At 71.7% G+C, this 111,929-nt stretch carries 106 protein-coding genes and 8 pseudogenes (2 of these 114 only partly in view); 71 read left to right on the top strand and 43 right to left on the bottom strand.

Annotated elements, in window-relative coordinates; all coding sequences use genetic code 11:
* From AB0M56_RS23515 to AB0M56_RS23490, 6 genes are all read left to right on the top strand, one after another.
* Positions 1–1,600: the 3' portion of a bifunctional SulP family inorganic anion transporter/carbonic anhydrase gene (locus AB0M56_RS23515; protein WP_364179536.1), read on the top strand. 659 nt of this gene lie to the left of the window's left edge; 1,600 of the gene's 2,259 nt are visible here — the last part of the coding sequence; the start codon falls outside the window, past its left edge; it ends in the stop codon at positions 1,598–1,600.
* A 615-nt stretch (positions 1,601–2,215) separates the two neighbouring features.
* On the top strand, positions 2,216–4,390 hold the full coding sequence (locus AB0M56_RS23510) for a bifunctional SulP family inorganic anion transporter/carbonic anhydrase (RefSeq protein WP_364179534.1): 2,175 nt from the start codon (positions 2,216–2,218) through the stop codon (positions 4,388–4,390).
* A 57-nt stretch (positions 4,391–4,447) separates the two neighbouring features.
* Positions 4,448–5,167: a dethiobiotin synthase gene (gene bioD / locus AB0M56_RS23505; protein ID WP_364179621.1), complete on the top strand. Its 720-nt coding sequence runs from the start codon at positions 4,448–4,450 to the stop codon at positions 5,165–5,167.
* 86 nt (positions 5,168–5,253) lie between these two features.
* Entirely contained in the window at positions 5,254–6,285 is a 1,032-nt protein-coding gene (gene bioB, locus AB0M56_RS23500) for a biotin synthase BioB (RefSeq protein ID WP_364179532.1), read from the top strand.
* Positions 6,272–6,478 (top strand): hypothetical protein, encoded by a 207-nt coding sequence (locus AB0M56_RS23495; RefSeq protein ID WP_285969315.1) that lies wholly within the window; start codon positions 6,272–6,274, stop codon positions 6,476–6,478. Before bioB ends, AB0M56_RS23495 begins: the two co-directional genes overlap by 14 nt.
* 56 nt (positions 6,479–6,534) lie before the next feature.
* The gene (locus AB0M56_RS23490) at positions 6,535–7,140 is read left to right on the top strand and encodes a DUF2567 domain-containing protein (protein WP_364179530.1); all 606 of its coding nucleotides are present in this window, start codon (positions 6,535–6,537) and stop codon (positions 7,138–7,140) included.
* Positions 7,141–7,144: 4 nt separating this feature from the next.
* Here the strand turns inward: AB0M56_RS23490 and AB0M56_RS23485 are convergent, their stop codons facing one another.
* A complete protein-coding gene (locus AB0M56_RS23485; protein WP_364179528.1) occupies positions 7,145–7,867 on the bottom strand; it encodes an LON peptidase substrate-binding domain-containing protein in 723 nt (240 codons plus the stop codon).
* A 39-nt stretch (positions 7,868–7,906) separates the two neighbouring features.
* Positions 7,907–8,542, bottom strand: coding sequence for an NUDIX domain-containing protein (locus tag AB0M56_RS23480; RefSeq protein ID WP_220237968.1), 636 nt, complete (start codon positions 8,540–8,542; stop codon positions 7,907–7,909).
* Between the two features lie 109 nt (positions 8,543–8,651).
* Here AB0M56_RS23480 and nadA point away from each other — a divergent pair.
* From nadA to AB0M56_RS23455, 5 genes and pseudogenes are all read left to right on the top strand, one after another.
* A pseudogene (gene nadA, locus AB0M56_RS23475) lies at positions 8,652–9,668 on the top strand (quinolinate synthase NadA); the annotation flags it as partial.
* Entirely contained in the window at positions 9,665–11,305 is a 1,641-nt protein-coding gene (locus AB0M56_RS23470; protein ID WP_364179526.1) for an L-aspartate oxidase, read from the top strand. The pseudogene nadA and the gene AB0M56_RS23470, both read left to right, overlap by 4 nt.
* Positions 11,302–12,201 carry a carboxylating nicotinate-nucleotide diphosphorylase gene (gene nadC, locus AB0M56_RS23465; RefSeq protein WP_364179524.1) on the top strand — a complete coding sequence of 300 codons (900 nt, stop codon included), beginning with the start codon at positions 11,302–11,304 and terminating at the stop codon, positions 12,199–12,201. The genes AB0M56_RS23470 and nadC overlap by 4 nt, the downstream gene beginning before the upstream one ends.
* 108 nt (positions 12,202–12,309) lie before the next feature.
* Positions 12,310–13,444 (top strand): annotated as a pseudogene (locus AB0M56_RS23460) (S8 family serine peptidase).
* A gap of 26 nt (positions 13,445–13,470) precedes the next feature.
* Positions 13,471–13,809 (top strand): hypothetical protein, encoded by a 339-nt coding sequence (locus AB0M56_RS23455; RefSeq protein WP_364179522.1) that lies wholly within the window; start codon positions 13,471–13,473, stop codon positions 13,807–13,809.
* A gap of 143 nt (positions 13,810–13,952) precedes the next feature.
* On the opposite strand, the gene AB0M56_RS23450 is transcribed toward AB0M56_RS23455, so the two are convergent.
* From AB0M56_RS23450 to AB0M56_RS23420, 7 genes and pseudogenes are all read right to left on the bottom strand, one after another.
* On the bottom strand, positions 13,953–14,315 hold the full coding sequence (locus AB0M56_RS23450) for a hypothetical protein (RefSeq protein ID WP_364179520.1): 363 nt from the start codon (positions 14,313–14,315) through the stop codon (positions 13,953–13,955).
* Positions 14,312–14,812, bottom strand: coding sequence for an alpha/beta hydrolase (locus AB0M56_RS23445; RefSeq protein ID WP_364179518.1), 501 nt, complete (start codon positions 14,810–14,812; stop codon positions 14,312–14,314). The genes AB0M56_RS23450 and AB0M56_RS23445 overlap by 4 nt, the downstream gene beginning before the upstream one ends.
* A gap of 815 nt (positions 14,813–15,627) precedes the next feature.
* Positions 15,628–15,786 carry a hypothetical protein gene (locus AB0M56_RS23440; protein WP_364179516.1) on the bottom strand — a complete coding sequence of 53 codons (159 nt, stop codon included), beginning with the start codon at positions 15,784–15,786 and terminating at the stop codon, positions 15,628–15,630.
* The gene (locus AB0M56_RS23435) at positions 15,777–16,928 is read right to left on the bottom strand and encodes a WXG100 family type VII secretion target (protein WP_364179514.1); all 1,152 of its coding nucleotides are present in this window, start codon (positions 16,926–16,928) and stop codon (positions 15,777–15,779) included. The genes AB0M56_RS23440 and AB0M56_RS23435 overlap by 10 nt, the downstream gene beginning before the upstream one ends.
* Positions 16,925–17,339: pseudogene (locus AB0M56_RS23430) on the bottom strand (hypothetical protein). The gene AB0M56_RS23435 and the pseudogene AB0M56_RS23430 overlap by 4 nt, the downstream one beginning before the upstream one ends.
* Before the next feature lie 97 nt (positions 17,340–17,436).
* On the bottom strand, positions 17,437–17,736 hold the full coding sequence (locus AB0M56_RS23425) for a hypothetical protein (RefSeq protein WP_285969303.1): 300 nt from the start codon (positions 17,734–17,736) through the stop codon (positions 17,437–17,439).
* A gap of 21 nt (positions 17,737–17,757) precedes the next feature.
* Positions 17,758–18,102: a WXG100 family type VII secretion target gene (locus AB0M56_RS23420; RefSeq protein ID WP_364179513.1), complete on the bottom strand. Its 345-nt coding sequence runs from the start codon at positions 18,100–18,102 to the stop codon at positions 17,758–17,760.
* Positions 18,103–18,328: 226 nt separating this feature from the next.
* On the opposite strand from AB0M56_RS23420, the gene AB0M56_RS23415 reads away from it, so the two are divergent.
* The gene (locus tag AB0M56_RS23415; protein ID WP_364179511.1) at positions 18,329–19,288 is read left to right on the top strand and encodes a hypothetical protein; all 960 of its coding nucleotides are present in this window, start codon (positions 18,329–18,331) and stop codon (positions 19,286–19,288) included.
* A gap of 55 nt (positions 19,289–19,343) precedes the next feature.
* Positions 19,344–20,816 carry a long-chain fatty acid--CoA ligase gene (locus AB0M56_RS23410; protein ID WP_364179509.1) on the top strand — a complete coding sequence of 491 codons (1,473 nt, stop codon included), beginning with the start codon at positions 19,344–19,346 and terminating at the stop codon, positions 20,814–20,816.
* Positions 20,817–20,819: 3 nt separating this feature from the next.
* On the opposite strand, the gene AB0M56_RS23405 is transcribed toward AB0M56_RS23410, so the two are convergent.
* Entirely contained in the window at positions 20,820–21,302 is a 483-nt protein-coding gene (locus tag AB0M56_RS23405; protein ID WP_364179507.1) for a hypothetical protein, read from the bottom strand.
* Positions 21,303–21,388: 86 nt separating this feature from the next.
* On the bottom strand, positions 21,389–22,096 hold the full coding sequence (locus AB0M56_RS23400; RefSeq protein ID WP_364179506.1) for a trypsin-like serine protease: 708 nt from the start codon (positions 22,094–22,096) through the stop codon (positions 21,389–21,391).
* A 301-nt stretch (positions 22,097–22,397) separates the two neighbouring features.
* On the opposite strand from AB0M56_RS23400, the gene AB0M56_RS23395 reads away from it, so the two are divergent.
* From AB0M56_RS23395 to AB0M56_RS23385, 3 genes are all read left to right on the top strand, one after another.
* Positions 22,398–22,787 (top strand): hypothetical protein, encoded by a 390-nt coding sequence (locus AB0M56_RS23395; protein ID WP_364179504.1) that lies wholly within the window; start codon positions 22,398–22,400, stop codon positions 22,785–22,787.
* Between the two features lie 103 nt (positions 22,788–22,890).
* Positions 22,891–23,166, top strand: coding sequence for a hypothetical protein (locus tag AB0M56_RS23390; RefSeq protein ID WP_364179503.1), 276 nt, complete (start codon positions 22,891–22,893; stop codon positions 23,164–23,166).
* Positions 23,167–23,212: 46 nt separating this feature from the next.
* Positions 23,213–23,575: a DUF6086 family protein gene (locus AB0M56_RS23385; RefSeq protein ID WP_364179501.1), complete on the top strand. Its 363-nt coding sequence runs from the start codon at positions 23,213–23,215 to the stop codon at positions 23,573–23,575.
* Between the two features lie 46 nt (positions 23,576–23,621).
* Here AB0M56_RS23385 and eccCb read toward each other — a convergent pair.
* Positions 23,622–27,330: pseudogene (gene eccCb, locus AB0M56_RS23380) on the bottom strand (type VII secretion protein EccCb).
* Positions 27,331–27,465: 135 nt separating this feature from the next.
* Here eccCb and AB0M56_RS23375 point away from each other — a divergent pair.
* The 6 genes from AB0M56_RS23375 (at position 27,466) to eccD (ending at position 32,854) form a co-directional block, all read left to right on the top strand.
* Positions 27,466–28,242 carry a WXG100 family type VII secretion target gene (locus AB0M56_RS23375; RefSeq protein WP_364179499.1) on the top strand — a complete coding sequence of 259 codons (777 nt, stop codon included), beginning with the start codon at positions 27,466–27,468 and terminating at the stop codon, positions 28,240–28,242.
* A 28-nt stretch (positions 28,243–28,270) separates the two neighbouring features.
* Positions 28,271–29,368 carry a hypothetical protein gene (locus AB0M56_RS23370; protein WP_364179497.1) on the top strand — a complete coding sequence of 366 codons (1,098 nt, stop codon included), beginning with the start codon at positions 28,271–28,273 and terminating at the stop codon, positions 29,366–29,368.
* Positions 29,369–29,371: 3 nt separating this feature from the next.
* The gene (locus tag AB0M56_RS23365; RefSeq protein ID WP_364179495.1) at positions 29,372–30,715 is read left to right on the top strand and encodes a hypothetical protein; all 1,344 of its coding nucleotides are present in this window, start codon (positions 29,372–29,374) and stop codon (positions 30,713–30,715) included.
* Between the two features lie 158 nt (positions 30,716–30,873).
* Positions 30,874–31,158 carry a hypothetical protein gene (locus tag AB0M56_RS23360; RefSeq protein ID WP_364179493.1) on the top strand — a complete coding sequence of 95 codons (285 nt, stop codon included), beginning with the start codon at positions 30,874–30,876 and terminating at the stop codon, positions 31,156–31,158.
* Complete coding sequence (locus tag AB0M56_RS23355) at positions 31,155–31,478, top strand: YbaB/EbfC family nucleoid-associated protein (RefSeq protein WP_220237990.1); 324 nt, start codon at positions 31,155–31,157, stop codon at positions 31,476–31,478. The genes AB0M56_RS23360 and AB0M56_RS23355 overlap by 4 nt, the downstream gene beginning before the upstream one ends.
* Positions 31,475–32,854: a type VII secretion integral membrane protein EccD gene (gene eccD / locus AB0M56_RS23350; RefSeq protein ID WP_364179491.1), complete on the top strand. Its 1,380-nt coding sequence runs from the start codon at positions 31,475–31,477 to the stop codon at positions 32,852–32,854. The genes AB0M56_RS23355 and eccD overlap by 4 nt, the downstream gene beginning before the upstream one ends.
* Here the strand turns inward: eccD and AB0M56_RS23345 are convergent.
* Positions 32,851–33,642: an SAM-dependent methyltransferase gene (locus AB0M56_RS23345; RefSeq protein ID WP_364179489.1), complete on the bottom strand. Its 792-nt coding sequence runs from the start codon at positions 33,640–33,642 to the stop codon at positions 32,851–32,853. The genes eccD and AB0M56_RS23345 overlap by 4 nt on opposite strands.
* 13 nt (positions 33,643–33,655) lie before the next feature.
* Positions 33,656–34,357, bottom strand: a complete 702-nt coding sequence (locus AB0M56_RS23340) for a GNAT family N-acetyltransferase (RefSeq protein ID WP_364179487.1) — start codon at positions 34,355–34,357, stop codon at positions 33,656–33,658.
* Here AB0M56_RS23340 and AB0M56_RS23335 point away from each other — a divergent pair.
* The gene (locus AB0M56_RS23335) at positions 34,356–34,910 is read left to right on the top strand and encodes a hypothetical protein (RefSeq protein WP_364179485.1); all 555 of its coding nucleotides are present in this window, start codon (positions 34,356–34,358) and stop codon (positions 34,908–34,910) included. The genes AB0M56_RS23340 and AB0M56_RS23335 overlap by 2 nt on opposite strands.
* A 173-nt stretch (positions 34,911–35,083) precedes the next feature.
* Here the strand turns inward: AB0M56_RS23335 and AB0M56_RS23330 are convergent, their stop codons facing one another.
* Entirely contained in the window at positions 35,084–36,163 is a 1,080-nt protein-coding gene (locus tag AB0M56_RS23330) for a type VII secretion protein EccE (protein WP_364179619.1), read from the bottom strand.
* A gap of 61 nt (positions 36,164–36,224) precedes the next feature.
* Here AB0M56_RS23330 and eccB point away from each other — a divergent pair.
* From eccB to AB0M56_RS23315, 3 genes and pseudogenes are all read left to right on the top strand, one after another.
* Positions 36,225–37,634 (top strand): annotated as a pseudogene (gene eccB / locus AB0M56_RS23325) (type VII secretion protein EccB); the annotation flags it as partial.
* 109 nt (positions 37,635–37,743) lie between these two features.
* The gene (locus AB0M56_RS23320) at positions 37,744–38,445 is read left to right on the top strand and encodes a response regulator transcription factor (protein WP_364179483.1); all 702 of its coding nucleotides are present in this window, start codon (positions 37,744–37,746) and stop codon (positions 38,443–38,445) included.
* Position 38,446: 1 nt separating this feature from the next.
* Positions 38,447–39,106 (top strand): response regulator transcription factor, encoded by a 660-nt coding sequence (locus tag AB0M56_RS23315; RefSeq protein ID WP_364179481.1) that lies wholly within the window; start codon positions 38,447–38,449, stop codon positions 39,104–39,106.
* 322 nt (positions 39,107–39,428) lie between these two features.
* Here the strand turns inward: AB0M56_RS23315 and AB0M56_RS23310 are convergent, their stop codons facing one another.
* Complete coding sequence (locus AB0M56_RS23310) at positions 39,429–40,223, bottom strand: carbon-nitrogen hydrolase family protein (protein WP_364179617.1); 795 nt, start codon at positions 40,221–40,223, stop codon at positions 39,429–39,431.
* Between the two features lie 84 nt (positions 40,224–40,307).
* On the opposite strand from AB0M56_RS23310, the gene hisD reads away from it, so the two are divergent.
* From hisD to hisB, 3 genes are read left to right on the top strand one after another with little or no spacing between them, the layout of a single operon-like run.
* Positions 40,308–41,633, top strand: a complete 1,326-nt coding sequence (gene hisD, locus AB0M56_RS23305) for a histidinol dehydrogenase (protein WP_364179479.1) — start codon at positions 40,308–40,310, stop codon at positions 41,631–41,633.
* On the top strand, positions 41,630–42,748 hold the full coding sequence (locus tag AB0M56_RS23300) for a histidinol-phosphate transaminase (protein ID WP_364179477.1): 1,119 nt from the start codon (positions 41,630–41,632) through the stop codon (positions 42,746–42,748). The genes hisD and AB0M56_RS23300 overlap by 4 nt, the downstream gene beginning before the upstream one ends.
* Positions 42,745–43,344: an imidazoleglycerol-phosphate dehydratase HisB gene (gene hisB, locus AB0M56_RS23295; RefSeq protein WP_360605878.1), complete on the top strand. Its 600-nt coding sequence runs from the start codon at positions 42,745–42,747 to the stop codon at positions 43,342–43,344. The genes AB0M56_RS23300 and hisB overlap by 4 nt, the downstream gene beginning before the upstream one ends.
* Before the next feature lie 33 nt (positions 43,345–43,377).
* Here hisB and AB0M56_RS23290 read toward each other — a convergent pair whose 3' ends face one another.
* A complete protein-coding gene (locus AB0M56_RS23290; protein ID WP_255637668.1) occupies positions 43,378–43,881 on the bottom strand; it encodes a GNAT family N-acetyltransferase in 504 nt (167 codons plus the stop codon).
* Between the two features lie 161 nt (positions 43,882–44,042).
* Here AB0M56_RS23290 and AB0M56_RS23285 point away from each other — a divergent pair, with 161 nt between their 5' ends.
* Entirely contained in the window at positions 44,043–44,201 is a 159-nt protein-coding gene (locus tag AB0M56_RS23285) for a hypothetical protein (RefSeq protein WP_220238003.1), read from the top strand.
* Between the two features lie 27 nt (positions 44,202–44,228).
* On the opposite strand, the gene AB0M56_RS23280 is transcribed toward AB0M56_RS23285, so the two are convergent.
* On the bottom strand, positions 44,229–46,427 hold the full coding sequence (locus AB0M56_RS23280; protein WP_364179475.1) for an MMPL family transporter: 2,199 nt from the start codon (positions 46,425–46,427) through the stop codon (positions 44,229–44,231).
* Positions 46,428–46,633: 206 nt separating this feature from the next.
* Here AB0M56_RS23280 and AB0M56_RS23275 point away from each other — a divergent pair, with 206 nt between their 5' ends.
* Positions 46,634–47,209 carry a TetR family transcriptional regulator gene (locus AB0M56_RS23275; RefSeq protein WP_364179473.1) on the top strand — a complete coding sequence of 192 codons (576 nt, stop codon included), beginning with the start codon at positions 46,634–46,636 and terminating at the stop codon, positions 47,207–47,209.
* Positions 47,210–48,131: 922 nt separating this feature from the next.
* Here AB0M56_RS23275 and AB0M56_RS23270 read toward each other — a convergent pair.
* Both AB0M56_RS23270 and soxR read right to left on the bottom strand, forming a co-directional pair.
* Positions 48,132–48,677 carry an RNA 2'-phosphotransferase gene (locus AB0M56_RS23270; RefSeq protein ID WP_364179471.1) on the bottom strand — a complete coding sequence of 182 codons (546 nt, stop codon included), beginning with the start codon at positions 48,675–48,677 and terminating at the stop codon, positions 48,132–48,134.
* A gap of 45 nt (positions 48,678–48,722) precedes the next feature.
* Positions 48,723–49,184: a redox-sensitive transcriptional activator SoxR gene (soxR, locus tag AB0M56_RS23265; RefSeq protein ID WP_220238007.1), complete on the bottom strand. Its 462-nt coding sequence runs from the start codon at positions 49,182–49,184 to the stop codon at positions 48,723–48,725.
* A gap of 53 nt (positions 49,185–49,237) precedes the next feature.
* On the opposite strand from soxR, the gene AB0M56_RS23260 reads away from it, so the two are divergent.
* Both AB0M56_RS23260 and AB0M56_RS23255 read left to right on the top strand, forming a co-directional pair.
* Positions 49,238–49,924 carry a thiamine pyrophosphate-dependent enzyme gene (locus AB0M56_RS23260; protein ID WP_364179470.1) on the top strand — a complete coding sequence of 229 codons (687 nt, stop codon included), beginning with the start codon at positions 49,238–49,240 and terminating at the stop codon, positions 49,922–49,924.
* 5 nt (positions 49,925–49,929) lie between these two features.
* Positions 49,930–50,829, top strand: a complete 900-nt coding sequence (locus AB0M56_RS23255; protein ID WP_364179468.1) for a transketolase — start codon at positions 49,930–49,932, stop codon at positions 50,827–50,829.
* 51 nt (positions 50,830–50,880) lie between these two features.
* Here AB0M56_RS23255 and AB0M56_RS23250 read toward each other — a convergent pair whose 3' ends face one another.
* Together AB0M56_RS23250 and AB0M56_RS23245 are read right to left on the bottom strand one after the other, a co-directional pair.
* Positions 50,881–52,053 (bottom strand): acyl-CoA dehydrogenase family protein, encoded by a 1,173-nt coding sequence (locus AB0M56_RS23250; protein WP_364179466.1) that lies wholly within the window; start codon positions 52,051–52,053, stop codon positions 50,881–50,883.
* 44 nt (positions 52,054–52,097) lie between these two features.
* Positions 52,098–52,292: a hypothetical protein gene (locus tag AB0M56_RS23245; RefSeq protein WP_364179464.1), complete on the bottom strand. Its 195-nt coding sequence runs from the start codon at positions 52,290–52,292 to the stop codon at positions 52,098–52,100.
* 140 nt (positions 52,293–52,432) lie between these two features.
* On the opposite strand from AB0M56_RS23245, the gene AB0M56_RS23240 reads away from it, so the two are divergent.
* The 4 genes from AB0M56_RS23240 (at position 52,433) to AB0M56_RS23225 (ending at position 55,211) form a co-directional block, all read left to right on the top strand.
* A complete protein-coding gene (locus tag AB0M56_RS23240) occupies positions 52,433–53,317 on the top strand; it encodes a hypothetical protein (RefSeq protein ID WP_364179462.1) in 885 nt (294 codons plus the stop codon).
* A 42-nt stretch (positions 53,318–53,359) separates the two neighbouring features.
* Positions 53,360–53,980 (top strand): imidazole glycerol phosphate synthase subunit HisH, encoded by a 621-nt coding sequence (hisH, locus tag AB0M56_RS23235; RefSeq protein WP_364179615.1) that lies wholly within the window; start codon positions 53,360–53,362, stop codon positions 53,978–53,980.
* A gap of 71 nt (positions 53,981–54,051) precedes the next feature.
* On the top strand, positions 54,052–54,783 hold the full coding sequence (priA, locus tag AB0M56_RS23230; protein ID WP_364179460.1) for a bifunctional 1-(5-phosphoribosyl)-5-((5-phosphoribosylamino)methylideneamino)imidazole-4-carboxamide isomerase/phosphoribosylanthranilate isomerase PriA: 732 nt from the start codon (positions 54,052–54,054) through the stop codon (positions 54,781–54,783).
* 86 nt (positions 54,784–54,869) lie between these two features.
* Positions 54,870–55,211: a DUF1330 domain-containing protein gene (locus AB0M56_RS23225; RefSeq protein ID WP_364179458.1), complete on the top strand. Its 342-nt coding sequence runs from the start codon at positions 54,870–54,872 to the stop codon at positions 55,209–55,211.
* A gap of 25 nt (positions 55,212–55,236) precedes the next feature.
* On the opposite strand, the pseudogene AB0M56_RS23220 reads toward AB0M56_RS23225, so the two are convergent.
* The 3 genes and pseudogenes from AB0M56_RS23220 to AB0M56_RS23210 all read right to left on the bottom strand — a co-directional run bounded on the left by AB0M56_RS23220 (position 55,237) and on the right by AB0M56_RS23210 (position 57,078).
* Positions 55,237–55,623 (bottom strand): annotated as a pseudogene (locus AB0M56_RS23220) (PPOX class F420-dependent oxidoreductase).
* A gap of 19 nt (positions 55,624–55,642) precedes the next feature.
* Entirely contained in the window at positions 55,643–56,572 is a 930-nt protein-coding gene (locus AB0M56_RS23215) for a hypothetical protein (RefSeq protein WP_364179456.1), read from the bottom strand.
* Positions 56,569–57,078, bottom strand: coding sequence for a SigE family RNA polymerase sigma factor (locus AB0M56_RS23210; protein WP_364179454.1), 510 nt, complete (start codon positions 57,076–57,078; stop codon positions 56,569–56,571). Before AB0M56_RS23210 ends, AB0M56_RS23215 begins: the two co-directional genes overlap by 4 nt.
* Before the next feature lie 78 nt (positions 57,079–57,156).
* Here AB0M56_RS23210 and AB0M56_RS23205 point away from each other — a divergent pair, with 78 nt between their 5' ends.
* The 9 genes from AB0M56_RS23205 (at position 57,157) to AB0M56_RS23165 (ending at position 63,955) form a co-directional block, all read left to right on the top strand.
* A complete protein-coding gene (locus AB0M56_RS23205) occupies positions 57,157–57,597 on the top strand; it encodes a transcriptional regulator (protein WP_364179453.1) in 441 nt (146 codons plus the stop codon).
* On the top strand, positions 57,594–58,679 hold the full coding sequence (locus AB0M56_RS23200; protein WP_364179451.1) for an FAD-dependent oxidoreductase: 1,086 nt from the start codon (positions 57,594–57,596) through the stop codon (positions 58,677–58,679). Before AB0M56_RS23205 ends, AB0M56_RS23200 begins: the two co-directional genes overlap by 4 nt.
* 58 nt (positions 58,680–58,737) lie before the next feature.
* Positions 58,738–59,511 (top strand): imidazole glycerol phosphate synthase subunit HisF, encoded by a 774-nt coding sequence (gene hisF / locus AB0M56_RS23195; protein ID WP_364179449.1) that lies wholly within the window; start codon positions 58,738–58,740, stop codon positions 59,509–59,511.
* A complete protein-coding gene (hisI, locus tag AB0M56_RS23190; RefSeq protein ID WP_364179447.1) occupies positions 59,508–59,873 on the top strand; it encodes a phosphoribosyl-AMP cyclohydrolase in 366 nt (121 codons plus the stop codon). The genes hisF and hisI overlap by 4 nt, the downstream gene beginning before the upstream one ends.
* A complete protein-coding gene (locus tag AB0M56_RS23185) occupies positions 59,870–60,232 on the top strand; it encodes a DUF1304 domain-containing protein (RefSeq protein ID WP_364179445.1) in 363 nt (120 codons plus the stop codon). The genes hisI and AB0M56_RS23185 overlap by 4 nt, the downstream gene beginning before the upstream one ends.
* 77 nt (positions 60,233–60,309) lie before the next feature.
* Complete coding sequence (locus AB0M56_RS23180; RefSeq protein ID WP_364179443.1) at positions 60,310–61,086, top strand: DUF3592 domain-containing protein; 777 nt, start codon at positions 60,310–60,312, stop codon at positions 61,084–61,086.
* Between the two features lie 459 nt (positions 61,087–61,545).
* Positions 61,546–62,421, top strand: coding sequence for a DUF3592 domain-containing protein (locus AB0M56_RS23175; protein WP_364179441.1), 876 nt, complete (start codon positions 61,546–61,548; stop codon positions 62,419–62,421).
* Positions 62,418–63,164 (top strand): DUF3592 domain-containing protein, encoded by a 747-nt coding sequence (locus AB0M56_RS23170; RefSeq protein WP_364179439.1) that lies wholly within the window; start codon positions 62,418–62,420, stop codon positions 63,162–63,164. The genes AB0M56_RS23175 and AB0M56_RS23170 overlap by 4 nt, the downstream gene beginning before the upstream one ends.
* Entirely contained in the window at positions 63,161–63,955 is a 795-nt protein-coding gene (locus tag AB0M56_RS23165) for a hypothetical protein (protein ID WP_364179437.1), read from the top strand. Before AB0M56_RS23170 ends, AB0M56_RS23165 begins: the two co-directional genes overlap by 4 nt.
* Positions 63,956–63,965: 10 nt before the next feature.
* On the opposite strand, the gene AB0M56_RS23160 is transcribed toward AB0M56_RS23165, so the two are convergent.
* On the bottom strand, positions 63,966–64,574 hold the full coding sequence (locus tag AB0M56_RS23160) for a TetR family transcriptional regulator (protein ID WP_220238031.1): 609 nt from the start codon (positions 64,572–64,574) through the stop codon (positions 63,966–63,968).
* Positions 64,575–64,670: 96 nt separating this feature from the next.
* Here AB0M56_RS23160 and AB0M56_RS23155 point away from each other — a divergent pair, with 96 nt between their 5' ends.
* The 7 genes and pseudogenes from AB0M56_RS23155 to AB0M56_RS23125 all read left to right on the top strand — a co-directional run bounded on the left by AB0M56_RS23155 (position 64,671) and on the right by AB0M56_RS23125 (position 71,424).
* A complete protein-coding gene (locus AB0M56_RS23155) occupies positions 64,671–66,233 on the top strand; it encodes an anthranilate synthase component I (RefSeq protein WP_364179434.1) in 1,563 nt (520 codons plus the stop codon).
* An 82-nt stretch (positions 66,234–66,315) separates the two neighbouring features.
* The gene (locus tag AB0M56_RS23150; RefSeq protein ID WP_364179613.1) at positions 66,316–66,828 is read left to right on the top strand and encodes a Trp biosynthesis-associated membrane protein; all 513 of its coding nucleotides are present in this window, start codon (positions 66,316–66,318) and stop codon (positions 66,826–66,828) included.
* Between the two features lie 154 nt (positions 66,829–66,982).
* The gene (gene trpC, locus AB0M56_RS23145; RefSeq protein WP_364179432.1) at positions 66,983–67,792 is read left to right on the top strand and encodes an indole-3-glycerol phosphate synthase TrpC; all 810 of its coding nucleotides are present in this window, start codon (positions 66,983–66,985) and stop codon (positions 67,790–67,792) included.
* A complete protein-coding gene (trpB, locus tag AB0M56_RS23140) occupies positions 67,789–69,009 on the top strand; it encodes a tryptophan synthase subunit beta (RefSeq protein ID WP_364179431.1) in 1,221 nt (406 codons plus the stop codon). Before trpC ends, trpB begins: the two co-directional genes overlap by 4 nt.
* A complete protein-coding gene (gene trpA, locus AB0M56_RS23135) occupies positions 69,006–69,800 on the top strand; it encodes a tryptophan synthase subunit alpha (RefSeq protein ID WP_364179429.1) in 795 nt (264 codons plus the stop codon). Before trpB ends, trpA begins: the two co-directional genes overlap by 4 nt.
* A gap of 70 nt (positions 69,801–69,870) precedes the next feature.
* Positions 69,871–70,669, top strand: a pseudogene (locus AB0M56_RS23130) (MarR family transcriptional regulator).
* A gap of 86 nt (positions 70,670–70,755) precedes the next feature.
* Complete coding sequence (locus AB0M56_RS23125; RefSeq protein WP_364179427.1) at positions 70,756–71,424, top strand: peptidoglycan recognition family protein; 669 nt, start codon at positions 70,756–70,758, stop codon at positions 71,422–71,424.
* Positions 71,425–71,426: 2 nt separating this feature from the next.
* On the opposite strand, the gene AB0M56_RS23120 is transcribed toward AB0M56_RS23125, so the two are convergent.
* On the bottom strand, positions 71,427–72,791 hold the full coding sequence (locus tag AB0M56_RS23120) for a glutamine synthetase family protein (protein WP_364179425.1): 1,365 nt from the start codon (positions 72,789–72,791) through the stop codon (positions 71,427–71,429).
* A gap of 89 nt (positions 72,792–72,880) precedes the next feature.
* On the opposite strand from AB0M56_RS23120, the gene AB0M56_RS23115 reads away from it, so the two are divergent.
* The 4 genes from AB0M56_RS23115 to lgt all read left to right on the top strand — a co-directional run bounded on the left by AB0M56_RS23115 (position 72,881) and on the right by lgt (position 77,802).
* Positions 72,881–74,320: an APC family permease gene (locus AB0M56_RS23115; RefSeq protein WP_364179423.1), complete on the top strand. Its 1,440-nt coding sequence runs from the start codon at positions 72,881–72,883 to the stop codon at positions 74,318–74,320.
* Positions 74,317–75,456: an amidohydrolase family protein gene (locus AB0M56_RS23110; RefSeq protein WP_364179421.1), complete on the top strand. Its 1,140-nt coding sequence runs from the start codon at positions 74,317–74,319 to the stop codon at positions 75,454–75,456. Before AB0M56_RS23115 ends, AB0M56_RS23110 begins: the two co-directional genes overlap by 4 nt.
* The gene (locus AB0M56_RS23105; RefSeq protein ID WP_364179419.1) at positions 75,453–76,628 is read left to right on the top strand and encodes an amidohydrolase; all 1,176 of its coding nucleotides are present in this window, start codon (positions 75,453–75,455) and stop codon (positions 76,626–76,628) included. Before AB0M56_RS23110 ends, AB0M56_RS23105 begins: the two co-directional genes overlap by 4 nt.
* Before the next feature lie 91 nt (positions 76,629–76,719).
* On the top strand, positions 76,720–77,802 hold the full coding sequence (gene lgt, locus AB0M56_RS23100) for a prolipoprotein diacylglyceryl transferase (protein ID WP_364179417.1): 1,083 nt from the start codon (positions 76,720–76,722) through the stop codon (positions 77,800–77,802).
* 70 nt (positions 77,803–77,872) lie between these two features.
* On the opposite strand, the gene AB0M56_RS23095 is transcribed toward lgt, so the two are convergent.
* The 4 genes from AB0M56_RS23095 to AB0M56_RS23080 all read right to left on the bottom strand — a co-directional run bounded on the left by AB0M56_RS23095 (position 77,873) and on the right by AB0M56_RS23080 (position 81,375).
* Complete coding sequence (locus tag AB0M56_RS23095; protein WP_364179415.1) at positions 77,873–78,706, bottom strand: hypothetical protein; 834 nt, start codon at positions 78,704–78,706, stop codon at positions 77,873–77,875.
* A 14-nt stretch (positions 78,707–78,720) separates the two neighbouring features.
* The gene (locus tag AB0M56_RS23090) at positions 78,721–80,085 is read right to left on the bottom strand and encodes a hypothetical protein (protein ID WP_364179413.1); all 1,365 of its coding nucleotides are present in this window, start codon (positions 80,083–80,085) and stop codon (positions 78,721–78,723) included.
* Between the two features lie 41 nt (positions 80,086–80,126).
* The gene (locus AB0M56_RS23085; RefSeq protein ID WP_364179412.1) at positions 80,127–80,426 is read right to left on the bottom strand and encodes a hypothetical protein; all 300 of its coding nucleotides are present in this window, start codon (positions 80,424–80,426) and stop codon (positions 80,127–80,129) included.
* A gap of 163 nt (positions 80,427–80,589) precedes the next feature.
* Positions 80,590–81,375, bottom strand: coding sequence for an SDR family oxidoreductase (locus AB0M56_RS23080; RefSeq protein WP_364179410.1), 786 nt, complete (start codon positions 81,373–81,375; stop codon positions 80,590–80,592).
* A 372-nt stretch (positions 81,376–81,747) separates the two neighbouring features.
* On the opposite strand from AB0M56_RS23080, the gene gltB reads away from it, so the two are divergent.
* The 4 genes from gltB (at position 81,748) to AB0M56_RS23060 (ending at position 90,277) form a co-directional block, all read left to right on the top strand.
* Positions 81,748–86,289 carry a glutamate synthase large subunit gene (gltB, locus tag AB0M56_RS23075; RefSeq protein ID WP_364179408.1) on the top strand — a complete coding sequence of 1,514 codons (4,542 nt, stop codon included), beginning with the start codon at positions 81,748–81,750 and terminating at the stop codon, positions 86,287–86,289.
* Between the two features lie 65 nt (positions 86,290–86,354).
* Positions 86,355–87,863, top strand: a complete 1,509-nt coding sequence (locus AB0M56_RS23070) for a glutamate synthase subunit beta (protein WP_364179406.1) — start codon at positions 86,355–86,357, stop codon at positions 87,861–87,863.
* 323 nt (positions 87,864–88,186) lie between these two features.
* Positions 88,187–88,705, top strand: coding sequence for a ScyD/ScyE family protein (locus AB0M56_RS23065; RefSeq protein WP_364179405.1), 519 nt, complete (start codon positions 88,187–88,189; stop codon positions 88,703–88,705).
* A gap of 180 nt (positions 88,706–88,885) precedes the next feature.
* Positions 88,886–90,277, top strand: coding sequence for a class II 3-deoxy-7-phosphoheptulonate synthase (locus AB0M56_RS23060; protein ID WP_220238047.1), 1,392 nt, complete (start codon positions 88,886–88,888; stop codon positions 90,275–90,277).
* 4 nt (positions 90,278–90,281) lie between these two features.
* On the opposite strand, the gene AB0M56_RS23055 is transcribed toward AB0M56_RS23060, so the two are convergent.
* The 5 genes and pseudogenes from AB0M56_RS23055 to AB0M56_RS23035 all read right to left on the bottom strand — a co-directional run bounded on the left by AB0M56_RS23055 (position 90,282) and on the right by AB0M56_RS23035 (position 96,987).
* The gene (locus AB0M56_RS23055) at positions 90,282–91,607 is read right to left on the bottom strand and encodes a wax ester/triacylglycerol synthase family O-acyltransferase (RefSeq protein ID WP_364179403.1); all 1,326 of its coding nucleotides are present in this window, start codon (positions 91,605–91,607) and stop codon (positions 90,282–90,284) included.
* Positions 91,608–92,553: 946 nt separating this feature from the next.
* Positions 92,554–93,168, bottom strand: a pseudogene (locus tag AB0M56_RS23050) (hypothetical protein); the annotation flags it as partial.
* Between the two features lie 3 nt (positions 93,169–93,171).
* Positions 93,172–94,674, bottom strand: a complete 1,503-nt coding sequence (locus AB0M56_RS23045; protein WP_364179401.1) for an SPFH domain-containing protein — start codon at positions 94,672–94,674, stop codon at positions 93,172–93,174.
* A gap of 46 nt (positions 94,675–94,720) precedes the next feature.
* Positions 94,721–94,930, bottom strand: coding sequence for a hypothetical protein (locus AB0M56_RS23040; RefSeq protein ID WP_364179399.1), 210 nt, complete (start codon positions 94,928–94,930; stop codon positions 94,721–94,723).
* Positions 94,927–96,987, bottom strand: coding sequence for a PASTA domain-containing protein (locus AB0M56_RS23035; RefSeq protein ID WP_364179398.1), 2,061 nt, complete (start codon positions 96,985–96,987; stop codon positions 94,927–94,929). The genes AB0M56_RS23040 and AB0M56_RS23035 overlap by 4 nt, the downstream gene beginning before the upstream one ends.
* Positions 96,988–97,090: 103 nt before the next feature.
* Between AB0M56_RS23035 and AB0M56_RS23030 the strand changes: the two genes are divergently transcribed.
* A complete protein-coding gene (locus AB0M56_RS23030; RefSeq protein ID WP_354863772.1) occupies positions 97,091–97,459 on the top strand; it encodes an Rv2175c family DNA-binding protein in 369 nt (122 codons plus the stop codon).
* Between the two features lie 154 nt (positions 97,460–97,613).
* Here the strand turns inward: AB0M56_RS23030 and AB0M56_RS23025 are convergent, their stop codons facing one another.
* From AB0M56_RS23025 to merB, 5 genes are all read right to left on the bottom strand, one after another.
* Positions 97,614–98,402 (bottom strand): LLM class F420-dependent oxidoreductase, encoded by a 789-nt coding sequence (locus AB0M56_RS23025; RefSeq protein WP_364179396.1) that lies wholly within the window; start codon positions 98,400–98,402, stop codon positions 97,614–97,616.
* 3 nt (positions 98,403–98,405) lie between these two features.
* Positions 98,406–99,329, bottom strand: coding sequence for a phytoene/squalene synthase family protein (locus AB0M56_RS23020; protein ID WP_364179394.1), 924 nt, complete (start codon positions 99,327–99,329; stop codon positions 98,406–98,408).
* Positions 99,326–100,804: a phytoene desaturase family protein gene (gene crtI / locus AB0M56_RS23015; protein WP_364179392.1), complete on the bottom strand. Its 1,479-nt coding sequence runs from the start codon at positions 100,802–100,804 to the stop codon at positions 99,326–99,328. The genes AB0M56_RS23020 and crtI overlap by 4 nt, the downstream gene beginning before the upstream one ends.
* The gene (locus AB0M56_RS23010; RefSeq protein ID WP_364179390.1) at positions 100,801–101,892 is read right to left on the bottom strand and encodes a polyprenyl synthetase family protein; all 1,092 of its coding nucleotides are present in this window, start codon (positions 101,890–101,892) and stop codon (positions 100,801–100,803) included. Before AB0M56_RS23010 ends, crtI begins: the two co-directional genes overlap by 4 nt.
* A gap of 281 nt (positions 101,893–102,173) precedes the next feature.
* A complete protein-coding gene (gene merB, locus AB0M56_RS23005; protein WP_364179388.1) occupies positions 102,174–102,854 on the bottom strand; it encodes an organomercurial lyase in 681 nt (226 codons plus the stop codon).
* 101 nt (positions 102,855–102,955) lie between these two features.
* Between merB and AB0M56_RS23000 the strand changes: the two genes are divergently transcribed.
* The 3 genes from AB0M56_RS23000 (at position 102,956) to AB0M56_RS22990 (ending at position 106,799) form a co-directional block, all read left to right on the top strand.
* Positions 102,956–103,840, top strand: a complete 885-nt coding sequence (locus tag AB0M56_RS23000) for a methylenetetrahydrofolate reductase (protein WP_220238058.1) — start codon at positions 102,956–102,958, stop codon at positions 103,838–103,840.
* A 42-nt stretch (positions 103,841–103,882) separates the two neighbouring features.
* Positions 103,883–105,568, top strand: coding sequence for a DUF885 domain-containing protein (locus tag AB0M56_RS22995; RefSeq protein ID WP_364179386.1), 1,686 nt, complete (start codon positions 103,883–103,885; stop codon positions 105,566–105,568).
* A 316-nt stretch (positions 105,569–105,884) separates the two neighbouring features.
* Positions 105,885–106,799 (top strand): EamA family transporter, encoded by a 915-nt coding sequence (locus AB0M56_RS22990; RefSeq protein ID WP_364179384.1) that lies wholly within the window; start codon positions 105,885–105,887, stop codon positions 106,797–106,799.
* Here the strand turns inward: AB0M56_RS22990 and AB0M56_RS22985 are convergent.
* Both AB0M56_RS22985 and AB0M56_RS22980 read right to left on the bottom strand, forming a co-directional pair.
* The gene (locus tag AB0M56_RS22985) at positions 106,738–107,310 is read right to left on the bottom strand and encodes a GNAT family N-acetyltransferase (RefSeq protein ID WP_364179382.1); all 573 of its coding nucleotides are present in this window, start codon (positions 107,308–107,310) and stop codon (positions 106,738–106,740) included. The genes AB0M56_RS22990 and AB0M56_RS22985 overlap by 62 nt on opposite strands.
* Positions 107,307–107,831, bottom strand: coding sequence for a YbaK/EbsC family protein (locus AB0M56_RS22980; protein ID WP_364179381.1), 525 nt, complete (start codon positions 107,829–107,831; stop codon positions 107,307–107,309). Before AB0M56_RS22980 ends, AB0M56_RS22985 begins: the two co-directional genes overlap by 4 nt.
* Positions 107,832–108,051: 220 nt before the next feature.
* Between AB0M56_RS22980 and AB0M56_RS22975 the strand changes: the two genes are divergently transcribed.
* The 6 genes from AB0M56_RS22975 to AB0M56_RS22950 form a co-directional block, all read left to right on the top strand.
* Complete coding sequence (locus tag AB0M56_RS22975; RefSeq protein WP_364179379.1) at positions 108,052–108,513, top strand: SAV_6107 family HEPN domain-containing protein; 462 nt, start codon at positions 108,052–108,054, stop codon at positions 108,511–108,513.
* Positions 108,503–109,270: a maleylpyruvate isomerase N-terminal domain-containing protein gene (locus tag AB0M56_RS22970; RefSeq protein ID WP_364179377.1), complete on the top strand. Its 768-nt coding sequence runs from the start codon at positions 108,503–108,505 to the stop codon at positions 109,268–109,270. Before AB0M56_RS22975 ends, AB0M56_RS22970 begins: the two co-directional genes overlap by 11 nt.
* A gap of 58 nt (positions 109,271–109,328) precedes the next feature.
* A complete protein-coding gene (locus AB0M56_RS22965; protein WP_364179375.1) occupies positions 109,329–110,027 on the top strand; it encodes a VOC family protein in 699 nt (232 codons plus the stop codon).
* A 195-nt stretch (positions 110,028–110,222) separates the two neighbouring features.
* On the top strand, positions 110,223–111,119 hold the full coding sequence (locus tag AB0M56_RS22960; protein ID WP_364179373.1) for an oxaloacetate decarboxylase: 897 nt from the start codon (positions 110,223–110,225) through the stop codon (positions 111,117–111,119).
* Positions 111,116–111,907 (top strand): SDR family oxidoreductase, encoded by a 792-nt coding sequence (locus AB0M56_RS22955; protein ID WP_364179371.1) that lies wholly within the window; start codon positions 111,116–111,118, stop codon positions 111,905–111,907. Before AB0M56_RS22960 ends, AB0M56_RS22955 begins: the two co-directional genes overlap by 4 nt.
* A protein-coding gene (locus tag AB0M56_RS22950; protein WP_364179369.1) for a GntR family transcriptional regulator crosses the window boundary here: on the top strand, positions 111,904–111,929 show its beginning. The gene runs 670 nt beyond the window's last position; 26 of the gene's 696 nt are visible here — the first part of the coding sequence; it begins with the start codon at positions 111,904–111,906; its stop codon lies beyond the right edge, outside the window. The genes AB0M56_RS22955 and AB0M56_RS22950 overlap by 4 nt, the downstream gene beginning before the upstream one ends.

Here is a 111,929-nt window from a genome sequence, read left to right as displayed (position 1 = left end):
CGCGGCCGGGATGTCGTTGCCGCGCGTGGACCTGCCCGCCGCGCTGCCGTCTTTCGGGTTCGTACCACAGCTGCCTTCTGGCGGCTGGAGCGGCGTGGCCTTCGCGGCCGTCACGGTCGCGCTCATCGCGAGCCTGGAGAGCCTGCTTTCCGCGGTGTCCATCGACAAGCTGCGCGGCGGCCGTCACACGGACCTCAACCGTGAGCTCATCGGCCAGGGTGCCGGCAACGTCGCGTCCGGCGTGCTCGGCGGGCTGCCCGTGACCGGAGTGATCGTGCGGACCATGACCAACTACGAGGCCGGCGCGAAGACCCGCGCGTCGGCGCTGCTGCACTCGTGCTGGATCCTCGGGTTCTGCCTGCTGCTCACCGGCGTGCTGCGCTACATCCCGCTCGCCGCGCTGGCCGGGCTGCTCGTGTACGTGGGCGCGAAGCTCGTGAACCTCCCGGCGCTCAAGGAAGTGCTGCGCCACGGCGACCTCGCGGTGTACGCGGTGACGCTCGTCGGCGCGGTGTTCGTGAACCTGCTGACCGGCGTCGCGGCCGGGGTGCTGCTGGCGCTCACGTTCATGCTGCGGCGGATGGTCCACTCCGGCGTGCACGTGGAGACGGGCGAGCGCGGCACTCGCGTGGTGATCGAGGGCGCGCTCACGTTCCTTTCCGTGCCCCGCCTGACGAAGGTGCTCGCCGGTGTACCCGAGCGCGCCGACGTGACGCTGGAGCTGCTCGTGGACTACCTCGACCACGCGGCGTTCGACTGCCTGCGCGGTTGGCAGCAGGCGCACGTGAAAGCCGGCGGCACGGTGACCGTCGACGAGATCGGGCACCCCTGGTACGGCCGCGGCAGCTCTGGCGAGCCGACCGTGCGACGCAGCCTCGCGGCGCGCGTGTTGCCGCGGTGGCTCGCGCCGTGGTCGCAGTGGCAGGCCGAGCACGTTTCGCTGCCCGGACCGCGCGACGGCGCCTCGCCGTTGTCGCGCGGCGCTTCGGAGTTCCAACGCCGCACCGCGCCACTGCTGCGCGACACCCTCAGCGGCCTCGCGCACGGCCAGCAGCCTCACACCCTCTTCATCACGTGCGGCGACGCGCGGATCGTGCCGAACCTGATCACCACGTCGGGCCCTGGCGATCTGTTCGCCGTGCGCAACATCGGCAACCTCGTCCCCGCCGCCGGCGACGGCACCGACTCCTCGGTGGGCGCGGCCGTCGAGTACGCCGTGGGCGTGCTGAAGGTGCCCGAGATCGTCGTGTGCGGCCACTCCTCGTGCGGCGCGATGAAGGCGCTCCTCGGACAGGCCCCCGAGGGCCTCACGCGCCTCGGCGACTGGCTGCGCCACGGCGAACCCACCCTCCGCCGCCGCGCTTCAGAGGCGGCCTTGCTGCTCGACGGCCGGCGCCCGACCGCCGAGTGCGACCAGTTGGCGCTGCACAACGTCGTCCAGCAACTCGACCACCTCCGCACCCACCCGGTCGTGGCCGACGCCCTGGCCGCCGGCGACCTGACGCTGACGGGCATGTACTTCGACGTCGGCGCCGCCCAGGTCTCGTTGCTGGACGCCGCTCACCGCGGCTTCGTCCCGGCCGGCTCGACGGTGCACTGACCGCCGTCGCCAGCCGGTCTGGTCCTGCCCGGCCGGGCGCCGTCCTGCCCGGCCGGGCGCCGATCGAGCCAAAGCCGGTGGGCTGGGAGCCGTTTGCCTGGAAAACGCGGCACCGGCCGGCTGGAGCGTGATTGGCCGGGCGCCGACCCGGCCGGCTGGCCGGTGCCTAACCGGCAGCGCCCGCCCGGGCTGGTGCTGCCCTACGGCCGATCGACTCCAGCGCCGGTGGGCTGCGAACCGGTCGCCGGGATAACACGGCACTGGCCGGCGGAGCCTGACTTGGCCGGGCGCTGACCCGGCCGGGCACCGAGTGGCTCAGTTCTGCCTCGCCGGGTGCCGATCTTTCCAGTGCCTCAGCGTGCGCGGCCGGTCCGGCCCAGCCTGCTCCGGTCAGCGGACATCGGCTCGGCGCCGGGCCGGGAGTAGCCCCGCTGGGCGTGGGCGAGGCCAGCCAGTTCACTGACCAGCCGCAGTGACCGACTGGGCCGGTGCGGACCCGCACCGGCCCAGCGGTCGAGCTCCCGTGCAACCCGAAAGTGGGGTGTCCGATAAAAATTCATGCCATCAGGTGGTACATAGCGGACATTTCACCCACAATCGGGTTACCTGGTGATCATGAGCCGACTTGCCGTGCTTCGCCACGACGTGCCCGCCTCGCTCGTGGTCTTCCTCGTCGCCGTGCCGCTGTCGCTGGGCATCGCGCTCGCGTCCGGGGCGCCGATCGTCGCCGGGCTGATCGCCGCTGTGGTCGGGGGTGTGGTCGCCGGGGCGCTGGGCGGCTCGCCGCTGCAGGTCAGCGGGCCCGCGGCCGGCCTGACGGTGATCATGGCCGAAACGATCGCCACCTTCGGGTGGGCCGTCACCTGCCTGATCACCGTGCTCGCCGGTGCGCTGCAGGTGCTGCTGGGCCTGAGCCGCATCGCGCGGGCGGCGCTGGCGATCTCGCCGGCCATCGTGCACGGGATGCTCGCCGGCATCGGCGTGACGATCGTGCTGGGTCAGCTCCACGTCGTGCTCGGCGGGAAGGCGCAGAGCTCCGCGCTGGAGAACATCGACGAGCTGCCCGCGCAGGTCGTGGCCCACCACGACGCGGCGGCCGTGATCGGGCTGCTCACCATCGTGATCCTCGTGGTCTGGCCACGCCTGCCCGCCGCCGTGCGCAAGGTGCCCGGGCCACTCGCGGCGATCGCGGCGGCCACGGTGATCTCGCTCGTCGCGGGCATGACGTTGCCGCGCGTGGAGCTGCCCGGCGACCTGCTGCAGATCCGCTTCGCCCCGCAGCTGCCCGGCGACGGCTGGACCGACGTCGTGCTGGCGGCGGTGACCATCGCGTTGATCGCGAGCGTCGAGAGCCTGCTTTCGGCCGTCGCCGTGGACAAGCTGCACACCGGCCCGCGCGCGAACCTCGACCGCGAGCTCGTGGGCCAGGGTGCCGCAAACCTGGTGTCCGGCGCGCTTGGCGGCCTGCCCGTGACCGGCGTGATCGTCCGCAGCTCCACCAACGTTGCCGCGGGCGCCAAGACGCGCGCGTCCGCCATCCTGCACGGCGTGTGGGTGCTGGTCTTCGTCGTCGCGCTCGCCGGGCTGATCGGGAACATCCCGCTGGCCGCGCTCGCCGGCCTGCTCGTGCACGTCGGCGTGAAGCTCGTGAACCCCGGCCACCTCAGGCAGGTCCTGCGCCACGGCGACCTCGCACTCTACCTCGTGACGCTCGCCGGGGTGGTGGTGTTCGACCTGCTCACGGGCGTGCTCGCCGGGATCGTGCTGGCCGTGGCCCTCATGTTGCGCCGCACCGTGTGGTCCGGCGTCCACGCCGAGCGGGACGGGGACGAGTGGCGCGTGGTCGTGGAGGGCGTGCTCACGTTCCTGTCCGTGCCGCGCCTGTCGAAGGTGCTCGGCGCCGTCCCGCCCGGCACGGTCGTGACCCTCGAACTGGTCGCCGACTACCTCGACCACGCCGCCTTCGAAAGCCTGTCGAGCTGGCAGCAGGCCCACGAACGGGCCGGCGGCACCGTGGTCGTCGACGAGGTCGGCCACCCGTGGTTCGGCAAGGGCAAGGAAGGCACCCCGACGCTGCGGCGCACGGCTGCGGCCGGCGCCGTGCCGCGCTGGCTCGCGCCGTGGTCCGACTGGCAGGCCGTCGACGTCCGCCTGCCCGGCCAGCGGACCCACCGCGGCGCCACGGAGTTCCAGCGCCGAGCCGCGCCACTGCTGAAGGAGACGCTCTCGGGCCTCGCCGACGGCCAGCGCCCGCACACGCTGTTCATCACCTGCGGCGACTCGCGCATCGTGCCCAACCTGATCACCACGTCGGGGCCGGGCGACCTGTTCACCGTCCGCAACATCGGCAACCTCGTGCCGCCCGCGCAGGCCGACCCGTCGATGAACGCCGCCGTCGAGTACGCGGTGGGGGTGCTGCACGTGCGCGAGATCGCGGTGTGCGGGCACTCCTCGTGCGGCGCGATGGGCGCGCTCGCCGACGGGCCGCCGGCCGGCACAGCATTGGAGGGCTGGCTGCGCCACGCCGAGCCCAGCCTGCGCCGCGTCGGCCCGGTCACGCTCGGCGGCGAGCTTCCCGCCCGTGAACCCGACCGGCTGGCCCTGCACAACGTGCTGCAGCAGCTCGACCACCTCCGCGCGTACCCGCTGGTCGCCCAGGCCGAAGCCCGCGGCGAGCTGCTCCTCACCGGCCTGTACTTCGACGTCGGCGCGGCCCAGGTCTACCTGTCCGACCCGGCGGCGGGCGCGTTCGTGGCGGCGGGGACGCCGGTCACCCCACATCGTGGGTGATCCCACCCGGACGTGGTGCGCACCGGGTGCGGGTGACTAAGTTGATGGCCCGTGACCATGCTGGTGATGACGGGGACCGGGACCGAGGTCGGCAAGACGATCACCACGGCGGCGATCGCGGCGCTGGCGCTCGGGCAAGGGCAGCGCGTCGCGGTGCTCAAGCCGGCCCAGACCGGGGTCGCGCCGGGCGAGGCGGGTGACCTCGACGAGGTCGTGCGGCTGGCCGGCAAGGGCGTGACCACGCGTGAGCTGCGCCGCTACCCCGACCCGCTCTCCCCGGAGGCGGCGGCGCGGCGCAGCGGCCTGCCGACGCTCGGCCCGGGCGAGATCGCCGCCGCCGCCACCGCGCTCGACGCCGAGCACGACCTCACGCTCGTGGAGGGTGCCGGCGGCCTGCTGGTGCGCTTCGACGAGCACGGCAGCGGGCTGGCCGACGTCGCGTGGGCGCTGGGCGCGCCGATCGTGATCGTGGCCCAGCCGGGCCTCGGCACGCTCAACGCGACGGCGCTGACCGCTGAGGTCGCCACGCGGCGCGGCCTCAACGTCGCGGGTGTGGTGGTCGGCGCGTGGCCGGCCGAGCCGGATCTCGCGTCGGTGGAGAACCTGCACGACCTGCCCAACGCGGCAGGGGCACCCCTGCTCGGGGTGCTGCCCGGGGGGCTGGCGGCGACGGATCAGGATACGTTCGTGGAACGGGCGCGCGCCGGGCTCTCGCCGTGGTTCGGCGGGGAGTTCGACCCGGAGGCTTTCACGCAGGGCGCTTCCGTGAATAAGTGACGGGCGTCGCAGCCCATGCGGCGGGCTCTCGGGCACCATGGCCCGGAGAGCGCGCTCGTGCAGAAGTTCGACAGACAGGAGACGTCGTGACCGCAGTTGCGGGAAAGCCGGCACAGGACATCGCGGACGTGCTGACGGTCGCGCGCGAGCAGGTGCTCGAGCGCGGGGTCGGATTGTCCGAGGAACAGGTGCTGGCCGTGCTCCGGCTGCCCGACGAACGGCTCGGCGAGGCGCTGCAGCTCGCGCACGAGGTGCGCCTGCGCTGGTGCGGCCCGGAGGTCGAGGTCGAGGGCATCGTCAGCCTCAAGACCGGCGGCTGCCCCGAGGACTGCCACTTCTGCTCGCAGTCGGGCCGGTTCCCGTCGCCGGTGCGCTCGGCGTGGCTCGACATCCCCGGCCTGGTCAAGGCCGCGCGCCAGACCGCCGAGACGGGCGCGACCGAGTTCTGCATCGTCGCCGCCGTGCGCGGTCCGGACAAGCGGCTGCTGTCGCAGGTCCGGGAAGGCGTGCAGGCGATCCGCGCGGACGGCAACGACATCCAGATCGCGTGCTCGCTCGGCATGCTCACCCAGGAGCAGGTCGACGAGCTCGTCGAGATGGGCGTGCACCGCTACAACCACAACCTCGAGACGGCGCGCTCGCACTTCCCCCACGTCGTGACCACGCACTCGTGGGAAGAGCGCTGGGACACCCTGCGGATGGTCGCCGAGGCCGGCATGGAGGTCTGCTGCGGCGGCATCATCGGCATGGGGGAGACCGTCGAGCAGCGCGCGGAGTTCGCCGTGCAGCTCGCCGAGCTCAGCCCGCACGAGGTGCCGATGAACTTCCTCATCCCGCAGCCGGGCACGCCGTACGAGAACTTCGAGATCGTCGAGGGCAAGGACGCGCTGCGCACGGTCGCGGCGTTCCGGCTCGCCATGCCGCGCACGATGCTGCGCTTCGCCGGGGGCCGTGAGCTGACCCTGGGCGACCTGGGCGCGGAGCAGGGCATGCTGGGCGGGATCAACGCGATCATCGTCGGCAACTACCTGACGAACCTCGGCCGGCCCGCGAGCGCGGACCTGAAGATGCTCGACGAGCTGAAAATGCCGGTCAAGGCCCTCAGTGACAGCCTCTGACCCACCCGCCTACTGCGTCCACTGTGGACAGGCGTCGCCCGGCGGCGCCGATCACGACGCCTGCCACAACCCGCGCACGGCGCTCGAACCGCCGCGGTTCTGCGTGTTCTGCGCCCGCCGGATGGTGGTGCAGGTGACGCCCGTCGGCTGGACGGCGCGGTGCAGCAGGCACGGCGAGACCGCCAGTGGTTGACCGCGGGTGCTGACCGGTTACGCTCGGTCCGCACAAACGCAGGGAGGGAGTCCGGGGTGGTCGATTCCGCGGGCAAGGCAGCACACCGGTCGTCCGCCGTGGCCGACGCCTGGTCGGTGCCGAACCTCTTCCCACCGCACCGTGCGCGGCCGAAGGTCGTGGTGAAGGCCGATCTGCTGCCGGCCGTGAGCGTGCTGTCGACGGCGGGCCTGCTCGGCATCCCGCTCGGCTGGCTGTGGTCGCTGATGGCGCCGCCGCAGCGCGAGCGCGTGGTCACCGCAGACGGGCAGCGCGTGCCGCTGGAGCTGGAGAGCTGGCACCGCTTCGATGACCTCGCCATCTACGGCTTCCTGGCGCTGGCCATGGGGCTGCTGATCGGCGTGATCGTGTGGCTGATGCGCGAACGCCGGGGCCCGGTCGTGTTCCTGGCCGCCGCCGGGGGTGCCGCGCTGGCCGGCTGGCTCGGCACGCAGATCGGCGTGGCGTTCGTGAACTCGAAGTACGCCATCGACACCGCGCCCGCGCTGGGCGCAGTGATCTCGGCGGCGCCGCAGCTGGAATCGGGATGGATCTGGCTGGCGGCCCCGCTGGTGACCTCGCTCGTCTACGCGCTGCTCGCGGCGTGGAACGGTCGCGAGGACCTGGGCCGTCGCCTCGGCTGAGGCCCTAGTTGAGATTCGCCGGCTTCGAGAAGTCGGCGAACTCGGTCGGCGGCAGCGGCACGGCGCTGAGCGTGTCCAGGAACCACGCCTCGCGCGTGAGCAACCGGCAGACGATGCGCAGGCGCCGCAACGGGTGCGTCTCTTCCAGCAGCAGCTGGCGGTCTTCCAGTGGCAGCAGGCAGTCGGCGGCGAGCTGGTAGGCGAGCTCGTTGACGTCGGCGTCGTCGTCCGGCGTGCTCCAGTCGTCGTCGTGCCAGGCGGCCTCGCAGTAGCGACGGTGAGCCGCGCGCGCGACTTCGCCGAGGCGTTGCCCCGGTTCGACCGCGCTGGCGGGCACGGCGTCGTCGGGCAGCCAGTCGACCACGCCCATCAGGTAGGGCGCCGACGTGCAGTCGAGCTCGCGCAGGCGGAAGCGGCGGGCGGCCTTGGTGACTACGTCGTAGCGCCCGTCGGGCAGCCGCTTCGCTTCGCGCAGCACTGTGCTGCAGCCCACGTCGTACACATGGTCCAGACCACGTACCTCACGCACGAGCGGGGCGCGCAGCGCGACCACGCCGAACTCGCGCCCTGGCACGGCGCCGCCCACGAGGTCGGCGGTCAGCTGGCGGTAGCGCGGCTCGAAGATGTGCAACGGCAAGTGCGTACCGGGCAGCAGCACGGTCTGCAGCGGGAACAACGGCAGTGTCGCCGTCCCACTGGGGTTCTGCTCCTGCTCCCGCTCGGTCACGCGTCCACCGTACGGGTACCGGGGCGCGCTCGCAGGCCGTCACCTTTTCGGCGGCGGCTTGAGGACTGCGAACGGGTCTGTGATCTGCATCCCTTTGCCCGCGAAGGAGAACAGGGCCGCCGGGCGCCCGCCGGCCCGGCCGGGTGACGCGGTGTCCCCGGTGGGCACGAGGAGTCCTCGGCGTGAGAGCACGCGTTGCAGGTTCGTCGCCGACACCCGGTAGCCCAGCGCGGCGGAGTAGAGCCCGCGCAGGGCCGAGATCGTGAACTGCTCTGGCGCCAGGGCGAAGCCGAGGTTGGTGTAGCTGAGCTTCGAGCGCAGCCGGTCGCGGGCGCGCAGCACGATCGCCTCGTGGTCGAACGCGGTGCGCGGCAGCGCGGTCACGTCGTGCCACTGCGTGTCCTCGGGGATCTCCGGGTCGACGTCCGACGGCACGAGCCCGAGGAACGCCGTGGCGACCACTCGCGGCCCCGGCACGCGGTCGGGCGCGCTGAAGACCGAGAGTTGCTCCACGTGCTTGAGCTGGCGTACGTCGACCTTCTCGGCGAGCTGGCGGCGGATGGACGTTTCGACGTCCTCGTCGGGGCGCAGCCGGCCGCCCGGGAGCGACCAGCGGCCCAGGTGCGGGTCGAGCGCGCGCCGCCACAGGAGCACGCGCAGTGTGTCCGAGCGCACTTGCAGGACCGCTCCCAGAACCTCGTGGGCCAAGGGGGTCTGGGTGTTAAGATGACTTCGCACGGTTTTCGATTATAAGGCGAAAACCCGTCGACGGTCCAGGAGGGCCACACACATGACCACCACGGTTGAGCAGAACCTGACTCCGTACGGCGGGGTCGAGGCGAACGCGGACTGGGCGGAGGAGGTGCGCGAGCTCGCTCGTCAGCGCGACGCGGTGCTGCTGGCGCACAACTACCAGGTCCCCGAGATCCAGGACATCGCCGACTTCACCGGCGACTCGCTGGCGCTGAGCCGCATCGCGGCGAGCAGCGACGCGTCCACGATCGTCTTCTGCGGCGTGCACTTCATGGCCGAGACCGCGAAGATCCTGGCGCCGCAGAAGACGGTGCTGATCCCCGACGCACGGGCCGGCTGCTCGCTCGCCGACTCCATCTCCGGCGCCGAGCTGCGGGACTGGAAGGCCGAGCACCCGGGCGCGGTCGTGGTGTCGTACGTGAACACCACTGCCGAGGTGAAGGCGGAGACCGACATCTGCTGCACGTCGTCGAACGCGGTCGACGTGGTGGCTTCGATCCCCGCTGACCAGGAAGTTCTCTTCCTGCCCGACCAGTTCCTCGGCGCGCACGTGAAGCGCGTGACGGGCCGGCAGAACATGCACATCTGGGCCGGCGAGTGCCACGTCCACGCCGGCATCAACGGGGCCGAGCTGGCCGCGCGGGCCGAAGAGAACCCCGACGCCGACCTGTTCATCCACCCGGAGTGCGGCTGCGCGACATCGGCGCTCTACCTCGCGGGCGAGGGCGCGGTGGCGCCGGAGCGCGTGAAGATCCTGTCCACCGGCGACATGGTGCACGCGGCTCGGGACACGAAGGCTCGCTCGGTGCTGGTGGCGACCGAGATCGGCATGATCCACCAGCTGCGCAAGGCCGCGCCGGAGATCGACTTCCGCGCGGTGAACGACCGGGCGTCCTGCCGGTACATGAAGATGATCACGCCCGCCGCGCTGCTGCGGAGCCTGCGTGAAGGCGCGGACGAGGTCCACGTGGACCTCGAGACCGCCGCCCGGGCGCGGGCTTCGGTGCAGCGGATGATCGAGATCGGGCAGCCCGGCGGCGGCGAATGACCACCCCGGTTAACGCTTCACAGGCGAAAACCCCGGTGTGGGAAGCCCGTGCGGACCTCGTCGTCGTGGGCAGCGGGGTGGCCGGGCTGACGGCCGCGCTGCGGGCGCAGGAGCTCGGGCTGCACGTGCTCGTGGTGACCAAAGCGGCGGTGTCCGACGGCAACACGCGCTGGGCCCAGGGCGGTGTCGCGGTGGTGCTCGAAGGCGAGCACGACCGCGACGACTCGGTCGCGAAGCACGCCGAAGACACTTTCACCGCGGGCGCCGGCCTGTGCGACGAGGACGCGGCGCGGTCGATCCTCGACGGCGGTCCCGCGGCGGTGGAGTGGCTGCGGGCCAGCGGCGCGCAGTTCGACGCCGGCGCCGAAGGCCTGGCGCGCGCTCGCGAGGGTGGCCACAGCGCGTTCCGCGTGATCCACGCGGGCGGCGACGCCACCGGAGCCGAAGTGGAGCGCACGTTGGTGGCGCAAGCCGGCGACCAGCGCGTGCCGGTGCTGCAGCACCACATCGCGGTCGACGCGTTGCTCACGCCCGTCGGTGAGGTGGCGGGTGTGACCGTGCTGGACCGCGATGGCGTGCCCGGCGTGGTGCGGGCCTCGGCCGTGCTGCTGGCGAGCGGCGGGTTCGGCCAGCTCTACCAGGCGACGTCCAACCCGGAGATCGCGACCGGCGACGGGCTCGCCCTTGCCCTGCGGGCCGGCGCGACGGTGGCCGACGTCGAGTTCGTGCAGTTCCACCCCACGGTGCTCTACACGCCGGGGGCGCGTGGGCGGTGCCCGCTCGTCACCGAGGCCGTTCGCGGTGAGGGAGCCACGCTCGTCGACGGGGCCGGCCGGTCGGTGATGGCCGGCGTGCACCCGCTGGGCGACCTGGCGCCGCGCGACGTCGTGTCGGCCGCGATCACGCGGCGGATGGGGCTGGCGCCGGGCGGGGTCGACGACCACGTTTTCCTCGACGCCACCGGCATTTCCGGCTTCGCGAAGCGGTTCCCGACTGTGCACGCGGCGTGCGCGGTGCTGGGGCTCGACCCGGCGGTGGACGCGATTCCGGTGACGCCCGCCGCGCACTTCGCGTGCGGCGGCGTGGTGACCACTGCGGACGGGCGGTCGAGTGTCACCGGGCTGTACGCGGCGGGCGAGGTGGCCCGCACCGGGCTGCACGGGGCCAACCGGCTGGCGTCCAACAGCCTGCTCGAAGGCCTCGTGGTGGGGCACCGCGCGGCGCAGGCCGTGGCCGCCGACCTCGCGGCCGGGCTGTTGCCGGACCCGTCGCGCGGGCGCTTGCCTTCGCGGACGTCGGCGCCGGCGGCCGAGCGCGACGCTTTGCAGCGCGTGATGAGCCGCTACGCCGCGATCGGCCGCGATGCCGACGGCCTGGCGGCAGCCGGTTCCGTGCTGGATCTGTCCACGCAGGACAGTCCGTTGTGGACGCATGCCGCCGTGGAGGACGCGGCGCTCACCGTGGCGGCGCAGGCGTTGCTCGCCGCGGCGGCGCGGCGCACCGAATCGCGCGGCTGCCACGTGCGGTCCGATTTTCCCGAGCGGGCCGAGGGCTGGCGGCGCAGTCAGCTCATCCGGCTCAGCCCCTCCGGCCAGCCCGTGCTGGCCGACCCGATCGCCCTGGAAGGTGCGGCATGACCGAGTTGTTCCCGTTTTCCGACGCCGTCTCACGCGCCCTCGTGGACGCGGGGCTCGAGGTCGCCGACGTCCGCCGCGTGGTGACCACGGCGCTCGAAGAGGACCTGCGGTACGGCCCGGACGCCACCACGGCGTCGACAGTTCCGGCCGACGCGCGTGCGGTCGCGGAGCTGACCCCGCGTTCGCCGGGTGTCGTGGCCGGGCTGCCCGTGGCGCTGGCGGTGTTCGACGCGGTGCTGGGTTCGGACTACGAGGTGGTGTCCAGCCGGCCCGACGGGTCGTGGGTGGCGGCGGGCGAGCCCGCGCTCGCGGTGCGGGGCACCGTGCGCGGCCTCCTGACGGCCGAGCGGACGGCGCTGAACCTCGTCTGCCGCCTCTCGGGCATCGCGACGGCGACCGCCCGGTGGGTGTCCGAAGTAGAGGGTTCGGGCACGGCGATCCGCGACACCCGCAAGACGACGCCGGGCCTGCGGCTGCTGGAGAAGTACGGCGTGCGTTGCGGTGGCGGCGTGAACCACCGCCTGGGTCTGGGCGACGCCGTGCTGATCAAGGACAACCACGTCGTCGCCGCGGGTTCGGTCACGGCCGCGCTGGCGGCGGCGCGCGAGCACGCGCCGGAGCTGGCGTGCGAGGTGGAGGTCGACAACCTGGCGCAGCTGGAGGAGGCGCTCGCTGCGGGAGCCGACGAGGTGCTGCTGGACAACTTCACGCCGCAGGACTGCGCGAAGGCCGCGGAGCGGCGCAACGCCGTTTCGCCGAAAACGCGGCTGGAATCCTCTGGTGGCCTCACCCTCGACCGTGCTAAGGCCTATGCCGAGTCCGGTGTGGACTACTTCGCGGTCGGCTCGCTCACACACTCCTCGCCCGCGTTGGACCTCGGGATGGACCTGCGCTGAACCTGTTGCCGCGGCGCCCGCTCGACTAGAATCCCGTTGTCGGACAGCGAGATTCTCCGGGAGGGTGCCGCGGTGAGGTGGCCAGCCGTCTTCACCGTGGCCGGTCTCGTGGCCGTGTCTTCCCTGTCTTCCGCGGGTTTCGCCGGGTCCGCGAGCGCGGTGGGGGCGTGCGCGAACCCGTCCGGCACCTACACCGGCGCCGTGTCGTGGGGCCAGCGGCTCGTCGACCCGCAGCGCCTGTGGCCGCTCACTCGCGGAGACGGCCAGGTCGTGGCCGTGATCGGCACCGGCGTCGACGCGCAGAACGGCCAGTTCGCGCCCGGCCAGGTCCTCACCGGCCCCGGCACGGCCCCGTCCGACTGCGACGGCCGTGGCACCATCGCCGCGGGGATCGTCGCCGCGCAGCCTTCGGGGGAAACGACTTTCGTCGGCGTCGCACCGGGCGCGAAGCTTCTGCCGCTGCAGTACGTCGACGCTTCGTCCCACGACGGCGGCGACCCGGGCGCTCTGGCGGGTGCCATGAACACGGCCCTCGACCGGGGCGCGGGGGTTTTGCTGATCGCGGTGCCGGCGCCTTTCGACAGCCCGGCTTTGGCTGCGGCGGTCGCGCGCGCCCATTCCCGTGGCGCCGTCGTGGTCTCCGCCGCGGCCGCCACCCAGCAGGGCGCGCACACCTATCCCACCGCTTCGTCGGACGTACTCGCCGTCGGCTCCACCAACCAGGCGGGCGCTCCGGTCCAGACCGAAGCCGGCGACTACCTCGGTGTCGCTGCGCCTGGAGCCGACCTGGTCAGCACCTCGGCCGGCGCGGGCGGCGCCGTCGCGCACCGCTGGCCGGTGACGGACCCGGGCCTGGCCGCCGCGTACGTCGCCGGCGTGGCCGCCCTGGTGCGCGCCGCCCACCCGGACTTCACGGGCGACCAGGTCGTGACGCGCTTGACGCTGACGGCCTCGCGTCCGCCGTCAGGTGGACGACCCCCGCCTGGGCTGGGGCGTGGTGGACGCCTATGCCGCCGTCTCGTCGACGCTGCCCGCTTCAGCCGCGGGGCCGGATGGCTCGATCGCTCCGGTCGCTTTGCCTGCTGTTGTCCCGGCGCCGGCCCCCGCTGACGCCGGTGTGGACATCCCCGCCGCCGCCATCGCCCTCGGCGGGGTCGTCCTGGCCGCCGCCGCGGGCCTCGCCGTCGCCACCGTGCGCCGCGGCCGCCGCCGCTCGTGGCGCGCCTCCCGGTTCGGCTCGTGATTCCCGTGCCTCAAGGCCGCGTCCTGGTGATCGGCTTGGACCCCACGCGGTTCGACGGCTGGGACCCCGCCCCGGTCCAGGCCGTCATCGCGCGCGGCCAGGCCACTTTCGCCACCCACGGCCTGGAGTCCGACCTCTGCCTCGTCGCCCCCGACGACAATCCATTGTCCGCCATCGAATCCGCTCTGACCCGCGCCGACTACGCCTGCGTCGTCATCGGCGGCGGCATCCGCGGCTACGAGCCCCTGCTGGAACTCTTCGAGCAAATCGTCAACCTCGTCCACCGCCTCGCGCCCGCCGCGGCCATCGCCTTCAACCGCACACCCGAAGACACCGCCGAAGCGGCCCTGCGCTGGCTGCGCTGACACCTCGGCACGGCCCCGCGGTGGTGCGTGTTTGCCGCCGCGCCACCGGGTTCCGCTGCGTCGATGCCCTCGATGCCCTCGACGTTGAGGCAGAAGCCGACCTGCGCTGCTTGCGACAGTTCGGCGGCGTGCCGGGCGGTGAGTCAGGCCGGCACCACACACCGCGTCGAGCCGATGATCGCCACCCCGCCACCTGCGCGGGCGACGTGGACCGTGAAGTCCGCACCGTCGCGGTTGAAGCGGGCGATGAGTTCGCGCGGGGTGCTGCGGTCGTGCGCGGACCAGCCGGCGGCTTCCAACGCGGGCAGCACCGATTCCGCCAGCCGGTGTTCCGCGTCGCCGCAGTGGTCGAGGCGGACGCCGTACTGCCAGCACACCAGGGTGCCCGGGTGGGCGGGGTCGCAGTCGAGCTCGCCGGCGACCGTGGGGGCCACGTCGGGGCCGAAGGTGGCGGCGACGTCGTCGATGACGGCCGTGAGCTCGTGGGCCAGCAGCGAGAGGGTCATCGCTGCACCCCCGGTACCGTCGTGAGCGCGCCGCCGGTGAGGACGCCGTAGATGTTGGTCCACGGGTCGGAGCCGGGCTTGAGCACGTCGCTGTGGGAGGACAGGCCCCAGAGTTCGTTGCCGGCCGCGTCGTTGCCCGTCGTGAGGTCGGTGACGCCCGGGAACGTGTCGGGGTCGGCACCGTGGCCGATGCCGGTCCACTCGGCGCCCCAGGCATTGCCCTGGGCGAACACGATGGGGTCGAGCGGCGCCGTCATCGAGAAGCGCTGCACGCCCGCCTGGCTCGCGGGCAGGTCGGCCGGGCTCCAGACGCAGTGGCCCATGCCCGCCGACTCGACGTGCAGCACCCGGTCGACGGCCAGGCCTTGGGAATCGGCCAATCCCACGGTCGCGCCGCCGTAGCTGTGGCCGATGGCGGTAATGGTCGCCGCGCCGCCGGTCTGAGTGTCGACCTGGCCGCGCAGCTCGTCGCCGAACGTCTTGAGGCCCGGAGCCATCGCCTGCGCGTAGCTCGCGTCCGGCCCTCGACCAGGGGGTTCTGCGGGAAGTCGCCGTCGGCCCACACGACCATCGCGGTGCGGCCCGTCGGGTCGGCGGCCACCAGGCTGCGGCTGAGGTCGGCGTAGCCCTGGAAGGTGTCCAGCCGCGTGTTCACGCCCGGCACGAACAGCCCGACGTTGCGCGTCCCCGGCTGGATCGAGCCCACGAGCTCGGCGATCCGGCCGTCAGCCGCGGGGTCGAACCGCAGGATCTGGCGGTTGTTCGCCAGAATGTCTTGGTACAGCGCGATCCTCCGCTGGGAGCGCGCGATGTCGTCAGCGCTGCCGGCCGAAGACCGAAGCTGCTGCAGGTGCGTCTGCTCCGAAGTCAGCGCGTCCGACACCTTGGTGCGGTTCGAAGCGATCGCATTCGCCCACGTCCCGCTCGCCGCCGCCCCGACGGGACCGCTCACCGCCGGCAGGGGATCCTCCGGCAGCAGCGACCGGTACGAAGCCGCCACCTGCTCGTCCGCGCGCCGGTATCCCGCGGCGGACGCGGTGAGCCCGTTCTGCAGCGCCTTCGCGCGCTGCACCTGTCCGTCGATCTTCTCGCCGAACTCGGACAGCGTCTTCTTCAGCGTGGCGGCGCAGTCCGCCGAAGCGGACACCTGGCCGAACGCCGTGGCGGGCACGGAAACCCCGCCACGGCCTTCTGCGCCGTCTCGAGCGCTCCTGCGCGCCCGCCCAGGCCCGCCGCGGCCGCGTCGAGCTTGGCGGGAGCGACCCGGTAACCCCCGGAGTCCACTGCAGCAGTCACCGAGCCGTCCTCCCGATCAGTAGGTTTCCGGCTCTTCGCCGATCACCGACGGAGCCACGGGCGCCTGCTGGCCCCACACGTTCTCCGTCTCCACGAGCCACGCCGGGATCCGCCGTCCGGAACCCAGGTCACCACCGGCTCCCATACCCATCGGCATCATGGGCATCATCGGCATCGCGCTCTTCGCCGCCGCGCCCGCCGCACCGGCCGCGCCGCCCGCGAGTCCACTGAGGACATTCGACGTGCCGCCGTCGCCCGCGAGGCCGGAGTGCGCCGCCGGGGCGTCGCTGCCACCGGAAAGCCCGCCGCCGCCGGGGATTCCGCCGCCGTCGAGCGCAGGCGCCTCACCGCCGCCGATCGGGAAGCCGCCGCCGGCACCGCCTTCGGTGCCGCACCGCCACCCTGCTTCGTGCCCGCCGGCTCGTCCTTCTTGTCGTCGGAGTCCTTTCCGGACGCCCACGACGGCACCTTCGGCATGATCGAGCCGAACCGCCCGAACGCCGCCGCCGAAGCCGCCGCGAGACCGGCGGTGAACATGTCGCCGAACAGCGGACTGCCCGAAGTCGCCGGATCCGAGCCCGGAACCCCCGGCGCGCCCGCCACCGAGCCGTCGGCCGGCAGCGGGTGCGAGTCGTCCGGGGTGCCGACGACGACACCCGGGTCGGCCAGGCCGTTGCCGGTCGCACCGCCACCGGACACGCCGCCGCCGGCCGGGGGAGCGGCCGGCGTGTCGACCGCGTTGGGCGAGACGGGGATCGAGTCCTCGGCGGTGGTGTAGTTCGTGGCCAGGTTGGTCATGACCACGATCGCCTTGGCGTGCGCGGAACCCGCGGCGTTCGCGGCCTGCTGCTGCGCCTCGACGTTGGCGATCGCCTGCTGCCGCTGCTGGGCCGCGGCGGCGAGGGTGGCCGGCGACGAATCCGGCGGCAGCAACGGCGGGTTGACGGCCAGCGCGACCTCGCCGGGCGAGACGTCGGGCACCGAAACCGGCGGCGGCATCTCGGCCTTGGCCTTCACGAGCGCGTCGGCCGCGTCCTCGAGCATGTGCTGCATGCCCTGCGCGGTCTGCGCGACCTTGCGGATGCCGCCGACGAGGTCGGTGATCATGTGCGAGTACTGGTCAGCCGCGCCGCCGGTCCACTCGCCCGAGAAGTCCGACAGCTCCTTCGACAGGTTCTCGGCCTGCTCGTGCAGCCCGATCGCGGTGGAGTTCCACTGGTCGGCCGCGGTCTGCGCGCTGCTGGGGTCACCGGCCTGCAGCATCGCGTACAGCTGCTGGTGCGTGTACGCGGCGAAGTTGGTGTGCGCCCCGCTCATGCGTCCGTCCCCCCGGAGTTGTTCGAGCCGGTGTTGGTCGAAGTACCGGACCCGAGGCCCAGCAGCGAAAGCAGCGGATCGAGCAGCCCGGCCTCGCTGCCGGACTGGTGCAGGTCGCCGGCCACCGACTGGTCGGCGTGGGCGTAACCGTCGGCGACGGTGGTGGTCACGTCCTGCGCGAACGTGATCGCGCTGCGGACCTGTTCGAGCAGCCCCCCGCATCTCGGCGACGGCGGCGCGGTGGGCGTCGACGAGCGAGCCGGCTTCCCCGAACTCCCCGAACAGCAGCGGGTGCTCGCCGAGCGTGCTGAGGAAGTCGTTGGGCTTGGACATCGCGTGGATCTGGGTTTCCAGTTCCCGCACGAAGTCCTTCAGCGATTCGAGGTGAACGTAGTACGACTGGTCGTGCATCGGTCCCGACCCTCTCGTGCATTACGGACGCTGGAAAGCCGGTCGGCCGGTGCGAGCGGGGGGTTTCCCGCACCGGCCGACCGACGTCGGGAGCGGATCAGGCGAACAGACCCTGGTTGCGGTTCTCCAGCTGCGACTGCAGGTCGTGGGCGTCGCCCACCTTGCCGCCGAACTGCGCGATGATCGCGACGATGTCGGCGGTGGCCTGCCGCAGCCGCGTTTCGGCCTGGCGGGCGGCCTCACCGGCGGAGCTGCCGGAGGCGTACCACGTCGCCGTGATCGGCTGGAGGTTCTGGTGCAGCTGCTCGAGCTGCGAGGTCAGTGCCTTGGCCTTGGCGGCCAGCGACGCCGAGCTGTACTGCAGCGCGGCGAAGTTGATTTCGACGACGTCAGCCATTTTGCCGGTCCTCTCCGTGACTCAAAGGTTGAGGCGAGGGATCACCGAAGCGCCCTCGAGGTTGTGGCCGACGCTCTGGAAGCTCTGGTGCACGTCCGAGTCGCCGGTGTTGTAGTTCGTGTGGCTCGTGTGCACGAGCTGCGACATGGTGTCGAGCTCCTTCACCGCGGCCTGCATCTTCTCCTGGAGCCGGCGCTGCAGGTCCCAGAACGCCACGGCCTGGTCGCCCTTGTAGTTGCACAGAGTCTCGGTGAGCTCCGACTCCAAGCTGGCCATGGTCGTCTTCGCGTTCGACGCGGTTTCCTCGAAGCCCTGGACGGCGCGCGTCATCGCAGCGGAATCTGCCTGGAATCCCGGACTGGACATGACGGGCCACCTCCTTCCCTCTCGCGGAAGATCCCGGTGCGCGAGAGGCTTGCCCCTGCCCGCGCGTTGTGAATGTCACGCTAGAAAACCCGGAGGTGCGGTCAAACGGCACAACTGCCGGTCGCGTTGACGGCACTATTACCTACACGGGGTGGGGCGCTCCCCACCTCAGGGAAGGGGGCGGTCTCCAGTGCCCTCCGCCGGCGCCCGCGCAACCCTGGTGACCATGAATTTCGGGGGAATGGTCAAGGTGCGGCCGCACCGGCCGCTCGTGGTGCTCGCGGGGGCGATGGCGCTGCTGTTTGTGGTGTCGGCACTGGGACTGCTGTTCGATGATCGCACGCTCGTCAACGCGCCACTGTGGGCGAAACCGTTCAAGTTCGCGGTGTCGGTGGGGATGTACGCGCTGACGCTCGCGTGGCTGCTCACGCTGCTGCGGCGCGGCCGGCGGGCCGGGTGGTGGATCGGCACGGTGTTCGCCGTCGGCATCGGCACGGACATGGCCTTGCTGGTGTGGCAGGTCGTGGTCCGCGACCGGACGCTGCACTTCAACCACGCGACACCGTCCGACGTAACGATCAACAACTTCGTCGCCACCGGTGCCTTCACAGCGTGGGGCGCGACGGCCGCGGTGGTCGTGCTGCTGCTGTTCCAGAAGCTGCCGGACCGCGCTCTGGCGTCGGCGCTGCGGTGGGGGACGACGCTGGCGGCCGTGGGGATGGGCTTGGCGTTGCTGATGTTCTCGCCGACACCGGCGCAGCAGGCGATGAAGGCGGCGGGGGAGCGGCCGCCGACGATCGGCGGGCACACGGTCGGTCTGGCGGACGGCGGGCCGGGGCTGCCCGTGCTCGGCTGGAGCACCGTCGGCGGGGACCTGCGGATCCCGCACTTCGTCGGCATCCACGCGATCCAGGCGCTGCCGCTGATCGCGCTGGGCCTGGCGGCGCTCGCGCGGCGGTACCCGGTGCTGTCGTCCGACCTCGTGCGCCGGCGGCTGGTGTGGACCGCGGTCGTCGGCTACGCGGGCGTGCTCGCTTTGGTGACGTGGCAGGCGTTGCGCGGCCAGTCGATCGTAGGGCCGGACTTCTGGACGCTGTCCGCGGCGGCGGGGCTGATCGTGGTGGTGGCGGCGGGAGTGGCGCTTTCGCTGCGCTCACCGAGAGTGCACGCTCTGACGGAATTCTGAGATCTTTCGGGTAGGGATGGTCCTGCGTTTTCCGGATCGGACAAAGGACGGTGCGATGGTCTTTCCGCAGGCGGTGCTGGACGCGCTCGGTTCGCAGCCGGACGCGGTGGCGTTCGAGCACGGGCCGCGGAAGGTCACGCGGGGTGAGGCGCGCGACCTGATCGGCCGCTTCGTCGCAGCCCTGCGGGGCGCGGGCGTCTCGCGCGGTGACGGCGTCGGGGTCGCCACCGCCGTGACGCCCGAGGGGTGGGCCGCGCAGATCGCCGCGCAGACGCTGGGGTGCCGCACCGTCGGCATCCGGGCGGGCCTGCCGGTCGCGCACCTGCGGACGGTGGTGGGCGACCTGGCGGCGGTCGTCGTCGACGAGGCCTCCGAGACGCCGGAACTGCGCGCGACGGCGGCGGGGGCGAAGATCCTGCGGGTGGGGCCGCAGTTGTTGTCGGTGTTCGAGGAGCCCGTGCCGAGTGGGCGGCCGTCCGACATCGGCTGGGTGGTGTTCACCAGCGGCAGCACGGGGTTGCCGAAAGGCGTGGCGTACAGCTTCGAAGCGTTGACGGCGCAAGGGATCGAGCAACGTCCTGAGGAGACGCCCGCGGATCTGGCCGCGAGGTACCGGCGTTTCCTGCTGTTCGGCACCTTGACGAGCGCGGTGATGATCACGCACCTGCGCTCGTGCCTCCTGGCCGGCGGGACGGTGGTGATCCCTTCCGAGCTGCCCGACTTCCCGTGGATCCTGCCCCGGCTGGACATCACGGCGGCTCTGACGACGGTGCCGCGGCTGTACAAGATCCTCGACGTGCTGCGGACTTCGTCGGTGGATGTCAGTTCCGTGCGGATGCTGGTGGTGGCCGGCTCGCCCGTCGCGCCGGGCCTGATGGCGGAGGCGTTTTCCCGCGTGGGGTCGGGAATGCAGCAGGCGTACGGCCAGACCGAGGTAGGCAAGCTGACCGTGCTGACACCGGCCGACGTCGCCGCGTTCCCGGACGCCCTGGGCTCCGCGGGCCGCCCTTGCGCGGGCGTCGAGATCTCCGTGCGCGACTCCTCGGGGACTGACGTCGAGGCCGGCGCTTCGGGCGAGATCTTCGTCCGGTCGCCCGGCCAGTTCTCGGGCTACTGGGGCAATCCTTCCCAGACCGCCGACGTCCTGCGCGACGGCTGGGTCCGCACCCAGGACATCGGCCACGTCGACGCTGCCGGCTTCCTCCACCTGACGGGCCGCACCCGCGACGTCGTGATCGTCAACGCGGTCATCCACTACACCGGCCCGATCGAACGCGCCCTCGCCTCGCACGCCGACGTGGACCAGGCCTACGTCGTGGCGGCTCCCGACCCTTCCACCGGCGAGGCGGCGCATGCGTTTGTGGTCCCGGCACCGGGTCGTGTCCCTGACGTGGCCGCTCTGCGCGGCCTGGTCGCGTCTTCTCTGGGCGAAGCCGCCGTACCGTCGACGGTGACCGTGATCGACGCGGTCCCTGTGGCGGCCTCGGGAAAGCCGGACAAGCAGGCGCTGCTGGGAATGCTGGGCTGACGGCTACTTCGCGGGGCCGAAGGCCGCCTGCAGGGCCGCGACGTCGGCGAGGTCGTGGGGCCGCGGTTCGTAGCCCTCGTGGAACTTCAGTTGCTGCGCTGCCGACAGGCACGGCACGGTGGCGCTGCCGATCGTCCCCGTGACGAAGCAGCCGGCCGGGTAGCGGAAGAGGCCGCCGGTGGAGTCGGCCTCTTGGGTGGCCGAGCCGTCGTCGGTGAAGTGCAGCGGGTGCAGGTCGAGAGAAGCGCCGTCGGGGCGGGTGAGGACGAAGCGCACCGGGCGGAAGTCCTCGGACTCGGTGAAGTCGTTCAGCACCGCGAGAACCGTGGGCTCCTGCTCGACCCGGTGCAGCAGGTCGAGATCCGAATGCACGCGGGTTTCGCGGCCCAGCAAGGCATCGACACCCCAGCCACCGGCGACCCAGACGTGACAGCCGGCGGTCTGCAGACGGGACAGGACGTCCACGGCGATCTCGGCGGTGAGCACGGGATCGAGTGTGCCGAACCGGCCCGGCCGGCGCATCGCAATAACGAGCCGCCCGACGCGGCGGGCGGCTCGTTATTGCAACGGAGTCAGACGCCCGCGGTCTGCTTGATCCAGTCGCGGCTCGCGGCGACGCTGGCGTAGTTCTGGGTGCCGTTCTTGTCGCTGCCGGAGTTCTCGCCGGTGGAGCACACACCGACCTGCACGCCGTCGGCGAGCTGGGGGCCGCCGGAGTCGCCGTGCCAGGAGGCGCCCGTGACGCCCTCGCTGGTGATGGCCGTGCCGTTGAACGCGTCGGTGCCCTGGCCCGTGACCTTGACGTCCGCGGTCTTCAGCGTGTCCGACGGCGGGTTGTTGCCCTCGGTGCGGCCCCAGCCGTAGATCTGGTTGGTGGCACCGGTTTCCGGGTCGGCGTTGCCGAGTTTCACGAACGTCGCGTCCACCGCGGACGACAGGTGCAGCAGCGCGATGTCCCCGTCGGGCGAGGCCTTCTGCTGGTCCACGGCCGCCTCGGTGCCCTGGCCGAGCGCGACGTTGCCGACCTTCACATGCATGCCGGGGGCGTTCAGGCAGTGCTGCGCGGTGAGCACCCATTGCGCCGCGATGATCGTGCCGGAGCACTCGAAACCACCGAAGTCCGTGGCGTCGTCCCAGAAAACCTGCGCACCCCACGGCGCCGAGCCCACCGTCTCCCCGCCGATGATCCGTGGCCCGGCCGCGCTCGCCGCCCCCACGGACACGACGCCGAACACCGCGGCCGCCCCGGCCACCACGGCCACTGCCTTCGCGAAACGCATGTAAGCCCCTCTGGGTCGATGAAATGATTTCACCAACGTAGGTGGCATGTGGAAACTTTATTACCTACTTCAGTCGGGTCTCGGACCGACGGAAGTAGGGTGCTGACAGTGTTGTGCCACCGGCAGATCGTGGTCGTAGGCGTGGGCGATCTTGCCTCAGAGGTGACCCGCGGTGAGGGGCGCGCACGGATTCGCGGTTGTATGGCTCCGTATCGTCGGTTCTGGCGAAGGCGTTTGTTCGGGGGTAGTGATGAGTGAGTTCCGTTGGCCGGACTGGCTGCGTTGGCCGCGCAGACCGAACATGGAGGCGGTCATCGAACCGGTCATCGAGCCGGTGGTCTGGCGGTCGATCAAGGTCTCCGCTGAAGCCCGGGCTTGCCCGCTCTGGGTCTACGACCCGAACCTGGGCGGCGTCGACAACGTCGACCCCGCTTCGTCGGAACTGGAGCTGACCGCGGACCTCGCCCGCGACCTCTCCGCCTGGCAAGACGACTGGGACGCCATCTTCGACTGGGACGATCCAGGCTCGGCAGCCTTCCCTCCGGACGAGGCCGAACGGCGCTTCTACGCCCGCGGCTGGACCCTGGCCCGCCGACTGCGACTCGAAGTCGACGAGAACTGGGACGTGACCTACTCCAGCGGCTCACCCTATGGCGAAGTCGAAATCCGACACCCGTCGCCGCCGTCCTGACGGCGGCGAGGCGGGCACTCCCGAGAGAAGTCCGATGCTGAGTTTCAGAGACGCCTACACCTTGTGGCGGCAGGTTCCTTTCCCTATCGGAAGAAATGTCCTGTTGATCTCCACGTACCACGACCTGGCGGATGCCGCAGAGTACGTGACGACAGTCATCCGGTTCGTGGACCGGGGTATTTTCAAGCCGGCTCCGGTGGACCTTCTGTCCATGCTGGACGAGATCATGGGCCGCATCGAAGCTGCGAGTGCCGAGATGGCGGAGAGTGCCGAGATGACGGCCGATGAGCGGGCGGTTGCGGATCATCAGCACGCGTACGCCGCGCTGCTGCACCTCCTGTACTCCGAATTTCTGAAGCAGAAGCCGTCGGCGGACTGACGTCTCGGCGCGCGCCCAGTTGTGACCATTTACATGGAGTCCCACGATGAGCTACATCTTTTTCGTCGGTGACGAGGAGGTCTGGAGCCCCGCGCTGCAGATCGGCAAATTCTTCATGAGCATGGCCGAGATGCTCGCGGCGAACGAGAACCTCGACCTCGCGGCGGCAGGCTTCGGGATGTGTGCGAACGACTTCTGGAGTATCGACCCGCCGGCGCTGGCGTTGTTCGTCCAGCGGCTGTTGGCGAGTTCGGTGGTCGCGAACCGCATGTACCGTGAGCTCACCCGTGGGTTTCTCGGTGTCTGCCTCGTGATGCTGGACCGAGCGGGAGTGCCGTTCGAGCCCGCCGACGAGGTCCAGCGCGAGCTGTTCGATCTCCGCGACGCGCTGGACGGTCCGGCAATGTGACGCGAGCTGGCCATGCTCCGAGTCCTGGGCAGGGCTGGCTCCAGCCCTACGGCTCCACGGGTTTCGCCCACGCCACCTGCACCAGCCCCGTCCCATGCCGACGCGACACCAGCGTCCCCCGGCCCGGGGGCTGGGGCGAAGGCTTCACATCCCCCAGTAACGGCCCCTCCTCCTTTGTGCCCGACATGACCAACCCCGGCGAGCCCAGTTCGCGCACGCGTTGCAGCACGGGTTCGTAAAGACCCCGCCCCGCCCCACCGGAAGCGCGGGCGATGATCAAATGCAGCCCGATGTCCCGAGCCTGCGGCAGGAACTCCAGCAACGGCAACAACGGATTCTTCCCCGAAGTAGCCACGAGTTCGTAGTCATCGATCAACACATACAGATCCGGCCCCCGCCACCACGACCGCGAACGCAGCTGCTCCGGTGTCACATCCGGGCCCGGCAACCGGTTGCGCATCGCCGTCGCACACTGGCCCACCAGGTCCGTCAAGCTGTTCTCCGCGCCGGCGTAGCCCAGCAGATGAGGCTGGTCCACGGCGCCCAGGAGACCCCGCCGGTAGTCGCCGACCAGCATGAGGGCCTGGTCGGGAGTGAAAGCCGTGGAAATGCCGAGAGCGATGGCCCGCAAAAGAGAACTCTTGCCCGACTCCACGTCGCCGAAAGCCAGGAAGTGGGGATCGGAAGAGAAGTGCAGGTGGACCGGCCGCAGGGTCGACTCGGCGATGCCCAGGACAACCCGTCCGGAAGGCGCGGCGGGCAGCGATTCCAGCGGAACTTCCGGAGGCAGCAAACGCACCTGCGGAGCACGAGAACCGGGCCAGGCAGCAGTAATGCGACGAACGAGATCCAGACCGCCAGCACCGATCGTCTCCGGCCGCTGGTCGCCGTCGACGCGGGGCAGGGCGGCAAGGAAGTGCAGCTTCTCGGAAGTCAACCCCCGACCAGGCCGGTCAGCGGGCACGTTCAGCGCCACCTTGCGGTCGATCGACGAATCAGCCGGATCACCCAGCCGCAGCTCGAAGCGTGTACCGATGGCGTCACGCAGCTGGGCACGCACGCCGATCCACTGGTTCACCGTCACGATCACGTGGATACCGAAACCGAGACCCCGCGCGGCAAGCCCGGTGATCTGCTCCTCCAGCTGCTCGTACTCCTGCCGGATCGTGGTCCAGTTGTCCACGAAGAGGAACACGTCGCCGAATTCGCGGCCGTCGGTGCTTTCCGTCAGCTCCGCGCGTCGAGCACGGAACGCGGCCATCGACTCCAGACCCTGAGACGCGAAGAACTCTTCGCGCTGCTCCAGCAACGTCGTCAGCTCAGCCACCACGCGCCGACAACGCTGGGCATCACGCCGCGTGGCATAACCCGAGACGTGCGGCAGCCCGGCGATCGGGGCGAGAGCGCCGCCGCCCATGTCCAGCACAAAAAGCTGCACTTCTGAAGGGGTGTGGGTCAACGCGAGCATCGCCGCGATGTCCTTCAGCAAAGTCGACTTGCCGCTTTGCGGTGCGCCCACGACCAGGGCGTTGCCGGCCGCGCCCGAGAAGTCGGCCCAGAGCATGTCGCGGCGTTGCTCGAAGGGTTTGTCCACCAGGGCGACGGGGATGGTCAGCTTGCCGTTTCCGCCCCAGCCCAGCGGACACAGGCCGCGGGCAGGATCGTCGCCCAGAGGCGGGAGCAGCTGGTCCAAAGTGGGCGGTTCCGACAGCGGCGGCAGCCAGATCTGGTGCGCTTCCGGACCGCGGCCTTCCAGCCGGGACAGCATCGCTCCGATGATCGTTTCGCCAGGACCCGAGCCCGAGCCCGCGGCAGGCACAGCAACCTCAGCCGTCGGCTGCGCCGCCAACGGCACCTCCACCGCCTCGAACGTGAACGGCAGCACCCCCACCTGCTGCCCGTCCTCACGCACGATCGTGCTGCGCGGCGGAAGTTCACCGGACACGTAAGCGGCCTTGAACCGCGTCAAAGTGTCGTTGTCGGACTTCAGATACGCCGACCCGGGCACCGGCGGCAGGTGATACGCATCGGCGACCCCGAGCACCGCCCGGCTCTCCGAAGCGGAAAACGTCCGCAGCCCGATCCGGTACGACAGGTGGGAATCGAGCCCGCGCAGCCGGCCCTCCTCCAGCCGCTGCGAAGCCAGCAGCAGGTGGATCCCCAGCGAACGCCCCAGCCGCCCGATCGCCACGAACAGGTCGATGAACTCGGGCCGCGACGAGAGCAGCTCGGAGAACTCGTCGATGATCACCAGCAGCGACGGCAGCGGCTGCAGCGGCACCCCGTCGGCGCGCGCCTTCTCGTAGTCGCGCACCGAGGCGTAGTTGCCGGCCGCGTGCAGGAGTTCCTGGCGGCGCAACAGTTCGCCGTTCAACGCGTCGGCCATGCGGTCGACGAGGGTGAGGTCGTCGGACAGGTTCGTGATCACCGCGCACACGTGCGGCAGGCCGGTCATCCCCGCGAACGTCGCGCCGCCCTTGAAATCGATGAGCGCCAGGTTCAGCTAACGTCGCCGACATCGGCTTCTCGCTGACCACCGCCGTGCCCTGGTACAGCGGCGTGAGCGTGCGCGCGAGCGCCTCCGCCGCGCCGCGGTCGAGCTCGTCGGGCGTGCCGAGGAAACCCAGCCGTGCCTCGGTGCCGCCGTCGAGCACGACCATTCCCAGCTGGTCGGGGGCCACGTGCAGGCTCAGCAGCTGCTCGTTCGACGCGGCGCGCGGCTGTTCGCCGCCGACCTCCAGCACGGTGATCCCGAGCCGGCCCTCCTCGGCGAGCAGCCGTGGCTCGCCCTGCGTGCCGCCGCCGTCGACCACGACCACCACGTGTGGGAGGTCCTGCGGAGTGCCCGGCCGGCGCGTGAACGCGGGACGCTCGCCCAGGTCCGGGCCCAGCAGCTCGGCCAGCTCGACCGGGCCGGACGCGACGAGCCGGCGCCGGCCAATCGCGTCGGTCAGGGCGGGCGCGGTTGCGTGCGGCAGCCACTTCGCCCAGTCCCAGTCGTGCCGCCGGTCCGGGGCCACGCAGAACGCGACGCGCAGGTCGGTGGGGGAGTGGAACGTCACCAGCTGCGCCAGCAGCGAACGCGTCATCCCGAGCACGTCCGGGCGCCGGCCTGAGAGCGTCGTCGCCGCGTACGAGCGCAGCGACACCGAAACGGGCAGGCCCTCCACAGTGGAGTACGTGCGGATGAAGTACTTGAGGTTCGTCGACGAGACCGGGTCGAGGTCCTCCAGCGGCACCGTCTGCGGCGCGCGCAACGGCGTCGCGAGCGGTTGCGGGCCGGTGGCCGCGCGCACCAGCGCGAAGTGCCGGTCGCCGCGGCGGCGATCCCAGTACTGGCCCGTCTCCACGTACGCCCACAGGTCGGCCGGGTCGGGCTGCTGCGCGATGAGCGCCGCGCGCTGCTCGTCGGCGACCGCGCGCACCTTCGTGCGCAGGCCGGCGAGGTACCGCTGGTAGTCGCGGCGCTCCTCGTTGATCTGCGCCTTCTTGGCCATCCCGCCGCGCCCGAGCGACATCACGACCATGCCGCCCATCGCGGTCACGAACAGAGCGCCGAAGATCCAGGTCATCACCCCGCCGTCGCGTCCGATGTAGACGAACGACATCGCGCCCATGCCGAGCATCATCGGCAGGAACATCATGAGCTGGACCAGCCCGCCCGAGCCGCTCTTGGGAAGCATCGGCGGAGACTGCAGCATGATCTCCCCGGGCTGCTCGCCGAGCAGGTCCAGGCGGTCGACCGACGGGCTCATACCCCGTATTTTCGCCACCACCACGGCCGTCCTGGTGGGTACTTTTGCCGTCCGCTCACTCCCGGGAGCGCTTTTACGCTCTGCCGAGGCCACCCCCACGGGGGAGGCAGCACGCCGCACCCAGGAAGGAGAGCCATGGTCACCGCGGGCGAGTACCGGGCGGAACCCGAGGCCATGCGCTCGATCGTGGGCAACGTCGGCGGCATCGTCGCCCACGGGATCAACGCGGTCGCCGACCTGGAGAAACTCGTGGTCCAGCCGACGTCGTTCGCGGCCTTCGGCAGCGCCGTCGCGGCGGCCAACTCGGCGCTGCAGTCGACCCAGGTCACGGCCGTGCGCACGCTGTTGCAGCTGCTGCAGCAGATCAATGGCCTGGTCAAGACCAGCGCCGATGCCTACCAGGCGGCCGATGAGGCCGCGGCGAGCGGTTACGGCGGCGGCACCTCCACCGCGGCAGCGCCCTCGTCGTCGATCTGGGGCACCCCGCACGCCGGCGAGCTGGCCACCATCGCGATCAACGACAGCGCCGGGGCGCAGGGCGAGCCGAGCTCCGTCGGCAACGTGCTGCGCTATCTCGGCGACGCCGACCTCGGCAGGCTGGGCGAGCACCCGATCACCGACGCCCGCTTCCGCGGCGTCGCCGACTTCAACGACTGGCTCGCCGGAGACGCCGACAACCAGGCCCGCGTCGGCCTGATCGAGGTCTACGCCGGCACCGCACGCACCTTCGGCGACGTGCCCGGCGGCGTGCACGCGGGCGACGTCGTGGTGGTCGAACCCCTGCTGTTCGCCGACTCCGGCCCGGTGATCGGCGTGGCCGGCGACGGCGGCGCCCTCTACAACCACGGACTCGTCGACCCCGGCCTCGGCGGCCTGGCCAAGCTCAGCGTCTACCGGCCCGCATCCGTCTGACTCCCGACTCCCGAGCAAGTGAGGTCCGATGCTGACATTCCCGAACTCGAGCGCGATGGACGCTACGGCGTCCTCGGGTGGCCCCATCACCACGCTGCCGCAGATCGTCACCGGCCAGCCGGAGCAGATCGCGAAGCACGTGCTCGACCTGCTGCACAAGGCGAGCGAGTTCGCGTCGCTCTACACCGAGCTGAGCAAGGCGGCCGACCAGCTGGGCAAGGTCTGGTCCGGCGCCGCGTCGGAGTCGGCGCTGCAGAAGATCACCGATTCGCTCGACCAGCTCACGAAGATCATCGGCGTGATCGAGAAGGGCGCACAGCTGCTCGGCGTGTCGGGCACGCTCGTGAAGACCGCGCAGGAGGCTTACCGGTCGGTGGTCTCGGCGGTGAACCCCACCGTCGCGTCGCTCATGTCGAATTGGTGGACCTACGGCGCCGCCGTCGCGCTGTCCACGGCCACGAGCGCTTCGCTGAAGGCGTTCATCACGGCCATCGGCGTGCTGCTCAAGGCGCTCGGCGCGGGTGACCTCGCGAACCAGATCACGCAGGTCGCGCAGATCATCGGCGAGATCGAGAAGCTGTTCCACGGCGGTGACGCCGGTTCGGCCGCCGCGGCCGGGGCCACGGGCAACACGGCCGTGTCGAGCACGCCGGTCACCGCTCCGCAGGCACCGTCGTCGGTGGCGAGCGCGGCCGGGCAGCAGGCGATCGCCGGTGGCACCGGCGGCGGTGTGGGCGGTGGGGCGACGGCGCCGGCCGGGCAGCCGCCGTTCACCAACTACACGCCCCCCGCGCTGGCCGGGACCACGGGAACCACCCCGACTACGCCGGTCACGGCCAACGGCACCCCGCTCGACCCATCGAACAGCTGGATCGCCGTCGACCCGAGTACTTCGGCGCCGAGCACGACGCCGATCCAGCCCACCGCGCCCACCGCTCCGGCGGGCGGCTCCGTCACCCCGATCGCCTCCGCCGGCGCAGGAGAGGTCGTGATCCACACCGACCTGTCCACGGGCCAGTCGACCGTCGAGGCGCCCGCCGGCCAGGACCTCGACATCAACCTCGACCTCACTTACAACGGCCGGCACTTCCAGCAGCACGTCGACATCGACGCGAAGGGCGCCTAGGCCATGGCCGTCGACGCCTCCGGGGTCGTCAGCTCGGTCCTGTCGTCCTACCGGCAGGTGCTCCTCGAGTATCAGCGCCGGGTCACGGGCGATCCGGCGGCGCTGAACACCGCGTCGCAGCAGTGCGGTACGCAGGCGTCGACGGTGTCCGGCACGGCGACCGAGATCTCCCAGGCGGCCAAAGACCTGCACACCGACTGGGACGGCGCCGCCTACACCGCCTACGCCACGGCCGCGCAGAAGTCGGCCGACGAGCTCACCGAAGACGCCACGTTGCTGGCCGACCAGGCCAAGCGCCTCGCGTCGGCGGCGCAGTTGCTGCAGTGGGCCCGCCAGGCGCTCGACTCCGTGCTCGCGCAGTTCGACCAGTACGGCGCGCAGCTCACCAGCCAGGCCAAGGCCGCCAACCCCAACGCGGTCGGCGCGTTCATCTCCGCCGCACGCCAGCTCGGCGAACAGGCCGTCGCGATGGCGAAACAGGTGGCCGACGAGCTTTCCGAAGCGCTGGCACAGCCCGAAGGCGTCGGCCGGCTGGAACACGAGCTGGGCAAGTGGAGCACGGGCGCGCTGAGCTGGCTCAACGGCGAACCGCTCGACGGGCGCAGCCGGCCGCGCACCGTGCCCTCGTGGTTCGGCAACTCCGGCTGGAAGAAGCTCACCTGGGACGGCCTGCAGGGCACCCGCGCGCCGAAGAAGGCTGACACGCCGTTCGGTCAGCCGGAGCCAGAAACCTTGAAAGACAAGGCCTTCAAGAACACCGAGATCACCTACCTCAAGACCCAGCACGACCAGGACGGCCTTTCCCCGGAGTACGACGGGAAAATCACCTCCGAAGGCTGGGACGCCAAGGCCTCGGGCCACGCCCAGCTCGCCGCGTTCGACAAGGACGTGGACGGCAAGCTCGAGTACGGCGTCGCGGAGGCCCAGGGGAAGGCCTCGGTCTTCGCCGGCGGTGAGGTGAGTGGTTCGGCGCAGCTGGGTGCCCATGGCTTGGGGCTACACGGCAACGCGTTCGTCGGCGGCAAGGTCGAAGGCGAGGTCTCGGCCGACGTCGCGGGTGTCGGGGTCGGTGCCAACGGCACGCTGCAGTACGGCCTCGGCGCGCAGCTCGATGGCCAGGCCGTGTACGACGCGGGGCACATCAAGGTGAACTTCAAGGCGGGCGTCGCGCTCGGCCTCGGCGCGGGCGTGGGGGCCAAGATCGACATCGACCTGCCGAAGCTGGGCCACACCATCGGCGAGTACGGCGGCGCGGCGGTCGACGCCGTCGGCAGCGCCGCGAACGAGGCGGCGGACTACGTCGGCCACACGTGGGACGACGCCGTGAACTACGTGGGGTCGTGGTGAAAACACAGTGACTGTGCCTGAAACCGTCTCGCTCCCGCTGGGTTTCGACGTCCCGGAGGGGTGGACGCCGCTCGACCCGGCGGGGGCGGGCGCGCCCGGTGTCGCGTTCGTCGCTGTGCACCCCGAGCCCGGGTTCACCCCGAAGCCTGGGCCGCACCATGGCGCTGCTCGACGTGGTGAGCCGCCACGACGTCGGCGACGCCACCGCACCCGGGCTCACGCAGGTGCTGCGCATGCGCACCGGCGAGGGCACGGATCTGGTGCAGACACAGGTGTTCCTCACTGTGCCGGGCGCCGACGGGCCGGTCGGGCGCGTGGTGCTGGAGCTCGTCTTCACGGCCGAACCCGAGGCCGCGCAGCGCCTCACGCCCGACTTCCGGAAGTTCGTCGCCAGCGTGCACGTCCGCCGCAACCACCCTGCAAAAGAAGGAGAACAGCTGTGACCGACCCGTACGCCGTGCCGGACATGGACGAGCTGCTGGCGCAGGTCCGCCGCCAGACCGAAGAGGTGCAGCGCATCCAGCGCTCGGTCGAGGCCATGGAGGTCAAGGCGGCCTCGCGGCAGAACGAGGTCACGGTGTCGCTGCGCGGCGACGGCCGTTTCACCTCCATCGACATCGACCCGCGCGCGATCCGCGAGTACGACGCGCGCAACCTGTCGGAGATCGTGCTCGAGGCGGTGAACGCGGGCCTGCAGAAGCTGGCCGAGGCGAGCAGTGCGAAGTTCGCCCCGGTGATCGAGGCGTCCAGGTCCGTGCAGTGAGCGCCCCGGCCCTGGCCGGGTCCACCCGGCGCGTGACGATCGTGACGCCGCGCGCCCGCGTGGACGTCGCATTGCCGCAGCAGAGCACGTTCGCGGAGCTCGTGCCGCAGCTCGTGCGGCTCGCCGGCGCGACGGGCCAGGCCGCGGCCGAGCACCCGGGGTGGGTGCTCTCGCGGCTCGGCGGCGCGCCGCTCGCGCTCGGGCTCACGGTGGCCGCCGCGCAGGTGCGCGACGGCGAGGTGCTGCACCTGACTCCGCGAGAACGTCCGCGCGGACCCCTGCTGTTCGACGACGTCGTGGACTCGATCGCCAGCGTCGGCGACGCCGCGTCCACCGTGTGGGGCCCTCGCATCGCGCGGCGCGCGGGCATCGCGGCGGCCGTGGTGCTGCTGGCGGCCGGTGGGCTGCTGGTACAGGCGTCGACGGCGGGCAGCGTGCTGGCGCCGATCGCGACCGGGCTGTTGTCGCTGATCCTGCTGCTCGGCGGCGGCGCGTTGAGCCGCGCCTACGGTGACTCGGGCGCGGGTGCGGCCGGTGCGGTGGCGGGGGTGTTCGTCGCGCTGCTGGCGGGGATGTCGATCCTGCCGCCGCACGGCGTTTTCTCCTTGTCGGCCGGTCCGTTGGCCGCCGGTTTGGCCGCGGTGACGGTGTACGGCGTGCCGGCCGCGGTGTCGGTGGCCGACCGGCTGCCGATTTTCGTGGCCATCACGGGTTCGGCCGGTCTCGGTGCGTTGACGACCGGTGTGGTGTTGCTGTCCGGGGTGAAGCCGGTTGCCGCGGCGGCTGTCGCGGCGGTCTTGGCGACGGCGCTGGCGGCCGTGGCGCCGATGCTCGCGCTGCGCCTGGGCCGGTTGCCGCTGCCGCGAGTGCCGGACGACATGGAATCGTTCCGGGCCAACGAACAGCCGTCCCTCGGCGCGGAGGTCATCGGCCGGACCACGTATGCGCAGATGTTTCTGACGGCGTTGCTCGTGGCTCTGGGTCTCGTCGTGCTGGCTTCGGCGGTGAAGCTCGCCGTTTCGGGCGGGCCGTGGGAGGCGGGGCTGGCGGCTTTGGTGGGCGTGGCCTGGGTGCAGCGTTCGCGTTCGTACGCGGGCCGGTGGCAACGCCTGGTGCTGGCCGGGTTCGGCGTGGTCACAGTGCTCACGGCCGGCGCGTGGCTGATCGCGACCGACAACCGCATGCTGCTTCTCGCTGCTGGCGCGGCTTTGCTGATCGCCGCTGTGGTCTGCCTGGTGTACGCGACGCGGGTGGCGAAGGGTGTGCGGTCGCCGTATTGGTCGCGGTTGCTGGACGTGTCCGAGTTCCTGGTCCTGCTGGCGCTGGTGCCGTTCGTCGGGATGATCGCGGGGGTGTACGAAGCCGTGCGCGGCTAGGTTGTCGCGGTCACGAAGTGGGTGCGGCCGGGAACGACGCCTCCGGGCTGGGGGTGGAGGCGTCCGTGGTTGGCGTCCGCTGCGCCGGGCGCGGTGATCTGCCCTGCGGTCCAGCCGCCGGCTTGGAACAGTGCGGCAGGGTCGTCGGAGCCGAACGGTGGTGGAAAACCGTTGGCAGCGCACCATTTTCGGTAGGGCTGCATCGCGAGGGAGTCGAGGCCGGTGGTGCCGGAGACGTCGGCGGCGAAGCGGCTGCCCGGCGCGCACAACTGTGCCGCGGTCTTCAGCAGCGTGATGATCTGGTCTTCGGCGAAGTAGAAGAACAGCCCCTCGGCGAGCCACAGGGCTCCCGCGCCGGGTCGGTAGCCCGCGTCGAGCAGAGGCGTAGCCCAGTCGGTGGTGAGGTCGGCCGCGACGGTGTGGCGCCGGCACCTCGCGGTCGCCGGCGCGAGGACGAGTTCCTTGGTGGCGAAGACTTCCGCACGGTCCACTTCGTACCAGTCGAGCGTGGCCGGCAGGTTCAGCCGGTACGGGCGGGTGTCGAGGCCCGCGCCCAGCAGCACGACCTGCCTGACGTCCCGTGCTGCTGTGGCCAGGTCGTCGAACCAGCGGACGCGGACGGGGAGGTACGGGTTTTCGCCGCCGGTGGCGCGTTCGGAGGCGGCCATCGTCGCGAAGCCGCGCTCTCCGGCCAGTTCCCGGGCGAAGGGGTCGTCGAAGAGCCGGTCCGCGCGCTCGGACTCCCGAGCGCGGGCGGCGGCGATCCAGAAGGCACTGCCCACGGTCATGGCGCCAACCTACCTAGGCCCACCAGGTGGCCGAGCCGACCGTCGTGAAGCCGAGGGAGTCGTAGAGCGGTTTGCCGGGTTTGGCGGCGGTGAGGGTGACGGTTCGTCCGTCTACTTCGGACAGTACAGTGTGCATGAGGGCGCGGCCGACGCCGCGGGAACGATGAGCCGGCAGGGTCGTGACCCAGTAGAGGCCGACGGCCGCGCCGTCGTCGATGACGAGGCAGGCGCCGGCGGGTTCGTCGTCGCGGGTCACGAGCCAGGTGGTGACGCCGTCGCGCGCCAGCAGGGCGGGCGGGAAGACCTCGCCGCGGACGTAGGGCTGGTGGCGTTCGAGCGGGAAGCCGTGGACGACCACGTTTTCCACCGTCGCGAGCAGGTCCGGGGTGTCGACCCGCAAGGCGCCGAGCTCGCCGAAGCCGGGGCCGGTGCGGGTCATCACGGGCAGCTGCCGCGAGGTGAGGCCCAGCGGCGACATGTCGACAATGCCGTACGCGTCTTCGACCAGGACTGTCGGCGCGTTCTTGGCCAGCTCGGTGAGCTCGGCGACGTCGTCGGGGCTCGGGGACGCGGTCCGCAGCACGATCCGCGTGCCGCTGCGATCGCTGCCGTGCACGCAGACGAACCCGGGCCGCGTGGTCACGGCGTGGCCGCGGCTTTCGGCGACGATCGTCCAGAAGGCGGCCGCGTTCGCCACCGCGAGGTCCAGCGTCATGCGCTCGACCCTAACCGGCCGGGGCCTCATGCAGGTCGTCGTGCTCCACCTCCAGGTCGCCCAACACGCCGGCCCTCGCACAGCCGGTCTGACGCTGCTGCCCTGGTCGGCCGGCCTCGCGGTGTCGTCGTGGGTGGCCGGCACCTACCTCGTGCCCCGTTTCGGAGGCCGGTTGTTGTTCGCCGGTCTCGCCCTCCTGGCGGCCGGCGTGGCGGGCCTGGCGGCGACGTTCGCGGCCGGTTGGTCACCGCTCGTGCCCCTCGCCGTCGGCGGCTTGGGGATCGGGCTGTTCACCGTGCCGTTCTTAACTGTGGCCCTGCACGGTGTGCAACCCGAGGAAACGGGTTCGGCCGCCGGCCTGCTCAACGCGGTTCAGCAGCTGGGCGCCACGCTGGGTGTCGCTTCTCTCGGCAGCGTGTTCTTCTCCGCGGGCGCGCCTACCGCGTGCTGGGTCGCGGTGGCGCTGCTGGCCGCCGCGACGGTGACCGGCGTCGGGATGACTCGCGATCAGGTCAGCGCGAGCGGCAGTGTCCGCCGGACCGCCGCTTCGTGACCTCCGTGCAGCGGAACGGCCGAAATCCCTTGCAGCACTGGCGTTTCCGCGCCCGACCGGGCCCCGCGCGCAGGGTCACTGTGCATCGGCTGGGCGCCACGATGGGTGTTGCGCCGCTTGGCAGCGTGCGCTGCTGGCCGCCGCGGCGGCGCCGACGTCGGGATGACTCGCGATCAGGTCAGCGCGAGCGGCAGTGTCCGCCGGACCGCCGCTTCGTGACCTCCGTGCAGCGGAACGGCCGAAATCCCTTGCACCGCTGGCGTTTCCGCACCCGACCGGGCCCCCACGCGCAGGGTCACGTCGATGCGTTCGCGGCCGCCCGGGGTGCGGCGCAGGGTGGCGGACGTGGCGGTGAACGCGGCTTCCGGCACGGAGAGGCCGAGGATGCGGGGCAGGTCGCGTGTCGAGCGGGGGCGGTAGCAGGACTGGGTGGCGCCGGCCCAGGACCAGGCGCGCCAGCCGTCGCCGTCGGTTTCCAGGGGTACCGGTGAAGCGGGGACGCCGAGGGCGACGCGCAGTTCCGCGGTCAGCTCACCGGCTTCGAGCACAGTGGACGGATGGCCCGCCTCGGCCAGCGCGACCATCAGGCTCAGCGCCGCGCTGGCCGTGCTGCGCAGCGCGCCGAGCTCGCCGCCGCCGCGGGCGAGGGCGGCGATGGGGGCGTCTTCGGGGCGGTAGCGGACGGCGAGCCAGCGCGCGCGGTAGACCTGCGCGCCGCGGGGCACGGCCCAGGTGAGCAGCTGCACGGCGGCGAGCGGGATGTCGGTGCCGTGGAAGGACTTGCGCAGGATGGCGAGCAGCGCCTCGGCCGGCGGCTCGCTCGTGCCGGGCGTCAGGCGGACGATGGCGCTCCAGTCGCCGTCGACCTCGGCGACGCCGAAGCGGTTGCCGGCGCGGTCCACGTGCTGGCGCACCCGCACGGGTCCGGCGACGCGGTGCAGCGGGTCGGGGCTGTCGCGGCGGCTGTCGTGGCGCCGCAGCCGGTAGCCGAGCCACGCGCCGGCCCACGCGGCGAAGTGGCGGCCGCCGACGCGCACCGACGTGGTCAGCACCAGCACCCCCGCGACCGCAGCCACGGTGATCCGCACGGGCTGCGCGACCCCATCCATGGCGAACACCAGCAGCACCGCGATCGCCGCGAGCTCCCACAGCGCGGCCTGCAGCGGCCGCACCGGCAGCAGCCACGGCAACGCGGCGGTGCCGGCCCGCGAAGCCGGAACGGTCACGGCCACCGGCGCCGGCGGTGCTGACACGGACACAGTCGTCCCCTTCCCTGGGCGGTACCGGCGACGCTAGTGCCCCACACACCGTCGCGTGGGCGTAAAAATTACCCTCGTCCTCCGCAGCCGCGCGCTCCTACGCTCGCGCCCGGAAGAGGCGCGAAGGGCAGGGGGCCGAAGCAGCGTGTGGACGCAGCGGGACCAGATCCAGGCCTACCAGTTCCTCCGGCGCAGGCTCGTCTCCGCGCTCGTGGCCGCCGACGCCAACCACCCCGTCTCGCCCAGTCGCCGGCTCGTGGCCGGCACGGTGCTGGGCCTGGCCGCCGCGCTGCTGGTGACGGCCGTGTTCGGCGTGATCGGCCTGCTCAACCCCTCGGGCGGCAAAGACCGGCTGGCCGGCGGGCACGTGATCGTCGAGGAGGGTACGGGCGCGCGGTTCGTGCTCGGCGCCGACGGGGCGGTGCACCCGGTGCTCAACTACGCCTCGGCCCGCCTCCTCGCGGGCGGCAACGGCGACGCGACGGCGTCCGTGTCCTCCACCGACCTCGGCGCCGCCCCGCGCGGCACGGAGATCGGCATCTCGGGCGCCCCGGACTCGCTGCCGGCCACGACCGCGCTCGTCTCGGCGCCGTGGACCAGCTGCAGCCGCACGACGCAGGACGCGCCCGCGTCGGCCGAACCCCTCGTGGCGGTGGTGCTCGGCGCTCCGGCCGCGGGGACTGAGCTGCCGCGTGGCTCGGGCGTGATCGTCCGGCTGCCCGCGGGCCAGCGCTACCTCGTCGCCGACGGGCGCCGCTACCAGCTCAGCGACGAAGCCGCGGCCGCGCTGCAGTTCGACAGCTACCCGACCATCGCCGTGTCGTCGCGGTGGATCGACACCGTGCCCGCCGGACGCGACCTCGGCGAGATCGCCGTGCCCGGCGCCGGCGGCCCCGGTCCGCGCGTCGGCGGCGTGAACACCCGCGTGGGCGAGGTCCTCGCCGTGGTCGACGCGATGGCCGGCGCCGGCGACGCCGCCTCGTACTACCTCGTGCACTCCGCCGGCCTCGAGCCCGTCGGCCAGACGGAGGCGAGCCTGCTCGTCACCACGCCCGACAACGAGCCCGCGTACGAGGGCAACCCGGCGCCGGTGCGCGTACGCGCGGCCGACGTCGCCGCGGTGCCGAAGGCCGCGGCTTCCCGCGCCGGCGGCGCGGACCCGGCCGCCTACCCGGACCGGATCCCCGGCAAGGCGCCGATCACCGGCTCGTCGGTGACGTTGTGCGCGCAGGGCGGACGGATCTTCGTCTCCGCCGACGTGCCGGTGCCGCCGGGCGGGCGCGCGCTGCCCGTCACGACACGGCGCGACGCCCGCGTGGCCGACGAGGTGTACGTGCCGCCCTCGGGTGGCGTCGTCGTTTCCGACACCGGTTCCGGCACGACCTACCTGGTCACGGACCTGGGGAGAAAATATCCGGTCGCGACCGCCCCGGCGCTCGCCTCGCTCGGTTACGGTTCCGTGGCCAGGCAAGCGCTCGCGAGCGGTCTCCTGGCACTGGTGCCGACGGGACCCGCGCTGGATCCGCGCTGGATCCGGCCACGGCCGGGCAGCCGGTGCCGTCGGGTGGAACGGGATGAGCGAGTCGGTGCACATGACAGAAGAACGGCCACGCGCCGAAGAGACGCAGTCCGCCCGGATCCGGGTGGCGGTGATCGAAGACCACCCGCTGTACCGGCGGTCGGTGGAGCGCGTGCTCGCCGAGTCGCCGGACGTCGAGCTGGGGGCGGTCGTCGACTCCGTCGCGCGCTTCCACGTGGAACGCCAGCCGCCGGGCTCGGTCGTGCTGCTCGACCTCGGGCTGCCGGGTGTCGCGGGCGCGGCCGCCGTGCTGGAGGTGTGCGAGCTCGGGCACCACGTGCTCGTGGTCTCGGCGCAGGCCGAGTCGGAGCAGGTGCTCGCCGCGATCTCCGCCGGGGCCAAGGGGTTTCTGTCCAAGGACGTGGACGTCGACGAGCTGCTGACCGCCATCCGCGCGGTGGCCGAGGGCGGCTCGTACGTGTCGGCTGTGGTCGCCGGGATGATCATCAAGGACAACACCGAGCGCCCGGTGACGCGGCCGGAAATGGAGCTCTCGCCCCGCGAGGAGCAGGTGCTGCGCTTGGTCGCGGCGGGCGAGCGGGACATCGACATCGCCGCCATTCTCGACATCGGTGTCCGCACCGTGCGCGGCTACCTCGACCGTATCCGCGACAAGACGGGCGAACGCCGCCGGCCGGGCCTGGTGAAGGAAGCCATCCGGCGGGGCCTGGTGGGCGGCGCGGGAAGGACATCGTGAGATGACGGACGCTGGGGGAGGCGCCGAGGCCGGGGCAGACCGGATCCGCGTCGGCGTGATCGAAGACCACCCGCTCTACCGCGACGCCGTCGCCCGGGTCTTGAACGAAGCCCCGGACATCGAGCTCGGCGCCGTCGCCGACTCGGTCGCCCGCTTCGCCGTGCAGGAGCAACCGCCGGGCAGCGTCGTCGTCCTGGATCTGAAACTGCGCGGCGTCCAGGACGCGGCCGCCGTGCTCGAGGTCGGCCACATGGGCCACAAGGTCCTCGTCGTCTCCGCCCACGCCGAACAGCCCGAGGTCCTCGGCGCCATGCAGGCGGGCGCCAAGGGCTTCCTGTCCAAGGACGTCGACGGCGACGAGCTCCTGCGCGCCATCCGCACCATCGCCCAGGACAACGCCTACGTCTCGCCCACCCTGGCCGGCATGATCATCCAGGACAGCGAAGACCGCCACGCGGGCCCCAAGATCGTCCTGTCGGAACGCGAAAGGCAAGTCCTGCGCCTCGTCGCCGCCGGCGAACGCGACGTCGACGTGGCCGAGATCCTGAACATCAGCGTCCGCACCGTGCGCTCCTACCTGGACCGCATCCGCGACAAAACGGGCGAACGCCGCCGCGCGGGCTTCGTGAGAGTCGCCATCCGCGAAGGCCTGCTCCGCTAACCCTCCCGGCTGCGGCATTGGTTGCGCTCAACGCACCGAACGCCACATTGGGGCGCCTTGACCACCCCACCCACCGCCACCCGCCTGCCAGACTCATCACGCACCCAGGCCACGCGCGACCCTCCCCACCGCCGCCCACCCACGCGACCGAACCTGCACCCAGCCCCTCCCGGCTCACCGGCCGTCAACACAATCCAGCTTCGGGGTGCACGCTGCGCGTACAAGAGCACGCCTGACGCAACACGCCCTGCGAGGACCGAGACCCGATCCTCACAACAGCTCCCTTGACCATCCTCACCGCAACACGCCCTGCGAAGGACCTCTAAAGCCTCCGATTAGCCAACGCCCCAGTAGCCCCTCGAGCCTTCCCCGCCACCGCCGGATCCAACTCCACCACAACCACCTCCGGCGCGTCCCCCAGCTCCGCCAGCACCCGCCCGAACCCATCCGCCACCACCGAATGCCCGATCCCCGTCGGCGCCTTCGGATTCACCTCGATCCCGGAAGCAGCAGGATCCGCCTGCCCACACCCCACGACCCAGCACCCGGAATCCAACGCCCGCGCCCGCACCAGCACCCGCCACTGGTCCAACTTCCCGTCACCGGCACCCCAGGACGTCGGGACCAGCACGATGTCCGCCCCGTCATCCGCCAGCCGCCGGAAGAGCTCCGGGAACCGCATGTCGTAACAGGTGGCCACCCCGAACACTGTGCCCTCGACCTCGAACGTCACCGGGGTGTCACCGGGCGCCACAGTGTCCGACTCCGCGAACCCGAACGCGTCGTACAGGTGGATCTTGTCGTACGACGACCGCACCCCCAGCCCCGTGATCAGCAGCGTGTTCCGCACCCGTCCGTCCTCGGCCGGCGTGAACATCCCCGCCACCACCAGCACCCCGTGCTCCTCGGCGATCGCCGACACCGCCGTCGCCCACGGCCCGTCCAACGGCTGCGCGACCGGCGCCAGCGGCCGCCCGAAGCGCGCCATCGTGGCTTCCGGGAACACCACGATCCGGGCACCGTCCGCCACCGCGGCCTCGACGCCGGAGCGAACCAGTTTCAGGTTGTCCTCCGGATCGTCGCCCGAGTTCAGCTGGCACAACGCGATCCGCGGCACGGCGTTCTCCCTCATCGTGGGACGGCAAGTCACCACCGAGTATCCCTGCCCGGACGCCGAGAGCCACCTCGTACCCTGGTCACCATGCTGAACCGCACCGACCTGCGCGGGCAGGTCCCGACCGCCGCCGAACTGCGCGCCGCTCTGCCGCGCGCCGAATACGACGTGGACGCGGCGCTGCATCACGTTCGGCCGGTGGTGGAGGCGGTCCGCGACCGCGGTGTGGAGGCCGTCCTCGAGTACACCGAGCAGTTCGACAAGGTCCGCCCGGCGACTGTGCGCGTGCCCGTGGGCGAGCTCACCCAGGCCCTCGAAGCGCTGGACCCGCAGGTCCGCGCCGCGCTCGAGGAATCGATCAGCCGCGCCCGCAAGGTGCACGCCGACCAGCGCCGCCAGGATGTGACCACGCAGGTGGTCCCCGGTGGCACGGTCACCGAGCGCTGGGTGCCGGTGGAGCGCGTCGGGCTGTACGCGCCGGGCGGGCTGGCCGTGTACCCGTCCACCGTGGTCATGAACGTCGTCCCGGCGCAGCTCGCGGGCGTGCGCTCGCTGGTGGTCTGCTCGCCCCCGCAGGCGGCCTTCGGCGGCCTGCCGCACCCGACGATCCTGGCGGCCGCCGCGCTGCTGGGCGTCGACGAGGTGTGGGCCGTCGGCGGCGCGCAGGCCGTGGCGCTGCTCGCGTACGGCGGCACGGACACCGACGGCGCCGAGCTCGCCCCGGTGGACATCGTCACCGGGCCGGGCAACATCTACCTCACCGCCGCCAAGCGCCTCGTGCGCGGCGTGATCGGCATCGACTCCGAGGCCGGGCCCACCGAGATCGCGATCCTCGCCGACGAGACGGCCGACCCGGTACACGTGGCGGCCGACCTGATCAGCCAGGCCGAACACGACCCGCTCGCCGCGAGCGTCCTGGTCACCACGTCGGAGGAGCTCGCCGACGCCGTGGACAAGCAGCTCGCCGAGCGCGTCGCGGCCACCAAGCACAGCGAACGCGTCGGGCAGGCGCTGGGCGGCAAGCAGTCCGGCATCATCTTGGTGTCCACTGTGGACGACGGCCTGCGCGTGGTCGACGCCTACGCCGCCGAGCACCTCGAGGTCCAGACCGCCCACGCCCGGGAGGTCGCCGGCCGCGTGCGCAACGCGGGCGCGGTGTTCGTCGGGGCCTACGCACCGGTGTCGCTCGGCGACTACTGCGCCGGCTCCAACCACGTGCTGCCCACCGGCGGCTTCGCACGGCACTCCTCCGGCCTGTCGGTGCAGAGCTTCCTCAAGGGCATCCACGTGGTCGACTACAGCGAGGACGCGCTGCGCGAGGTCGCCGGCCGCGTCGTCGCGCTGGCCGACGCCGAGGACCTGCCCGCCCACGGTGAGGCCGTGACCGCGCGGTTCGCGGGGGAGGGCCGATGACCGAGGCGACCCCGGCCGTGCCCGGCGCCGAGGTGACCCTCGACGCCCTGCCGTTGCGCGAGGACCTGCGCGGCAAGAGCCCCTACGGCGCACCGCAGCTCGACGTGCCCGTGCGGCTCAACACCAACGAGAACCCGTACCCGCCGCCGCCCGAGCTGGTGGCCGACGTGGCCGAGGCCGTGCGCGCCGAAGCCGCTTCGCTGCACCGCTACCCGGACCGCGACGCCGTCGCGCTGCGCACCGAGCTCGCCGACTACCTCACGGTGTCGACGCGCGTGGTGCTGTCGGAGGCGAACGTGTGGGCCGCCAACGGGTCCAACGAGATCCTGCAGCAGATCCTGCAGGCCTTCGGCGGGCCGGGCCGCAGCGCGCTCGGCTTCGAGCCGTCGTACTCGATGCACCCGATCATCTCCTCCGGCACACGCACGGAGTGGGTGCCGGTGCCGCGGCGGCCCGACTTCACGCTCGACACCGCGCGCGCCGCCGAACTGGTGGCCGAGCGGCGGCCGGACATCGTGTTCGTGACGAGCCCGAACAACCCCACCGGCGGGTCGATCCCGCTGGAGCAACTGCGCGGTGTCCTCGAAGCCGCGCCGGGCATCGTCGTGGTGGACGAGGCGTACGCCGAGTTCTCCTCGCAGCCCAGCGCGGTCGAGCTGATCGCCGAGTACCCGGCGAAGCTGATCGTCTCGCGCACCATGAGCAAGGCATTCGCCTTCGCCGGCGGACGGCTGGGGTACCTCGCGGCCGCGCCGGCCATCGTGGACGCGCTTCAGCTCGTGCGCCTGCCGTACCACCTGTCCCGGCTCACGCAGGCCGCCGCTCGCGCCGCACTGCGCCACGCCGACGCCACGCTCGCCACCGTCCACAAGCTCTCCGCCGAACGCGACCGCGTGGTGGAAGCCTTGCTGGGTCTCGGGTTCACCCCGGTGCCGAGCGACGCGAACTTCGTCCTCTTCGGACAGTTCGCCGACGCGAAGGCGAGCTGGCAGTCCTATCTGGACCACGGCGTGCTGATCCGCGACGTCGGTATCGAAGGCCACCTGCGCGTGACCATCGGCACTCCGGAAGAGAACGACGCGTTCCTCGAGGCGAGTAAGGAAGTACCGCGATGACCCGCATCGGCAAGGTGGAACGCACGACCAAGGAGTCGTCGATCCTGGTCCAGCTCGACCTCGACGGCTCCGGCCAGGTCGAGATCTCCACCGGCGTGCCGTTCTACGACCACATGCTCACGGCGTTCGGCGTGCACGGCTCGCTGGACCTCAAGGTCGAGGCCACCGGCGACATCCACATCGACGCGCACCACACCGTCGAAGACACCGCCATCGTCCTGGGCCAGGCCCTGCGCCAGGCCCTGGGCGACAAGAGCGGCATCCGCCGCTTCGGCGACGCGTGGATCCCCATGGACGAAACCCTGGCCCACGCGGCGATCGACGTCTCGGGTCGGCCGTACTGCGTGCACGTGGGCGAGCCGGAGCAGTTCAACACGTTCACGATCGGCAACAACTACCCGTTCGTGCTCACGCGCCACGTGTTCGATTCGCTGTCGTTCCACGCGCAGATCGCGCTGCACGTGCGCGTGATCCACGGCCGCGACCCGCACCACATCGCGGAGGCGGAGTACAAGGCCGTCGCGCGGGCTCTGCGCGCTGCCACGGAACCCGACCCGCGCGCGGGCGGGATCCCGTCCACGAAGGGCGTGCTCTAGGAAAAGCTCCCCCGGGGCCGGTACAACGCCTGACTAGATCTCGAGGTGCGAGTCGACGCCGCCGTCGTGCAGGTCGACGTTCGCACCGACGGATTTCATCAGGCGTTGTGCCGCCTTGTTGTCCGTGGTGGTCGAAGCGACATACCGGCCCCCGCCGCCTTCGCGGGCCGCGTCGATCAGGGTCTCGGTGACCCACTTGCCGATCCCGCGGCCCCGGGCCCAGCGGGCGACCCAGACCTGGGCCTCGATCTCGACCGACTTGCCACGGTGGACGGGGTGCAGCCGCGCGCCGCCGACGATGGTGCCGCCGACCTGGATGGTCCAGGCGGAGGTGGTCGCCGTCTCCGGGTCGAGCGAATTCCGGCGGTGGAACACCAGGAACGCCTCACGCCGCTCGGGTGTCCAGCCCGGTGGGCCGTCCATCGGCGGCAACACCTCGAGCGGGTCGGCGCCCTCGACCGCGACGTCGAGCAGCCGGACCAGGGCCTGCTCGTCAAGCGGTGTCAGGACGATCTCGGCATCGGCGGCTCCGCTCACCCGGAGAGCTTGCCACGTCGAGCCGCCGAACGCGATGCCCGGGGGGCCGCGTAACGAGGGAGACGTGGGTCACGTGCTCGACGCCGACCCCGCACCGGAAGGCGCCGCGGCCTCGCTGCCCAGTCCTGGCCGGGTGGAGGTCGTGTGGCACGCTGAGCTTCGTGAGCAAAGAGATTGTCGCCATCCTGCTGCTGGCGCTGGCCGGCTTCCTGGCCGGTGGCGTCTACTCCACGTGGAAAACGGCGAAGTTCATCGCCGTGGCCCTGGGTGTCGCGGCCCTGCTGGCGATCGGCGGCGCCGTCGCCTGGCTGGTCGGCTGAGCGACCCGCCAGGCGGACGGCGCGGCTTCACACGCGAGCGGGCTCGCGCTCGTCACCGCGGCTGCCGCGGGAGTCGGACGTTTCGAGAGCCTCGGTCAGGCCCTCACCCTCCACGTCGACGTTCGGCAGCACCTTGTGCAGACCGCGCGGCAGCCACCAGGCGTGGCGCCCGAGCAGCGACATCACGGCCGGCACGATCGTCATCCGGATCACGAACGCGTCCACCAGCACGCCGAACGCGAGCGCGAAGCCGATCGACTGGATCAGCGTCGACTCCGCCAGCACGAAGCCCGCGAACACGCTGATCATGATCAGGGCCGCGGCCGTGACCACGCGCGATCCGTGGCGGAAGCCGGCGACCATGGCCTCCTGCGGGTCGGCGCCGTGCACGTGCTCCTCGCGCATCCGCGTCACCAGGAACACCTGGTAGTCCATCGCGAGTCCGAAGAGGACGCCGATGAGCAGGATCGGCAGCATGCTCATGACCGGCCCGGTCGACGCGACGCCGAGCAGGTCGGTCAGCCAGCCCCACTGGAACACCGCGACCACGGCGCCGAATGTCGCGACCACCGAGCCGAGGAAGCCGAGCGTTGCCTTCAGCGGCACGACGATCGAGCGGAACACCAGCATCAGCAGGATGAACGCGAGCCCGACGATCAGCGCCAGGTAGGGGATCATCGCGTCGGACAGCTTCTCGGACACGTCGATGTTCGCGGCCGTCTGGCCGGTCACGGCGAGGCTCGCGCCCGTGGTCTCGTGCAGCGCCTCGGACTGCGCGCGGATCGCCGCCACCAGGTCCTCGGTCTGTTTGCTGCTCGGCCCGCTCTTCGGGATCACGGTCAGCAGCGCCGTGTCCCCGTCGGCGTTCACACGCGGCGGCGTCACCCCGGCCACGTCGGGCAGCGTGCTGATGCCCGCGACGGCCTGCTTCAGCGACTCGGGGTCGTGGTTCACGCCGGTGTCGGCGACGACGAGCAGCGGGCCGTTGGCACCGGCACCGAAGGTCTCGCTCACGAGGTCGTAGGCCTTGCGTTGCGTGGAATCGGGCGCCGCGGTGCTGTCGTTGGGCAGGCCGAGCTGCATGCTCAGCGCCGGGATGGCGACCACGACGAGGCCGGCGAGCGCCGTGAGCAGCACGGGCCAGCGGTGCCGGGCGACGAACCGGGCCCAGCGCTCGCCGTGCGAAGCCTTGTCCGTCTTGCGGCGCAAGCGGATCCGGCCGCCCATGACCCGGGTACCGGCGAAACCGAGGATGGCCGGCAGCAGCGTGAGCGCGATGAGCACGGCGATCGCGACGGTCGCGGCCGCGGCGACGCCCATCTGGCCGAGGAACGGGATGCCGACCACGGTCAGTCCGGCCAGGGCGATGATCACGGTGAGCCCGGCGAACACCACGGCGGACCCGGCTGTGCCCGCGGCCCGGCCCGCGGCCTCCTCGGGCTCTCGCCCGATGCTGAGCTCGTGCCGGTAGCGGGAGACGATGAACAACGCGTAGTCGATGCCCACGGCGAGCCCGATCATCAGGGCCAGTACCGGGGTGTTGGAGTTCAGCTCGAGCGAACCCGAGGCCAGCATGATGCCCGCCATGCCGATGCCGACGCCGATCAGCGCGGTGAGCAACGGGATGCCGGCGGCCAGCAGCGAGCCGAACGTGATGATCAGCACGACGGCCGCCACGGCCACACCGAGGCCCTCGGTGGCGCCGGTCGCGGGCATCGCCTGCACCGCGTCGCCGCCGAACTCGACCTCGAAACCGCGTTGCTTGGCGCCGTTCGCACTGTCGAGCAGCGCCTGACGGTCGCTGTCCGTGAGCTCGAAGCCCTTGACCTGGTAACTCACCTGGGCGAGCGCGACGCGCCCGTCCGCTGAGACCGACTTCGCCTGGAACGGGTCGGCCACGCTCGAGACTTTCGGCGCCGTCTTGAGGCTCGCCACCGTCGACTCGACCGCGGCCTTGCCGGCGGCGTCGGTCACGGTGTGGCCCTGCGGGGCCGCGATCACGACCCGCGCGGTCGCGCCACCGGCCGCGGCCTGCGGGAACTTCGCCTGGAGCTGGTCGATCGCCTGCTGGGACTCGGTCCCGGGGATCGTCACCGAGTCCGAGAGCTGGCCGGACAGCGTGAGCGCGCCGATGCCGAGCGCCACGAGCACGGCCGCCCACACGGCCGAGACCAGAGCGCGGCGCCGGAACGACAACCAGCCGAGCCGGTACAGAAATGTCGCCACGAGTGTTTCTCCGTTTCGCCCGGATAGGGCCTTCGTCACACTAACCAGTGATTTCGAAGCTAGCCGATCGGCAAGGAGGTGCCAAGCCGATCGGCAAGTATGTGACTAGCCGAACGGCTAGGAGGTTGCTTGTCGATCGGCAAGTATCTCGGTTTGCCGATCGACTAGCTGTCACGTACGCTTCCTGGGCTTGACGAGGAGGAACGATGACTACCGCCGCCCCGGCAGAGGACACTCGGACGCGGCTGCTCGGCACCGCGCTGCGGCTGTTCGCCGAACACGGCGTGGAAGGCACGTCGCTGCAGATGATCGCCGACGCGCTCGGGGTGACCAAGGCGGCCGTGTACTACCACTTCAAGACCAAGGCGGAGATCACCGAAGCCGTCGCGGCGCCCGCCATCCGCGAGCTCGACCACATCGTGTCGGAGGCCGCGAAGCAGCGCCGCCGCGGCACTCAGGTCGACTACCTGCTCGAGGGTTTCGTGGATCTGGTGGTGCGCCACCGCGTGCTCGTCGCGCTGTTCTCCAGCGACCCGGGCATCAACCGCGCGATCGAGAACTCGACGCGCGGGATGGAGGGCTTCAAGAACGCCCTCATCGACATCCTGGCCGGGCCCGAGCCCGACATCTCCTCACGCGTGGCGGCGCTGGTCACGCTCACCGGCCTCGCCATGACGGGCGGCTCGCCGGACATCGCACAGCTCGACGACGAAAGCCTGCGCCGCGAGCTGGTCGACGCCGGCCGCCGGCTGCTCGGCCGGCCCCGCCGGCACCACGACTGAGTCGGTTTGGCCCGGACGCTTCCGCGGCACTGCGGGCGCTGTGAGGTTGGCCGCCGCCTTGTCGGCGGGCTCTCGGCGGAGTCGGCTTGGTCCGGACGCTTCAGCGGGGGCCCGGTGAGATCGGTCGCGGCCCGCCCGGCCGGCCGAGGTCCCAACCACGGGTGAGCTGGCTTGAGTCGGATGCTCCAGCGGTCCCGCGGGCGCGGTGGGCGGCCGCCATCTGTTCGGCGGGCCGAGGCGCCGCTGTGACTGAGTGGGCTTGAGCCGGACGTATCACGGCACTGCGGTCCGGTGAGGTGGGTGCGGGCTGGGCGCCGGGCCGCGGCGCCATTACGACTGAGCAGGCTCGAGTCGGATGCTTCAGCGGCACTGCGGCGGGCGGTGAGGTTGGCCGCGGGCTGTTCGGCGGGCCGCGGCGGCGCTGTGACTGGGTTGGTTTGGTGCGGATGCGCCGGCGGCGTCGCGGGGGCGGTGAGGTGGGCTGCGGGCTGTTCTTCAGGCGGTGGCGCCACCATGACTGAGTGGGCTTGAGCCGGACGTCTCAGCCACTGCGGTCCGGTCAGGTGGTGCCGGCTGCGCGGCGGCCGCGGCGCCATTACGACTGAGCAGGCTCGAGTCGGATGCTTGAGCGGCACTGCGGCGGGTGGTGAGGTTGGCCGCCGGCTGTTGGGCGGGCCGAGGCGTCACCACGACTGAGCAGGTTGGGACCGGCTGTCTCAGCGGCACTGCGGGCGGGCTTCCGGCTGTGTTGGACTTCGTGATCTCCAGCGCGCCATCGGCGTGAAGTCGAGTTGGCCGGCCGCAGCGCCGCGTTCGTCGTGGCCGCCGCGGTGGCGTGGCCGCGAGTGAGAGTGCGTGCTGCGCCGCGCCTGGCGTAGAGCCCGCGGGATCACCCGGTTACGAGCCCGCCTTCACCGCCGGGTCAGTTCTCCGTCAGGTACTCCGGCGCGACAGCGGCGGTCAGCCACACGCCATTCTCGCTACGCTCGAACTCGTGCCCCGCAGCGGCCATCGCGCCGGCGGCCACGCGGAGCACCACCGGACGACCGTGCCGGGCCCCGACCGCGAGCGCGGTCTCCATGGCAGCCGACAGGTGCACGGCGTGGCGGCGCATCGGCCGCAGGCCTTCCCGGTAAATCGCGGGCAGGAAGCGCGTCGCGGTGCCGTGGTAGAGCACCTCGGGCGGATTGCGGCGCTCCAGGCCCAGCTCGACGCTGACGCTGTGGCCCTGGTTCGCGCGGATTCGTCGCCCGCTGTCATCAAAGGCGAAGCGCTGTTTGTTGTTGCGCTCCACCACTTCCGCGAGCTCGGCGCGGCTCACCCGCACGCCGTGGGCGCGCAACGCCGCCAGCAGCTCGTCGACTCCGACCCAGCCGGCGGCGTCGAGCGTGAGGCCGATCGATTCGGGTTCGTGGCGCAGGTGGCGGGAGAGCCGCTTCGAGACGCGGATCATGTGTTTCTCGTCCATAACGCCTTAAGTGACCCACATCCGAGTTGCCGCCACAACGGAAATTCAGATGCCGCCCTCGGAGACCGGGCGCAGCTTGCTCGCGCCGGGGCCGAAGCGGGCCAGCTCGTCGTCGGCGTTGTACAGGCTGCAGCTGCGCAGCGAGAGGCAACCGCAGCCGACGCAGCCGGTGAGGCGGTCGCGCAGGCGCTGCAGGGCGTCGATGCGCGCGTCGAGCTCGTGCTGCCACTCGCGCGAGAGCCGTGCCCAGTCGGCTTTCGTGGGCGCGTGGTCGGCGGGCAGCGTGGCGAGGGCGCCGCTGATGTCCTCCAGTGAAAGGCCCACGCGCTGCGCGGCCCGGATGAAGGCGATGCGCCGCAGCACCGAACGCGGGTAGCGGCGCTGGTTGCCTGCCGAGCGCTCGGACGTGATGAGCCCCTTGTCCTCGTAGAACCGCAGGGCCGTGTGCGGGACGCCGCTGCGTTCGGCGACCTGCCCGATGCTCAAGTGCTCCGCCAACCTCGTCATTGGTCCAGGTTAGCGCTTGACTTAGACATTGGTCGAGGTTGCACGGTGGGAACATGACCACCACGGCAACGGCATACGCGGATCTGCCCAGGCTGATCTCGCTGATGACCGGCGACGACAAGCACCAGGCCGCGTCGGAATCCACAGTGGACGTTCTCTGGGTGCTCTACGACCGCGTGCTCGACATCTCGCCCGAGAACTTCCACGACCCCGGCCGTGACCGGTTCCTGCTCTCCAAGGGGCACGGACCGATGGCCTACTACGCCGTGCTCACCGTCAAGGGCTTCCTCGACGAGGCCGAGCTCGCCGACTGGTCCTCGGCCCGCTCACGGCTCGGCCACCACCCGGACCGCAAACGCGCGCCCGGCGTCGAGATCTCCAGCGGTTCGCTGGGCCACGGCCTGCCGATCGCCCTCGGCACCGCGCTGGGCCTGCGGGCGCGTGGCTACTCCAGCCGCGTGGTGACGCTCGTCGGCGACGCCGAGCTCGACGAAGGCTCCAACTCCGAGGCGATCGTCGTCGCCGCGCGCCTGGGCCTGGACAACCTGATCACCGCGGTCGTGGACAACCAGTCGTCCACGCACGGCTGGCCCGGCGGCATCGCGCGTCGGTTCGAGGTCGAGGGCTGGGCCACGCGCACCGTCTCCGGCCGCGACCACGAAGCGCTCTACGACGCGTTCACCACCGAACACCCGGGGCGCCCGCTCGCCGTGGTCGCCGTCGTCGAACCGAAGGGCTGACGAACATGCCGACCACGCTGAACATGCGCGAAACCTTCCTCGCCACCGCCGAGGAGATCGTCGACGCCGACCCGGATGTCGCCGTCGTCCTCGCCGACATCTCCGCCGCCCAGCTCGCCGGCGTGGCGCGGCGGCACCCGGACCGGGTGGTGAACGTCGGCATCCGCGAGCAACTGCTCGTGAGCACGGGCGCCGGGTTCGCGCTGGCCGGTCTGCGCCCGATCATCCACACGTTCTCGTCGTTCCTCGTCGAGCGCGCGTTCGAGCAGATCAAACTCGACCTGGTCCACCAGGATGCCGGCGCCGTGCTCGTGTCCTACGGCTCGTCCTACGACATGCCCGCCGAAGGACGCACACACCAGTCGCCGGGCGACGTCGAGCTGATCGACTCCCTGCCGTGCTGGTACGTCCACGTCCCCGGCCACCCCGAAGAGGCCCGCCGCCTGCTGCTCGACTCCGTGCCCGGCGACAGTCGCGTGTACGTGCGGCTCTCGGCCGACCAGAACGCCGAACCGCACCTCGGCGTCGGGTTCCAGCGGGTGCGCAGCGGCAGCAACGGCGTCGTGCTCGCCGTGGGCCCGATGCTCGACCGGGTGCTCGCCGCGAGCGAAGGCCTCGACGTGACGGTGCTGTACGCGTCGACGATCCGCCCGTTCGACGCCGCGGGCCTGCGCGCCGCGGTCGGGGACGTCGCCGACATCGTGCTCGTGGAGCCGTATCTCAAGGGCACTTCGGCCTACCACGTGAGCGAAGCGCTGCGAGACGTTCCGCACCGTCTGCTGTCGCTCGGCACGCTGCGCGACACGGAGGTGCGCACCTACGGGAAGCGGGCCGACCACGACCTCGCGCACGGCCTCGACGCGGGCTCGATCGCGTTGTCCCTCAAGGACTTCCGCCGGCCGTGAGTCTCGGGTCGCCGGGGCTGGGGGTCCCGGCGACCCGTCCACTCCGGACGGTCAGCGGAACGCGGCGATCCCTGTCACCGACTGGCCCAGCGACAGTGCGTGCATCTCCTCGGTGCCCTCGTACGTCAGCACCGTCTCGAGGTTCGCCATGTGCCGCATCACCGGGTACTCCAGCGAAATCCCGTTGGCGCCCAGCATCGAGCGGGCGGTGCGGGCGACGTCGAGCGCCGAGCGGACGTTGGCCAGCTTGCCGAAGCTCACGTGGTTGTGGTGCAGCTCGCCGGCGTCCTTGAGCCGGCCGATGTGCAGCGCGACGAGCCCCGAGCGGTTGACATCGACCAGCAGGTCGGCCAGCTTGCGCTGCGTGAGCTGGAAGCTCGCCAATGGCTTGCCGAACTGCTCGCGCGAGAGCGTGTAGTCCAGCGCCGATTCGTAGCACGCGCGGGCGGCGCCGACGACGCCGAACAGGATGCCGTAGCGCGCTTCGTTGAGGCAGGACAGCGGGCCGCGCAGGCCACGCACCTGCGGGAACGCCGCGGATTCCGGCAGCCGCACGCCGTCGAGCACGAGCTCGGCCGTGAGCGACGCGCGCAGCGAAAGCTTGTGCTTCACCTCGTTGGCGGTGAAGCCCGGGGTCGACGTCGGGACCACGAAGCCGCGGATGCCCTCGTCGGTCTGCGCCCAGACCACGGCCACGTCGGCGACGGTACCGTTGGTGATCCACATCTTCGTGCCGTTGAGCACCCAGTCGGAGCCGTCGCGCACCGCGCGGGTGCGCATGCTGCCCGGGTCGCTGCCGGCGTCGGGTTCGGTGAGGCCGAAGCAGCCCAGCGCCTCGCCGGCGGCCATCTTCGGCAGCCACTCCTGCCGGTGTTCCTCGCTGCCCCAGCGGTGGATCGCGAACATCGCGAGCGAGCCCTGCACGGAGACGAAGCTGCGCAGGCCGGAGTCGACGGCCTCCAGCTCGCGGCACGCGACGCCGTAGGCCACCGCGCTCGTACCGGCGCAGCCGTAGCCCTCCAGGTGCATGCCCAGCAGGCCGAGCTGCCCGAAGCCCTTGGCCAGGTCACGCGCGGGCAGCGAGCCCGACTCGTACCACTCGGCCACGTGGTCGAGGAGCTGGTCGCGGGCGTAGTCGCGGACCGCGTCCCGGATGGCCCGATCCTCCTCGGCCAGCCCTGCGTCGAGATCGAGGAAGTCGTGTGGATCCGGGTTCTTGCTCATCGGCTGCTCCTACTGGCTCGCGTCGACGCGGTGCCAGCAGGAAATCACAGATGACCCCGGTTCCAGTGCGTGGGATTCATCACGTTCTCTTTGCGAGCGTCACGAGAACGACATGCGTCGACCTGAGCGCGAGAGGGCTGCGGAGGGATCACCAGCGTCGTGAACTGCGGAAACGGCACGCTGTTGATGTCGTCCCGCCACGCTTCGAACATCTGGCAGAGGAGGTCCGACTCGGACATGTCTGCCTCTTCCCTCGTCCGGGGGCGCCGGCGGCGCCTCAGCCGAACGGGTGAATACCCAGCGGGGCCTCCGGCGAAACGGGGTCGCGTGCAAAAATTCGCGGGCCGCCGCCAAGGTCACGTTCGCGAAGGAGCGAACCATGCGTCTGTCGACGTTGGCGGCGAAAGCCCTCGCATTGTCCACCGCGGCTGTTCTGAGCTGCGCTCCCCTTGCCACGGCGAGCCCCGCCGCTTCGCTCGGCGGCTGGCGCCAGACCGGAAAGGTCTCGGTCGCCAACTCCGTCAGCGGCGAAGGGATCACCACGCTGCGGCTGCCGGGCCAGGCGCCGCAGACGGTCTACCGCAACGGCACCACGATCCCGCAGCCGCTGAAGGACGAGGGCTGGGGCCACGTCGGCGACCCGGACTCCCTGCGCGGCTACACCTTCGACGTCTACCAGGACACGGCGACGCCCACGCCGACGTCGAAGATGTACCTGGTCACCTCGCCGTCCGGGCAGACCACGGAGTTCGTGCACCCGCTCGCGGCCGACGAACCCGCGCCCAACGCCAACGCCCAGGTCGCCGTGAGCCCCGACGGCCAGTGGCTCGTCTCGGGCGCGCTCGGCGACGCGACGGAGCTGTTCGTCTCGCCCACGCCGTTCCTCAATCGCCGCGCCCCGCGCGTGGCCGGCGACCTGCCGCTCGCGGCGCGGATCCGCCTCGACCACACGATCCGGGCGGCCCAGGGCTGCGACTTCGTCTCGGCGACACGCCTGCTGTGCGCGACTTCGGACTCCAACAACGACCTGTACCCGACGAGCTACCAGCTCCTGCAGGTCGACCTGCCCCACGCGCTCGCCGGCCACGACGTCCGGGCGCACGTGAAGGAGCTCGGCCAGCTGCCGCTGTCGAGCACCTGCGCCGGCGCGTTCACCCCGGAAGGCGTGGACTACGACGCGCCGACGGGCACCCTGCGCGTGGAGGTCGTGCCGCCCGCGCCCTGCAACACCGTGACGGACGTCTACTCCTTCCGCCGCGGCTGACGTGCGCTCCCGCCCCGGGACTAGGCTTGACGTGTGTCTCGTGTGGTGATCCTCGACTACGGTTCCGGCAACCTCCGCTCAGCCGAACGCGCCGTCGCGCGCGCCGGCGCCGAGGTGGAGGTCACCGCCGACCCGCATGCTGCGCTCGAGGCCGACGGGCTGGTCGTGCCCGGGGTGGGAGCCTTCTCCGCCTGCATGGCGGGGCTGCTCGACGTGCGCGGGCACCGCATCATCGGCAAGCGCCTGGCCGGCGGCCGTCCCGTCCTCGGCATCTGCGTGGGCATGCAGATCCTCTTCGGCCGCGGCGTCGAGCACGGCGAGGAGACCGAGGGCACGGGGGAGTGGCCCGGCACCGTCGAGCGCCTGCACGCCGACGTGCTGCCGCACATGGGCTGGAACACCGTGCGCTCGCCCGAGGACTCGCAGCTGTTCGCCGGCCTCGACCCGGAGGAGCGCTTCTACTTCGTGCACTCCTACGCGGCGCGCGAGTGGGAGCTGGAGTCCGGCCTGGCCGGGCAGCAGCCGAAGGTGACCTGGGCCAACCACGGCGAGGACTTCGTGGCGGCGGTGGAGAACGGCCCGCTGTGGGCCACGCAGTTCCACCCCGAGAAGTCGGGCGACGCGGGCGCGAAGCTGCTGCGCAACTGGCTGGCCACGCTCTAGTCCGACCTGGTTCGGTGCGGTAGGTCGGCCCGGTGGTTCGGCACCGTGACCGGCGCCTTTACGCTGTCGCGGTGACTTTCACGCTCTTTCCCGCAGTTGATGTGGCCGATGGCCAGGCCGTCCGACTCGTCCAGGGCGAGGCCGGCACCGAGACCTCCTACGGCAGCCCCCTCGACGCCGCGCTCGCCTGGCAGCGCGACGGCGCCGAGTGGATCCACCTCGTCGACCTCGACGCGGCCTTCGGCAAGGGCTCGAACCGCGAGCTGCTGGCGGAGGTGATCGGCCGCCTCGACGTCCAGGTGGAGCTCTCCGGCGGCATCCGCGACGACGCCTCGCTGGAAGCCGCCCTGTCCACCGGCGCGCGGCGCGTGAACCTGGGCACCGCCGCCCTGGAGGACCCCTCCTGGACCGCCAAGGTCGTCACCACGTACGGCGACCGCGTCGCCATCGGGCTGGACGTGCGGATCACCGAGGCCGGCCACCGCGTCGCTTCCCGCGGCTGGACCTCCGACGGCGGCGACCTGTGGGAAGTCCTGGAACGCCTCGACCGCGACGGCGCCGCCCGCTACGTCGTCACCGACGTCAGCAAGGACGGCACCCTCAAGGGCCCGAACCTCGACCTCCTCCGCGAAGTCGCCGCCCGCACCGACGCCCCCGTGATCGCCTCGGGCGGTGTGTCCAGTGTGGACGACCTCAGGGCACTGGCCGGCCTGGCCTGCGACGGCATCGAAGGCGCCATCGTCGGCAAGGCCCTCTACGCCGGCGCCTTCACCCTGTCGGAGGCACTGGCCGCTGTCCGCTAGTCATTACCCCGCGGGTAATCGACGTGGTTACGTCTTCTCGGCAGGATCGGTTCTCGACAGGGGTCGATCCGACCGAGGAGACAGAGATGACCGCCTACGCCATCGCCCACCTTCGCCAGCCTGGTGTGATCCACCCCGCAGTGGGTGAGTACCTGCGGCGCATCCAGTCCACTTTGGACCCGTTCGGGGGCCGGTTCCTGGTGCACGGAGCACAAGCGCAGGTCGTCGAGGGGGTGTGGCCGGGGCCGATCGTCGTGATCGCCTTCCCGGATCTGGGCCGGGCCCGGGGCTGGTACGACTCGCGCGACTATCGCGAGATCCTGCCGCTGCGCACCGACCACCTGGTGGGTGATGTGGTGCTGGTCGAGGGCGTGGATCCGGGGCACGACCCGGCGAAGCTGGCCGCGGGGCTGAACAGCGCCCGGTGAGTGGTGCGAGCCCTTGCCGGGGCACTCAGCCTTCGTCGAGCTTCACGGCGATCCCGATCGTGCGCTGCGGGCCGCCGCGGAGCTTGCTGAAGAACATCGACACCGGTCCCACCAAGGGGTAGTGGTGCCGAATCGCCTTTCGCACGCGCTCGGTGCCGGCGTCGTCGAGCAGCCGGGCGGTGCCGGCGGCCGTCGGGCCGTGGGTGCGGCCGCGGACGTCGCTGGCCTGGACCTACACCCGCCCACTGTTCCGAATCCGCTTGACCTTCCCCGCCTTCCGCTCGGAATAGACCAGCAGCTCGTCGCCGTCGAGGCCGAACCACACGGCGGTGGGGACAGCCCGCCCATCCCGGCGGAACGTGGTGAGCACGACATACTTCTCACCGGCAAACCGGTCCAGCTCGGTAGGCATGTGTCCACAGTAGCCGGATTCAGGACCCGATCCAGCCGTAGTCAGGCGACGGATCAACCACCACGGCGCCGGCGACCGCGACCAGTTCGGCGCGCGGCACCTTGCCGGAAACGGTGAGCCAGCGGCCGGAGGCCAAGCGCACCGTGACCAGGTCCGCCGCGGCGGCGCCGGGGACACCGCGGACCGTGATCGGGACCGACCCGCCAAGACCAGGCGACGCCGCCCCCACTGTGACCCGCACGGGCCCGGCCTCCAGCGTCGTCGTCGCTTCCCCGGCACTCATCCCGCTCACCGTCGTCGCCGTCTCCCGAAGCCCGGCCGGCAGCGGCCCGAACCGCGCCTCCCCCCGAATCGGGATCGGCATGCTCTTCGAAACGCCCTCCGCGATCCGCTGCGCGACCGCCTTCGCCGACGGCACCGCATCGACCTCGGCCCGCAGCACATGGGTGTCATCAGGCGACCAAGTCAGCTCCGCCGACGTCGCGGACCCGGTCAGCATCGCGACCCGCCCGTGCACCAGCACCTGGTCACGCACCGCGGCGATGCGCAGCGCGGTCGCGGACCACTCGGGAACCTTCGTCGAAAACGCCGACAGCTCGATCCGGCTCGGCCCGGCGAACCACCGGCGCACCTGCGGCACCGTTTCCGGCCCGGCCGATCGGTACTGCTCCGTGAACCCGTCAGGCAACCATCCAGGCGTATACCCCAGCACCGGCTCACCCGCGGCAGGCGGCACCCGCGAGGGCCACGTGGCCACGACCGACACCCCGACAGTCACCGCGACCACCGCGGCGGCCACCGCCACCAAAGCCAACCTCGGCCGCCTGCGCCTCGCCTGGCGGGCACGGACCAGCGCGTTGCGGACCTCATGACCGTCGGGAGCGCGTTCGGCGAGCCGTTCGAGGCTGTCACGCAGCAGCGTCTCGGTGTCGCGGGCGGGCTGGCTCATTCTCCGGCTCCGGTGGTCAGGGCGGTGGGCAAGGGGTACGCCGTGGCGCGCAGGGTCGCGAGCGCGCGCGAGATCTGGCTCCGCACGGTGGAGGTGGCGCATCTGAGGACGTCGCCGATCTCCTCGTCGGAGTAGTTCTCGTAGTAGCGCAGCACCAGCGCCGCGCGCTGCTTGCGCGGCAGCGTCGCAAGGCGGGCCAGCATCTCGTCGCGCTCGTCGTAGGCCACCGACGGGTCGGCCGCCGGCGGGCTGATCGCGTCGAGCACCTCGTGGCTCGACGGCACCACGCGCCGGACCGCGCGCCGCCGCCAGGACAGGTACTCGTTGGTGACCATCCGGCGCACGTAGGTGGGCGGTGAGTCGATCTTCGCCCAGCGCTCCTGGGCCCGCAGCAGCACGTCCTGCACGATGTCCTGCGCCAGGTGCGGATCGTCGGTGAGGACGGTCGCGTAGCGCAGGAGTCCGTCGAGGCGTTCCGCCACGAACTCGTCGAAGCTGGTGGTCACGCTCTCTCAGACGCGCGAGGGGCCCGTTCTGATGCATTCCGAGCGAATTTCAGTGATGACTAGCCTATGCTGACGCGTATGGACGACGAGGTGCTCGAGTGGGTCGAGCGGGTCGCGGGTTTCCTCACGCAGGAGTACGGCCTGCCGCCGATCGCCGGGCGCGTGCTCGGCTGGCTGATGGCGTGCGACCCGCCGGAGCAGTCGGCGGCGCAGCTGGCCGGGGCGGTGGGCGCGAGCCGCGCGTCGCTCACGACCAACCTGCGGCTGCTGCTCGACGCCGGGCTGGTCGGCAAACGGCTCGGGCGCGGCGAGCGCACCGCCTACTACCGCGTGGACGACGACGCGTGGCAACGCGTGATCCGCCGCCGCATCGCCACGCTGGGCTCGTTCCGCGACATCACGAACGCCGGCATCGAGTTACTCGAACGCGACGGCGCCCAGGCGGCGCGCGTGCGCAATGCCGACGCGGCGTTCGCGTGGCTGGCCGAGGCGTTGGCGGAAGCCGGTGAGCCGAAGTGAAGGTCGTGGTGGTGGGCGGCGGGATCGGCGGGCTGACGGCCGCGATCGCGTTGCGCCGAACAGGGTACGAGGTCACGGTGCTGGAGCGCGCGCCCGAGCTGCGGGAGATCGGGGCCGGGCTCTCCTTGGCGCCCAACGCGATGCGGGCGCTCGACGCGCTGGGGATCGGGGAGCGGGTGCGGAAGCACTCGGCGCCGTCGCAGGTCACGGGCACACTGCGGACGTCGTCGGGCCGGTTCCTGCGCCGGTTCCGGGAGGGGCGGGACGAGCCGCTCGCCGCGTTCCACCGCGCGGAGCTGCACTCGGCTTTGCTGGCAGAGCTGCCGGAAACCTTGGTGCGCACGGGAATTGAAGTAACTGATCCATCCGAAGTGGACGCGGACGTGATCGTGGCGGCCGACGGTGTCCACAGTGGATTTCGCTGCCGGCTCTTCCCTGCCGCTCCCGAACCAGGGTTTCGCTACACGGCCTGGCGCGGCGTCACCGAACCGAGTGCGGCGCCGCCGGTGCGCGGCAGCTTCACGATGGGCCGCGGCGCGTACTTCATGGTCCACCCGCTGCTCGGCGACCGCGCGTGCTGGGCCCTCGGCGCCGCCGAGTCCACGCCCGGCGTGCGCTACCCGAGCGAGCACGCCGAGGTGACCCGCCGCGTGGCGGACTGGCCGGCCGAGGCCCGTGAGCTCGTGGCGGCGACGCGGCCGGAGGCCGTGCTGCACAACGACATCCTCGACCTCGACCCGCTGCCCGCGTTCACGAGCGGACGCGTCGCGCTGCTCGGTGACGCGGCTCACGCCGTGCCGCCGGATCTCGGCCAGGGCGCCTGCCAGGCGATCGAGGACGCCGTGGTCCTCGCCGCATCGCTGCTGGCCCACCCCGTGCCCGAGGCGCTCGCCGCGTACGACGCCGCGCGCCGCCCGCGTGCGGCGTACGTCACGAAGCAGGCGCGCAGCAAGGCCATGGCCGACACGGCGTCGGCGTGGTGGCTGCACGCGCTGCTGGCGGTGACCGTGCCGCTGATGCCCGCGTCGGTGATCCGGCGCCAGGCCGCGCCCTTGTGGGACTGGACTCCGCCCGTCCTCTGACCGCTTCCGCGCCGACCGGGCGGGCAGACCGTCGCAGGTGGACGGCTACGCTGGTGGCATGGCTGTGGCGGTGAGGGTGATCCCGTGTCTGGACGTCGACGCGGGTCGCGTGGTGAAGGGCGTCAACTTCGCCGATCTGCGCGACGCCGGCGACCCGGTGGAGCTGGCCCGGCTGTATGACCACGAAGGCGCCGACGAGCTGACTTTCCTCGACGTCACCGCGTCGTCGGGCAACCGCGAGACCACCTTCGACGTGGTCCGCCGCACGGCCGAGCAGGTCTTCATCCCGCTGACCGTCGGCGGCGGTGTGCGCTCCAACGACGACGTCAACCGCCTGCTGCGCACGGGCGCGGACAAGGTGAGCATCAACACGGCCGCGATCGCGCGTCCGGAGCTGCTGCGCGAGGCGTCGCGCCGGTTCGGGGCCCAGTGCATCGTGCTGTCGGTCGACGCGCGGCGCGTGCCCGAGGGCGGCGAGCCGACGGCGTCGGGCTTCGAGGTGACCACCCACGGTGGGCGCCGCGGCACGGGCATCGACGCGGTCGAGTGGGCCGCGCGCGGCGAGGAGCTGGGCGTCGGCGAGATCCTGCTCAACTCGATGGACGCCGACGGCACCAAGTCCGGCTTCGACATCTCCCTGATCGAGATGGTCCGCCGCGCGGTGCGCGTGCCGGTGATCGCCAGCGGCGGCGCGGGCGCCGTCGGCCACTTCCTGCCCGCCGTGGAGGCCGGCGCCGACGCGGTGCTCGCGGCGAGCGTGTTCCACTTCGGACAGCTGAAGATCGGCGACGTCAAGGGCGCCCTGCGCGAAGGCGGGGTCGTCGTCCGATGAGCCTCGACGCAGACCTGTCCCAGCGGCTCAAGCGCAACGCCGACGGCCTGATCGCAGCCGTCGTCGTGGAGCACTCGACGTCCGACGTGCTGATGATGGCCTGGATGAACGACGAGGCCCTGGAATCCACCCTCACCACCCGGCGCGCGACCTACTGGTCCCGCAGCCGCAAGGAACTGTGGGTCAAGGGCGAGACCTCGGGCCACGTCCAGCACGTCCGCGAAGTGCGGATCGACTGCGACGGTGACACAGTGCTCCTGCGCGTGGACCAGACCGGCCCGGCCTGCCACACGGGCACCCACACCTGTTTCGACTCCGCGGAGCGCCTACTCCTCGCCGACGAGAGTGAGAACACCCCGTGACGGTTGTCGCGAACGTGCTGGTGGGGCTGGTCGCCCTCATCCACGTCTACATCGTGGTGCTCGAAATGTTCCTCTGGACGACCCCGCGCGCCCGCGCGGCGTTCGGCACCACCGAGGCGTTCGCACAGGAGAGCAAGGCGCTCGCCGCGAACCAGGGGCTCTACAACGGTTTCCTCGCGGCGGCCCTGATCTGGGGACTCATCGCGACCGACCCGACGGGCTTCCAGTTCAAGCTCTACGGCCTGGCCTGCGTGATCGTCGCCGGCCTGTACGGCGCCGCGACGGCCTCGAAGCGGATCCTGCTGGTGCAGGTGGTGCCGGGCGTCCTCGCGCTGGCGTTCGTGCTGCTGGCACGCTGACTGCCGACCTGACCCGCGAGACGCGGCGGCTGCGTGCCGTCGCCTCGCGGGCGTGGGCGCTCGCGGGGCTGTGGTGCTTGGCTCTGGCGGCCGGCTTGGTCGCCGTGCTGGGCGTCCTCCACTCGGCGGACACCCTGCTGACGACCGGCACCCGCGTGCCGGGGACGGTCGTTTCCGTCGCCACGCCGCCGAAGGGCACGCGCTGGATCGACGTGTCCTTCCGCGCCGATGGCCGGCTGGTGACCGAACGCGTCGACCGCAGCTCGACCGACGCCTACACCCCGGGCGAGCGCGTCACGGTGGTCTTCGACCCGGCCGACCCTGGGCGCGCCCGCACGACCACGGAGGAGGGTCTGAGCGAGAACGGCGTCGACTTCGCCTGGATCGGCGTCGGTCTGGTCCTTGCCGCGACGGGCGCTGTCGGCTGGTCCCGCCGCTCCCGTGCCGTGCGCCGCACGGGCTGGCACGAGGGCACAGCCACCGTCGTCCTCGCGCCCCGCACCGGCCGTGGTGTGAACCCGCCGTACTTGCACGTGCGCCTGCTTTCCGGCGGGGCCGTGCGCCTGCGCGCCGTGCCGTCCACCCACGGCGCCCGCTTCCTGCGCACCTACACCGACCGCCCGGCCTGGCTGGGCGGGCCCGCAAGTCAGGCTGGGAACCCGTCACCGCCGTCGTTTTCGACTCCTCGGGCGGCTACCAGCTCCTGCGCCTCGACTTTCCCGATGGCGGGCGGCTCGCCGCCCGCACCGTGGCGGCGCTACGCGGGCGCTACTCCTTCCTCCGCAATGGGCCGGTCGAAGCGTGGGTCTCCGGCGAAGGCCGCCGTCTCGTCCTCGCACTGCCGCACCACGTGAAGGGGCCGTACGTCATCCCCCTGCGCGTCCCGCGCGGATCACGATGGCCGGCCGGACGATGAGCCTCGATGCGGACGAGACAGCCTCGAACCGCGTGACGGGTTGGCGGCCCGTCCGCGTCCAGGCCCACGACCCCGACGACCGCGCGCAGGTCGTCCGCTTCACCGTCGGCGGCTGTCGGGTGGTCCCCCGCACGACGTCGCTGACGCGCTTGCCTCCTGAGGGAAATCGCCGGGCCGGCGCGAAGGTCGCGGGGTCGGGCCGCCGGTTCGTTCTGGTGGTGCCCACCGGTTCCCGCCGTGCGGGCCGCGTGTGGTGGCCTTGCGAGCGTTCGATTCACGCCGCTGAGGGGGACCGTCAACACGCTCGACCGGCACTCTCGGTTGCCTTCCCCCTCGGTGTTCTGCATCGCAGCTTTTTCCCTGGTGGAACGGGATTTCCCGGTCGTACCCTCTGCTGATGGATCTGGGGACCACGGGCGACAGCCCGGACAAGCAGGACGACGAACCTCTCCTAGCCCGAACCGGCCCGGCACGACGAAAGCCACGCAGTCGGCGCGAACAGAAGCAGCACGAGGGCGCCGGAGTTGCCGCCGCGGAGCGGGAACGCTTGCTGCGCCGTCGGTTCCGGCGGGCGATCGTGGCCGCGGTGCTCTGGTTCCTGGTGCTGCCCGGTTCCTTCGTGGGGATCGCGGTGCTGAACAGCCACGCGGACCGGCTCCTGGAACACGGCGCCGAGGTGACCGGGCAGGTGGTCGGCGTGTACGACCCGTTCGCCGGGCGCGGTACGCCCACCATCACGGTGGACTACCCGGTCGGCGACGCCCTCGAACAGGCCGTCGTCAGCCGCGATTCCGACCGCGCGTACGTCGAAGGCGATCGCGTCCGCGTGTACTACGACCCGGCCGACCCGCAGGACATGCGGACCGCCGACGAGCGGAACCTCGACGACCGGTGGATGGGGGTCTTCGTGTTCCCGCTTGTCGTCGCGTTGTTCGCCTGCCCGTGGATGGTGACGTTCGGCGTGGGCTGGGCCCGCCGGCGCAAGGCCGCGCGGCGCGACGGGTGGCAGCCCGCGACGGCGACGGTAGTCGGCTCCTCAAGTGGCTATCAGTTGCTGCGCCTCGACTTCCGCGGTGGCGCCATGCTGGTCGTGCGGACCGTCGCGGCGGTGCGCGGCCGTTACTCGTTCCTGCGCGGCGGTCCGGTCGAGGGGCACGTCGCCGGCTCCGGCCGCGACTTCGTCCTCACGCTGCCGCGCGGACCCCGCACCCCGGGGCCGTACGCGATCCCGCTGCGCGTGCCGCGTGGCTCACGCCGGCGAGCCCACCGATGACCGGCGACGCCCTCGAAACCGACGTGATCGCCTGGAATCGTGCGCTGTGCAAGCGATCGTGGCGATCGATCACCGGTGCGGTCCTGTGGCTGCTCGTGCTGACCTCGGCGGTACTCGGGATGGTCGCGCTCGACGCTGCGGCCGACGCCCTGCTCGTCAGCGGAATGCGCGTGGTCGGCCACGTGGTCGGCGTCGAGGACCCGCGCCGCGGCACGCCGACCATCACGGTGGGCTACACCGTCGGCGTCACGCCCCGGCAAGCCGTGGTCAACCGCGACTCCGGGCTGGCTTACCACGTGGGTGATCTGGTCTGGCTGTACTACGACCCGATTGACCCTCGGCACGTGCGGACGCTCGAAGAACGCAACCACAGTGACGCCTGGAAATGGGGCCTCATCTCCCCGGCACTCGTCGCACTGGGCCTCTGCCCGTGGTGCACGGTGTACGCGGTGCGCTGGGTTCGCCGGTGCCGGGCCGCCCGGCGTACGCATTGGATCCCCGCCACCCTCATCGCGGTGAACCCCGTCGACGCGCACCAGCGGCTGGTCCTGAAGTGCCGCGGCAACGGGCGGCAGGGAGTCCGCACCCTCGCGATGGTGCCCGGCCGCTACGCCTTTCTCCAGCGCCTCGAACACAACCAGGCCTGGGTGGGCGGCGAGGGCACGGCCACGGTCCTGATGCTCGCGTGCGGAACCCGCCCCTGCCCGATCCTCGTCCGGCCGACGTCAGGTTCGGTCCGATGAAGCGTCCGGTGGGCAAGAAGCAGCGCGGTGAGCCGAGGTGGCCAGTGGTCCGCGGAACGCCCGGCGACGGTGAGCCGTGGCTCCCGCCGGGACCGGATGCCACGCCCGACGGTGGCGAGGCGGCGGTCGCCCGGCTGACGCGCCGGGCGGTGGAGGCGATCGTGGGAGCGATCGTGTGCGTCGGGGTGCTGGTGGGCGGTGTCCAGGCGCTCGGCAGAGCGGAAGAGGCGGTGCGCGGCGACGCGGCCACCTTCACGGCCTCCGCGCTCGTCGTGTGGGCCGGCGACAAGTACTTCGAGGTGCGGTACCAGGGCCCGGGCGGCGAGTACACCACCGTCATGGCGCAACGGACCGAGGAGGTCCGTAGCGTCGGCGACCGGATCGACGTGACCTATGACGAGGGCGCGCCCGCCGGCGCGTGGGACGCGGCCGACTACGAGATCGACCCGGTCGCGGCCACCTTCGCCAGCGCGCTGATCGCGGTCGGGCTCGCCGGCGTCCCCACGGGGCTCGGGCTCGCCGCGTCGTGGTGGCGCCGCCGCAGCGCGGTCCGACGAACCGGGTGGCGTGCGGCGCGGTTCGACTTCGGTGAGCCCGGCGTCGTCCGAGCCACCTTCGGCGACCGCACCCGCCTGCGGCTGCGCCCGGCCCGTGGGCTGACCCGCGAGTACGCGCGCTTCGGCACCGGACGGCGCAGCGGCTTCCTCGCCGGAGAAGGTGCTCACATGGTGCTGCTCGTTCCGGGCACCGGCGCGGTCGTGGTGCAGGCGGTGTCCCCGCGCTGGACCTGAAGCCCAAGCCCTAAAGCCCGAGATCCCCCGTCAAATACCGCTGCAAATTCGGCGCGATCGCCGTGACGAGCGTTTCGACCTCGGCCGACGCGATCGGCTCGAAGCGGGCGATGTAGCGGACCATGCCGAGTCCTACGACCTGCGAGGCGCACAGCGTGGTCCGCAGCCCGGGCTGGTCGGAGCCGATGTGGCCGATCACCTCGGCGAAGAACAGCGAGAAGAAGTCCCGCAGCACGGTCGCAGCCAGTTCGTGGCCCGCGACGCTGCGGATGAGGGCCTGGAACGTGTCGCCGCCGGCGCCGTCCCAGCGGGTGACGAAGACGCGGACGATCCGTTCACCCAGCTTGTCGTCGGGGCCGTCGCGCAGGGTCGCGAGCAGTTCGTGCGGGGAGAACGGCAGCTCGAGCACGGCCTGGGCGAACAGGCCCTCCTTGCCGCCGAACCAGTGGTTGACCATGGCCGCGTCGACGCCCGCGCGCGCGGCGATCGCGCGCACGGTGGCGCGTTCGTAGCCGTGTTCCGCGAACACCGCGCGCGCGGCCTCGATCAAGGCCGTCCGGGTGTCCTGCCCGGCGGGCCGGCGGCCGCGCCTGCGGGAGGTAGTGTCTTCGGTGCTCACGGGTCCACTATGACTCGTCGCCCCCTTGAATTCAACAGGTGCTGAATTCAAGGGCCGCCCAAGGTCCGCCGAGGCCCGCGCGGCACAATGGGGCGCATGGTCAGCTCAGCAGCCGGCAAATCCACCGGGCCCGGCCCGGTCAGCCCCTCGCGCGCCGAGTTCCGCGCCCTCGCCGAAGGCCGCCGCGTGATCCCCGTGGTGCGCAAGGTCCTCGCCGACGGGGAGACCCCGCTCGGGATCTACCGCAAGCTCGGCGCCGACCGGCCCGGCACGTTCCTGTTCGAGTCGGCGGAGAACGGCAAATCGTGGTCGCGCTGGTCGTTCGTGGGCGTGCGCAGCCCGGCCGCGCTGACCGTGCGCGACGGCAAGGCCGTGTGGACCGGCACGCCGCCCGTCGGCCTGCCCACCGAAGGCGACCCGCTGCAGGTGCTGCGCGCCACCGTCGAGGCGCTGCACACCGAGCCGCTGCCGGGCCTGCCGCCGTTGACCGGCGGCATGGTGGGCTACATCGGCTACGACGCCGTGCGCTGGCTGGAGAAGCTGCCCGAGCTCGCCGAGCGCGACCTCGACATCCCCGAGCTGACCATGCTCCTGGCCACCGACCTCGCGGCGTTCGACCACCACGAGGGCACCGTTACGCTGATCGCCAACGCGGTCAACTGGGACGACTCGCCCGAGCGCGTGGACGCGGCCTACGACAGCGCGCTGGAGCGCCTGTCGGCGATGACCGAGCAGCTGCGCGTGCCGGCGCCGCCCACCGTCGCGACGTTCGACCGGCCGGCGCCGGAGTTCAAGCGCCGCCGCACGAAGGAAGACTTCCACGCCGCCGTCGACAAGGCCGTGGAAGCGATCAAGGCCGGCGAAGCGTTCCAGGTCGTGCCCTCGCAACGCTTTGAGATCGAGACCGGTGCCGACGCGCTCGACGTCTACCGCGTGCTGCGCACCTCCAACCCCAGCCCGTACATGTACCTGCTGCGACTGGAGGGCTTCGACATCGTCGGCTCCAGCCCCGAGTCGCTGGTCACCGTGCGCGACGGCCGAGCGACCACGCACCCCATCGCGGGCACGCGCTGGCGCGGCGCCGACCCAGAGGAGGACGCGCAGCTGGCCAAAGATCTGCTGGCCGACGAGAAGGAGCGCGCCGAGCACCTCATGCTCGTCGACCTCGGCCGCAACGACCTGGGCAAGGTCTGCCGCCCCGGCAGCGTGCACGTGGTCGACTTCTTCCAGATCGAGCGCTACAGCCACGTGATGCACATCGTTTCCACGGTCACCGGTGAGCTGGCCGAGGGCAAGACGGCGTTCGACGCGGTCACCGCCTGCTTCCCGGCCGGCACGCTCTCGGGCGCGCCCAAGGTGCGCGCGATGCAGCTGATCGAGGAGCTCGAGCCGGTGCGCCGGGCCCTGTACGGCGGCGTCGTCGGCTATCTCGACTTCGCGGGCGACGCCGACACGGCCATCGCCATCCGCACCGCCCTGATGCGCGACGGCGTCGCCTACGTCCAGGCCGGCGGCGGCGTGGTCGCCGATTCCGTGGCCGACTACGAGGACACCGAGTCGCTCAACAAGGCGCGCACGGTGCTCTCGGCCGTCGCGGCGGCCCAGACCATGGTCCCCGCGGGCGAGCTCGATCCGGCCGAGGACTCCGCCGGTGTCTGAGCAGGGAGAGCCGGAACCAGCGGGCCCGCGGCAGTCCGAGCCGGTACAGACCGAGGCCAAGCCCTCGCGCCGTCCACTGTGGATGATCCTCGTCGGCCTGTTGCTGGGCGCGCTCGCGTTGTGGGGCGCCTCCAAGCTCGCGTGGTTCGCCGAGTTCCGCGACGGCGGCGTGCTCGGTACGCAGCTCTACACCGAAGACGGCGAGCAGCGGGCCACGGCGCTTGTGCCGCTGGCGTTGCTGGCGCTGGCCGGTGTCGCGGGCGTGATCGCCACCGGCGGCTGGGCGCGGCGGATCCTGGGCGTGGTGCTGGCGCTGGCGGGCCTCGCGGGCGTCTGGACCGGCGTGAACGGCGTCAAGTTCAGCGGCTGGGCGCCCGGATTGCCCGTCACCGAGATGCTTCTCGGCCGCGGTCTGGCCGTGCTGGGCGGAATTCTTCTCGTCGTCGCGGGGTTGGTCGCGGTCAAGGGCGCGGGCGCCGCGCGGCGGCTCGGCACCCGGTACGCGGCGCCGGGCGCCCAGCGTGCCAAGCGTGATCCGGACATCGAGCTGTGGGAGGCGCTTTCCGAGGGTGAGGACCCCACCGCGAGCAGGTGAGCGCCGGATACCGAAGCGCATTCGGAGCAAGGCGTGCACCCGGAACGGGCCGGTCTTCGAGTGGGGGTTAGCATCGTTTCGGCGGGAAGGGGAAGGTTTTTGTGAGCGAACTTGCGATGGGATCGATGAATTCGCCGACGGGCGGGTGCGCCCGGTGAGCGTGCTCGAAGACATCGTCGCCGGTGTGCGGGAGGACCTCGCCGTGCGCGAGTCCGTCTTGCCCTTCGACGAGCTGAAGGCCCGCGCGGCCAAGGCCCCGGCGCCCCGAGACGTGATGGCCGCCCTGCGTGAGTCGGGTATCGGCGTGATCGCCGAGGTGAAGCGGCGCAGCCCCTCCAAGGGCGACCTCGCCCCGATCGCCGACCCCGCTTCCCTGGCCAAGGACTACGAGGACGGCGGCGCGCGCGTGATCAGCGTGCTCACCGAGCAGCGCCGCTTCGGCGGGTCGCTCGCCGACCTCGACGCCGTGCGCGCGGCCGTCGACGTTCCCGTGCTGCGCAAGGACTTCATCGTCAGCCCGTACCAGGTGCACGAGGCGCGCCTGCACGGCGCGGACATGGTGCTGCTGATCGTCGCCGCGTTGGAGCAGAACGCTCTGGCCGCGCTGCTCGACCGCGTCGAGTCGCTCGGCATGACCGCCCTCGTGGAGATCCACAACGCCGAAGAGGCCGACCGCGCCCTCGAGGCCGGTGCTCAGGTGATCGGCGTCAACGCCCGCAACCTGCACACGCTGGAAGTCGACCGGGACGTGTTCTCCCGCCTCGCCCCGGGGCTGCCGTTCGAGGTGTTCAAGGTCGCCGAGTCCGGCGTCCGCGGCCCCGGCGACCTGATGTCCTACGCCGGCCAGGGTGCCGACGCCGTGCTGGTCGGCGAAGGCCTGGTGGCCTCCGGCGACCCGAAGGGCGCGCTGGTGAAGCTCGTCACCGCCGGTTCGCACCCCGCCTGCCCGAGGCCGTCGCGGTGACCGAAGAGCACAGCAAGCACGACCCGGACGAGCGCGGCTACTACGGCCCGTACGGCGGCCGGTTCATGCCCGAAGCGCTGATCGGCGTCGTCGACGAGGTCGCGGCCGAGTACGAGAAGGCGCGCCGCGACCCGGAGTTCACCGGTGAGCTGCGCCGCCTGCTCAAGGACTACGCGGGCCGCCCGTCGTTGCTGACCGAGGCCAAGCGCTTCGGTGAGCACGCCGGGGGCGCGCGGGTGTTCCTCAAGCGCGAGGACCTCAACCACACCGGTTCGCACAAGATCAACAACGTGCTCGGCCAGGCGCTGCTCACCAAGCGCATGGGCAAGAAGCGCGTGATCGCCGAGACCGGCGCGGGCCAGCACGGCGTGGCCACGGCCACCGCGTGCGCGTTGCTGGACCTCGAATGCCTGGTCTACATGGGCGAGGTGGACACCGAGCGCCAGTCGCTCAACGTCGCGCGCATGAAGCTGCTCGGCGCCGAGGTCGTCTCGGTCAAGACCGGGTCTCGCACGCTCAAGGACGCGATCAACGAGGCCTTGCGCGACTGGGTGACCAACTCCGAGACCACGCACTACATCTTCGGCACCGCCGCGGGCCCGTACCCGTTCCCGATGATGGTGCGCAACTTCCACAAGGTCATCGGCGAGGAAGCGCGCGAGCAGATCCTGGAGCAGACCGGCCGGCTGCCCGACGTCGTCGCCGCGTGCGTCGGCGGCGGGTCCAACGCCATCGGCATCTTCTCCGGCTTCTACGACGACCCGTCGGTGCGGCTGGTCGGCCTCGAGCCGGGTGGCGAGGGCATCGACGGCAACCGCCACGGCGCCACGCTCACCAAGGGCAGCCCGGGCAACCTGCACGGCGCGATGTCGTACCTGCTGCAGGACGAGGACGGCCAGACGGTGGAGTCGCACTCCATCTCGGCCGGGCTCGACTACCCGGGCGTCGGCCCGGAGCACGCGTGGCTCAAGGACTCCGGCCGCGCCGAGTACCGCCCGGTCACCGATGCCGAGGCCATGGACGCGTTCCGCCTGCTCTCGCGCACCGAAGGCATCATCCCGGCGATCGAGTCGGCCCACGCGCTGGCCGGCGCCCTGGTGCTCGGCCGTGAGCTCGGGCCCGAGGGCCTCATCGTCGTGAACCTCTCGGGGCGCGGCGACAAGGACATGGACACCGCGGCCAAGTGGTTCGGCCTCGTGGACGGGGAGGACCAGTGAGCGCGCTCGACGACCTGTTCGCGGCGACGCGGGCGGAAGGCCGGGCCGCGCTGGTCGGCTACCTGCCCGCCGGATTCCCGTCGGTCGACGGCTCGAAGGACCTGCTGGCCGCCACCATCGACGGCGGTGCGGACCTGCTCGAGATCGGCGTGCCGTACTCCGACCCGGTGATGGACGGGCCCACGATCCAGGCCGCCGCCGAGTCGGCGCTGGCCGGCGGGTTCAAGCTCAAGCGGCTCTTCGAGGTCGTCGAGTCGGTGTCGGCGCGCGGCGGCAAGGCCGTGGTCATGACGTACTGGAACCCCGTGCACCGCTACGGCGTGGACCGCTTCGCGCGCGACCTCGCATCTGCGGGCGGGCTGGGCATGATCACGCCGGACCTGATTCCCGACGAGGCCGCCGAGTGGACGGCCGCGTCCGAGACCCACGGTCTGGACCGGATCTTCCTGGTGGCGCCGTCGTCGTCGGAGGAGCGCCTGGCGCTCACCACCGCGGCGTCGTCCGGCTTCGTCTATGCCACGGCGGTCATGGGCGTCACGGGCGCCCGCGACGCGGTGGGCGTGCACGCGGAGGACCTGGTCCGCCGCACGCGGGTCCACACGCACCTCCCGATCGGCGTCGGCCTCGGTGTCCGCTCCGGTGACCAGGCCGCCGAGGTGGCCGGTTTCGCCGACGCGGTGATCGTCGGGTCCGCGCTGGTCACGGCTGCGGCCGAGGGCAGTGTCGACGGGGTGCGGAAGCTCGCGGAGGAGCTCGCGGAAGGCGTGCGCCGGGCTCCGGCCCGGGCCTGATTTCGGCATTCGGCTCTGCGGGCGCGCGGTCGCTGGCAGGATGCGGGCCATGGCCCGCATCGCCCGTCGCATGTTCGAGCTCCTGGAGCCGATCTGCCTGGTCACGTTCTTGTCGGACGAGTGCAACGAGGAGCTGGCCGCACTCGGCCACCGCACCTACTGGGACGGCTACTTCGCCAGCCGCGCCGCACCGCTGGGGCGCGTGCCGGCGCAGGTCGTGCACGCGGCCTTCTACAACTTCGCCGACGGCGAGGTCGAGCGGCACATCCCGAGCGCGTGGGAGACGATCCCGCCCGAGGCCTCCGTCGCCGCTCGGCAGCGCGGCGTCCCTGCGGCGGATCCTCGGCGACGAGCTGGCTGCGTCCCCGGGCCTGGTGCGCGCCGCCGACCTGACCACCCAGGCCGCGCAGAACGCGCCCACCGCCGGCCGGATGATGTTTGCCGGCGTACGTGCCCTCCCTGTGCCCACCGACCCCGTCGCCCGCTTGTGGCACTCCGCGACCATGCTTCGCGAACACCGCGGCGACGGCCACATCGCCGCCCTCCTCGCCGCGGGCATCGGCGGAGCGGAGGCCCACGTGCTCTCCGCGCTCGACCTGGGCATCCACCCGCCCGAGTCGTTCGGGCGCATCCACCACCTACCGAAGAAACGGCTGGCCGAGATCATGTCCGGCCTGCGCTCCCGCGGCCTCGTTGACGCCGACGGCCACTTCACCGACGCCGGACGCGAGACCAAACACCGCATCGAAACCCTCACCGACGAACTCGCCGCCGCGCCCTATGACACCCTCTCGCCCGCGGAACTCGACGAGCTGATCACCGCACTCGAACCCCTCAGCGCGAGGGTGGCGGCCACGGGGTCGCAGTGACGACCGGCGGCTGACGGCGCGCGCGAGGGCTGTGCCGGGCTGCCATTTGTACGGATCATGTACACCAACCGCCGACCCTTCGCGGCATGACATTGACCCACCTTCCCCGGCGCTCGTTTCTCCGTGGCGCCGCCGGCCTCACCGCAGCGACGGCGGCGGGCCTGATCCTGCCGGGCCTCGCCCGTGCGGCCGGGCAAAGCCAACAACAAGAGCCTCGCATCTACAGCTGCGCCGAATGGGGTGCGCGGCCACCCGCCGATCCGTTGACGACGCTCGACCACCCGGCCAACCGCGTGCTCGTGCACCACATCGCATGTCCCAACAGCACGGACTACTCGCCGGCCCACGCGTTCCAGGTCGCGCGCGACGACCAGGCCGACCACATCGACAACAACGGCTGGTCCGACACCGGCCAGCACTTCACGATCTCCCGCGGCGGTTACCGCATGGAAGGCCGCCACGGCAGCCTCGACGCGCTGCGCAACGGCAACCAGATCGTGCGCGCCGCGCACTGCCCGGGCCAGAACGACAACGCGATCGGCATCGAGAACGAAGGCACGTACACCTCGGTCGAACCGCCGCAAGCGCAGTGGGATTCGCTGGCCGTCTTCATCGCCTACGTCTGCGAGCAGTACGGCATCCCCGTCGAGGAGATCAAGGGCCACCGCGACTACTACAACACCGAATGCCCGGGCGACAAGCTCTACGCGAAGCTGCCGCAGCTGCGTGCGGAAGTCGCCGGCCTGCTCGGCTGAACTCAGTGGAGCCAGCGCATCACTTCGCACAGCTCTTCGGCGTCGAGCCCGCCCAGTTCGTCGATCTCGCCGCGGCGCACGTCCATCAACGTCGTCGCCAGTTCCGCGCCGAAGGCCGATTTCAGCACGTCGTCGGCGACGAACGCGGCCACGGCCGCCTCCAGCGAGCGGGGGAGGCGCACCACTCCCGCGGCGGCGGCGTCCCCGGCCGACAACGTCGCCGGATCCACCTCCACCGGCTCCGGCAGCCGTGTCGCGGAATCGAGCCCCGCGATTCCCGCGAACAGCAAGGCGGCCACGACCAGATACGGGTTGGCCGTGAGATCAAAACATTTCACTTCGAAATTCGCGGCCGTGTCCCGTTTTCCCGCCGGGCCGCGCACCAACCGCAGCGGCGCTTCCCGGTTTTCCAGGCCCCACGCCGTGTACACCCCGGCCCAGTGGTGCGGTTCGAGCCGCAGGTAGCTCACCACCGACGGCGCCCCGACGGCCAGCAACGCCGGCAACCGCCCGAAAATCCCCGCGGCGAACGACTCGGCGACCTCGCTGAGCCCGAACACCCCGTCACCGCCGGCGCACAGGTTCCGCCCGCCCTCCCACAGGCTGCAGTGCACGTGTCCGCCGTTGCCCACGCCGCCGGGCGCGAACTTCGGCGTGAACGACGTCTTCAGCCCGTGGTTCAACCCCACCGCGCGGATCGTCTCCCGTGCCAGCACCGCGACGTCCGCCGCCCGCACAGGATCGTCGGCGGACACGGAAACCTCGAACTGCCCCGCCGCGTATTCCGGGTGCACCTGCTCGACCCCGAGGCGCTGACTGTCCAAAGCAGACACCAGATCCCGCACGTACGCCGACTGCGCGGCCAGTCGCGAATATCCGTACGCCGGCCCCGCCACCGGCGCCCCGCCCGGCCCGGCGACCACCCACTCGAGCTCGAATGCCATCCGCGCCGAATACCCGCGTTCGGCCAGCTTCGCCACCGCCGTCGCCGCCAGCGCCCGCGAGTCCTGCGGGTGCGGCCGGCCTTCCTGGTCGTAGCGCAGGGCCGGCGCCCACGCCCACCCCGGCTGCGCGGCGAGCACCGTGAGCGCGTCGAGGTCCGGGTGCAGCCGCAGGTCGCCGACGGGGCCGAGCGAGTACGCGCCGGACGTGATCGTGTCCGTGCACAGGAAGAAGTCGAACGAGTTCGACGCGCCCACGCCCCACGCCGCGACCTCGGCGAGCCGGCTCACCGGAACCGCCTTGACGCGCGAGATGCCGGAGTTGTCGACGAAGGTCAGCGCTACCAGCTCGACCTCCGAACGGCCCAGCCGCGCCGCCTCCTCGGCACCCCGCCTGGAAAGTTCAACCCGATCGAGCTGGCTCATCCTGCCCCCGCGATGTTCACTGTGTAGTTCACGCCGTCGTCCTCGGCGGCCGTGGAACCACCTGCTGCCTCCGGACGAAGGAGCGCATCGTGTCAGACATCGTCGAAACCCGTCCAGCGCTGCGGCGCACCCTGTCGGTGTGGCAGGCCGTGGGCCTGTCCGTCGCGCTCATGGCGCCGAGTATGGCCGCCAACATCAACCCCCAGCAGACCGCGGCCGCCGCCGGGCGCGCCGTGCCGCTGGCCTTCCTGCTCTCGGCCGCCGGCGTGCTGCTGGTCGCCTACGGCTTCGTCCGCCTCTGCCAGCACTACCACCACGCGGGCTCGGTCTACGCGTTCGTCGGCGCGACGCTCGGCCCGCGCGCCGGCGTGGTCTCCGGCATCGGGCTGCTCGGCACCTACACCTTCTACGCCGTGGTCACGAGCTCGGCCGCGGGCACGCTCGGCACGGCGTTCCTCACGCAGGTGGGGATCTGGCCGAACCCGCCGTGGTGGGGGCCGTTCGTGCTCACGGGCGTCGCGCTCGTCGGCAGCTGGCTGCTCGCGGTGGCGCCCGCGCGCCGCGGCACGTCGACGCTGCTGGCCGTGGAGGGCGCGACGATCGCGGTGATCCTCCTGGTCACCGCCGTGATCCTGGTCCGCCTGATCGCCGGCAACGCACCCAACGACGCCCACTTCACGATGTCCGTGTTCACCTTCACGCCGGACATCGGCCTGTCCGGCGTGTTCCTCGGCGCCGTGTTCGGCTTCCTGTCCTTCGCGGGCTTCGAAGCCGCCGCGACGCTCGGCGAGGAGACCCGCGACCCGCGCCGCAACATCCCGCGCGCCATCCTCGGCACGGCCATCTTCGGCGGCGCCTTCTTCGTGATCGTGACGGCCGTGGAGATGATGGCGTTCCGCTCCGACGCCCAGGCCTTCCACGACTCGCCCTCCCTGCTCGGCGACCTGGGCAGCACGTTCGTCGGCTCGTGGGCCGGCGACGTGATCAGCGTGGGCGCCGCGATCAGCGCGTTCGGCTGCTGCCTCGCCTGCGTGGTCGGCGGCTCGCGCCTGCTCTTCGCCCTGGGCCGCGACGCCTTCGACGGCCGCGGCATCGGCCGCACGTCCCCGAAGGGCACGCCGGTCACCGCGGTCACGGCTGTCGCCCTGGCGGCCGCGCTGATCATCGTCGTGTGCGCCGTCTTCTTCGGCGCGACGGCGGCGGACACCTTCGCGTGGTCGGGATCCATCGGCACGCTGATCCTGTTGGTCATCTACCTGCTGACCACCCTCGGCGCCATCCTGTTGCTCTTCGTGCGCCGCCGCATGCACGTCCCGTGGTGGCACTTGGTCTTCCCCCTCGGCGCGCTCGCGCTGCTGGGCTACACGGTGTACGTCAACGTCGTCCCCTACCCGACCGAAGGCCCGGCCCGCTGGTTCCCCGTCGCGGCGGGCGCGGTGCTCGTGCTGGCCGTGGTCTTGGTCCTCGCGGCGCCCGGCTTCGCCCGTAGGGTGGGGGAACGGCTGGGCGTCACCGAAGGAGGCCGATGAGCGAGGTGCTGGACTTCGTCGCGGAGGCGCCGCTGGTGGACCACCACTGCCACGGCGTCGTGACGGGCGAGGTGGAACGCGAGGGCTTCGAGCGGATGCTCACGGAGGCCGACACGGTGTCGCCGCTGGGGACGTCGCTGTTCGACTCGCTCATCGGGCTCGCCGTGCGCGAGCGGTGTGCGCCGGTGCTGGACCTGCCGAAGCACGCGCCGGCCGACGAGTACCTCGAACGGCGAGCGGAGCTGGGAGCCGAGGAGGTCAACCGGCGGTTCCTGCGAGGCACGGGGACCACCGACTTCCTGCTCGACGGCGGTTTCCAACCCGACGAGCTCACCGGCACCACCGAGTTCGCCCGCCTCGCCGGCGCCCGTGCCCACGACGTGGTGCGGCTCGAGCAGGTCGCCGAGGACGTGGTGCACGCCGGCACGACCGCGAGCCGGTTCGCCGCGGACTTCGGGGCGGAGCTGGAAAAACGGGCGAAGCACGCCGTCGGGGTGAAGTCGATCGCCGCGTACCGGGTGGGGCTGGAGCTCTCAGGTGAGCGGCCCGACGCCGTCGAGGTGGTCGACGCGGCCGGGCGGTGGCTCTCGCGCCTCGGGGCCGGGTTGGGGCTGCGCCTGGCCGACGAGGTGCTGCACCGCCACCTCGTCTGGGCCGGGATCGACCTCGGGCTGCCCGTGCAGTTCCACGTGGGTTACGGCGATTCCGACGTGGACCTGCACCGGTGCGATCCTTTGCTGCTCACCGGATTACTGCGGGCCACGCGCGAGACGGGCGTGCCGATCCTGCTGCTGCACAACTACCCGTTCCATCGCAACGCCGCCTACCTCGCGCAGGTCTTCGAGCACGTCTTCGTGGACACGGGTCTCATCACGCACAACGCCGGCTTCCGCGCGCCGGCGATCCTGGCCGAGACGCTGGAGCTCGTGCCGTTCGGCAAGCTGCTGTTCTCGACCGACGCGTTCGGCCTCGCGGAGCTCTACCACCTCGGCACAACCCTGTTCCGCCAAGGACTTTCCGACTTCCTGCGGTCCGCTTTGGCCGCCGAGGCGCTGTCCGAAGTGGACGCACAGCGCCTGGTCCGCCTGGCCGGCCACGAGAACGCGACCCGGATCTACCGCCTGGAGTCCCGATGACCGACCTGGCCGCGCGCTGGCGTGCCGCCCTGGCCGACGAGCTGCCCGATGCCGTCGAGCTGCGCCACCGGCTCCACGCCGACCCGCGCGCGTCCGGCGACGAGGAGGACACCGCGCGCCTGGCGGCCGCCGCGCTGGGCGCCGGCGAAGGCGTGGGCGTCGCCAAGACGGGACGCCTGGTCGAGCTGCCCGGCGAGCACGCCGGCCCCGCAGTCGCGCTGCGAGCGGAGCTGGACGGGTTGCCGATCGTCGAGCGCACGGGTGTGGCGTGGGCCTCGGACTCCGGACTGATGCACGCATGCGGCCACGACGTGCACCTGGCCGCGCTGGTCGCCGTCTGCCGCGCGGCGCGGCGCGTGGGTGTGCCGCGGCGGCTGGTCGCGGTGCTGCAGCCGCGCGAGGAGACGGCGCCTTCGGGCGCGCTGGACATCGTCGAGTCGGGGGTACTGGAGGAGTTCGGCGTCGAAACCGTCATCGGCGCCCACGTGCAGCCGAGGCTGGCGCACAACGTCGTCTCGGCCGCGCCCGGGCCGGTGAACGCGTCGACCGACGAGTTCGAGGTCGTGCTCCACGGCCAGGGGGGCCACGCGGGTTACCCGCAGCTCGTGCGCGACCCGGTGCTCGCGCTGAGCCAGCTCGTGGTGAGCCTGCAGCAGCTCGCGAGCCGCCGAATCGACCCCGTGCACGGCGCCGTCTGCACGGTCGGGCGCATCCACGCCGGCACGGCCGCCAACATCGTCCCCAACACCGCGACCGCGCTCGGCTCGCTGCGGCTCATGCGCGCGACCGACCGCGTGCACGCACTGGAGGTGCTGGCCGAGATCGTGCACTCCACCGCTCGTGCGTACGGCTGCACCGCCGACCTGCAGATCAGCCCGTGCGAGCCCGTGCTGGTCAACGACCCGGCGCTGGCGGCGGCCGCCCAGACCTGGCTGCTCGACGGCGGCGCCGACGTCGACGTCGACTTCCGCTCCTTCGGCGCCGACGACTTCGCCCACTACTGCGGCACCGGCACCCGCGGGCTGATGCTGTTCGTCGGCCTCGGCGACACCGCGGGCGCGCCCAGCCTGCACGACGAGGTGTTCCTGCCCGAGGACGCCGCCGTCGGCCAGGTCGCGCGGGCCCTGATGGCCGGATACCTCGCCGCTCTGCAGCCGGGTGGCTACGAGTAGTCATCGTCGCGACCGGACCGTGACCGGTCCTTCACGAACCCTTCGGCGGCGCCCTCACCACACCGGAGCATTGACGCGCTACGGTGACCGCGTGTATTCCGCCTCGGCAGCCTTCCTGGCCACGATCCCGAGCCCCGACCGCGGTGTGTGGCACCTGGGGTTCATCCCGATCCGTGCCTACGCACTGTGCATCATCGCCGGCATCATCGTGGCGATCTGGTGGGGAGAGCGCAGGTGGGCCGCGCGCGGGGGCACCAAGGGGACCGTGATCGATGTCGCGGTGTTCGCCGTGCCGTTCGGCCTCGTCGGCGGCCGCCTCTACCACGTGATCACCGACCCCGAGCTGTACTTCACGGCCGGCAAGAACCCGTGGAACGCCTTCGCCATCTGGGACGGCGGCCTCGGCATCTGGGGCGCCATCGCCCTCGGTGGCGTCGGCGCCCTGATCGCCTGCCGCCGCAAGGGCATCCCGCTGCCGGCGCTGGCCGACGCGCTCGCCCCCGGCATCGTCACGGCGCAGGCCATCGGCCGCATCGGCAACTACTTCAACCAGGAGCTCTACGGCGCGCACACCGACCTGCCGTGGGGCCTGGAGATCTACCAGCGCACCGACCCGGCGACCGGCTTGCCCGACCCCCTCACGGGCATCGCCACCGGCCACATCCCGCTGCCGGACAGCCCAGTGCACCCGACCTTCCTGTACGAGCTGATCTGGAACCTGCTCGTCGCCCTCGTCGTGGTCTGGGCCGACCGCCGCTTCAAGCTCGGCCACGGCCGCGCATTCGCCCTGTACGTGGCCGGCTACACACTCGGCCGCTGCTGGATCGAACTCATGCGCACCGACACGGCCAACCACATCCTCGGCCTGCGCGTGAACGTCTGGGTCGCGATCCTCGTGTTCCTGGGCGCGGTGGCCTTCATGATCGTGGCGAAGAAGAAGGGGCCGCGCGAGCTCCCCGAGACGCTGCGCAGCCGCGGGGACGAACGTGACGCGGTTGCGGAGCCTTCGGCAGCTTCGGACGCTACGGAAGTGGGCGAGTCTTCCTCGTCGGAGTCTGCTTCGGACACCGCCGCCTCACCGTCCGAAGCCGACACGGACAGCCGCGACGAAATCACGGTCGACGCCGGGTCCGCGTCCTCCGGCTCGGATTCGGACAAGCCCGAGAAGTCCTGACCCCCCGGTTTTTCACCACGCACGAGGTCCCCGGCTCGAAGTCGAGCCGGGGACCTCGTGAGTTGCGGGGTCAGCCGAGCGGGGAGCCGCCGAAGTAGTCGTCGTCTCCGGTGGAGCGGTCTTCGCCGCGGGGGCGGCGCGGGGAGGGCGGGTCCTGGCGCTTCGGGGTGCGGCGGTCGGCGAGGGGGTTGGTGAACTCGTCGTCGTCCGGGGTGGTGAAGCGGTGGCGCGGGTCCTCGTGCCGGGGTGCGGCGTGCCGGCCCTGGTCCGGCGCGGGCGAAGGCGGCGAATGCGGAGCCGGAGGCGCGGGCGGTGCCGGCGGCTTGCGGTCGGCCAGCGGGTCGGCGAAGTCGTCGTCCGGCGGGGGAGCGCTGTGGCGGCCGGGCGGCGGCGGAGCCGGGCTCGACGGTGAAGCGCTGCTCGCCAGCGGGTTGTCCGTCGAGAAGCCCTTCGGCTCCTCCGCGGCGGCCGGGTAGGTCGAGCGGTTCGAGTCGGCGAGGAAGTCGCGCGAGCCCGTGCGCGCTTCGAGCACCTCCTCGGGAGAAAGGCCCTCCTGCATCTCCTCGTACATGTCCTTCGCGTCGCCGAGCTTGGCGTCGGCCAGGGCGCGCACCTCGGGGTCGGCGAAGGCCTTCCCGGACGCGACGTCCTTCCACGTCAGCTCGCCGGCGTCGACCTTGCGCTTGACCAGGCGCAGCGCGGCCGGGGCGTTGGGCTTCGAGGCGGCGGTCTTGAGCGCCTCGACGCGTTCGGGGGTGTCGGTCTGCGGCAGCGGCTTCAGGCGGATCTTCTCGAGGTCCTTCAGCAGCTGCCGCGACTTGCTCACGGTGCTGTCGAGCGCCGATTCCGCCTCGCGGATCTCCGGCGTCTTCCACGCGTCCTGCGCGGGGGTGGGCCGTGACATGACGGCGGGTCCTCTCAGTCGTCGATGCGGCCGCTGATCCGGCCGCTGCCGGAGTGCGCCGGGGTCCGGCTGCTCTTGCGGCTGTCCCAGTAGTCCTTGTTGTCCTCGTGGTTGCCGCGGGACTCCTCGACGCCGTCCTTCACGGAGTCCTTGATGTCGCCCACGTCGCCGGCGATGCCGGAGGCGTTGTCCTTGATGTCGCCGACGTCGCCCGCGATGCCCTTGCCGATGTCGATCACGTCGGAGACGCTGCCGACGTCCTTGATCTTCGCCAGCTGCGACCCGATGTCCTTCACCGAGTTCCACAGGTCGCCGACCTTCTGCACGATGTCCTTGATCATGTCGATGATCGAGATCAACGCGTTGATGAGCGGCAGGATCTCCGACAGCCCGGTGATCGCGTCGGCGATCCACCCCGCGATCGGCACACACGCCTCGGCCGCCATCACCAGCAGCCGGTCGATCAGGCTCTTCAACAGGTCGAGCGCCTTGGCCGCCAGCTTCTGCGACGTGTCCGACAGCAGCTCGAACCCCTTGGCGATCAGCTCCGCGATCCCGGCCTCCGCGGCCAGCCCCGCGCGCCACCCGAGGTCCACGTACGCCTTGTGCGCCAGCGACGCCGGGCCCGACCAGCTGTCGCCGAGGATCTTCTCGTTGCCCACCATCACGGTCGAGAACGCCTTCATCGCCTCGGCGATGTTGCGCCACGCCTCGGCGTCGGCGGAGATCTTCGAGAAGTCACCCGTGATCGGCTCGATGAACATCTGCGTGAGCGTCTGGCCGGTGATCTGCTGGAAGATCCACTCGACCGCCATGACCTCCACGCCGGCTTCCTTGACGAGGTCCTGGATGTCCTCGCCGGACGTGTCCTCGGGCGGCTGGAGCTGTTCGCTGATCGAGCTGCCCTCGTCGAACCCGCTCGGCGACGTCGTCGGCGCGGCGCCGGGATCCCCGCCGGACGACGACGGCGAATCGCCCCCGTCGTCGGAGTCATCGGAGTCGTCGTCATCGTCCGAGTCGTCGTCCTCGGGCTTGTCGGAATCGTCCTCGTCGTCCTTCTTCTTTTTCTCGTCCTTGTCCTCGTCGCCCTTGTTCTTGCCGTCCTCGTCCTCGCCCTGCCCGGGGCGCTTGCGCTCGTCGCCCTCGTCCTGACCGGGCCGGTTCGGGTTGCGCGGGTCGTTCGGCGGGTGCCCCTGTGACGGCACGCCAGGCGCCGGGGTGCCGGGGGTGTGCTGCTGCGGCGGCGAACCCGGCCGGTTCGGCGGCGTGTTCGGATGCTGCGGCGGTGTGTTCGGGTGCCCTTGCTGGGGCGTGGCAGGGTGCGTCGGCGTGTGGTGCGTCGTTCCGCCGGACCCGCCCGGGTGGCTGTGCCTGGCCATGTCGTTCCCCCTCGGTGGTGGTCGGAGTCAGTGGTGGGTGGTCATTTCGCGCCGACCTCGTCGATCGCGATGCCGAACTCCTTGAGGACCGCGGCGACCTGGCCGTCGTGGTGGTCGTAGGAGTCGGCGGCGGAGCGGACGCCCTGGCTCAGCGAGGTGAGCCGGTTGTCGCCGAAGTCGAGGGTGCTGCCGTAGAGGTTGCCCACCAGGTCCACCACGGGCTGCAGCAACGCGAACAGGCCGGTGAAGCCCGACTTGTCGCACGCGGTGGTGCGCATGTAGTCCTTGATCTTGCCGACCTGGGCGTGCAGCCCGTCGACGACGTCCGCGTACTCGCGCATGACGTCAGTGTGTACGTCGAAGTCCGACACCGATTCCCTCCCCGTGATCGTCGGTCGACGAACACTATGGCAGGAAGTGATCACCCAGCGTGGGGTGTTTCGGGAAATCCACCGGTTGGGAATTCGAAACCCGACAAATCAGACAAGAGTCCACAAAGGACGATCAGAGGTCCGGTAGTCCGAGCTCGAGGTTCGGCGCCTGGAGCCCACCGTCCACTTCGAGCACCTTGCCCGTCACGTATGCGCCGGCCGGCGAAGCCAGGTACAGCACCGCCGAAGCCACGTCGTCGGCGGAACCGATGCGCTGCAACGGGGTCGCATTCTCCATCTTCACGCGGATCTCTTCGTTGCCCGCCACCAATTCCAGCGCCGACGTGAGCACTGAACCGACGCAGATGGCGTTCACGCGCACCTTCGGTGCGAGGTCCACGGCGGCCAGCCGCGTGTAGTGCGACAGCGCGGCCTTCGCCGTGCCGTAGGCGAGAAAGCCGCGGCCCTGCACGCGGCCCATGATCGACGAGATGTTGACCACCGCGCCGCCGCTTTCGAGCAGTGCCGGGGTCGCGGCCACGGTCAGCGCGTGGGCGGTCGCGACGTTGAACCGGAACGCTTCTTCGAGGAAGTCCGTCGTCGACTCGGTGAACGGCCTCGGGTACGTGCCGCCGACGTTGTTGACGACGATGTCAAGCCGTCCGAAAGCGTCCAGGGCTTCCGAAGCCAGCGCTCCGGCTGCCGCCGGGTCCGACAGGTCGGCGGCCACCACGTGCGCGCGGCGCCCGGCCGCGGTCATGAGGGCGGCCACCTCGTTCAGCTGTGACTCGGTGCGCGAGGCGATGACCACGTCGGCGCCCGCCTCGGCGAGTGCCACGGCGGTGGCCGCGCCGATGCCTCGACCGGCACCGGTGACCACCGCGACCCGGTCCGTGACGCGGAACCGATCGAGGATCATGCGGCGGACGCTAACACGTTTCACCGGCGAGCGGCATCGGTCACACGAGTGGCCCGCCGGCTCGGCAAGACCCCAGGAAAACGGCCGGAAACGGCTGTGTCAGGCCGGATGCGTAAAAGCCCGGTTACACTTGACGGCAACCGCCCAGATCCGATAGTTAGCTAAGCGAACGACCTGGGTGTCATCAGGAACTACGTCGTTCCACGCAGCCAGATCGTTACCGTTCACCGCCGTCCGGGGTGCTCTGAGGTGCTGCTCCGGTGTTTCCCAGGTGTTAAAGTCGCGCTAACAAGCGGGCCATCGTCGTCCCGTGCGCTTCCCACGGCCGGTCCGCCGGCCTCGCACGTAGACGACGAAGGAGGTCCCTTTTCCATGATCTTCTCCGCCATTCCCGGCAAGCAGGGTCTCTACGACCCGGCGACCGAACTGGACTCCTGCGGTGTGGCCATGGTGGCCGACATCAAAGGGCGCCGCTCCCACGGCATCGTCGCCGACGGGCTGACCGCGCTGGCGAACCTCGAGCACCGCGGCGCCGCGGGCGCCGAACCCACGAGTGGTGACGGCGCGGGCATCCTGCTGCAGCTGCCCGACGAGCTGCTGCGCGCCGAAGCCGGCTTCGCCCTGCCTCGAGCGGGTGCCTACGCGGCCGGAATCGCCTTCCTGCCCGGCGACGCCGAGCAGCGCCGCAAGGCCGTCGGGCTGGCCGAACGCATCGCCGCCGAGGAGGGCCTCGACGTCCTCGGCTGGCGCGAGGTCCCCGTCGACGTGGACCGGGCCGGAATCGGTCCCACGGCGCGTTCGGTGATGCCGCACTTCGCCATGCTGTTCGTCGCGTCGCCGGGCGGGGAAGCCGGGCTGGAGCTCGAACGGCTGGCCTTCTGCCTGCGCAAGCGCGTGGAGCACGAGAGCGCGGCCTCGGACTGCGGCACGTACTTCCCGTCGCTGTCGGCGCGCACGATCGTCTACAAAGGCATGCTCACCACCGCGCAGCTGCCCGCGTTCTTCACCGACCTCACCGACGAGCGGCTCGAGAGCGCGATCGCCCTGGTGCACTCGCGGTTCTCCACCAACACGTTCCCGTCGTGGCCGCTCGCGCACCCGTTCCGGTTCGTGGCGCACAACGGCGAGATCAACACCGTGCGCGGCAACCGCAACCGCATGCGCGCCCGCGAGGCGCTGCTGGAATCCGACCTGATCCCGGGCGACCTCACGCGGCTGTACCCGATCTGCTCGCCCGAAGCGTCGGACTCGGCCTCGTTCGACGAGGTGCTGGAGCTGCTGCACCTCGGCGGCCGGTCGCTGCCGCACGCGGTGCTGATGATGATCCCGGAGGCGTGGGAAAACCACGCGACGATGGATCCGGCACGGCGCGCGTTCTACCAGTTCCACGCGAGCCTGATCGAGCCGTGGGACGGCCCGGCCTGTGTCACGTTCACCGACGGCACACTCGTAGGCGCGGTCCTCGACCGCAACGGCCTGCGGCCGGCGCGCTGGTGGCAGACGGTCGACGGCCGCGTGGTTCTCGCCAGCGAGGCCGGCGTGCTCGACGTGGCCCCCGGCGACGTCGTGGCGAAGGGCCGACTCAAGCCGGGCCGGATGTTCCTAGTGGACACCGAGGCCGGCCGGATCGTCTCCGACGACGAGGTGAAGTCGGCGCTGGCCGCGGAACAACCGTACGAGGGCTGGCTGCACGCCGGGCTGCTGAAGCTGGCCGAGCTGCCCGACCGCGACCACGTGGTGCAGAGCCACGACTCCGTGCTGCGCCGCCAGCTCGCCTTCGGCTACACCGATGAAGAGCTCAAGATCCTGCTGGCGCCGATGGCCGCCAAGGGTGCCGAGCCGCTCGGTTCGATGGGCACCGACACCCCGGTCGCCGTGCTGTCGAAGCGTTCGCGGCTGCTGTACGAGTATTTCAAGCAAAACTTCGCGCAGGTCACCAACCCACCGCTCGACGCGATCCGCGAAGAGCTCGTGACCTCGATGGCGCGCATCATGGGCCCGGAGCGCAACCTGCTCGCGCCCGGCCCCGCGTCGTGCCGGCACCTGAACCTGCCGTACCCCGTCATCGACAACGACGAGCTCGCCAAGCTCATCCACATCAACGACGACGGCGACCTGCCGGGCTTCGCTTGCAGTGTCCTTTCCGGACTGTATGAAGTGGACGGCGGCGCCGAGGCGCTGGCCGCCGCGATCGAGCGAGTACGCCGTGAGGCGTCGGAGGCGATCGCCGCCGGGGCGCGCACGCTCGTGCTGTCCGACCGCGACTCCGACCACCGGATGGCGCCGATCCCGTCGCTGCTGCTGGTCTCCGCCGTGCACCACCACCTGGTGCGTACCAAGGAACGCCTGCGCGTCGCGCTCGTCGTGGAGACGGGCGACGCGCGCGAGGTGCACCACATCGCCGTGCTGCTGGGCTACGGTGCCGCCGCGGTGAACCCGTACCTCGCGTTCGAGACGATCGAGGACATGATCGCCCAGGGCGCGGTCACGGGGATCGAGCCGGGCAAGGCGATCCGCAACTACGTGCAGGCGCTCGTGAAGGGCGTCCTGAAGATCATGTCGAAGATGGGCATCTCCACCGTCGGCGCATACACGGCGGCGCAGGTGTTCGAATCGCTCGGCCTGAGCCAGGACCTGCTCGACGAGTACTTCACCGGCACGTCGTCGAAGCTCGGCGGCGTGGGGCTGGACGTGCTGGCCGAGGAGGTCGCGGTGCGCCACCGCCGCGCCTACCCGGACAACCCGACCGACCGCGTCCACCGTGGACTCGACACCGGCGGCGAGTACGCCTACCGCCGGGAGGGCGAGCTGCACCTGTTCACGCCGGAGACGGTGTTCCTGCTGCAGCACGCGTCGAAGACCGGGCGTGAAGAGGTCTACCGCAAATACACCGAAGAGGTGCACCGGCTCTATCGCGAGGGCGGCGCGCTGCGCGGGCTGTTCAAATTCCGCGACAGCGCGCGCGAGCCCGTGCCGCTCGACGAGGTGGAGCCCGCCGAGGCGATCCTCAAGCGCTTCAACACCGGCGCCATGTCCTACGGCTCGATCTCGGCCGAGGCCCACGAGACGCTCGCCATCGCCATGAACCGCATCGGCGGCCGCTCCAACACCGGTGAAGGCGGCGAGGACCCGGAGCGCCTCTACGACTCCGAGCGCCGCAGCGCGATCAAGCAGGTCGCGAGCGGCCGCTTCGGCGTCACGAGCGAGTACCTGGTCAACTCCAGCGACATCCAGATCAAGATGGCGCAGGGTGCGAAGCCCGGCGAAGGCGGCCAGCTGCCACCGAACAAGGTGTACCCGTGGATCGCGCGCACGCGGCACTCGACGCCCGGCGTCGGGCTGATCTCGCCGCCGCCGCACCACGACATCTACTCCATCGAGGACCTGGCACAGCTGATCCACGACCTCAAGAACGCCAACGAGCAGGCCCGCGTCCACGTGAAGCTGGTGTCCTCGCTCGGGGTCGGCACGGTCGCGGCCGGCGTTTCCAAGGCCCACGCCGACGTGGTGCTCATCTCCGGGCACGACGGCGGCACCGGCGCCTCGCCGATGAACTCGCTCAAGCACGCCGGCACGCCGTGGGAGATCGGCCTCGCCGAGACCCAGCAGACGTTGCTGCTCAACGGTTTGCGCGACCGCATCACCGTGCAGGTCGACGGCGCCATGAAGACCGGGCGCGACGTGGTGATCGCGGCGCTGCTCGGCGCCGAGGAGTACGGATTCGCGACGGCCCCCCTCGTCGTCGCGGGCTGCGTGATGATGCGCGTGTGCCACCTCGACACCTGCCCGGTCGGCGTCGCGACGCAGAGCCCCGAGCTGCGCAAGCGGTACACCGGCCAGGTCGAGCACGTCGTGAAGTTCTTCGAGTTCGTGGCCGAGGAGGTCCGGGAAACGCTGGCGCAGCTGGGTTTCCGCACGCTCGACGAGGCCATCGGGCACGCCGAGGTGCTCGACACGGCCGAGGCGCAGGCGCACTGGAAGGCGGCCGGGCTCGACCTGAAGCCGATCTTCGAGGTCCCGACCGAGACGCCGTACGGCGGGGCGAAGCGGCGCGTACGAGCGCAGGACCACGGCCTGGAGCACGCCCTGGACCGCACGCTCATCCAGCTCGCCGAGGCGGCGCTGGAAGACGCGCACCCGGTGCGCCTCGAGCTGCCGGTGCGCAACGTGAACCGCACCGTCGGCACGCTGCTCGGGTCGGAGATCACCCGCCGCTACGGCGGTGAAGGCCTGCCCGAGGACACGATCCACGTGCTGCTCACCGGTTCGGCCGGGCAGTCGCTGGGCGCGTTCCTCCCGCGCGGCATCACACTCGACATGGTCGGCGACGCCAACGACTACGTCGGCAAGGGTCTCTCCGGCGGCCGCATCATCGTGCGGCCCGACCCGGACGCCGTCTTCGCCGCCGAGCGCCAGACGATCGCGGGCAACACGCTCGCGTACGGCGCCACGGCGGGCGAGATGTTCCTGCGGGGCCAGGTGGGCGAACGCTTCTGCGTGCGCAACTCCGGCGCCACGGTCGTCGCCGAGGGCGTCGGCGACCACGCCTTCGAGTACATGACCGGCGGCCGGGCCGTGGTGCTCGGCCCGACGGGCCGCAACCTCGCGGCCGGCATGTCCGGCGGCACCGCGTATGTGCTCGACCTCGACCGCGCCAAGGTCAACGGTGACATGGTGGATCTGTCCGTGCCGGGTTCCGAGGACCTGGCGTGGCTCAAGCAGATCGTGCAGCAGCACCACGACCTGACGCGCTCGGCGGTGGCCGCGTCGCTCCTCGGCGACTGGACGCGGCGTTCGGCGGCCTTCACCAAGGTGATGCCGCGCGACTACCAGCGGGTCCTCGACGCGGCGAAGGCAGCTCGCGCTGACGGCCGCGACGTCGACGAAGCGATCATGGAGGCCGCTCGTGGCTGATCATCGTGCAACTGGCCACGACGGCCGACTGGGTGCGGGTATCCCGCGGGAAACAGAGGCCGCTCGTGGCTGACCCGACGGGTTTCATGAAGTACCGGCGCGAAGAGCCGAAGAAGAGGTCCAAAGAGGACCGTCTCGCTTCCTGGGGCGAGGTCTACGCCGACGTCGAACCGGCGGAGCGCAACGAAACCGTGCGCACGCAGGCCTCGCGCTGCATGGACTGCGGTATCCCGTTCTGTCACTCCGGCGGCTCGGGTTGCCCGCTCGGCAACCTGATCCCGGAGTGGAACGACCTCGTCCGCCGCGGCGACTGGGCCGCGGCGAGCGACCGGCTGCACGCCACCAACAACTTCCCCGAGTTCACCGGCAAGCTGTGCCCGGCGCCGTGCGAGGCCGGCTGCGTGCTGGCGATCTCGCCGCTGTCGGGCGGGCCGGTGGCCATCAAGCGGGTGGAGGCGACGATCGCCGACCAGTCGTGGGAATCCGGGTACGTGCAGCCGCAGGTGTCGGAGGTGTCCTCGGGCCGCCGCGTCGCCGTGGTCGGCTCCGGGCCGGCCGGGCTCGCCGCCGCGCAGCAGCTCACCCGCGCGGGCCACGAGGTCACGGTGTTCGAGCGCGACGACCGCCTCGGCGGCCTGCTGCGCTACGGCATCCCCGAGTTCAAGATGGAGAAGAAGGTCCTCGACCGGCGCCTCGCGCAGCTGCGCAAGGAAGGCACGCGGTTCGTCACCGGCTGCGAGGTCGGCGTGGACCTGACGGTGGAGGACCTGCGCGAGCAGTACGACGCCGTGGTGCTTGCCGTGGGCGCGCTGCGCGGTCGCGACGACCAGACCACGCCGGGCCGGGAGCTGCGCGGTATCCACCTCGCGATGGAGCACCTCGTGCCCGCCAATCGGTTCGTGGAGGGCGACGGCCCGTCGCCGATCGACGCGGCCGGCAAGCACGTGGTCGTGATCGGCGGTGGAGACACCGGCGCCGACTCCTACGGCACGGCCACCCGTCAGGGCGCGCTGTCGGTGACGCAGCTGGACCAGTACCCCGTGCCGCCGACGAGCCGCGACGACGACCGCTCGCCGTGGCCGACGTGGCCCTACATCCTGCGCACCTACCCGGCGCACGAGGAGGCCGGCGAGCGCAAGTTCGCCGTGGCCGTGAAGCGGTTCGTCGACGATGGCGCCGGCCAGGTCAAGGCCCTTGAGCTGCAGCAGGTCCGCGTGGTGAAGGACCCGGAGACGGGCCGGCGCGAGGTCGTGCCGACCAGCGACGAGGTCGAGGTGCTGCCCGCCGACCTGGTGCTGCTGGCGATCGGCTTCGAGGGCGTGGAGCGGATGCCGCTGCTCGACGGTCTCGGCCTTTCCCTGACGCGGCGCGGCACTTTGTCGTGCGGCGCCGACTGGCAGACCGCGACGCCGGGCGTGTTCGTCTGCGGCGACGCCCACCGCGGCGCGTCGCTGGTGGTGTGGGCCATCGCCGAGGGGCGATCCGTGGCCAACGCCGTGGACGCGTTCCTCATGGGCGACTCGGACCTGCCGTCCCCGGTGCACCCGACGGCGTTGCCGCTCGCGGTGGTCTGACCCGCCGTTCTCCGGGCCCACGTTCTGCGGGCCCCACGTTCGGCAGGCCCCCAGCGCAATGGCGCGCTGGGGGCCTGTTTTTCACCGGCGCCCTCGCGCGGGTGAACTTCCCGGCACACACGGTGGTTTCCGCTGACCGTCGAGAGTGGACCGGTCACCGGGAGCGGCAGTTCGCGCTCTGTGGTGTCGTTTTTTCGCACTCCCCCTTTATTCGGTTTTTCAAGCCGAGACTTTTGGTGTCGTGAGCGCCGCGTCGACCGGTTCGAAGACCGTGGCCATGGGCCTGAGCAGCCCCGCGGCACCTGACCATCCACGACGGCAAGGTGAAGCAGGTCGGCCGCGGCAAGATCAGCGTGCTGGCCGTGTTCCCGGTCAAGATGGCGCCCGCGCCGCCCGCGCTGGGTCTGCCGCCGGGTACGAAGGTCCCGATGCAGTCCGTGCCGACGTCCGTGGTCGTGGGTCCCGACGGCGCGCTGTACGTGTCCGAGCTCAGCAGCGTCGGCGTGGGCGTCGGCGTCGCGCGCGTCAGGCGCGTCGTGCCGGGTCGCTCGCCGACGATCTACGCCGATGGTCTCATCGCGCTCACCGACCTGGCGTTCGACCGCAAAGGCCGGCTGCTCGTGGTGACCTTCGCCGAGGACGGCATCGCCGCGCCGCCCTCGGACGGCGTGCTGACGCGGATCGAGAAGAACGGCAAGAAGACCGTGCTCGCGTCCGCCGGACTGGCCCAGGCCACCGGCCTGGCGATCGACGGCGACGACGTGTACATCGTCAACCACGGCACGTCGCCGGGTACCGGCAAGCCATCCGGCTCGATCGAGAAGCTGACGGTGCGCAATTGAGGCCCGGCTCCGGGCGGACGGGTCCCCCTTCTCCGGCGCCCGCCCTCGGCGGCGAGCGAAACGTGAAGCAGATTTCTCGCCGCGGCGGCCCTTCGCGCTGTACCTGCCCGGACGAACCGGACGTGTGACCCGCACCGCCCTCCCGGAACCGCGCGGGCGGCGAACCTTATCCTGGGAGCCGTGAACTGGACAGTGGACGTTCCCGTCGACACGCTTCCCGAGCTCCCGCCGCTTCCGCCCGAGCTGCGTTCGCGCCTCGACGCGGCCCTGGCCCTGCCCGCCGCCCAGCAGCCCGAGTGGCCTGACGTCGAGCTGGCCAAGCGCGTCCGGGGCGTGCTGGAGAGCGTGCCGCCGATCACCGTGCCCGCCGAGATCGACCGGCTGCAGAGCCGGCTCGCGATGGTCGCGCGCGGCGAGGCCTTCCTGCTGCAGGGCGGCGACTGCGCCGAGACGTTCGAGTCCAACACCGAGCCCCACATCCGCGCCAACCTGCGCACGTTGCTGCAGATGGCGGTGGTCCTCACCTACGGCGCGAGCCTGCCCGTGGTGAAGATGGGCCGCATCGCCGGCCAGTACGCCAAGCCCCGTTCGGCGGCCACCGACGCGCTGGGCCTGCCCGTGTACCGCGGCGACATCATCAACTCGCTGGTGCCCAAGCCCGAGCTGCGCGTGCCCGACCCGGGCCGCATGATCCGCGCGTACGCCAACGCGGGTGCCGCCATGAACCTGGTCCGCGCCCTCACCGGCGCCGGCATGGCCGACCTGCACCAGGTGCACGACTGGAACAAGGACTTCGTGTCGGCCTCCCCGGCGGCGCAGCGCTTCGAGGCGCTGGCCAACGAGATCGACCGCGGCCTGCGGTTCATGAATGCCTGCGGCGTCACCGACACGTCGCTGCAGTCGACCGAGATCTTCGCCAGCCACGAGGCCCTGCTGCTCGACTACGAGCGCGCCCTGCTGCGCCTGGACAACGCCGACGCGGCCAACCCCAAGCTGTACAACCTGTCCTCGCACTTCCTCTGGATCGGCGAGCGCACCCGCCAGCTCGACGGCGCGCACATCGCATTCGCGGAGCTGCTGTCCAACCCGATCGGCCTCAAGATCGGCCCCACGACCACGCCCGAGCAGGCGCTGGAGTACGTCGAGCGCCTCGACCCGCGCCACGAAGAAGGCCGGCTCACGCTCATCTCCCGCATGGGCAACGGCAAGGTCCGCGAGGTGCTGCCCGCGATCGTCGAGAAGGTCGAGGCCTCGGGCCACAAGGTCATCTGGCAGTGCGACCCGATGCACGGCAACACGCACGAGTCGTCCACCGGCTACAAGACCCGCCACTTCGACCGCATCGTCGATGAGGTGCAGGGCTTCTTCGAGGTGCACCACAAGCTCGGCACCTACCCGGGCGGCATCCACGTGGAACTCACGGGCGAAGACGTCACCGAATGCCTCGGCGGCGCCCAGGAGATCTCCGACGTCGACCTCTCCGGCCGCTACGAAACCGCCTGCGACCCGCGGCTGAACACGCAGCAGTCGCTCGAGCTGGCGTTCCTCGTGGCGGAGATGCTGCGGGGCTGAGTCCCTAAACGGTGTTCAACAGCGCCGCGGTGGACTTCAGGACCGCGTCGCGCAGGCCGCCGAGGTCAGGGACGGCCTCGGCGTTCGCCTGGAGTCCGATGTGGACGCCGTCGCGGTAGGTGGCGACGGCGATGCCCACGGCGTGGCGCGGGGCCAGCGGCACGAACGGGTACACCTGCGCCAGCGGCGCGCCCGCGAGGGTGAGGCGGGCGGCCGGCAGCGGCACGGTGGTCACGACCAGGTCGAACAGCAGCGGCGCGGCCAGCCCGGCCGTTTTCGTGCCGAGGCGGTGCAGGACCGTGGGAACGCGGTCGGCGAGCAGCGGAAACGCGCCGGCGCCGCGGGCCGGGCCGCCGGCCTTGTTACGGGTCATCGCGCGGCGCACCAGGTTCAGGCGCTCGACGGGGTCGTCCTCGCCGATCGGCAGGTCGCACAGGTAGCCGGACAGTTTGTTGCCGCCGACCTGGCCCCCCGACCGGCCGCGCACGCTCACCGGGATCAGGGCCCGCAGCGTGCGCCCGTCGGCGCGTTTGCCGCGGTTGACCAGCCACTCGCGCAGCGCCCCGGCCAGCACGGCGAGCACGACGTCGTTGCCGGTGCCGCCGTGCGCGCGGCGAATGCGGCGGATGTCGGCGGTGGGCAGCCGCACGAACCCCAGGCGACGCTCGGCCGACGCGGGCGCCGACACGGGTGACAGGAGCGGCCGCGCCGCGCGGACGAGCGAGGTCGCGATCCCGGCCGTCTCCCCGGCGTGCGCGAGGGTGCCTTTCACGCTGTCTTTCACGCTGTGCAGCGCCGAACGCGGCCGCGGGATCGGCGCCGGCCCGGACGCGCGGGCGAGGGTGCGGTCCGCGACGGCCAGGCCGTCGAGCAGGCCGACGGTCACCGCGTACGCGCCTTCACCGTCGGTGAGGGCGTGGTGCAACTTGAGCAGCACCGCGAAACCACCCTGGGGCAGCCCGGTCACCACGGTCAGATCCCACAACGGACGGCTTGTGTCGAGCGGCTCGGCGATCCACCGCGCGGCGAAGTCCGTGAGCGGATCGGGGTCGTACAGCGTGCTCAGCTCGTGGTGGTGGATGTGTTGCGCCGCAACAAAATCCGGATCATCCGACCAAGTCGCGGAACCGGGCGGAAACAGCTCGGTCCGCGTTTTTCGGCGCAGCTGCGGCATTTTCTCCGCGCGCGACACCAGCAGCGCCGCGAGCTCCGCGCCGTCGGCTCGCCCGCGAGAGGTGAACACCAGTACCGCACCCATGTGCATTGGCGCGGTTTCGCTTTCCAGGCACAGGAACGCGACGTCGAGCGGGCTGAGCGGGGTACGAACCATCTCGACCGTCCTCGTGCGGCAGGGCAGGGGTGGGCTGCGCCCCACGACACCACCTTGACATGACAGGAGGGTGGTCACCGTGTTTCGCGGGCGCTAACGACCCGCGGTTTCACTCACCCGGGTCACGCGCACCCCAGCGCCGCACCCACCCTCCCCGTGCCGGCTTCTCCTCCTTCGCGGGCCGGGACGGCTGCGGCAACGGCAGGGGGTGCGCCACGGTGGGCGCTTCGGCGGCCGGGGGTGGCGGCTGGGACGGCTGGGGGAGTGGCGAGCCTTCACCGGCCGTGCGCGGTGCCGGTTGCGGCAGCGGCTCGGCTGTTTCGGGAATGGCCAGCGCGATCGTGGGGCTGTCGCCGACGTCGGTGCTGCGTGGGGGAAGCGGTGCGGGCTCGCCGAGTGACTGCGGTGGCTGCTCGGACGCCGCCGGCGGGAGTGCGGACTGCGCCAGCAGCGCGGCGAGGCCGGCCGGAGGGTGTGCGGTGGGCGTGCTGTCGGCGCGGGTGCTGGGGGTGCGTCGGGGGAGGGGCGCGGCCGTGCCCGGTGGACGCGGCGCCGGGCGGTCGGGACCGAGGGCGACGTTGTGGCGGGGGAGCAGAGACGCTTCGGCCAAGTGTGGGAGCAGCACCGAGGGAGACCGCGGAGGCGAAGGCTCGCCGGGTGCGGTCACGGGCTGGGTGGTCGCCACACTGCCGAAACCGCCGCTGGAGGTGGGGCCGGCGGCGCGGGGTGCGGCTGCCGGGCCCCGGCCCTCGGCAGCGCCGAAGGCGTTGCGGTTGGGGAAGGGCTCGCCAGGTGCGGCAGCGTCGCGGCGGGGAAGGGGTTCGCCGCTGTCGGAACCGGTGCCGGCAAGGCGCGGCAGCGACCCGGCGGACCCGGCTGACCGCACCGGCGGGACACCTTCGTCCGCCGAAGCCGAAGGAGCAGCCTCACCCGACACCCCCGTGTGCCGCAACCTCACCCCGTGACCCGGCCGTTTCGGCAGCCCCGGCCACAACTCCCCGGCGTCGGCCGCCGCCGCCCGAATCGCCGCGCCGTCCAGCTCCGTGTGCGTTTCCTTGATGTCCCGGTCGAGCCACTGGATCACCAGCGTGAACGGCCCGTCCCCCGGCAACGGCCACACGAAGATCTGGTGGTCCAGGTGGAACTGCGTCCCGCCGCCACCCACGGCGCGCAGGACCGGCTGCGCGGGCTCCGAAGCGGACGGTACCGAGATCGATTCGGAGCTGCCGCGGCTCCCGTCGGGGTACAGCACGCCGACGAGCAGCGCGTTGTAGTCCGGGATCCGCCGGTGGTCGATGAGGGAGCCGCTGCGGCCCTCCTGCAGGCTGTCGCGCGAGTACACCGCCAGACGCAGCGTCAGGGCTTCCGGCCAGACTTCGATGCCGCGCAGGGCGACGATCGTGCGTTCGGAACGGCCGAGCGGCCGCGCCCACGGCAGGAGCGCCGGGACGATGTGGTCGTTCGGCGGGCCCATCCACGGACGGCCCTCGTAGCCGAACAGCTCCTGCTCCCGCACGGGGAACAGGGGGCGTTCACGAGGACCGTCCGTGAAGAAGCTCATGGGCTACTCGCGCGGGGAGAGGTCGCCGTTCGACAGCGCCTGCTCCGAGCCCGTGGCGGCCGAGGGCTTCGAGGGGCTGCCCATGGCGTCCATCAGCTGGCGGGCCAGGCCGAGGCCCGTTCCGCCGAGCGACAACGCCTTGGTGAACATGTCCGACATCCCGTCCGCGCCGTTCAGGACCACCATGTGGTCGACGTTACCGAACGCCTGCGCGCCGGCCTCGACGATTTCCGGCCAACGTTCGGCCAGCTGTTGTGCTACCACAGCTTCCTGGTTCTCCGCCAGTGCCGCCGCCCGCGCCTTGATGGACTCGGCCTCCGCCAGACCGCGAGCCCGGGCCGACTCGGCCTCCGCGAGACCCCGCGCCTTCGCGGCCTGCGCCTCCGCCAGACCGCGAGCCTGGGCGGCCGCCGCCTCGGCCTCACCGGTGGCGCGCGTGGCCCCCGCCGACGCCTCGGCCCGGGCCTTCGTGGCCTGCGCCTCCGCCTCGGCGGCCGTCTTCACCCGCGTCGCGTCGGCCGCGGCCCGCAGCTCGGTCTCCTTCGCCTCGGCCTGCGCGCGGGCGATCTGGGCGTCGCGGTCGGCGTCGGCCGTCGTGCGCGTCTCGTACGCCTTCGCGTCGGCCGGCTTGCGGACCTGCGACTGCAGCCGCTGCTCGGCCAGCGCGGCCTCCAGCTCGGCCGCCCGCGTCTCCTGGACCACGACCTCCTGCCGCGCCGTCGCCTCGGCCAGCGGGCCCGACTGGCTCGCCTTCGCCTTGGCCTGGTCGACCTCGGCTTGGTAGCCGGCCTGCTTGATCTGGCTCTCCCGCATCGCGCCCGCGTTCTGCGCGGCGGCGACCTGCTCGGCCTGCGTGGCCTCCTGGTCGCGTTGCGCCTCGGCGATGCGGGCCGCGGCCGCGATGGCCGCGGCGTGCGGCTTGCCGAGGTTGAGGATGTAGCCGGACTCGTCGTCGATCTCCTGGATCTGCAGCGAGTCGACGATCAGGCCCAGCTTGATCATCTCCGTGGCCGACGACTGGCGGACCTCGCCGGTCAACGCGTCGCGGTTGTGGATCATCTCCTCGATGGTCAGCCCGCCCACGATCGAGCGCAGGTGGCCCGAGAACAGCTCGTGGATGGTGTCGTTCATGCCCTTCTGCTGGTCGAGGAAGCGGCGGGCGGCGTTGGCGATGGAGGCGTAGTCGTCGCCCACCTTGTAGATGACCACCGCGCGCACGGTCACGGGCAGGCCCTGCTTGGTCACGCAGGACACCTGCAGGTTGACGCCGCGTGTGTCGAGCGAGAGCCGTCGCGCGGTCTGGAAGCCGGGAATCACGTTGACACCCCGGCCGGTCACGATCTTGAACCCGAGGCTGTCGGCGGTCTCGGTGCGCTCCACCCGGATCCCCCACCCGGAGATGATGAGCGCTTCGTTCGGCTCCGCGACCTTGTACAGGATTCGCAGAAGCCCGAAGAGCACGATCACGGCTATCACCGCGATCGCGACGATGAGCCAGATTTCCATAACCCCTCGCAGCCCGATTTCGGTTGTTGGTAGCTCTTCGACGCCGCTAAGGCTTCAGCGGTTGCCACCGTTCAACGTAAACCGTCCGCGGGGGTTCGAAATCCACCACAAGGACCTGAGTGCCGCTCGGGAAGCTCACTTCGGGGTCGGCCGCGTAGGCGTAGAAGGCCTCGGTGCCGCCGCGGACGCTGAGCAGCACCTCTCCGATCAGGCCGGGGCCGACGGCGCCCGTGACGCGGCCTCGGTTGCCGATCATCCGCCGAAGCCCCGGATTTTCACCTTCGTGCCCTTCGGCACCAGCGAACCCGGCTGCGGGTCCTGCTGGAAGACGAAGTTGAAGCCGCCGCCGCCACCGTGGCCGCGGCCACCACCGCCCCCCTGCTTGTCGACATCGAGCCCGGCCTGCTTGAGGATCTGCTCGGCCTCGTCGAACTGTTTGAACCGCACGTCGGGCACCTGCACGGCGTTGGAGACGAAGACCCTCACCTGCTTGCTGCCCGGCGAGTTCGCCGGCGGGTCCGTCCGGGTGACGCCGCCGGCCGGAATCGTCTGCGAGAACTCCTCGCCGCCGTCCACCGGCTGGAAGCCGGCCTGCTGCAGCAGCTGGAACGCCTCGTCCTTCGGCCGGCCCGTGACGTCGGGCACCGGCGGGAGCGGTTCCGGACCCTTCGACAGGACCACGGTGACCTGGCCGCCGATGTTCACCGGCGTGCCGGCCGCGGGGCTCACGCTCACGACGGTGCCCTGGGGCGCGGTGTCGCTGAACGCCGGTGTGCCCTGCGTGACGGTGAGCTGCTGGCCCTGGATCGCCTTCGTCGCGTCGGCCAGCGAGGTGCCGACCTGGATGTTGGGCACCACCGGCTTGCCCTTGGACACGACGACGGAGACGTTGGCGTCTTTCTCCAGCTGCGTGCCCTCGGCCGGCGTCACCTTGACCACGGTGTTGGCCGGCACGGTGTTGCTGAACTCCTGGCTGTACTGCGGCGTCAGGTTCGCCGCGCGCAGCTTGTCGCCGGCCTCGGCCTGCGTCAGGCCCACGAGCTTCGGCACGGCCGACGTGGTGGGCGCCGACTCGCTGAGGATGAACGCGAACGCCCCGATCAGCCCGCCCAGCACGAGCACGCCCACCGCGATCAGGGCGAACATCTTCCGCCGGTCCCGCGGTTTCGGCTCGTCGGCCGGCGGACGCGGGCGACGCGGCGGAGGCGGGGTGGCCGGCGGGGGCACCGCGACCTGCTGCGTCGGCATCGGCTGGCCCGTGGGCGGCGACGGCGGCGGCCCGGCCGGGACCGCCCGGGTCAGTGCGCGCGTGCCCTGCGGACCCGAGACCGGCATCGTCTGCTCGGTCACCGGGATGCGCGGCATGGTGCGCTCGGTGTCGGACATGCGGTCGCCGTCCGGCGGCGGGGGCACGGGCACGGGAACGACCGGCAGGCCCAGCTCCGCGCGCACGGCCTGCAGCTCGGCCAGGAACACGCCGGCGTCGGCCGGGCGCAGCTCGGAGTCGCGGCGGGTGGCGCGCAGGATGAGGTCGTCGAGCGCGGGCGGCAGGTCCGGCCGCAGCTCGCCGGGGCGCGGCACGTCGTCGTTCACGTGCCGGTAGGCGACCGACAGGGCCGTGTCGCCGGTGTAGGGCGCCTGGCCGGTGAGCATCTCGTACAGCAGGATCCCGGCCGAGTACACGTCGCCGCGGGCGCCCGTGACGCCCGTGGTGACCTGCTCGGGCGAGAGGTAGGCGACGGTGCCCAGGATGACGCTCGAGCTCGTGGTGCCCGCGCTGGCGACCGCGCGCACCAGGCCGAAGTCGCCGACCTTGACCACGCCGCCCGACAGGGCGCCGCTGCTGCGGCCGATGAGCACGTTCTCGGGCTTCACGTCGCGGTGCACCAGCCCGGCGGCGTGCGCGGCGGCCAGAGCCGACAGCACGGGCTCGGCGATGCTCAGCGCGAGCGCGACGTCGAGCTTGCCCTGCTCGGACAGCAGGTCGCGCAGCGTCCCGCCGTCCACGAGCTCCATCACGAGGAAGGCGAGCCCCGCGTCCTCGCCGGGCGGGACGTCGAAGCCCTGGTCGTGCACGGCCACCACGTTCGGGTGGTGCAACTGGGCGGCCGAACGCGCTTCGCGCACGAAACGGTCCACGAACGAGCGGTCGTCGGCGAAGCGGGGATCCATGATCTTGATCGCGACCGCGCGGTCCAGCCGGGTGTCCATCCCCCGGTAGACCGACGACATCCCGCCCTGGGCGAGCAGCCTGTCCACGCGGTAGCGGCGTTCGAGCAGCGTGCCGACGAGGCTGGGGTGCGTGCGTGTCACGGCTGGTTATCGTACGGAACCACGCCCGCGCGGGTGAGGTGAGGCGGCGGGTCACCCGTGCGTACCAGTCGGGAAACCGGCCGAATGTGGCACAGTGTCACGTGTGAGTGGGATTCCTGTCGCCGATGACGTCCTCGACTCCGCTGTCACCGTCCTTCCCCTGAATCAGGTGGCGGCCGTGCTCGGGATCTCGTCCAACAAAGTGCGCCAGATGCTGCGCGACGGTCATCTGATCGCCGTGCGCCGCAAAGGCGACCTGTGCGTGCCCAGCGACTTCTTCGTCAAAGACGGAGTGGTCAAGGGCCTGGCGGGCACCATCACGGTGCTCGCGGACTCGGGGTTCAGCCGCACCGAGATGCTGCGCTGGCTCTTCGCGGCCGACGACACGCTGCCGGGCATGACACCCGTCAACGCGCTGCGGACGAGCCACGGCACCGAGGTGAAGCGGCGCGCCCAGGCCATGGCTTTCTAGGCTTTTCGCCTGATTCGCTCCGCGCCGGTCCGACCACGCGGGGTGATCGATCACGGCCTGCCGACGGCCGCCGTGTCCGCTGTCCGAAACTTCTGTCCGAAACGCCCGAAGGCCTCCCCGCTCGCGCGAGGAGGCCTTCGGGGAACTTCGTGCGTCAGCCGTTTTGCTTGTCGCGCCAGGCGACCCAGTTCTTGAGGGCCGTGAGGTCGTAGTCGGGACCGCCGACGCCCACGGTGAACGTGCTCACGCCCAGCTCGACGAGCTTCGGGCCGAGCTCGTCCGGGTCGCCCTGCACACCGCAGGAGCGCTCGATCTCGAGCGGGTCGCGGCCGAGATCCGCGCAGTGCTGGTCAAGGATCTTCACCTTGCGCTCGACGACCTCCGGATCGCCGAAGCCGTGCCAGATGTCGGCGTGCTTGGCCACGAGCTTGAGGGTCTTCTTCTCGCCGCCACCGCCGATGAGCACGGGGATCTTGCGCGTCGGCGCCGGGTTCAGCTTGCCCAGGCGGGATTCGATGCGCGGCAGCGACTCGGCGAGGTTGTCGAGGCGCCCGCCGGCGGTGCCGAACTCGTAGCCGTACTCGTCGTAGTCCTTCTCGAACCAGCCCGAGCCGATGCCGAGGATGAGCCGGCCGCCCGAGATGTGGTCGACGGTGCGGGCCATGTCCGCGAGCAGCTCCGGGTTGCGGTAGCTGTTGCACGTCACCAGCGCGCCGATCTCGACGCGGGACGTCGACTCCGCCCAGGCGCCGAGCATGGTCCAGCACTCGAAGTGCATGCCGTCGGGATCGCCGTAGAGCGGGTAGAAGTGGTCCCAGTTGAAGACGATGTCGGCGCCGATGTCCTCGGCCGCCGAGGCGGTGCGGCGGATGGTGTCGTAGTCGGCGTGCTGCGGCTGGAGCTGGAGCCCGACTCGCAGACGCCGGTTCGAAGCGGAAGTCATGGCTCAGAGCCTACGCACGCGGCCGCGGGCCCACACAGTGAGCAGCCGCGGCAGAGCCACGGCCAGCCGGCGGCCCTTGCCGACGACCGCGCGCCGGTTGAGCACGTCGTAGTCCAGCGCCTCGATCTCGTCGAGGATGCCTTCGTACAGCGTGATCGCCGTGCGCACACAGGGCCGGGATTCGGGACGCAGCAACGGAATTCCGGCTTCGGCGCGCCGGTACACCGCGCGGGCGCGCGACACCGCGACGGCGAGCGCGCGCCGCACGCGCGGGTCGGGCAGCCCGCGCCGGCGCGTTTCCACCAGCAGTTCGCGATCCACGCGGAACACCGAAAGTTCTTCAACGGGAAGGTAAAGCCGGCCGCGGTCGAGGTCTTCACCGATGTCCCGTAAGAAATTCGTCAGCTGGAACGCTTCCCCGAGCGCCGCGGCGCTGGGTTCGGCTTCCGCCAAGGGAACGACGGTGCCGAACACCGGCAGCATCTGCAGCCCGATCACGCACGCCGAACCGTGGACGTACTCCGCCAGATCCGCGTAGGTGGCGTACTCGGTGACGGTGAGGTCCATCCGCATCGAGTGCAGGAACGCGTCCACGAGCTCACGCCGGATGCCGTAGCGGCGCACGGTGTCGGCGAGCGCGGCCGGCACCGGATCGGCGGGCGCGCCGCCTTCGTAGACCTCGTCGACCATCCCGGCCACTTCGTCCAGCGCCGCCTTGGGATCGGTGCCGGGTTCGGGGTTGTCCACGAGCTCGTCGGCCATGCGCGCGAAGCCGTACAGCGCGTGCGCGGCCGGCCGGGCGCGCGCCGGCAGGAGCCGGGTGGCGAGGAAGAACGTGCGGCCGTGGTGGGCGTTGATGCGGCGGCATTCGGTGTACGCGGCGCGCAGGCCGGGGTCCGAGATGCCGGCGGCGTCCAGTTCTGTCACCGGCCGGTGATCCTTTCCGCGGCGAGACGTCCGGAGATGAGCACCGGCGGGATGCCGACGCCGGGGGTGGTGCCGCAGCCAGCGAGCACCACGTTGCCCGCGGCCCGCACGAGGTTGGCGGGCCGGAACGGGCCGGTCTGGGCGAACGTGTGGGCGAGCGAGAACGGTGTGCCCGCGGACATTCCGCGTGCGGCCCAGTCGGCGGGGGTCACGACCTCGTCGACGGTGAACTCGTCGGCGAACCCCGTGAGCCCGCGCGATTCCAGCGTGCGCAGCAGTTCCGCGCGATAGGCGGGGCCGACGCGCGGCCAGTCGATGCGCCCGCGGCGCAGGTTCGGCGCGGGCGCGAGCACCGACACGATTTCGCCGCCGTCGCCCGCCAGCCCCGGTTCCGTCGCGGTGGGACGCGTGACGAGCAGCGAAGGATCGCTCATCAGCCGACCCTCGCGCACGATCTCGGCGAACGTCCGGTCCCAGGCGCGGCCGAAGAAGATCGTGTGGTGCCCGAGCTGCGGCCACGACCGTTTCGCGCGCCCGTGCAGGACCACGGCCGAAGGCGAGTAGCGCAACGGAAGCACGCGGTTGGGCCGGGCGCCCAGCAGCCGGTACGCGGTGCCGAGCTCGGTGGCGAGCACCACCGCGTCGCACTCGATCCGCTCGCCCGAGCGCGTGCGCACGGCCCGCACCCGCGACGACACCCGTTCCAGCCACGCCGCTTCGGTACCGAAACGCAGGTCGGCGCCCGCTTTCGCGGCGGCCGCGGCCATCGCGCGCGCGACCGCGCCCATGCCGCCGTGCGGGTAGTAGACGCCGCCGACGGTGTCCATGTACGCGATCACGCCGTACGCGCCGAGCGCCCGCGCCGGGTCCAGCCCCGCGTAGAGCGCCTGGAAGGAGAACAGCCGGCGCACGCGTTCGTCGCGCAGGAACCGGGCGATTTTCGGGCCGAGCCGCCCGAACCCGCCCAGCGCAGCGAGCTTCACCAGCTCCGGGCGCGCGAGGTCGAGCGGTGAATCGAAGTTGGCGCCGATGAAGTGGTCCTTCTGCGCCGCGTACAGGTCGGTGAGCCAGCGCCGCAGTGCGCGATAACCGGCGGCTTCGGCGGGGCCGGCGAACGCGCGGATCTCGGCTTCCATCGCCTCGCCGTCGGTACGCAGCGCAAGCGTGCTGCCGTCGGCGAAGCGGGCGTGGTAGGCGGGGTCGAGGCGGGTGAGCGGCAGCGTGTCCGCCAGCGATTCGCCGACGGCGTGCAGCGCCTCGTCCACCAGTTCCGGCATGGTCAGCACGCTCGCGCCGGTGTCCACGGCGTTGGCGCCGAAGTCCTGCTGCCCGGCGCGCCCGCCTGGCACCTTGCCCTGTTCCAGCAGTGTCACGCGGCGGCCCGCGCCGAGCAGGTGCAGCGACGCCGAAAGGCCGGCCAGACCCGCTCCGACCACCACCACGTGGTCGGTGGGCCCGGAGACGGTCTTGGTCACGAGGTCCGCCGCGTCGCCTTGCCGACGAGGTCGGCCAGCGCGGCCGGAGCCGGCTCGGCCAGGTGCGCGCGCTCGAGGGCGGCCATCGCCGAGGCGGTGAGGCCGTCGATGCGGTGCTCCACGGCGTCGACGGCGCCGACGCCGGTCAGGGCTTCGCGCACGGCGTCCACGGCCGTGTCGGACAGGTCGGCCTTGCCGATGGCGCCGGCGATCACCTTGGCGGCGGTGCGGTCGCCCCGCTCGTCGGCCAGCTGCAGGCCCAGGGCCACGAGCAGGGTGCGTTTGCCCTCGCGCAGGTCGTCGCCCGCGGGCTTGCCGGTCACGGACGGGTCGCCGAACACGCCGAGCAGGTCGTCGCGCAGCTGGAACGCCACGCCGACGTCGCCGCCGAACTCGAGCAGCGTGTCGACGAGCCGGTCGTCGGCCCCCGCGAGGGCGGCGCCCAGGTGCAGCGGGCGCTGCACGGTGTAGGCGGCGGTCTTCAGCCGGTCGATGCGCAGCGCGGCCTCGGGCGACGCGTCGCCGACGGCCTGCGTGCGGACGTCGAGGTACTGCCCGGCCAGCACCTCCGTGCGCATGGCTCGCCAGGCCGGGCGGGCCTTCGCCAGCGTCTCGGCGGGAAGCGGGGCCTCGGCGAACATGTCGTCGGCCCACGCGAGCGCGAGGTCGCCGACGAGCACCGCCGTGGCCAGCCCGAACGTCGCGGGCGAACCCAGCCAGCCGTGGTCGGCGTGCACCTTGGCCGAGGCCACGTGCACGGTCGGGTTGCCGCGGCGCGAGTCGGAGGAGTCGATGAGGTCGTCGTGGATCAGCGCGCACGCCTGGATCAGCTCGAGGCTCGCCACGACCTGCAGCGCGCCCTCGGCGGCTTCCCCGGAAGCCGCGCCGCCGGCTCCGCGCCAGCCCCACCACGCGAACGTCGGCCGGATGCGCTTGCCACCGCACAGCACGAAGCCCGACAGCACGTCGATGCCCGCCGCGACACTCGGCTCCGTGCGCACGATCTCGTCGCCCGCACGGTCGAGGAACGCGGTCAGCGCACGCTCGACGTGGGCAGGCAGATCGTCGTCGAAACCGGGCGCGTCCATGCCGCCATCATCCGGGGCGCGGGCCCGGCCGGTCGCGCCGGGTGCCCCCGATGTGGCGCACGAGACGCCGGATGCGGCTGACCGCCCGCGCGCCGGTCACGGTGGGCCCGCGGGTGTTCAGGCCCGCCCGGCCTGGCGTCGTCCTGGTGGTGGGCGTCGGCCGCCGGGTCCCGCCCGCCGAAGCGATGCCGGGTCTCCGGGGCCCGCGAGCGCGGCCGGAAACCGCCCGCGGTCTCGGCTCACCCGGTCGAGCGGGTGGCCCGCCGCGACGTCGGGCCCGCTCAGCCGGTCCAGAACTCGCCGGGCAGCCCGGCGGCGGCGAAGTACGCGGCGGCTTCGGCCGGTTCGCGGCGCTGGTAGCCGTATTCCAGCCGTCCGGCGTACCAACCCTCGGCCAGCTGCCACAAGGCCGGGAGGTCGAGCACGGCGCCCTTCGCCATGCCCGTGCGCTCGGTCCATTCGTCCACACAGGACTCGCCGCAGAACAGGCGCTGCACGGAACACGTGTGGCGCACGTCGTCCCACATCCGGGCCGTCGGCACGGGGAAATGCGAGACCTGCGGGCCGTCCGGCGGCGCTTCGCGGCTCACGACGAGGGCCGTGGGCTCGGTGCAGCACGGGCAGCGCGTGGCGACGAGTACTTCGGGCTCGGCGCGCACGAGGTGCGGGATCGCGAACGAGTCCCATGCGCAGCCGCCCCACCACAATGTGCGCTCGCCCATCACGGAGAAACCCAGCGGGATCGCCGCGAACGGGTGCGCCAGCACCACGTGCTCGCACTCGTCGAGGACCAGGTGGCGGGCGTCGGCCAGGCGGTGCAGCGCTTGCTTGGCCACGGCGAGTGAACCGTGCGCCGCGTCGGCCAGCTCCGGCGCCGTGGGCGGGCGTCCGTGGGTGGCGAAGGCCCGGTACACGGCCACTCGCACGTCTTCGTCCCAGGCGGTGTCGTCTTCGCGGCTCATGACTGGCTCCTCGCCGGAGGGTGCGAGTCCGACGGTACCCGTGGCCAAGGCCACGCGCCGGGGCTCCCAGCGTCCGGTTTCGCCCACTAACATGTCCGTTCATGACGTCGGTGATCGAGCGGTTGCAGGGGGACGGGCCCCGGTTCTCCATCGAGTTCTTCCCGCCCCGCGACGAGGCCGACGAGGCTGTGCTGTGGCGCTCCATCCGGGAGCTCGAGCCGTTCGACCCGGCGTACATGTCGATCACCTACGGCGCGGGCGGCTCGAGCCGCGACGGCACGATCCGCAGCATCGCCCGCGTCGCCACCGAGACCACGCTCTGCCCGATGGCGCACCTGACCGCGGTCGACCACTCGGTATCGGAGCTGCGCAACGTGATCGGCTGGTACGCGGCCGTCGGCGTGCGCAACATCCTCGCGCTGCGCGGTGACCCGGCCGGCGAGGTCTACGGAGACTGGGTGCCCCACCCCGAAGGCCTGACGTACGCCGAGGAGCTGGTGGAACTCATCCGCTCGCTGGGCGACTTCTGCGTCGGCGTGTCGGCGTTCCCCTACGGCCACCCGCGTTCGCCGGATCTGGAGTCGGACACCAAGTACCTCGTGCGGAAGTTCCGCGCCGGGGCCGATTTCGCCATCGCACAGCTGTTCTTCGAGGCCGAGGACTTCCTCCGGCTGCGCGATCGCGTGGCCGCCGCGGGCTGCGACGCGCTGGTGCTGCCCGGCATCATGCCGCTGACCACGCTGCGCACCCTGCACACCACGATCAAGCTCTCCGGGGCGCCCGCGTCGCAGCGGCTGCTCGACCGGTTGGAGCCGCTTTCGGACGACCCGAAGGCGTTCCGCGCGGCCGGGATCGACGCCGTCACCGAACTGGGTGAGAAACTGATCGCCGAAGGTGTGCCGGACCTGCACTTCTACACGTTCAACCGGTCCAAGGCCACGCGCGAGGTGGTGACGCGCCTCGGGCTCGTGCCGGCGCGCGCGTAAGTCCGTACCCCAGGCAGGGCCTTGGCCGGTACGGTTCGGCCCATGGCTTCCACCGAACACAGCGTGCACGGGATTTCCGACCGGTACGTCGACGACTACGCGGCCGTGGACCCGGTCGCGGCCACCATGCTCGGCGTCGCCGGGTACGACGACCAGCTCACCGACTACTCGCCCGCCGGCCACGCGGCCCGGGCCGCGCTCGCGGCGAAGGCTCTCGCGGAGGTCACCGCCGCCGAGCCGGCCGACGCGGGAGAGCGGGTCGCGAAAGCGGTGTTCACCGAGCGCGTGGGCCTGGACGTGGAGATCCACGACGCCGGCCTCGACGTCGCCGCGCTGAACGTGATCGCGAGCCCGGTGCAGGACCTGCGCATGGTGTTCGACCTGATGCCGATGGACACGCCCGAGCAGTGGGCCGACATCGCGGCCCGCCTGAAGAAGGTGCCCGACGCGCTCGCGGGGGTGCGCGCTTCGCTGCTGACCGCGGCCGACGCGGGGCGTGTGTCGGCGCTGCGGCAGGTGGGCAAGGTCGCCGAGCAGTGCGAGACCTACGCCGGCCTCGGCGAGGGGCCGAGCTTCTTCACCGGCCTCGTGGGCAGCGCCGGCGAGGTGGGTGCTGCGTTGTCCGGCGACCTGCGGGCGGGCGCCCGCGCGGCCGACGAGGCGTTCGCGGAGTTCGCGGGCTTCCTGCGCGCCGAGCTCGCGCCGAGGGCCCCGGCCAAGGACGCCGTGGGCGAGGACGTCTACCGGCTGTGGTCGCGCTACTTCATCGGTGCCGAGCTGGATCTGCGCGAGGCGTACGAGTGGGGCTGGCACGAGTTCGCCCGCATCGACACCGAGATGCGCTCGGTGGCCGAGCGGATCCGTCCGGGCGCGTCCGCCGCGGAAGCCGCCGAGGTGCTCGACGCCGACCCGCGCTACCGCGTGCACGGGCGTCCGCAGTTCGAGGCCTGGATGCAGTCGCTGTCCGACGAGGCCCTGAAGTCCTTGCGCGGCAAGCACTTCGACATCCCCGACCGGCTCATGGCGCTGGAGTGCCGCATCGCCCCGCCGGGCGGCGGCGTCGGCGCGTACTACACCGGGCCGAGCGAGGACTTCACCCGTCCGGGGCGGATGTGGTGGTCGCTGCCGGCGGACAAGGACGAGTTCACCACCTGGCGCGAAGTGTCCACTGTGTACCACGAGGGCGTGCCGGGCCACCACCTGCAGATCGCGACCGCCGTCAACCAGGCCGCGTCGCTCAACAAGTACCAGCGGCTGATGACGTTCATCTCCGCCCACGGCGAAGGCTGGGCACTGTATTCCGAGCGCCTCATGCAGGAACTCGGCTACTTGTCGGACGACGGCAACCTGCTGGGGATGCTTTCGGAACAGCTGTTCCGAGCCGCCCGCGTGGTCGTCGACCTCGGCATGCACTTGGAACTCGAAATCCCGCGCGGCACGGGCTTCCACGAGGGCTCGCGCTGGACCCCGGACCTCGGCCTGGAGTTCCTGCTCACGCGCACCATCACCGACCAGGCCCACGTCCGCGACGAGATCGACCGCTATCTCGGCTGGCCCGGCCAGGCCCCCGCGTACAAACTCGGCGAACGCCTCTGGCTCGCCGCCCGCGACGACGCTCGCCGGCGGCTGGGGGACGCGTTCGACATCAAGCAGTTCCACACGCGGGCGCTGGAGATGGGCGGGATGGGGCTGGACACGTTGCGAGAGCAGCTGGCTTTGCTGAACTGAGTTTTCCGGTTCGGCTTGGTGAAGCCCTCCAGCGCCTTGCGTGGCGGTGGAGGGCTTCACCGTGTCCGGGCGACTTCAAGCGCCGTCTTCCCTTCCTCCACCCCAAAACCCATCGCCCCACCACCGCCTACCCCCTAAACTCCCGCCCGTGCACCGGATCTTCCTCGTCACCCCACCCCCCTCGCTCTGAGCGGGGTGGTTTCCGCCGCGTGAGTCCGCCGCCGGACCCCGCGGCCGGTCGGTGCTGCACAAAAACCGCACGAAAACCGCCCCGCGTCGTCGATGTCCGAAATCCTTCGACGCTGGAGCGTTGTCCATGTCTGTTGTCCTGTCCGAGCGCGCCCGCGGGTCGGTCGCGCTCGTCGTCGCCGGGGTGCTGTGGGGGACCGGGGGGTTGGCCGGGTCGTTGCTCGGGCAGCTCGCCGGGTTGCACCCGCTGGCCGTCGCCGCGTATCGGTTGCTGCTGGGGGGTGCAGCGGCGATCGCGGTGTCCGGCAAGGGGATCCCGCGGACCCGCACGCAAATCAAGCGCGTGCTCGTCGTCGGCGCGTTGTTCGCGTTCTTCCAGACGACCTACTTCGCCGCCGTCGCGCTCGGGTCGGTCGCCACGGCGACCATGACCACCATCGGCGCCGCGCCCGTCATGCTCACCATCGCCACGGCGATCCGGACGCGCCGGGCACCGCGGTCCTGGACCGTGCTGTCGGTCGTCGGCTCGCTGATCGGCCTGGTGCTGCTGTCCTGGGAGCCGCACACCGAAACGTCGAACGCCGCCATCGTCCTGGCTCTCGCCGCGGCCGCCGGGTTCGCCGTCCTCACCACCCGCCCGGTCGACGACCCCCTGGCCACCACCGCGTACGGCTGCCTCACCGGCGGCCTCCTGCTCACCCCGGCCGCCCTCGCGCTGGGCATGGCGCTGCCCGCCCGGCCCGACGTGCTGCTCGTCGCCGTCTACTTCGGCGTCGTGCCGACAGCGCTGGCGTACGCCGCGTACTTCAAGGGCCTCACCACGGCCCACCCCGTGCTCGGCGCGCTTTCGGCGCTGCTCGAACCGCTCACGGCGACGATCCTGTCCGTCGCCTTCCTCCACGATCACCTGAGCCCGCAGGCCTGGGGCGGCGCGGCTCTCCTGACCGCGGCGCTGGCCGTCGGCTACTGGCGCCCGGAACCTACTTCGGGTCGAGCGGCAGCGGACGGCCGAGGATCGCGAACGGACGCGGGTCGCCCGTGAACTGGTAGTCGCGCAGCACGTCGGCGAATCCGGTGCGCCGGTACAGCTTCCAAGCCCGGCTGGTGCCTTCGGGCGTGGACAGCAGCACGTGGGCGTTCGGAACGCCGTCGAGCAGCCGGCGCAGCAGGTCCTCGCCGATCTGCTTGCCCTGACTCTCGGGGCGCACGTGGATCTCGGTGAGCTCGAAGTAGTCGCTCATCCACCGCTCGGCCTCCTCGGGGCCGGAGCGGCGGGTGAGGCCGTGGCGCACCTGCTCGTGCCACCACTGCCCGGCGCGGCCCTTGTACCCGTAGGCGAGGCCGAGCAGCACGTCGTCGGCGTCGAGGGCGGCCATGCAGCGCCAGCCCTCGCGCAACGCGTGGGTGAGCCACATCGGCGCGCGCTGCTCGGCCGTGCCTTCGGGGTACTGCATGGCCTTCACGTAGATGGCCAGGGCTTCGGGCAGGCGGGTGCGGAACTCGTCCGCGGACAACTGCACGTATCGGGAACACCCGGAGGACATGGCGGTCACGGCTGTCCATCCTCCACTCCCGCCGCGAGCGCGCCCGGGGTGCCCCCGGTCAGCTCGACGAGCCCGTCGAACGTCGTCGGGAACACCGACTTCGGGTGCCCGGCCGCGGCCCACACCTCGTCGTACGCGCGCAGGGCTGTGTCCACGAGCGTCACGAGCCGCCGGGGGTGCCCGACGGGGGCGACGCCGCCGATGGGCTGGCCGGTGTGCGCACGCACGAAGTCCGCATCGGCTTCGCCCACCTCGGCGAGGCCGGCGAGCGCGGCCAGGCGGGCCGGGTCGGCTCGGTGCGCGCCGGAGGTGAGGGCGAGCAGGGCCGTCTCCTCGCCGCCGGCCGTGCGGGCGCGGAACACGAGGCTGTTGGCGATCGCGCCGACCTCGACCCCGAGCGCTTGGGCGGCCTGGGCCGCGGTGCGGACCTCGGCCGGCAACACGCGCACACCCTCGGCGGCGGCCTGCTGGCCGGCTTCGCTCAGAGCGGCTGTGACCTTGGCGACGGCGGGATGGTCGGGGGAGCTCATCCGGTTATGAGACCACGCCGACGGCACCGTGTCCCGCACCACGTCCCCGGATTCCACCGGCGGGGTTGAGAGAACACGGCACCGGGGGTTACTCTGGAAATCGTTCGAACAGACGTTCGACATCCGGTGAGTGTTCACCGGCAGGTGTCCGGCGAGGGGCGGGGGAAGCGCCCCGCGGCCGGGCACCTGCCGGACTCGCCCGAGCGGGAGGAGGGTCGTCATGTCCGTCTCGGTCGTGTCCCCTGACCCCGGGCAGCCCCAGCTGCCCCTGTCGCTGCGCCCGCCGGCACCCCCGGCGGCGGCCACCCTGCTCGCCCAGGCCAAGCGCGGTCTGGCCGACGCCGAAAACGAACGTGATCCCGCCGAGCGGTTCATCGGCGCCTACCTCTCGGCTCTGCGCGGTGCGGCGGCGGTGCTCGCCGTGCGCGGGCGGCCGCGCCGGGGCCGTGGTCGTCCGGCCAGCGGCTGGGTGCTGCTCGACGCCGTGGCGCCGGAGCTGCAGGAGTGGTCTGCCTTCTTCGCGGCCAACTCGGCCACGCGCGCGGCCGCCGAAGCCGGCATCACCGGAAAGGTCACGGCCGAGTCGGCCGCGAGCCTGCTGCGCGCCACCGGCCTGTTCCTCGAGCTGGTCCGCCGGCTGATCCACGGCCTGCCCATCTCCGGCGAAGCCCATGTCGCGTGAGCTCGGTCCGGTCGACCACGGCCGGTTGCTCGAAGCGCTGGAGATCGAAGCGCGGGTGCTGGGGGAGGTGGCGCACGCGGCGTCGGCCGAGGCGCCGGTGCCCACGGCCCCCGGCTGGACGCTGGGGGAGCTGCTGCGCCATGTCGGCAGCGTCCACCGCGTCACCCTCGGCTGGCTGCGCGAGGGCCACAAGCCCGCGCAGTGGCAGCGCATGCCGCACCAAGACGAAACGGTCGCGGAGTACTACGCCTCGGGCCGCGACGCACTGATCGCCGAGCTGGCCGCCCACGACCCGGCCGACCACGCGGCCACCTGGTGGGCTGCCGATCCGACGTACGGCTTCTGGCGCCGCCGCACGCTCCACGAAACGCTCGTCCACCGCGTCGACGCCGAGCGCGCCGCAGGCGTCGACCACCCGGCTGTGCCCGCCGACCTCGCCACCGACGGCGTCGACGAGGCCCTCACCCTGTACTTCGGCCACAAGCTCGCCCTGCTCGGTCTCACCGGCACCCGCCACGGCACCGTCGGCATCCGGACGGGCGGGCACAGCTGGATCGCCCGCGCCGGCCCCGAAACCATGGACGCGTGGCGCTGCTCGCCCGAGGCGGCCCTGTCCGCCGACGAACTCGTGAGCGGCGACCCGGCCAACGTCTACCTCTGGCTGTGGGGCCGCGCCGCCCCGACCGCCGTCGTCTCCTCGCGCGGCCACGACCTGGCCGCCCAACTCTGGGCCTTGCTGCGGCTGGCCACCCGCTGAACCGGAAAGTGGGGAAGCTTCCCCGGTTCTTGTCGGTGGTCGCCGCTACCTTCGGCCCATGACCACGCCCAGCCGGCCGGTCGACAGCTTCACCGTCGATCACCTCACCGTCGACGCAGCGCGGCCCCTCGCCCTCGCGGGGTTCTGGGCCGCGCTGCTCGGCTGGCGCCAGGAGGGCCCGGTCGTACGGCCCCCGGACACCGACGGCTGCGAGTTCGCCCTCGCCTTCGTCTCCGAGACGGCCGCCAAAACGCACAAGAACCGGCTCCACCTCGACCTGTCCAGCCGCACCCTCGACCACCAGCGCGAGGTGGTCGCGCACGCCCGGATGCTCGGTGCGCGCCTCCTGGACGTCGGTCAGGGTGACGTGCCCTGGGTCGTCCTCGCCGATCCTGAGGGCAACGAGTTCTGCGTACTCGAGCCCCGGCCCGAGTACGCCGACACGGGCACACTGGCCGCGCTCGTCGTCGATTCCCCCGACCCGGCCCGCCTCGCCGCCTTCTGGTCGGCGTTGATCGGGTGGCCGGTGACGTCGACCCACGCGGAGATCACCGGCCTGCGCAGCCCTTCGGCTCGCGGACCGGCGATCGAGTTCCTGCTCTCGACGGACCCCCAACGCGGCCGCAACCGCCTTCGCCCCGCCCTGCGCACGCCGGCGCCGAACGAGCCCGCCGACGCCACGGATCCCGAGGGCAACGAGTACTCGCTCACTCCTCAGGTCTGGAGAAAAGATCAAAAACAGCGCGGGCTCGTGTAGCCCGCGGCCAACCGGCCACTGGTGGGCGAGATCGTGGACTTCTGCGCGGACTTCGGTTCGGCTTCGGCGCGTACGAACAGAGCTTGGGAACCGCGGCGACGCGTGAAACCGGCCGCCACTGACCACCTCCGCGGTCACCGCCCTGCCGATGTCCATCGTCCGACAACCGACAGTTGACTGCCTCACCATCGAGCAATGACAGTGAGCCCCATGGTGACCAGCAGTGATCACGAAGTCCGCGCCGTCCGAGCGCGGATGCGAGAGCTCCTCGCGCGGCCCGGATGTGTGGTGGCCCCCGGGTGTCATGACGCGCTCGCGGCGCGGATCGCGCAGGACGAGGGGTTCGAGGCCGTTTACCTGTCCGGCAACGCGGCCTCCGCGGGCTTGCTCGGACGGCCGGACGTCGGGCTCGCCGACCGGCACGAGATGACCGAGCGGGCACGCTGGGTGACGGGTTCGATCGCGCTCCCGGTTCTCGCCGACGCCGATGCCGGGTACGGCGACAGGCACGCCGTCGCGCGTACGGTGCGCGAATTCGAGGCGGCCGGCGTCGCCGGCATCCACCTCGAGGACCAGGACCTGCCCAAGCGCTGCGGTGCGATGGAGGGGGTCCGGATCGTCCCCTTCGACGACGCCATCGCGAGGCTGCGCGCGGCCTTGAAGGCCCGCACCGACCCCGACTTCCTCATCATCGCCCGCACCGACGCGCTCGCCCTCGGCGACGAGGCCGAAGCCCTCAGGCGGGCAGAGGCGTTCGCCGAGGAGGGCGCCGACCTGGTGATGGTGGAGGATGTCCGGTCCGAGGACCAGGTGCGCCGGCTGCCGAAGCTGCTGCCCGGCGTCCCGCTGCTGTTCGACGCGTTCGAGGTCTGGCCCTGGACGCTGCGGGACACGGCCGAGCTCGGCGAGCTGGGTTACAAGATCGCGATCATGTGCCTGTCCACCACGCTCGCGTACGCGCAGGCCGCCCGCACGGTCCTGCGGGCGATCCGCGACGAGGGGTCCACTCGCGGCGTCCTCGACACCCTGATGCCGCTGGCCGAATACGAACGCGTGCTCGGCATCGCCGAGTTCGAGAGCGAGGCGAAATGACCGTCACCCTCGTCACCGGCGGAGCCGGCGGCTTCGGCCGCGAGATCGGCGCCCGCCTCTCCGCGCGCGGAGACGACGTCGTGCTCCTCGACCGCGGTGACGCCGCCGCGGCCGCCGCCGAGCTGCCCCGCGGCCCGGGGCAGCGCCACCTCGGCCTGCACTGCGACCTGCGCGACGAAGGTTCCGTCGCCGCCGCCTTCGCCGAGGCCGAACGTGAGCTCGGCACCGTGGCCACGCTCGTGAACAGCGGCGGCGTCCGCGAAATCGTCAACATCCTCGACATCACGCTGGCCGAGTGGGACGACGTGCTCGCGACCAACCTCACCGGCACCTTCCTCACCTGCCGTGAGTTCGCCCGCCGCGCGGTGTCCGAAAAGGACGGAACACCCCGCGCCATCGTGAACATCGCCTCGGTCGCCGGCCTCACGGGCATCAGCAACCGCCCGGCCTACTCCGCGAGCAAACACGGCGTCATCGGCCTGTCCCGCAACCTTTCCACGGATCTGGGTCGCTTCCGCATCCGCGTGAACGTGGTCGCGCCGGGCACGATCCGCACGCCGATGACCGAGAGCTACTACCACGACAAGGACTTCGTCGACTCGCTCACCGCCGTCGTGCCACTCGGCGCGGGCGGCACGGCCCGGGACGTCGCCGACGCCGTGGCTTTCCTGTCCAGCCCGGAAAGCGGCTTCATCACCGGAGCCGTGCTGCCCGTCGACGGCGGCTGGTCGGCGGAGAAGAGTTACAGCGTCAACACGAACAGCGCCTACCACGGGAACACCCGATGAGCGGGCTCCTCGAACGGCGGAC

It is taken from the genome of Amycolatopsis sp. NPDC051372, assembly GCF_040682095.1.
Classification (GTDB): domain Bacteria; phylum Actinomycetota; class Actinomycetes; order Mycobacteriales; family Pseudonocardiaceae; genus Amycolatopsis.
This window is presented reverse-complemented; position numbering and strand designations above follow the sequence as displayed.

What these genes read in the sequence shown, in the direction of transcription:
- AB0M56_RS22955 (WP_364179371.1), top strand. Translation starts at nt 111,116, where the DNA reads ATGACCGTCACCCTCGTCACCGGCGGAGCCGGCGGCTTCGGCCGCGAG.
- AB0M56_RS23410 (WP_364179509.1), top strand. Translation starts at nt 19,344, where the DNA reads ATGGTCTTTCCGCAGGCGGTGCTGGACGCGCTCGGTTCGCAGCCGGAC.
- AB0M56_RS23245 (WP_364179464.1), bottom strand. Translation starts at nt 52,292, where the DNA reads ATGTCCGAGTCGGACCTCCTCTGCCAGATGTTCGAAGCGTGGCGGGAC.
- AB0M56_RS23085 (WP_364179412.1), bottom strand. Translation starts at nt 80,426, where the DNA reads ATGCGCGAGTACGCGGACGTCGTCGACGGGCTGCACGCCCAGGTCGGC.
- AB0M56_RS23275 (WP_364179473.1), top strand. Translation starts at nt 46,634, where the DNA reads ATGACTACCGCCGCCCCGGCAGAGGACACTCGGACGCGGCTGCTCGGC.
- AB0M56_RS22960 (WP_364179373.1), top strand. Translation starts at nt 110,223, where the DNA reads ATGACAGTGAGCCCCATGGTGACCAGCAGTGATCACGAAGTCCGCGCC.
- AB0M56_RS23450 (WP_364179520.1), bottom strand. Translation starts at nt 14,315, where the DNA reads ATGACCCTCTCGCTGCTGGCCCACGAGCTCACGGCCGTCATCGACGAC.
- AB0M56_RS23240 (WP_364179462.1), top strand. Translation starts at nt 52,433, where the DNA reads ATGCGTCTGTCGACGTTGGCGGCGAAAGCCCTCGCATTGTCCACCGCG.
- AB0M56_RS23095 (WP_364179415.1), bottom strand. Translation starts at nt 78,706, where the DNA reads ATGTCACGGCCCACCCCCGCGCAGGACGCGTGGAAGACGCCGGAGATC.
- AB0M56_RS23440 (WP_364179516.1), bottom strand. Translation starts at nt 15,786, where the DNA reads ATGCCGATGATGCCCATGATGCCGATGGGTATGGGAGCCGGTGGTGAC.
- AB0M56_RS23335 (WP_364179485.1), top strand. Translation starts at nt 34,356, where the DNA reads ATGCGCTCGACCCTAACCGGCCGGGGCCTCATGCAGGTCGTCGTGCTC.
- AB0M56_RS23225 (WP_364179458.1), top strand. Translation starts at nt 54,870, where the DNA reads ATGACCGCCTACGCCATCGCCCACCTTCGCCAGCCTGGTGTGATCCAC.
- hisF (WP_364179449.1), top strand. Translation starts at nt 58,738, where the DNA reads ATGGCTGTGGCGGTGAGGGTGATCCCGTGTCTGGACGTCGACGCGGGT.
- AB0M56_RS23175 (WP_364179441.1), top strand. Translation starts at nt 61,546, where the DNA reads ATGGATCTGGGGACCACGGGCGACAGCCCGGACAAGCAGGACGACGAA.
- AB0M56_RS23055 (WP_364179403.1), bottom strand. Translation starts at nt 91,607, where the DNA reads ATGGTTCGTACCCCGCTCAGCCCGCTCGACGTCGCGTTCCTGTGCCTG.
- AB0M56_RS23425 (WP_285969303.1), bottom strand. Translation starts at nt 17,736, where the DNA reads ATGGCTGACGTCGTCGAAATCAACTTCGCCGCGCTGCAGTACAGCTCG.
- AB0M56_RS23415 (WP_364179511.1), top strand. Translation starts at nt 18,329, where the DNA reads ATGAATTTCGGGGGAATGGTCAAGGTGCGGCCGCACCGGCCGCTCGTG.
- AB0M56_RS23420 (WP_364179513.1), bottom strand. Translation starts at nt 18,102, where the DNA reads ATGTCCAGTCCGGGATTCCAGGCAGATTCCGCTGCGATGACGCGCGCC.
- AB0M56_RS23470 (WP_364179526.1), top strand. Translation starts at nt 9,665, where the DNA reads ATGACCACCCCGGTTAACGCTTCACAGGCGAAAACCCCGGTGTGGGAA.
- AB0M56_RS23155 (WP_364179434.1), top strand. Translation starts at nt 64,671, where the DNA reads ATGGTCAGCTCAGCAGCCGGCAAATCCACCGGGCCCGGCCCGGTCAGC.
- hisI (WP_364179447.1), top strand. Translation starts at nt 59,508, where the DNA reads ATGAGCCTCGACGCAGACCTGTCCCAGCGGCTCAAGCGCAACGCCGAC.
- AB0M56_RS23445 (WP_364179518.1), bottom strand. Translation starts at nt 14,812, where the DNA reads ATGGCTCCGGGCCTCAAGACGTTCGGCGACGAGCTGCGCGGCCAGGTC.
- AB0M56_RS22965 (WP_364179375.1), top strand. Translation starts at nt 109,329, where the DNA reads ATGACCACGCCCAGCCGGCCGGTCGACAGCTTCACCGTCGATCACCTC.
- hisB (WP_360605878.1), top strand. Translation starts at nt 42,745, where the DNA reads ATGACCCGCATCGGCAAGGTGGAACGCACGACCAAGGAGTCGTCGATC.
- AB0M56_RS23340 (WP_364179487.1), bottom strand. Translation starts at nt 34,357, where the DNA reads ATGACGCTGGACCTCGCGGTGGCGAACGCGGCCGCCTTCTGGACGATC.
- AB0M56_RS23105 (WP_364179419.1), top strand. Translation starts at nt 75,453, where the DNA reads ATGACCGACCTGGCCGCGCGCTGGCGTGCCGCCCTGGCCGACGAGCTG.
- AB0M56_RS23345 (WP_364179489.1), bottom strand. Translation starts at nt 33,642, where the DNA reads ATGACCGTGGGCAGTGCCTTCTGGATCGCCGCCGCCCGCGCTCGGGAG.
- AB0M56_RS23120 (WP_364179425.1), bottom strand. Translation starts at nt 72,791, where the DNA reads ATGAGCCAGCTCGATCGGGTTGAACTTTCCAGGCGGGGTGCCGAGGAG.
- AB0M56_RS23400 (WP_364179506.1), bottom strand. Translation starts at nt 22,096, where the DNA reads ATGCGTTTCGCGAAGGCAGTGGCCGTGGTGGCCGGGGCGGCCGCGGTG.
- merB (WP_364179388.1), bottom strand. Translation starts at nt 102,854, where the DNA reads ATGAGCCGCGAAGACGACACCGCCTGGGACGAAGACGTGCGAGTGGCC.
- soxR (WP_220238007.1), bottom strand. Translation starts at nt 49,184, where the DNA reads ATGACGAGGTTGGCGGAGCACTTGAGCATCGGGCAGGTCGCCGAACGC.
- AB0M56_RS23025 (WP_364179396.1), bottom strand. Translation starts at nt 98,402, where the DNA reads ATGACTTCCGCTTCGAACCGGCGTCTGCGAGTCGGGCTCCAGCTCCAG.
- AB0M56_RS22970 (WP_364179377.1), top strand. Translation starts at nt 108,503, where the DNA reads ATGTCGCGTGAGCTCGGTCCGGTCGACCACGGCCGGTTGCTCGAAGCG.
- AB0M56_RS23125 (WP_364179427.1), top strand. Translation starts at nt 70,756, where the DNA reads ATGACATTGACCCACCTTCCCCGGCGCTCGTTTCTCCGTGGCGCCGCC.
- AB0M56_RS23370 (WP_364179497.1), top strand. Translation starts at nt 28,271, where the DNA reads ATGCTGACATTCCCGAACTCGAGCGCGATGGACGCTACGGCGTCCTCG.
- AB0M56_RS23270 (WP_364179471.1), bottom strand. Translation starts at nt 48,677, where the DNA reads ATGGACGAGAAACACATGATCCGCGTCTCGAAGCGGCTCTCCCGCCAC.
- AB0M56_RS23250 (WP_364179466.1), bottom strand. Translation starts at nt 52,053, where the DNA reads ATGAGCAAGAACCCGGATCCACACGACTTCCTCGATCTCGACGCAGGG.
- AB0M56_RS22990 (WP_364179384.1), top strand. Translation starts at nt 105,885, where the DNA reads ATGTCTGTTGTCCTGTCCGAGCGCGCCCGCGGGTCGGTCGCGCTCGTC.
- AB0M56_RS23320 (WP_364179483.1), top strand. Translation starts at nt 37,744, where the DNA reads ATGAGCGAGTCGGTGCACATGACAGAAGAACGGCCACGCGCCGAAGAG.
- AB0M56_RS23170 (WP_364179439.1), top strand. Translation starts at nt 62,418, where the DNA reads ATGACCGGCGACGCCCTCGAAACCGACGTGATCGCCTGGAATCGTGCG.
- AB0M56_RS23165 (WP_364179437.1), top strand. Translation starts at nt 63,161, where the DNA reads ATGAAGCGTCCGGTGGGCAAGAAGCAGCGCGGTGAGCCGAGGTGGCCA.
- AB0M56_RS23205 (WP_364179453.1), top strand. Translation starts at nt 57,157, where the DNA reads ATGGACGACGAGGTGCTCGAGTGGGTCGAGCGGGTCGCGGGTTTCCTC.
- AB0M56_RS23045 (WP_364179401.1), bottom strand. Translation starts at nt 94,674, where the DNA reads ATGGAAATCTGGCTCATCGTCGCGATCGCGGTGATAGCCGTGATCGTG.
- AB0M56_RS23080 (WP_364179410.1), bottom strand. Translation starts at nt 81,375, where the DNA reads ATGATCCTCGATCGGTTCCGCGTCACGGACCGGGTCGCGGTGGTCACC.
- AB0M56_RS22975 (WP_364179379.1), top strand. Translation starts at nt 108,052, where the DNA reads ATGTCCGTCTCGGTCGTGTCCCCTGACCCCGGGCAGCCCCAGCTGCCC.
- AB0M56_RS23385 (WP_364179501.1), top strand. Translation starts at nt 23,213, where the DNA reads ATGAGCTACATCTTTTTCGTCGGTGACGAGGAGGTCTGGAGCCCCGCG.
- gltB (WP_364179408.1), top strand. Translation starts at nt 81,748, where the DNA reads ATGATCTTCTCCGCCATTCCCGGCAAGCAGGGTCTCTACGACCCGGCG.
- AB0M56_RS23150 (WP_364179613.1), top strand. Translation starts at nt 66,316, where the DNA reads ATGATCCTCGTCGGCCTGTTGCTGGGCGCGCTCGCGTTGTGGGGCGCC.
- hisD (WP_364179479.1), top strand. Translation starts at nt 40,308, where the DNA reads ATGCTGAACCGCACCGACCTGCGCGGGCAGGTCCCGACCGCCGCCGAA.
- AB0M56_RS23365 (WP_364179495.1), top strand. Translation starts at nt 29,372, where the DNA reads ATGGCCGTCGACGCCTCCGGGGTCGTCAGCTCGGTCCTGTCGTCCTAC.
- AB0M56_RS23300 (WP_364179477.1), top strand. Translation starts at nt 41,630, where the DNA reads ATGACCGAGGCGACCCCGGCCGTGCCCGGCGCCGAGGTGACCCTCGAC.
- AB0M56_RS23510 (WP_364179534.1), top strand. Translation starts at nt 2,216, where the DNA reads ATGAGCCGACTTGCCGTGCTTCGCCACGACGTGCCCGCCTCGCTCGTG.
- AB0M56_RS23215 (WP_364179456.1), bottom strand. Translation starts at nt 56,572, where the DNA reads ATGAGCCAGCCCGCCCGCGACACCGAGACGCTGCTGCGTGACAGCCTC.
- bioD (WP_364179621.1), top strand. Translation starts at nt 4,448, where the DNA reads ATGCTGGTGATGACGGGGACCGGGACCGAGGTCGGCAAGACGATCACC.
- AB0M56_RS22980 (WP_364179381.1), bottom strand. Translation starts at nt 107,831, where the DNA reads ATGAGCTCCCCCGACCATCCCGCCGTCGCCAAGGTCACAGCCGCTCTG.
- AB0M56_RS23255 (WP_364179468.1), top strand. Translation starts at nt 49,930, where the DNA reads ATGCCGACCACGCTGAACATGCGCGAAACCTTCCTCGCCACCGCCGAG.
- AB0M56_RS23315 (WP_364179481.1), top strand. Translation starts at nt 38,447, where the DNA reads ATGACGGACGCTGGGGGAGGCGCCGAGGCCGGGGCAGACCGGATCCGC.
- AB0M56_RS22995 (WP_364179386.1), top strand. Translation starts at nt 103,883, where the DNA reads ATGGCTTCCACCGAACACAGCGTGCACGGGATTTCCGACCGGTACGTC.
- AB0M56_RS23040 (WP_364179399.1), bottom strand. Translation starts at nt 94,930, where the DNA reads ATGATCGGCAACCGAGGCCGCGTCACGGGCGCCGTCGGCCCCGGCCTG.
- AB0M56_RS23010 (WP_364179390.1), bottom strand. Translation starts at nt 101,892, where the DNA reads ATGGACGCGCCCGGTTTCGACGACGATCTGCCTGCCCACGTCGAGCGT.
- AB0M56_RS23375 (WP_364179499.1), top strand. Translation starts at nt 27,466, where the DNA reads ATGGTCACCGCGGGCGAGTACCGGGCGGAACCCGAGGCCATGCGCTCG.
- AB0M56_RS23395 (WP_364179504.1), top strand. Translation starts at nt 22,398, where the DNA reads ATGGAGGCGGTCATCGAACCGGTCATCGAGCCGGTGGTCTGGCGGTCG.
- AB0M56_RS23090 (WP_364179413.1), bottom strand. Translation starts at nt 80,085, where the DNA reads ATGGCCAGGCACAGCCACCCGGGCGGGTCCGGCGGAACGACGCACCAC.
- AB0M56_RS23435 (WP_364179514.1), bottom strand. Translation starts at nt 16,928, where the DNA reads ATGAGCGGGGCGCACACCAACTTCGCCGCGTACACGCACCAGCAGCTG.
- AB0M56_RS23000 (WP_220238058.1), top strand. Translation starts at nt 102,956, where the DNA reads ATGACGTCGGTGATCGAGCGGTTGCAGGGGGACGGGCCCCGGTTCTCC.
- nadC (WP_364179524.1), top strand. Translation starts at nt 11,302, where the DNA reads ATGACCGAGTTGTTCCCGTTTTCCGACGCCGTCTCACGCGCCCTCGTG.
- AB0M56_RS23360 (WP_364179493.1), top strand. Translation starts at nt 30,874, where the DNA reads ATGGCGCTGCTCGACGTGGTGAGCCGCCACGACGTCGGCGACGCCACC.
- AB0M56_RS23110 (WP_364179421.1), top strand. Translation starts at nt 74,317, where the DNA reads ATGAGCGAGGTGCTGGACTTCGTCGCGGAGGCGCCGCTGGTGGACCAC.
- AB0M56_RS23260 (WP_364179470.1), top strand. Translation starts at nt 49,238, where the DNA reads ATGACCACCACGGCAACGGCATACGCGGATCTGCCCAGGCTGATCTCG.